Genomic DNA, 111,340 nt, shown 5'->3' with positions numbered 1-111,340 from the left:
AGTGGCCGGCTGGCCGACGTACCGGAGATCAAGTCGCTGGGACGCAGCGTGGTGGCGCCGCTGCCGGCCGGGACGCATGTGACCGGTGGGCTGTTGCTGGTTGCGGCCGAACGCGGCGCCGTCCTCGAGGGGACCGATCTGGTCCGGATGTTCGCGGGGCAGGCGACGCTCGCTCTGGACCGTGCGCAGGCGCAGCGCGACCAGTCGATGATCGCGGTGCTGGAGGACCGCGACCGGATCGCCCGCGATCTGCACGATCTGGTCATCCAGCGACTGTTCGCGACCGGACTGCAACTGCAGGGGATGCATCGGATGGTCAGCCCGGAGGTGCAGGAACGCATCGGCCGAGCCGTCGAGGACATCGACGCCACCATCCGCGACCTGCGCGCCGCCATCTTCGAGCTGCATCACCAGCCCGGCCACCGATCGCTGCGCGCGGACGTCCAGACGCTGGTCGCGGAGTACGCCGACTCGCTCGGTTTCCGGCCGCACCTCACCTGCGAAGGTCCACTGGACACCGCCGTACCGGTGAGGGTGCGGCCGCAGATCCTGGCCGCGATCCGGGAGTCGTTGTCGAACGTCGTCCGCCATGCCCAGGCGTCCGAGGTCACCGTCGACGTCAGCGTTGCCGACGGCGAGGTCGTCACCCGGGTCGCCGACAACGGTGTCGGCTTCGACGCCGGACAGCACCAGAGCGGTCTGCGCAATCTGCGCGAACGCGCCGAGACCCTCGGCGGCACTGTCCTGCTGGAGTCCAACCAACCGCACGGCACGGTGCTTGAGCTGCGCGCCCCACTGGGTTGATTCACCTTCCCGCGGCCCGCCGGGAAGCGGCGTGGTCGGTGGCAACCCCCTGTTGGTGCCACCCGTCATCCGCTCCGGCGGGCCGGGAAGGTCCCCCTCTGCGTCAACAATGCCGCCGGCGCCACCGGCTCCGACAGGGCCGAAAGTCCCGAACTGCCGAGGACGTTCCGCCCCCGTGGCCAGCGGGTGGGTCGCGATCGTAGGCTGAGCCTTGGCCCCCCGGGAGGAGACGTGCGTACCGATCACCCCGAATCGCGCATCGTGCCCGAGCAACCCACCGCCGTACTGCGAGCGACCCTGCACCGCGACGAGGTGCGGGGCTGGTTCCGTACGGCGTTCGACGTGGTCGCCGAGTACCTGCGCCGGCACGGCATCCCGCCGGGTGGATTCCCGTTCGCCCGGTATCACGTCCGGGCCGACGGTCTCTTCGAGGTCGAGGCCGGGTTCCCGGTGGCCGTGCGGATCAGCGGCGATCGCCAGATCCTGCCGTCCTGCCTGCCCGGCGGGCATGTCGTCGTCGCGTGGCATGTGGGGACCTATGAGCAGTTGGGTGACGCGTACCGCGCGCTGGACGACTGGCTCGCGACCGAGCACGGGGCGCGCGCGGGCGATGCGTGGGAGGTCTACCACGACCCGCCGAACCGCGCCCAGCGCTGGCGCACCGAGGTCATCCAGCCGTTCCGGCTCAACTGACCGGGAGACTGAGCGGCGCCCGGGGACTGAGCCGGGGCGCGAGGCTGCTGAGGTCGGAGGGAGGCCGGAGCGTCACTCGGTGACGGCGACGGGGAGTGGCTGCTCTTGTGTCGACCCGGCACCTTCACCGCCGACCCCCCTCACACCTCCATTGCACCGCCGGTCCGCACCTCCCCGTCAGGGCCGAAGGTCCCGACTTCCCCGGTCTGTCGTGGCACTCTGAAGCATGCGGATAGTGATCGCGCTCGGGGGGAACGCATTGCTTCGGCGTGGTGAGCGCCCGGATGCCGACGTACAGGTCGCCCGCCTGGCCGCGGCCGCTCCGGCGCTGGCCAAGGTCGCCGAGGACAACGAGGTCGTCATCGTGCACGGCAACGGCCCGCAGGTCGGGCTGCTGGCGCTTGAGAGCTTCGCCGACACGAGTCTGTCGAAGCCGTACCCGCTCAGCGACCTGGTCGCCGAGACGCAGGGGGTGATCGGGTACTGGGTCCAGCAGGCGCTGACCAACGCCGGCCTCAGCCGCCGCGCGGTCACGCTGGTGACTCAGACCGTGGTCGACGCCTACGATCCCGCCTTCAACGAGCCGACGAAGTACGTCGGGAGCGGCTACTCGGAGGAGCGCGCCCGCGAGCTCGCGCTCACCTCGGGCTGGTCGGTGCATCAGGACGGCACCGAGTGGCGACGTGTTGTCCCATCCCCCGCACCGCAGCGGGTGCTGGAACTCGACGCCGCCGAGCTCCTGCTCCAGAACGGCGTCACGGTCATCCTGGCCGGCGGAGGCGGCATACCGGTCGTCGAAGGCCCGACCGGGCTGACCGGCGTCGAGGCCGTCGTGGACAAGGACGCGACGGCCGCACTCATCGCCATCGAGCTCGGTGCGGACCTGCTGATCATGCTCACCGACGTACCGGCGGTGTACGTCGACTACGGCACTCCGGGCCAGCGTGCGCTCGGTCGGATCGACACCCGGACGCTTGCCTCGCACCACTTTCCCGCCGGTTCGATGGGACCGAAGATCACCGCCGCCCGGCACTTCGTGGAGGTGACCCGGGCGCACGCCGCCATCGGGTCCCTGGACGACACCACGGCCGTCATCTCGGGTACCGCCGGTACCCAGATCCGGTTTGGGCGGTAAGCGCCCGGGTACCGCGAGGATTGCTCGCAGTTCGAACGGGGTTGAACGTGAGGAGTTCCTCGTGGGTATCGGTGTGTCCGTGTTTCTGCTTGCCGTGGGCGGGATTCTGGCCTTCGCGGTGTCGGACCGACTGAGCGGTGTCGATCTGACCGCTGTCGGTTACATCCTGATGGGTGCCGGTGCACTGGGCCTCGTCATCGCCATGTTCTTCGTCAGCCAGCGGTCGAACACCACGCACCGGCAGGTCCGCGAACACCGTCACTTCGAGGAGTGAACCGGCTGTCGGCGCCGCCGCTTACGATGCGCGCATGGCTCTCATTCATCAGGCAACGCTGCGCCCGTCCAAGCTCGAACTTCTGAGTGACTGGCTGCCTACACGCGGCTGGTACGACGGGCCGAAGGGTGAGGTCCAGCGGGTCGCGGCGTACCGGTTCGACGACCCGGCCGGTGCGGTCGGGCTCGAGACGCTGCTGGTCCGTGTCGGCGACGGGCCTGTGCACCAGGTGCCGCTCACCTACCGAGGCGCCCCTCTCGCCGGTGCGGACGACCTGCTGCTGGGCACCGCCGACCATTCGGTCCTCGGCAAGCGCTGGATCTACGACGGCACCGGCGACCCGTTGTACGTCGCGGAGCTGGCGAAGGCGATCGTCGCGAACACCGGCCAAGCCGAGCAGGTCACCCAGGTCGGCGACCGCCTCGAGCCGCGCGAACTCACCATGAGCATCTCGAGCAACGCGCCTGCGGATGCGGTCGCGCCCGCGGTCGGCGCGATTGTGAAGATCGTCGACACCGAGCCGACGGTGATCACCACCGACACCGTCGAGCTGACGATCGTCCGCCGCCTCGACACCACCCCTGAACTGACCGGCACGGTCCTGGCCGGCACCTGGCCCGGCCAGGACACGCCGACCACCCTGGCGTCAGCCCGGTAGCACCTACTTCGTTCCGACGCCGATGTTCAGCGGCGCGGTCAGCACGAGGGGCTCATCGCCGCCGGAGCGTTCGCGGATCATGCCGTCGAGCACCCGGACGATGTCATCGCGCTGCCCGTCGCTGAGATCGGCGATCAGCTCGCCCGGAATCGGATTGCCGCCGAGCGTCCAGTTCCACACCTGGCGTCCGCTCGACACCGTGATGCGCTCCTGCTGCGCGGTGTCGACGACGACACTCGTCAGGCCCGCGTCGATCAGCCGCTGCCGCAGTACGTCGGGATCGGCGACCTGGAACTCGAGCATCGGCTCGTCGTCGGCCGGTCCCTCGAACTCGGGGACGACGACCTGGACGGCACTGATGAAGAAGTGCAATGCCTCGAACTGACTCGGGTCGCCGTACGCGATCAGCAGCACCCGTCCGCCCGGCTTCGTCACGCGGACCATCTCGTGTAGCGCCTGCGGCTGATCGGGTACGAGCATGACGCCGAACTGGGACCCGGTGACGTCGTAGGTGTCGCCGGGGAGATCGAGGGCGTGGCAGTCCATCACCCGACCCTCGGCGTCGAGTCCTTCGGCGGCCGCGCGTGCCGTGAAGCGGTCGATCATCCGCGGTGACCAGTCGGTCGCCAGGACCTTCGCACCAAGTCGTGCCGCGGGCAGGCTCAAACCTCCGGGGCCGGCCGCGACGTCGAGGAACGAGTCTCCCGCACGCAGTCCGGCCAGTCGGAGTCCGGCCGTTGCCAGGTCGGACTCGCCGGGCGCGACATGCTCGTCGTACAGGCCCGCGATCGCGTCCCACGCCTCCACGGGTGCGGTGTGCTGCTCCAGATCTGTCATGGCCAAGACGCTAGGCCGGGTACGGACGGGACGGCTTCGGTCAAACGACGCAGGACCGCGCCGGGGACGTGGGTAGTTCTGTCTAGATCAGGCGGTTCTCGTAGGCATAGGCCGTGGCCGCCGCGCGGGATGGGACGCCGGTCTTGGTGAGGATGTTGCTGACATGACGAGCGACCGTCTTCTCGGACAGACCGAGGTCCCGCGCGATCTCCCGGTTGGTCTTTCCGGCCGCGAGCAGGCGCAGCACCTCCGCCTCGCGAGCGGTCAGGCCGCCGTCGCGCGGGCGCTCGATCCTCTCGACGTCAGGTCTGGCGCCAAGTTGCTCGAAGATCTTCCGCGCGCCGTCGATCTCCAGCGCCGACATCTCGGGATCGCCGAGCGCGTCGCACGCCAGCCCGATCAAGACCCGGACCCGAGCCGTCTCGTACGGCGCGTTCAGCGTCCGCCACGTCGCCGCAGCTACCCGCAGCGTCCGCAGCGCCGAGCCGGCGTCGCCTTCCGCCAGCAGCACCGCTCCCTTCGCCGTCGCAGCCACCGCCCGCAGGTACGGCGCCTTGATGGCCTCGGCGATCTGGTCGAGTTCGTCAACGCCCAGCCGGGCCGACGCCACATCACCCGAGGCGATCATCGTCTCGACGTACGCAGGCAGGATGCGCGACCGCGCGGACGACTCCTCGACCTCGCTCAGCGCGCGAGTCAGGACGCCGGTGGCGATGTCGATACGTCCTTGGGCCAGCCGGAGCAGCGCCAGGCCCGGCTCCGGCGAGCGGCCGGACTCACTGGCCTTGCGGTAGCTCTCCTCAGCCTGACTGAACTCGCCACGCAACCGCTGCAGCTCGCCCAGCTGGTAGTAGGCCGACCCGAGCGTGTCCCACCTGACCGGGCCGGACAGGTGCTCGCAGGCCTGACGCGCAGCCTCCGCGGCCTCCGCCCAGGCGCCGTCCAACTGCATGAGTTCGCAGCGATGGACCAGGCAGTTGCCCCGGAACGGCACCAGATCGGGCTGGGCATCGCACCAGCGGCTGAGTGCGGCGGTCCACTCCCTGGCTCGTCGCAGGTCGAAGACCTCCGAACACCCGGCGATCACGGTGCAGTACGCGATACCGGCGTACAGCGGGGACACCTCGCCTGAGGTAACCCCGACCATTACCTCGTCGAGTAACGCCATACCGCGTGGGCTCTCCCCCTGCAGGACCAGGCACATGCCCTCGCCGAGGCGGGCCATGGTGAGCAGATCGGTGTCGTCGAAGCGCAGACCGGCCCTGCCGCTCTCGGCGAAGGCCGGCTGCGCTTGCTCGACGTCACCGCTCCACATCCGGACGAAGGCGTTCCAGGTCAGCAGCCAAGCGTGTTCCGCACAGTCGCCGCAGCCTTCGAGGACCCGCTCGGCCCGGGCGAACCATCCCATCGCCGGTGCCGTCTCGCCGCGGAACAGCAAGCCGGCCCCGATCGCAGCCGCGTACCGCACGGCCCGGAGTGGATCGTCGCGGCGGACGGCCTCGTGGTGAGCGCGCGTCCAGACCCGCGTCGACTCCTCGTCCCGGCCGGACAGGTACGCGGCGAGCGCGAGGCTCTCCAGGTCGTCCAGCTCAAGTGGCGTCGCCGTATCCGCCGTGGCGAACTGCCGGTACGCGTCCTGCCAGGAACGCTCCGCGAACGACGCCCGCGCTTGCTCCAGTACGCCGTACGTCGTGCTACCCATGTTCGCAGTCTCAGGCATCGAGCACCCGACGAACAGGGCAAGCGTCAGGCGGCGCGGCCGATCTTGAGGGCGGTGGCGGTGTCGACCACTCGACGGGCCTGGTAGCGGGCTGCTTCCAGGGCGACCTCGCTGGGCGGGCCCTCGCCGGACACGTGGGAGGCGCCGTACGGGTTGCCGGACTGGTACTGGATGGGGTCGGTGTACCCGGGCGGCACGATGATCCCGCCCCAGTGGTAGAAGACGTTGCTCAACGCAAGGATCGTCGACTCCTGACCGCCGTGCGCCGTACTGCTGGCAGTGAGCGCCGAGTAGACCTTGCTGACCAACTGACCCTGTTGCCATAGTGGGCCGGTCGTGTCGATGAACGCCTTCAACTGGCTGGACGGCGTACCGAAGCGAGTCGGCGTACCGAACAGCACCGCATCGGCCCAGGCCAGGTCGTCGAGGGAGGCTTGGACCATGTCTGCGGTGTCGCGGAGGTGCTGACTCCAGGCCGGGTTGGACTCGATCGCGGCCTCCGGAGCCAGTTCCGGCACCTTGCGGAGTCGCACGTTGGCGCCGGCCTTCTCCGCGCCTTCGGCCGCGGCACGTGCCAGCGCATGCACGGTGCCGGTGGCGCTGTAGTAGATGACCGCAACATTCACTGGTTCCATCGCGGCGTTCACGGCTCCAGATCCAGCTTCGACCGGCCGGTCGCGAAGTCGGTCGGCACCGAGACCTGGTCGTGCGTGATCAGCCAGGTGCCGTCGATCTTCCGGAACACGGCCGTCCACCGCAGCCAGTAGTCGTTCTTGTCCCCGGTCTGCAGCGTGCCGCTGATGTGATTGAGGCTGTACGCGACGGCCAGGTCACCGCTCACCTGGACGGTGAGGTCCCGGATCTCGTAGTCGAGCGCCGTGTACACCGTGAAGACCTTGATCCAGTTGTTCCATTTCGCCTCCGCGCCCAGGTGGCGCAGCGGCGGCTCGATGTCGAACGAGACGAGGTTCGGAGCGAACATCGTCTTGATGCCGTCGAGGTCCCGCGTCCGCACCGACTCGACCAAGGTGTCGATCCGTTCCCGGATGTCTACTTCGTCTATCGCGTGTTGTGTGGTCATGATCGGTACGACGACACAGCCGGCCGGATTGTGAGGACCTCACACTTCGGTACGCCGTTTCGTCGTACCAGGTGGACGGCGGATCCGACGAAGGGAATCGTGGACACCATGACCGGATCACGAGGCGACCGGCTCGATCCGGGCCTGAGCGCGATCATGAGCGAGCGGCGCCAGCTGATCAACCTGGCGTACCGGCTGCTCGGCTCGCTGGCCGACGCCGAGGACGTCGTCCAGGAGACCTACACCCGGTGGTACGCGATGTCGCGGCCGGAGCAGGAGGCCATCGAGTCACCCGGCGGCTGGCTCACCAAGGTCGCCAGCCGGATCTGCCTGGACCTGCTCGGCTCCGCCCGGGCCCGGCGCGAGCGGTACGTCGGTGAATGGATCCCGGAGCCGCTGCCCGACGGCACCGAGTGGCGATCGGCCGGCACCGCGGTCGACCCGGCCGAACGCGTCACGCTGGACGAGTCGGTGAACATGGCCTTCCTCGTCGTCCTCGAGTCGATGACCCCGGCCGAACGCGTCGCCTTCATCCTGCACGACGTCTTCCGGTACCCGTTCCCCGAAGTCGCCGAGATCGTCGGCCGCTCCCCCGCGGCCTGCCGTCAGCTCGCCACCTCGGCCCGGCGCCGCCTCGACGCGTCCCAGCCGTCGCCGACGCCCACGGCCGAGACCGCCGGCCTCGTCCGCAACTTCAAGGAGGCTTGGCAGGCCAAGGACATCCAGGCCCTGATCGGCCTGCTCGACCCCGATGCGGTCGCCATCGGCGACGGCGGCGGCCTGGTCAGCGCCGAGCTCCACCCGGTCTCCGGTGGTGAGCAGGTGGCGCGCTACTTCGCCTCCCTGGCCGACCGCCGGCCCGGCTTCACGCTGCTCGAGCGCACGGTCAACGGCCAGCCCGGCCTGGTCGCCCAGGCGGACGGCGTGACCGTCACAGTCATCGCCTTCGACATCGCCGAGAGCCGGATCAGGCACATCTGGGCCGTCCGCAACCCGGAGAAACTGCGCCCCTGGCTGACCGACTGACACAGCGCGGCTGTAACGATCGACGGTCCGTCACCGATGTGATGGTTAGACATCGGTGTTCCGAGCGGCAGCGCCGAGGGTTGGTTTGTGCCTGTCGGAGGGCCCGATGATGTGCGAGACGACGCAGCGACTACTGGCGCTGCTCCGGATTCTGGAGCATGCCCCGGCGCCTTTCGGCGCGCTCGGGGACGACGCCGTACTCGACGCGTGGTTCGGGCCCCGGTCGCCGTTCACCGCGCAGGCCGCACAACACCAGGAAGCTCCCGAACCACTGCCACTGTGACCAACTGATCGCCGGCGTCGCTACGACTCCGCGGGCGGTTGGTCGTCGTCCGAATGCCGCGTGGTGGGGTCGACGGCGGCGGCCAGGTCGAGGGCGATGAGGGCGCGGCGGAGGGTTTCGATGCTGGGTTGCGCGGCGGTCGGTGAGCCGAACAGGCAGACCACAGCGCGGCCGTCGATGGTGCGGCCGGCTCGCTCGACCTTGCCCTCGTCGTCGTACAGCAGTTGCCAGTCGTCTTCCTCCAGATGGCTCAGCGCGCGCCGCCAGTCGGCCGTGTGCAGCGACAGGCCGCCGACGAACGGCTCATCCGGTGACGGGATGTCCAGCTCCGGATCGGGGGTGACGAGATAGCCGGTCCCGGTCCTCGGATCCAGGTACGCCGTATGCGTCGCGAACTGGACGACCGTCACATCGACGTAGTCCGACCAGCTCGACTCGTGCTCGGACTGGTTCACAGCCGGTTCCCCCCAGGATCGGTCACGCCGCCTCGACCTCGAAGACCCGGTCGAGTCCGGTCCGGCGGAGTACGTCGGTCATCTTCCGGCTGGCGTGCCGGATGACGACTCCCCCACCACGGCGACGGCACACCCGGTGCGTGTCCAGCAGGGCAGCCAGCAGCGTAGACGAGATCTGATCGATCTCCGAGACGTCGACGACCACCAGGCAGGCGCCGTCCATCACGAGTCCGTGCAATCGCCAGCGCAGCGGGGACAGCGCGCCGTCCTGGTCGGCGTCGGACAGCGTCACGATCGCCTTCTGCGGAAGCGGACTGTGCGCGGTGTCGCTCATCGACGGTCCCTCCCTGGACGGTGCGGGTCTGATCCCACTCTCCGGCCCGGACGTTGAGATCTGCCGTACCCCCACTTGACGATCCGATGACTTCGCCGCGGACCGCCGCCCGCTTCTTTACGATCACGTGACATGCGGTGCCGGGCCGTCACAACGCGCGACCGACCCGCCAGGATGTGATGATGCCGATGCAGGTCCTGGTCGTGGAGGACGACGATCGAATCAGGGAGGTACTTCGCCTCGCCCTCGAGGACGAGGGGTACCGGGTCGCCGAGGCAGCCGACACGCCGGCGGCACTCGAACAGATCCGCACCGCGATGCCGGACCTGATGATGGTCGACCTGATGCTCGGCGAGGTCGACGGATACACCTGCATCCGGGAGGTACGCCGGCTGAGCGACATCCCGATCGTTGTCGTCAGCGCCCGTTCCGACACCCATGACATCGTCGCCGGACTCGAGGCGGGTGCGGACGACTACGTCACCAAACCCTTTCAGATCAAGGAGATCACCGCCCGGCTGCGCGCGCTGCGCCGGCGTCTGCGCACCAGCGCCGAGGCTGCCGAACCCGATATCGTCCTCGACTCCGACCCCGGCCGCAGTCTGGTGCTGTCCACCTCGCGCGGCACGGTCATGCTCGACGGGCAGGACGTCAACCTGACCGTGACCGAGTACCGTCTGCTGGCCGAGCTGGCCAAGCCGCCGGGCCGGGTGCTCAGCCGATCCGCGCTGCTGGCATCCGTCTGGGAGCACGGGTACTACGGTGACGAGCGCATCGTCGACGTGCACATCAGGCGGTTGCGCACCAAGATCGAGCGTGATCCGGGCCGGCCGCAACTTGTGATGACGGTGCGAGGGATGGGCTATCGGCTGGATCCGCGATGACGTTCGGCGTTCGTACCCTGAGCCTGCGGCGCCGGCTCGTGCTCGCGTTCAGTGCGGTCGCGCTGCTGGTGTCGGCGGTCTTTGCCGTCAGCACGTATCTGCTGGCCCGCGGGTACCTACTGGCCCAGCGCGAGCGCGTGATTCAGGACGAGACGTTCGCGGACGCCGCGTTCGTCCAGCGCCGGTTGCAGAGCTCCGGGGCCGACGTCGCCGCCGTCCTGACCGCCGCCGGTACGCCGTCCGGTCACACGATCATCCTGAAGTGGCGCGGTCAGTGGTACGCGTCGGCGCTCGACGGACATCGCAACGCCGTACCTGCCGGTGTCCTGGCTGAGGTCGCCGGCGGGCGGGCCGCCGGCCAGCGGTTCCGCTCGAACGACGGGCCGGTGATGGTGGTCGGGGTGCCGGTGCCGGCCGTGCAGGCGGAGTTCTACGAGATCGCGCCGCTGCGGGAGCTGGACGGGAATCTCCGCCTGCTCAGCGCGATCCTGATGGGCGGCGCGTTGCTGGCCACCGCCGCCGGCGCGGCCCTCGGCGCCTGGGCGAGCAGGTCGGTCGTGACTCCGCTCAACCGCGTCGCCGTCACCGCCGCGTCGATCGCGGGCGGCGATCTCGACAATCGGCTGCCGGCGACCCTCGACCCTGAGCTCGCGACGATCGTCGGTTCCTTCAACAGCATGGTCGACACCCTGCAGCAGCGGATCAACCGCGATGCCCGGCTGGCCGCCGACGTCAGCCACGAACTCCGCTCCCCCTTGACCACACTCGTCGGCAGCGTCGACCTGCTCAACTCCCGCCGCGACGACCTGCCGGAGCGGTCCCAGCGGGCGCTGGACCTGGTGACCGCCGACCTGCAACGCTTCCGGCGCCTGCTCGACGACCTGCTCGAACTGGCGCGATCCGATGGCGGCCTCGCGATCAGGCCGAGTGCGTCGCTCGAACTCGGTCCATTGCTTCGGCAGGTACTCGGTGAGGTCGGGCGCGATCCGTCGATCCTGACCGGCGCGGAGGATGTCGTCGTACTGGCGGACAAGCCACGACTCGGCCGGTTGTTCCGAAACCTCTTCGAGAACGCCGAGACCCATGGTGGTGGACTGACCGGCGTCGAGATCAGCCGGGCCGGGTCGGATGTGCTTGTCCTGGTCAACGATTCGGGGCCGGGCATCCCGCCGCGCGACCGGGAGCGGGTGTTCGAGCGGTTCGCCACGGGAGCGACCAAGCGTGGCTCGTCGTCCGGGACCGGACTCGGCCTTGCGCTGGTGGCGGAGACTGCGGTCGTCCACGGCGGGGCGGTGTGGTGTACCGCGTCGCCGAGTGGTGGCGCGCAGTTCGTCGTACGGCTTCCGGAGGCGAGGTTGTGAGAGTAGTTGCCGGACTGATCGCGGCCGCGCTGGTGCTGGTGGGGTGCGGCGTACCGCTGCAGAGCGAGCCGGCGCCGATCGAGCCTCAGGCGATCCCGTCGCGGTTGCAGTCCCCCGGCGTACGAACCGCCGTACCGACGGCGGCGAGGACGACCGTGCAGGTGAACTTCGTCCGCAAGGACCGGCTGGTCAGCGTTGCGCGTGAGGTGGCCGGCAACGACCAACTGGATGGTTTGATCCACGCACTGACGGCCGGCCCGACCGCGGCCGAGCAGGCGGACGGCATCACGTCAGCCCTGCCGCCCGGAATCGCGCTGACCGTCGTGGTCGTCCAAGGGACCACGGTCGGGCTCGAGCTTTCCGGCGAGACCGACGGCCGCTCGGCCACCGAGAGCGTGCTCGCGGTCGGGCAGATCGTGCTGTCCGTGGCCGCGCTGCAGAGCGTGGATCAGGTGACGTTCTGGCGCGACGGCGCACCGGTTGAGGCCCTGCTCGCCGACGGTGCGCTCACCACCGCGCCGCTCACGGCGGCCGACTACGAGGCCTTGCGGTCGCCCTAGTTGACGAGGACGCTGAGGAATCTTTGAGATCGTGTGTCGTTCTCCGGTGCGGGCGGGTACCGAGCCATTGGGAGGTTACACAGTTCTGTACGTCGCCCCTTCGAAGGAGGACCGTGGCTGAGCGGCCGCCCGCGCACAGATCATCCCGGCAGCCATGAACGTCTACTGGGTCATCCTGCTCGTCGTCGTCGCGGGCGCCATCGCCATGCCCTGGGTGCTCAGCCTGCGGCGCCGCCGCGCCGAACCCCAGACGCCCGTCATCCAGGTCATCGGGATCGACCTGAGCAGCTGGACGGACTCCCAGCTGTACGCCGTCTGGGTCGCCACCGCCGACGAACTCCGCCGCGCCGCCCAGTCCGACGACGCCGCCACCGCCGCCCGGGCCCGCGAGCTCCTCCTCACCGAAATAGAACGCCGCCACCCCCGCCAAACCGCCACCTGGCTCACCTCCCCCGAAGCCCTCACCGGCCACCCACCCCACTTCCTCGACCCCAAGGACAACCCGTAGGTCAGCGCGAGCCTCCGCCGAGCGGCTCTGCTGCTCGACAGAATGAGCGTCCGGGACGAGCCCGGCTTTGCGGGGTATGGGAGGGGCGGCTTCGTGGCACGACGTGGAAAGCCTGGCTTGTGGGTGATGGAAGGCAACTGGTCAGCCTCCGTGCGCGATGTGCGCTCGGTGGAGCCTGTCCTGACGGCTTTGCAAGCCACTCGCGGGGCCCAATTCGCCAAGCGTCACATCAACGACCCGGAAGACCTCGAGCTCGGTCTCAAGCGGTGGGGTCAGAGGCAGCACCAGCCGTACAACATCGGATACATCGCCTTGCACGGCAGCCCGGCCACCGTCCACATCGGAAGGAGATCGGTCGATCTCTTCCAGCTCGGCGAGCGGCTTCCGGCAGCGACCTTGAGGCAGAAGGCTCTCCACTTCGGATCTTGTTCGGTTCTCGACCTCCACCGCAGGGAGCGGGAGGACCTCCGGAAGGTGCTAGGTGTCAAGGTCGTCACGGGGTTCACAGAGGATGTCGAATGGATCGAGAGCCTCGCGTTCGAACTGCTGCTCTTCGATGCGTTGACCTGGTACAAGCGTCCCAGTGACGCGGAGAACTACCTCAAGAAGACCCACGCGGCCTTCATCAAGCGCATCGGGTTCGTCATGGTCCGGGGGTAGGTCGTCGATGGCTGTTGCGGTGGGTCGTCCACAGTGGACACCGGCTCCACGTCGCAGCGAGTGCACATCGCAGTCGATCGAGCGGGCGACGTAGGAGCACGCGCAAGGAAGGGCGGGTGGGAGCCGGTGGCGAGCACGCGACGCAGGAGCGCGCGTAGCGGCGGCGTGGGTTACTACAGGAGTTGTGGGGTGAGGGTTGGGGTGGGCATGTCGGGGTCGAAGGGGAACATGGGGCGGTCGATGTGGTGGTGGCCCAGGCGGAGGAGGTCTTGGTTGACGCCGCCGGGGGTGAGGGCGAGGAGCCAGTCGGCGGCCATGGCGTAGAGCTCTGGTTCCAGGTAGCCGATCTTGACGATGACCAGGTCGGCGTCGCGGGGTGACAGGCCGAGCTGGGTGAAGTCGGACTCCAGGTGGTACGGCTTGCGGCGGGTGGTGACGATGACGCGGAGTCCGCCGGTGCCGAGGACGACGACTCCCCCGGCCGGGTCGACGGCGACCACCTCGGCGGTCAGGGCTACCGGCCCACACGGACCGGAGTCGATCTTGCCGCCGACCTCCACGCTCACCGTGGCGCCGACGCCGGCCTCGATCGCCGTCGCGGTCACCGAGGGGTCGACGATCGCCGCGTAGATCGTGGTCAGGTCGGACTCGGTGATCGCGGGCGTGCGCAGCAGCGTGTCCAGGGTCCAGGACGTGTCGCCGGCGCCGCCCGCCGTCGGGTTGTCGCCGGAGTCACTGATGAAGAACGGCCGCGCAGTACTCGCGACCGCGCGCTCGACGCACTCCTCCAGCGTCCCGGTCGGTGCGACGAACTCGAACTCGTCGTGAGCATCCCAATAGGCGTCGGCAAGCCGCTTCGCCTGTGCGGTGATGACGTCCTCGTCGTCGCCGCTCACCACGACCGCAGCCTGGCAGCGAGCCTCGTCCGCCCACGCGTACCCGACCCAGATCGCCGCATCCAGGACGCCGTCCATCGCCTCGACCTCGTCGACCATCGCATAGATCCGCTTGGCCGGGTCGATCCGCGTGCTCGTCTTCTCCCCCGGTAAGAGCACCGGCACCTGCACCCACGCCTTGCGCGGCCGACCGCCGGACCGCAGGCGTGCCACCAGGTTCCGCGCCGCGCGCTCCCTGGTGTCCCACGCGTCAGTGTGCGGCGCCTTGCGATAGCACGTGATCAGGTCGAGCGTGCTGGCGAGCTCATGCGACACGTTGCCGTGCAGATCCATCGACGCCGACAGCAACACCGAAGGCCCAACGATGTCGCGGATCCCCGCGACGAACTCGGCCTCGACGTCGGTCCGGCCGAGCACGCTCATCGCCCCGTGGAAGTCGATGAACACTCCGTCCAACGATCCCGCCGAACGGAGCAGTTCGTAGATCTCCCCCGCAAGCTGCTCGTACGTCTCCTTGGTCACCGGCCCACCAGGCACCGCCACCGCGTGCTGCAGCGGCACCCACTCCACCCCATCGGTCAGCTCCGACCCCGGCCCCAGGAACGCGTACCGCGCCAGCAGGTCCGCACCACGGGTCACGCGGAAGTCGTCCAGCGTGCTCCGATGCGGCGAGAACGTACTCGACTCGATCGCGATGCCGGCGATGCCGATCCGCAGCGGTTCCGAGGCGGTGTTTCCAGACGATGAGGTCATCGAGTTGCCCTTCTCGTGTCGGACGTCGGAAACGACCCTATCCGGCCGGCCGGGTGCCGCGCACGAAGGTCAGGAAAGGCCGGCGGCTTCCGGTCTCGACGATGTAGAACCCCGCGTCGACGGCCAGGTCGGCGAGTCGCACGTGCTCCGCGGCGTGGCCGGTGAACGCGCCGATCGCGAGCCGCGACAGTCGGCCGGTCGGCGGGCGAAAATCGGCGACCAACAGCCGGCCGCCGGGCTTGAGCACCCGGAACATCTCGGCGCACGCCCGGCCACGCTCTGCCACCGCGATGTGATGTACGGCGAGACACGACACCACGAGGTCGAAAGACGCGTCGTCGTACGGGAGCTGCTCCGCGCCGGCCACCCGGAACGTCGCGTTCGGCGGAGCATGCTCGTTGGCATAGGCAACGACCGGCTCGGACGGATCAACACCCTCGACGCTGCCCGACGGACGGACCGCGAGCCCAACCCGACGACTCAGATAGCCGGTCCCGGACCCGACATCGAGCACCCGGTCCCCCGGTCGTACGCCGCTCAGCTTGACCAGACCGTCGTACACGCGCCGGCGTTGACCGGCGAAGCCGATGGCCGAGGTGATCTCGTACCGGCGCGCGTTCTCGACGTGCAGGTGGTCGTTCATGTCCGGACCGCCTCAGCCGATTTGGCCCAGTTCTCGTGCAGGCGGTCGAGGTACGACTGCGCCTGCGGGCCGGGCTTCCTGCCCTTGGCGAACGCCCGCATGTTGCCCCCACCGGCGTTGTAGCCCAAGGCAAGCAACTCGTCCTTGCTCAACTGGGTGGCTGGGGTCGACGGCAGTCGCTTGGCCAGGTCGTGCAGGTGCCAGGCCGCGGCTTGGATGGCCAGGCTCGGGTCGTCCGGCAGCTCTTCCCACTTCCGGCCTGCGAACGCTCGGTCGCGCTTGGTGTCGTCGAACGCGGGCCGGTGCATGTTCGCGATCCCGAACGCGGGATCGGAGTCGATCTTCGCCCACGATCGCTCCAGCTCCGGGTCGTGCGGCTTGTACGACTCGTTGTACAAGATTGCCATCAGCAACTGCGGCCGGATCCCGGCCTGGCCGGCGTACTTCCGCACCTGGACGGCGAAGCGGGCCGGGTCGTAGTCCTCGTACCAGGGCTTCGGGGTAGCAGGAGGTGTGGACACAGCGGACGGCGTCGGCGTCGGGTTCGGGGCACTCGCCGTACCCTCGGTATCGCCACAGCGCGCAGCAGTCGCGCCCACGGCAACGGCTCCGACCGCGACCCACACCCACTGCTTCGCCACACTCCCAACCTAAAGCATCACCGGTAAGCACGGGCCTGCAACTCGAACAGCTCCGCGTAACGACCGCCCGCCGCGAGGAGTTCCTCGTGGCTGCCGACCTCCTCGACCCGCCCGTTGTGCATCACCACGATCAGGTCGGCCATCCGCACCGTCGAGAAGCGATGCGACACCAGGACGGTGATGCCGCCGGTCTCGGCCGCCGCCACACTAGCGGCCGCGGCGTACTGCTCGTACAACCGGTGCTCGGCCTCCGGGTCCAGCGCGGCGGTCGGCTCGTCGAGGAGCAACAGCAGCGGCCGTTCGCGCATGAACGCCCGGGCCAGCGCGAGTCGCTGCCACTGCCCGCCCGACAGCTCGACACCGTCGGTGAACTTCTTGCCCAGCTGGGTGTCCAGCCCGCGCGGCAGCCCGGCAACCACGGACTCGGCATCACCGCGCGAGACCGCCGCACGCACGGCCGCCTCGTCGGACTCCCGTCGTACGTCGCCGACGCCCACAACCTCGCGTGCGGTCCACTCGAACTTGACGAAGTCCTGGAACCCGGCCGACAGCTGCGTCCGCCACGAGTCCGGTGAGATCGTCGCCAGGTCCACGCCGTCGACCAGGACGCGCCCACTCGTCGGGTCGTACATCCGCGCGAGCAGCTTGACCAGCGTCGTCTTGCCGGCGCCGTTCTCCCCGACCAACGCGACCGCCGAGCCCGCGGGCAAGGACAGGCTGACATCGGTCAGTACGGCGGAATCCGTGCCAGGGTAGGCGAATCCGACGTTGCGCAACTCGATACCCGACCTCAGCCGCGGCGGCGCCGCATCGACGCTCGTCTGCCACGAGTTGTCCTTCGCGTACTCCCGCAACCAGTCGTACCGGCTGAAGCTCCGCACGACCTCGCCGACCCAGTAGACGTTGCGCGCGATCCCACCGGTCATCTGATCGACCTGCGGCGCCAGCAACAGCACGAGCACCACCTCGCCCGCCGTCTGCTGCCCGTTCCGCGCCCGGGCGATCACCCAGACGATCGCCGCGGCGTACGCGAGACCGAACGCCAGCCGCACCGACCCGTCGACCTTCCCGCCCCACCGGGCCGCCTCGACCCGGCGCCGGAACCGCTCGGTCTGCAACGCGAAGATCCTGTCCAGCAGCACCTTCCCGAGACCGAAGACGCGCACCTCGAGCCCGGTCCGCGCGTCCTTCGACACCTCGATCAGCTTGTCGATCAGCCGCTCCTGCGGCAGCGAGTCCTCGTACGCCTTGTGCGACCGCACGCTGCTCACGTACGCCGACCAGATTCGCGTCGCACCGAGCAACGGCAGCAGCAACAGCAGCGGATGCACGGATCCGAGCAACCCGAGCACGGTCACCGTGTTGGCCACCGTCGCGAACGCCCACAGCAGCACTTCGGCGCCGACGCCCATCCGCCACGCACGTTCACGGACCAGCTCCAGCCGGTCCGCGATGTCCGGCCGCTCGTGATGCGTCAGTCCCGGGATGCCCGTCGTCACGTCCAGCAGGTCGGCGTGGACCCGGCCGGCCATGCGCTCCTGGGCGGTGTCCTGCAGCGGCCAGCCGATGACGTCGGCGACGAACGAGACGGCCAGACCACCCACGATGATGCCGATGCCGAGCGCGATCGTGTTCGAGTTGTCGTCCGCGATGCCTTCGACGAGCTGGCTCACGCCGTACGTCTGCGCCGGTGCCGTGATCGCCCGCGCCGCGACGAGCACCGTGGAGATCGCCATCAGCAGCGGCGCGGCCCGGAACGACGTGGCGAACCACAGCCAGGCGATCCGCAGGCTACGCATCGAGCGCCTCGCTCTCCGGAGCCTCCGGGGTTTCCGGGGTCGTCACGTACCGCTCGGCCTGCAGGCGGAACATCCCGGCGTACATCCCGGCCTGGTCCAGCAACTCCTCGTGCGTGCCGTCCTCGACGATGCGCCCATCGGCGAGCACACAGATGCGGTCGGCGTTCCGGACCACCGAGAACCGGTGGGAGATGATCAGCGACGCCACTCCCGACGTCAGCTCGAGGTAGCGCTCGACCAACTCGGCCTCGGCGCGCACATCCAGGGCCGCCGCCGGCTCGTCCAGCACCAGCACGCCGGCGCCGGCATGTACGGCGAACAGCGCCCGAGCCAGCGCGATCCGTTGCCATTCGCCACCGGACAGGTCGACGCCGCCGTCGAAGGTCTTGTCGAGCACGGTGTCCCAGCCATCCGGCAGGCCACGGACGACAGCGTCGATGCCGGACTCCCGCGCGACCTTGGCGAGGGAGATCTCGTCGTCGGCGCGCTCGACCGCGCCGAACACGACGTTGTCGGTGACCGACAACGGAAAGCGCAGGAAGTCCTGCACGATCGCGGCGATCCGCCGTTGCCAGGCGCGCAGGTCGAGCTCCGAGAGATCCACACCGTCGACCGTGATCCGGCCCTCGGTCGGCCGGTAGGCGCCACCGAGCAGCTTCACCAGCGTGGACTTGCCGGCCCCGTTCACGCCGACGAGCGCGAGCGCCTCGTGCGCGCGGATGGTGAGGTCGAGGTTGCGGAGCACATAGACGTCCGAGCCGGGATACCGGAAGCTGACGTTCTCGAACCGGACCTCGCGCGCCGGCATCGACTCGATCCGGTGTCCGCTGATCACGACTGGCTCGGGGTGGCGCTCGGCAATCGTCCCCGGCAGCTCTTCCATCGCCCGGTACGCCGACAGCCCACGCTTCACCTGGACGACGCCGTACGAGTTCATCGCCACCCCGATGGACAGGATCGCCGGCACGGTGGTCGCGACCTCGGTCAGCGGCAGGTCGCCGTTCAGCGCGGCGCGGCCGACGAGCAGGATCGCGAGCCCGTTCGCAGCCAGATGCAGACCGCCGGTCAGGATCGACCACTTCACGTTCTTGCGGCGCCGCTCCCAGACCGGGCGGAAGCCCGCGGTCCACTCCCGGACGTACCGGTCGACCAGCCAGCCGTGCAGTCCGAAGACGCGAAGCTCCTTCGGTGCGTCCCGCATGCCGAGGTCGAACAGGTAGTTGGCCCGCCGTTGCTCCTCGGTGTTGCCCCACCACACGTCGATCTCGCGTGCGATCAGGCGGCCGCCGTACCACTCCAGCAGCAAGGTCACCGCGACCAGCATCGCGGCGACCGGCCAGGAGAACATCACCCCGACGATGACCGCCGAGCCGACCAGCGTGACCCGGCTGGCCATCAGCCAGGGCAGGTTCCCCAAGCCCTCGGCGAGATGGAATCCGCCTTTGCCCTTCGCCCGCTCCTGCATGTCGAGCACCTCGGTGTCCTCGAGATGCGCGACCCGGGGCGGCCGGAGCAACGGCTCGGTGATGCCGGTGCCGATGTCCCGGACGAGCGCCGCGTTCAGGATCTGCGACGCGACCTGATGGATCGCCGGCGTGAGGCTCTGCGCAATGAACACGGTCAGCAGTGCCGCGAGCAACCAGCTGAATCTGCCGAGCGACATCGCTCCCGGGGCATCGTCGATCACACCTGGCACAGCCCCGACGACCTGGCCGGTCAGCAACGTGACCGCCATCCCCAGCACCGAACCGAGTACGGCAAGGCCCATCGTCAAAGCAGTGCTACCAGGTGAGACCCGCAACGCGTACCGCAGCAGAATCAACACTCAATCGACCGTAACCACCCCCACCGACAAAAGCATCCGAGTTTAGGTTCGGAGCTGTCGCCGGACGTCGCGACCGAAGGAGAACACCAGCGCCAGCAGTCCGAGACCGGGAAGGAGTGCGAGCCAGCCTCCGGACGCGAGGCCCGGCAGGACCGCGGCCAGCAACATGCTCACGACCAGCAGAACTGCCTGGCTCATCCCGATCACCCGGCGCGACTGGCTGAACGGCAGCGGGGCACGCAGTGCCGACACGGGGATTCCGGCCAGCAAGTATGCGTACCGGAGGGCACCGATCGCGACGACCCACCAACCCGCGACATCGAAGACAGCGAGACTGATCGCCAGTAGCAGGGTGGTCGCCGCGTCGGTCTCGATGTCGAAGCGCCCGCCGAAGCTACTGGTCTCACCACGACGTCTGGCGACGCGCCCGTCGACCCCGTCGAGGATCAGGCAGACCGCGCCGACCACCGCGATGCAGATCGCGATCAACGGTGTCGGCTCGGCCCAGACCGCCTGCAACAGCAACGCCAGGATCCACACGGTCCCGACCAGCCGGGCCAGCGTCACCGTGTTCGCCAGGCCGAAACGACGGCGGCTGCGCCCCCATCCGGTCAGGATCAGGAGCGCTGCCGCCAGGTAGCCGACGAACGCGGCGCCCGCCGGCAGCGGCGCGGCCGCCATCAGACAACCGAAGGCAGTCGCGGCCGCGCCGGCCGAGATGGGTCGTAGAACGATCACGATCTTCCAGTTCAGTGCTTGTCCGGCGTCCGGGTCAACGCGGTGGGCAGGGGGTCGGCGTGGATGATCTGGAGGCGGCTGACCGCTCGGGTCAGTACGACGTACAGGCGGTGGAGGCCGCGTGGTTCGGCGGAGACGATGCGGGCCGGTTCAGCCACCACCACCGCGTCGAACTCCAGGCCCTTGGCGAGCGTGGCCGGTACGCAGACCAGGCGCGTGGTGTCCATCTCCTCCTCGGTCTCGCCGAGGAGGGCAGGCTCGAGGCCGGCGGCGGCGAGCGCGTCCCGCAGGTCTGCGATCTGCTCGTCCGCCGCAATCACCGCGACCGAGCCTTCGCCGGCGAGGGCGGTCCGGCAGAAGGCGACGATTGTGTCCGGCAACGACGGCTCGTCGGTCTGGACGATGCTCAGCGCATCGGCGACCGTACGGACACCGCGCGGCACGCCGAGCGTGGGGGCGATCTCCGGCAGCAACTTCGCCGCGAAGTCGATGATCTGGTCCGGTACGCGGAAACCCCGGTCGAGCTCGGCCACGACGCCGTCGGTCTTGTCGAGGTGATCGAGCACCCGGTCCCAGGAACCCGCGGCCCACGGAGTCGTCGCCTGGGCCAGATCGCCGAGGACCGTTGCCGATCCGGTGCGGCACCGCCGGCCCAGCGCGCGCAACTGCATGGCAGACAGGTCCTGCGCCTCGTCCAGGACGAGATGGCCGAGTGATCCGGTACGGCGTTCGATCAGGTCCTCGAGCTCGTCCAGCAACACCGCGTCCGCGCCTGACCACTTCGCCGACTTCCACGAGCGCGGCGGCTTCGGCCACAGCAGCGCAGCGCGTTCCTCCTTGGTGAGGTCGCCGGCCGCCTGCGCCAGGAACTCGGCATCGGAGAGGAGCCGGTGCAACACCTGTTCGGGGGTGACCCGGGGCCACACCGCGTCGACCAACTGCTTCACCGGCTTCGAGCGGGCCACCGCATTCTGCACCCGGTCGTCCGGCGACTCGCCGCGCCGCTCCATCAGCACCAGTACGGCGTGCGCGATCCGCTGCGCGAGTGCATTGCGACCCGGGTCGTACCGGGTCGACCCGCGCAGGGCCGACACGATGTCGACGAGCTCGTAGTCGTGCACGCGGTACCGCTGAGAACCCTTGCTGTAAAGGATTCCCTCGGTCGGCGTACCGACGTACGACCACAACGCCCGTTGCAGCGCACCGGCCATCCGGGCATCGCCCTTGACCCGCGCGGCCTCCGGCTCGTCCGACGCCGCGGCGGGCAGGCTGATCAGCTCGTCGATGGTGATCTGCCGTACGTCGACCTCGCCGAGCGCCGGCAGGACCTTGCGGATGTACGAAAGGAAGGAGCGGTTCGGTCCGACGATCACGACACCGCCGCGGCTGAGCCGCTCCCGCTCGGTGTAGAGCAGGTAGGCCACGCGGTGCAGGCCGACGGCCGTCTTTCCGGTGCCGGGCGCGCCCTGCACGCAGACGGTCGGATGCAGCGGCGCCCGGACCAGGTCGTCCTGCTCCGGCTGGATCGTAGCCACGATGTCGCGCATCGGCCCGGTGCGCGGCCGCTCGATCTCGGCGCGCAGGAACCGGTCGGCCTGATCGGCCTCTCCGGCTCCGAGCAGCGGCTCGTCCTCGAACCCGGTCAGCTCAGCGGTGTCCGAGAAGCCGTAGCGGCGCCGCAGCAGCACCCGCTGCCGGTCGTTGCGGGTCGCTCGATAGAACGGCACCGACACCGGCGCCCGCCAGTCGATGACCAGCGGCGCACCGTTGCCGTCGTGCACGTGCCGACGGCCGATGTAGATCTGGTCGAGTTCCTCGATGGTGCCGGACTCGTAGTCGAGCCGCCCGAAGAACAGCGGGACGTCGGGCAGGTCGATCAGAGCCAGCGTGCGCTGCTGATGAGCGCGGGTGTTGGCCTCGTTGGTGAAGCGCTCGTCGTTGTCCTCGCCACCGATCATCGGGACCTCGCGGCCCTCGACCTCGCGGTGCATCCGGGCCAGCGCCTCGCGGGCCTCGGTCAGGAAGGCCCGTTCGGCCTCGAGTTCGGCAGGGATGAGTGTGGATTCGGCCATCGAAAGGAGCCTCAACTCGGTGTCAGGTGTACGAACGACGGACTGGCGGCAATCGACAGGGTCCCGCCCCGGAGACCATCCGGTTCGTTGCGATCCTTCACGCAGTGCAAGAAGCCACCCGAAAAGACAGGCCGAGGACGTTACCAGCGCCCCCGGCGGCGCGCCACCGAATTGACTACGCTGTGCGGATGGCGATTCCGGTGCTGCTCGACTGCGATCCCGGGCACGACGACGCGATGGCGTTGCTGCTGGCCGTCGCCGATCCGGCGATCGACCTGCTGGGGGTCACGACGGTGGCCGGGAACCAGACGGTCGAGAAATGCACGCTCAACGCCCGTCGGGTGCTGTCGCTCGCCGGTGTGCCGGACCTCTCGGTCGCCCGCGGCGCCGACCGGCCGCTGGTCCGCCCGTTGCGCATCGCCGACGACGTGCACGGCGAGACCGGACTGGACGGTCCGCTGTTCGAGGGCGATCCACAGGTGCCGGAGGCAACCATCTCGGCGGATGACCTGCTGGTCGACGTACTGACGAAACACGACGCGCCGGTCACGGTCGTGGCGACCGGCGCGCTCACGAACGTCGCGACGCTGCTTGCCGCTCGACCGGAGCTGTCCGGCCGGATCGATCAGATCGTCTGGATGGGCGGATCCACCGAGCGCGGCAACGTGACGCCGTACGCGGAGGCGAACTGCTTCGTCGACCCCGAAGCGGCCGATCAGGTCCTGCGATCGGGCGTCCCGTTCACCATGTGCGGGCTCAATGTCACCCACCAGGCCTTGGTGACCGACGGCGTGCTGACCGCGTTCGCCGGGATCGGTACACCGCTGGCACGCATCTGCGTCGAATGGATGACCTTCTTCGCCTCGACGTACCGACAGCTGTGGGGAATGTCCGCACCGCCACTGCACGATCCGGTCGCGGTCGCCAGAGTCATCGACCCGGCGATCGTCCGCTGCGTCGACGCCAACGTGGTGATCGAGACCGAAGGCGTCTGGACCGCCGGCGCCACGGTCGTCGACCTGCACCACTACACCGGCCGCCCGTCCAACGCCCAGGTCGCCGTGGAGCTCGACCGAACCGCTTTCTGGAGCAGCATCCTCGATGCCGTGACGCTGATCGGCTGACTAGCCGTCACTCGTCACCTGTGCGGTCACCGCGTCGACGGTGGACAGCGGACCCGCCTGGTCCGGTTCGAGGTTGTGGCGCTTGGACAGCCAAGCGGGCTTGAGGTAGGTCATCCAGACGGTGCCGTCGTCGTCCGACCACACCAGGATCTTCGTCGGCAGATCCAAGGCAGCGAGTGGCGCAGCGGCCATGGTCGCCACATCGTCGGCAGGATTGCCGAAACCCAGCACTTTGGTGTCGCGCAACTCGCCCCCGGCCCGCTGTGCCTCACCGCTGTGGTCGACCACGAAGTACACCATCCCGCCGGCGCCGCGAATGGCCGCCGAGAGCCGCAGAACGGTCTCCGCGACGGTCACCGGGCTCCGCCTGTGGACGACACCGCTCGTCGCGCGCACCCCAGCCGGCGCGGCCTTCTGGTCGGTCGTCATCTCGTCCCTCCACCGTGAGCAGCTGACTGCTTCTCCAGCCAGAGTCGATCACCGGGCGCTCGACGTACAGGGAAGGGCGCTTCTGGTGACGCTCTGTCACGCTCGCGAGTTGCGACTTCGAGTCAGTTCTCCGGGATGCGGCGGCCGAGGTGGATCATGGGCTCAAGGAGGCGCACGTGTCGACAGGTCCTTCGCCAGGTCGCGCGACCGCCGAGATCTTCGGTCGGCTCGCGGTGGAGTTGCACGCGGTCGGCGGCGTCGAGGAAACCGTCGAGGCGGTCGTGCAGTTCGCGTTGCAGGCGGTGCGGTGCAAGTACGCGTCCGTCGTACTGATCGCCCGTGGGCGGCGTCCGCAGATCATGGCGACGACCGACCCCAACATCGCCGGACTCTTCCACGAGCAGATCGAGGCCCGTGCCGGGCCGCTGCTGACCACCATCGCGCAGCAACAGGTGGTGCTGATCCCGGACGTGGCGACCGAGACCAGGTGGTCGCCACAGTGGGCCGAACAGATCACGGCGGTGGGGGTCCGCTCCGCGCTGCATCTGCCGTTGATCGTCCACCGGCGCACCGGGGCGGTCCTGAGTCTGTTCTCCGATCAGCCCGGCGCGTTCGACGCCGACGACATCGCGGTGGCGCACATCCTGGCCCGGCACGCGGCGGTTGCGATCGCCGCCGCGCGGGACGAGTTCTCGATGACGCAGGCGGTCGACGCCCGCAAACTCGTCGACCAGGCAATGGGCATCCTGATGGAGCGCTACGACCTGGACGCCGACCGCGCGTTCGAGGTCCTGAAGCGCTACTCCCAGCACCACAACCGCAAACTCCACGACGTCGCCCAGGAACTCATCGACACCCGCCACCTCCCCCGCTGAGCGGATCCGTTTCACTCCAGCGAGGGATCCGCGTCCGGCCTGCCAGGGCCGACACTCGTGGTCGTGGGGTTCCTTCGGAGGTGGCCAGAGTGGATGGGCCGGGCCGTTCGGGTCTGGTCCCTTCTGTACGGCGTCCTCGCGGCGTACTGGCTGGCCGGAGGCCGGGCCGGTTTCCCGGTCGCCGACGTCAACGGCCACCCGCCAGGAGGGGCGCCGGTCGCGATCACCATCGCCCTGGTCCTTCTCCTCGGCGCAGTAGCCGCCGCTGCCTCAGTTGGCCCGACCTCGAGCTGGGCCCAGGTCGGGCTCAGGTTCGCCACCGCGACAGCACTGCTCGGCACGTTCGGCCTGGCACTCACCGCCGTCGGCATCGTCGCCTCCGGAACCGTGGAGCGACCGCTCGCTCTCGTGAGTCAACTGCTCGCCCTCGTCGGTGCCGGCGCGTTGTTCGCGGCGGCGCTGGCACAGGCACGCCGAAGCCGCTCGCGCTGCCCACGCTGCGGCGGACCACATCCGTTGCCACCGAAACCCGAGCAGCCACTGGTACGGCGTACGCCCCGAGCGGCATCCAGACGAAGCCGGCGGACGGTCTACCTGGTCCTGCTGGGAGTGGTGCCGTGGGCAACAGTGAAGTTCGTCTGGGGCCTCGGCGGATCGGCGCTCGGTGTGTCCGCCGCCGAGTGGCACGCCACCTTCGACCAAACCACCACCTCCGGTCTGAGCCGCATCCTCGAACGGGCCGGACTCGACATCACCGTGCTCGCGTCGCTCGTCGGCGCCGTACTGGCGATCACTCTGCTGAGCCGCCGGAGACTGCCGCGCTGGCTCTTGCTCACGCCCGCCGTGACCGGAGCCACGAGCCTCGCCCTGTACGGCGTCCCGCTCACGATCTGGGGCACCGCCGTACTGGCCGGTCTGGCCCAGCCGGCCGGCGATCCAGCACCGTTCAGCCCGACCGGACAGGCCTGGATGATCACCTTCGGCGGACTCGCTTTCACCGACCTCGGGACGGCGCTGGCCATCGGCGTGCACTCGTATCACCGCCGCAGCAAACCGAGCTGCGCACTCCCCCGTTGACGCGTTTCGACGGGTGCCGTGGTGACCCTCCGATCGACTGTGGCTAAGATTATGTGAGCACCGTACGTCGGCAACGCCTCTCGCGACGCCGATCGCGCCGCGACGGCTGCGCCTCGAGCAGGAACTCACGGCCCTCCACCAGTGGGCGTCGGTCCCACCCCGGTGGCGGGTCCCGCCGGAATTCCGCACGTCGATCGCTCGCAGGTGACCGCCCGGGAGACCCGGCCGGGGCATCTCGTCGACGGTGTGCTGCGGTGCGGTGGTGCGTGCCGCCGCGGCAAGGATGTCGCGGCAGTTCTGAGGAGGGGATCTTGGCCCAGCGAGGCCGGCGTCAGTCCGACGCTACCCGTAGTGCCACAACGCGACGTCGGCGTCGTGTTCGCGATGTCGAGGTCGAAGGCCTGATGCCGGTGCTCGCCCGTGCCGTGCGGGAGGTCGAGGGAGCCGTCGAGCGCTCGGCCGTGCGGCCGTCGATCCGGACGAAGTTCCAGGTCATCGCCCTGCTGGTGCGCGAGGAGCGGGCCCGGGTGAACTCGGACCCGGCCGCGAGCGACACCTACCGCGCCGAGCAACTCCGTCGTCTCGACGGGATCGCGACGATCCTCGCCAAGACCGCGGCCCTCGAGCCATCCCTGCTGGCGCTGCTCGCCGAGGACGCGGTCGTGTCCCCGGCGGCCACCTCGCTCAAGCGCGAGATGCTGGTGTCGGCCGGGGTCGAACCGCCCGACGACGAGCCGACCGTCAAAGCGCCGACGGCCGCCCCGCCGACGAACGCACGCCAGGTCGTGCCGCAGTCGGTCGTCTCCCGGCAACTCGCCAATCCCTTCCTCGCTCCCGACTTCAGCTCCGCGGCGCCCCGCGAGCCACAGGCGCGGCGGCTGGCCGGCTGGGAGCTGATCGGCCCGCTGCTCAAGTCGTTCGAGTACGCCACCGCCTCGTCGACCAAGACCCTGCCCAACCCCATGTCCCTGCGGACCGCCTCCGGCACCGACCTGATGCCACACCAGGCGCGCCTGGTCGCGGCTGCCGCGGGTGGCCATCGGACCTTCCTGCTGGCCGACGAGCCCGGCCTGGGCAAGACCGCTCAGGCCCTGCTCGCCGCGCAGGCCGCCAACGCCTATCCGCTGCTGGCCGTCGTACCGAACGTCGTGAAGACCAACTGGGCTCGCGAGGCCGGCCTCTGGACTCCGCGCCGGACCGCCACCGTGATCCACGGCGACGGCGACACGATCGACGGCTTCGCCGACATCGTCGTGGTGAACTACGAGGTGCTCGACCGGCACGTCGGCTGGCTCGGCGAGCTCGGCTTCCGCGGCATGGTGGTCGACGAGGCGCACTTCATCAAGAACAAGAAGTCCCAGCGGTCGCAGAACGTACTGCGGCTGTCCGAGCGGATCCGGAGCCGGACCGGGCGTCCGCTGCTGATGGCGCTCACCGGTACGCCGCTGATCAACGACATCGAGGACTTCACCGCGATCTGGCAGTTCCTCGGCTGGATCGACGGGAACAAGCCGGGCGCGGAACTGATGGAAGCGCTCGAGGACAGCGGTCTGACACCGGCGGATCCCGGGTTCTACGCGGCCGCCCGCGCCAGTGTGATCGACCTCGGCATCGTCCGCCGGCGCAAGGTCGACGTGGCCGCCGACATCCCGGCCCGCCGCATCGCCGACCTGCCCGTCGAGCTCGACGACGCCGCCGGCCGGTCCATCCGCGACGCCGAACGCGAGCTCACCAACCGCCTCGTCTCGCGCTACCGGAGCGCACTCGCGACCCGCGAGTCCGGCGAGGTCGTGGACGGGATCGACCATGACCTGGTCCGGCGGGTGGCCGGCTGGGAGCGGGCCGATCCGGACTCGAAGACCGGCGAGAACGTGTTCAGCCTGGTCCGGCGGATCGGCCGGGCGAAGGCCGGGCTGGCCGCCGACTACGCCGCGCAGCTCGCGCACAACGTCGGCAAGGTCGTCTTCTTCGCCCGGCACATCGAGGTGATGGACGCCGCCGAGAACCTCTTCGCCGAGCGCGGCATCGCCTACTCCTCGATCCGGGGTGACCAGACCGCGAAGAGCCGGCAGAAGAACATCGACGCGTTCGTCAACGATCCAGAGGTCTCGATCGCGGTCTGCTCGCTGCTGACCGCCGGCGTGGGTATCAACCTCCAGGTCGCGTCGAACGTCGTACTCGCCGAGCTCTCCTGGACCAACGCGGAGCAGACCCAGGCCATCGACCGCGTCCACCGGATCGGCCAGGAGGAGCCGGTCACCGCGTGGCGCATCATCGCGGCCCAGACCATCGACACCCGGATCGCCGATCTGATCGACTCCAAGGCCGGCCTGGCCGCCAAAGCCCTCGACGGTTCCGACGAGGAGCTCTCGTCCTCGGCCGACCTGCAGCTCGAGGCCCTCGTCACGCTCCTGACCAACGCCTTGTCAGCCGCTGGGTAAACGCTATCCTCGACAGGTGATCTATGAGCTGAACCATGTCGGTGGCCGGGTCAGGGACGTGGATGCGAGCCTGGCGTTCTACGCCGGGATCGGGGCCGAGGTGGTCGATCGGTTGTTCATGACCACCAGCCGGGTCAACCGCGTCCACGTCCAGATCGCCACCGGGCTGGTGGAGCTCCTGCACCACGAGGATCCGGATCCGGAGGCCGGTTACGGGCTGAACCATGTCGGGTTCATGACCGACGATCTGGACGCGGACTACGCGCGGCTGATCGGCTTGGGGTACGCCGAGCTCTCGGCGCCCAGGACGGCCGGGAGCGGGCAGGGCCGACTCGGGTTCCTTTCCGACCCGAACGGCGTACGGATCGAACTCCTGCAGCGTTCGGAGGAGTTCCGGATTCCACCGATCGCCTCGGGTCCGGTACGACGCCTGTCGTTCGTCGCACTGGCCGCACCTGATCTCGACGCGGCGATCGAGTTCTACGGCACGCACCTCGGCATGGAGCGGGTGCCGTCGGACGAACCAACGTTCCGGATCGGCGACGACGCGGTCAGACTCTGCGAGTCCTTCCCGCCGGCACCGACCCCGATCAATCACCTCGGTCTGATCGCGACCGACCCCCGTCCAGACGCCCACGACCCGGACGGCAACCGAATGACCTTCCTGCCGTCCTGAGGTTGTCCTCGGCAAGCAAATGTCCGGTCTAGCCTGCCGGGTCGGCGAGGCGGAAGTTGAGTTCGACCTCCCATTTCGTCTTCCGCGGTTCGGTGCGGGGATCGGTGCGGAAAGCCTCGTACCTGCAGGCGAAATGGTCGCCCTCGGCAACATCCCACCGATCGAAGGCGAGGTCGTGCGCGGCGGCCCACTCGATCAGGGCCCGGTTCGCGCGGAGGGAATGGTTGCGGTAGGTCAGCGTCGCGTAGCGACCGGCCGGCAGTCTGGCCGGCTGGACGCGAGCGTCGCCGGCGAGCGGGCCCGGGGTGACCACGCCCACCGACAGGTCCATCGGACCGCTCATGTCGATCACATGCAGACGAAGGAGGAACGGGCCGACGTCGTCGATCCCCTGACTGCGGAGCCAGCCGTCGAGCTCGTCGATCAGCTCGTTCCGGGTGCTCAACATGCCGCGGAAGGGTGTGACCACGCGGATGCCGAGATAGTCCCGCTCCGGCCGCTCGACAACCCGAGGCGGTTCGAGTAGATCCATCCGTTCCTCTCAGTCTGCAAGGCCTCCCAGGATCGCGCCTTCCCCTGGGGCAAGGTCAAGTGTCAGCTCCCAAACGTTCAGCCCCAGATCGTCTTCCGTGCCGCCGGCAACGAAGCCGTCCTCGCCATCACCGAGTCACCTCATGGTGACGACGACCTTGCCCTGTGCGCGGCCGGTTTCGACATACGCCAGTGCTTCTTTGGTCGACGCGAAGGGGAAGGTCCTGTCCAGGACCGGGCGGATGGCGCCTTCGTCGATGATCGGGGTGATCTTGCGCAGTTGGTCTCCACTTGCCCGCATAAACAGGAACGAATAGCGCACCCCACGTCGTCGCGCCAGCCTCCTGATTCGGTAGCTCAGCAGCGTCATGGCGAGCCTCAAGAACCACGATGCTCCGATCTCGCGCGCGAAGTCCGCATCCGGCGGACCGGAGATCCCGATGACCGTCCCGCCGGGCCGGAGAACTCGGAGGGATTTCTCGAGCGTCTCTCCACCGAGGGGGTCGAGTACGACGTCGTAGTCGTGCAGGACCGCTTCGAAATCTTGCTGCTTGTAGTCGACGACCACGTCGGCGCCGAGGCTCTTCACCAGGTCGACATTGGCGGTGCTCGTCGTCGTGGCCACCGTTGCACCGAGATGTTTGGCCAGCTGGATCGCGGCTGTTCCCACGCCGCCCGAACCCGCGTGAATCAGCACCTTCTGTCCTGGCCTCACGTTCGCTCGCTCGACCAGCGCCTGCCACGCCGTCAGCACGACCATCGGAAGGGCAGCGGCTTGTTCCATCGAGAGCGACTCAGGCTTTGCCGCCAGGTCGCCTTCATCGACCGCGACGTACTCCGCAAAGGCGCCGATCCGGTCTTTGTCCGGTCGCGCGTAGACCTCGTCGCCCGGCTTGAATCGCTGCACACCGGACCCGACCCGGACGACGACGCCGGCCAGGTCGTTGCCCAGGATCAACGGCAGGCGGTAGGGCAGGACGAGCTTGAACTCGCCGTCCCTGATCTTGGCGTCGATCGGGTTCACACCGGCGGCATGGATCTCGACCAGAACGTCGTTGTCCCTCAGCTCGGGAGCCGGCATCTCGGCGGCCCGGATGCCGTCCTTGCTCTTGTAGCGATCGATGATGAACGCTTTCATGACTTCTTCGGCTCCGATCGGCGCTCCTGGGTGGTCGCGAGCAAGGCGAGGGCGTTCTGGATGCCTTGCTCGAGGACCTGGTCGGAGAGCTGCTGGTCGGCCAGGGCGCGGGACAGTTGCATCGTGCCGACCAGCAATGCGTAGACGCTGAGCGTCTGAGCCCGCGCCGACTGTGGATCGTGCGGCGCCAGCACGGCGGCGATGTCGTCGATGAACGTCAGAACGCCATCGGTGTAGGCCTGCTTGGTCGTGTCCGGGCAGCGCCCGATCTCGTCGAGGAGCGCAGCGGCCGGGCAGCCTTCTTCGGGGTTGTCGCGGTGAGCGGGTGACAGGTACTCACGCACGATCTGCTCAACTCCGGCGCGGTCGGTTGCCGTACCCCTGATCCACTCGCGCTGCCCGCGGAGCTGATCGCCGACGATCGTCGCGACCAGCTCGTCTTTGGACTCGAAGTGGGCGTAGAAGGCGCCATTGGTCAGCCCGGCGTCCGCCATCAGCGTTGCGATCCCTGAGCCGTCGATGCCGTCGCGCTTGAACCGACGGCCGGCCGTCTCGGTGATCCGCAGCCGCGTCGCCTGCTTGTGTTCCTTGCCGTACCGCGCCATCTGTGCCTCCACTCGCCGGGAAGGGACACTCCCCCGCCGATTGTATTACGTCCGTAAGCCCTTGCGAGACCAATAATATTATGATCATACTTTAAAACACAAGCACGACTGCACCAGCAGCTGTGCACCGACCGAAGGAACCGAGATGAACGAGTCACCAGCCGTGCACAACCACGTGACGACAGCGTGGCAGGACGCCCCTACCCGCACGATCTCCGCGGCAGGAGTGCAGTTCGCCTACCGAGAGCTCGGCCCGGACACCGAGGTACCTGTTGTCTTCCTCACCCACCTGGCCGCCGTACTCGACAACTGGGACCCGCGGGTCGTCGACGGCATCGCCGCGCAGCATCGGGTCATCACGTTCGACAACCGCGGCGTCGGCGCCACCAGCGGGTCGACGCCGACGACCATCGAGGAGATGGCCAGGGACGCCGTCACCTTCATCCGTGCCCTGGGCCTCGAGCAGGTCGACCTGTTCGGCTTCTCCATGGGCGGCATGATCGCCCAGGCGATCGCGCACGAGGAGCCGCAGCTCGTGCGCAAGATGATCATCGCCGGAACCGGCCCTGCCGGCGGCGTGGGCATCGACAAGGTGACCCGGATCTCCTACCTCGACACCGCGCGCGGACTGCTCACCCGCCAGGACCCCAAGCAGTTCCTCTTCTTCACCAGGACGCCCAACGGAATCAGCGCCGGCAAGGAATTCCTGGCCCGGCTCGAGGAACGCACGAACGACCGCGACAAGGCCATCACCGTGCGCGCGTTCCGCGCCCAGCTCAAGGCCATCCACCGCTGGGGACTGCAGAAGCCGGCGAACCTCGCCACCATCCACCAGCCGGTGCTCGTCGCCAACGGTGAGAGCGACAAGATGGTCCCCACCACGAACAGCTTCGACCTCGACCGGCGCCTGCCCAACAGCGAGCTCGTCATCTATCCCGACGCCGGACACGGCGGGGTTTTCCAGTTCCACCAGGACTTCGTCAAGCGCGCCCTGGAGTTCCTCTGACAGGTCGGCGGGCTGGACTTTCGGGGGGTTCGGCAGTTTTCTTGAGGGGTGGATTCTGTCGACCGGTGGCTGCACCGCCGACACGAAGAGTTCCTCGAAGGTGGGGGCCGGCAGGTGCGGGGACTTGTCGCGGCCTCGTGGGGGCGGTCAATCGCGGCCGGGCTCCAGTCCGACGCCGCGGCCCCGTTCGCCTTCGGAGCCGACGAGTTGGCGGCGTACCGGGCCGAGCACCCGCTGTCAGCGGTCTTCCCGATGCTGTACGACGTACTGGGTCGAGCCGCTGAGGACAGTGACTGCGTGATGGCGGTCGGCGACAGTGACGGCCGGCTGTTGTGGGTGTGTGGACGTCCCGACGTGCTTCGCGCCGCGGACAGCATCCACTTCACCGAGGGCGCGTGGTGGGCCGAGCGACAGGTTGGCACCAACGCCCTCGGCACATCGCTGGAGGTCTCCGGCCCGGTGCAGATCCGGTCCGCTGAGCACTTCACTCTGCTGGTGCAGCCGTGGTCATGCGCGGCCGCCCCGATCTACGACCCGGAGACCCAGCGGGTGCTCGGCGTCGTCGACATCACCGGCACGGCCGATGCCAGTTCACCGCAGTCGCTGGCGATGGTGCGGGCCGCGGCCCGGATGGCCGAGGCCGAGCTGGGCCGCTTGATGACCCTTCGCAGAGTCCTGGGCGACTCGGCCCGCCGAATGCGGATCTCGGCGCTCGGACGGCCGGACGCCGAGGTACACCTCGACGGCCGCGACCTCCGGCTCAGCCGACGGCACAGCGACATCGTCGTCCTGCTGGCCGAACACCCGGAGGGCCTGAGCGCCGACGAGCTGTCGGACGCGCTGTACGGCGAGGACGACCACCGGTCATCGCTCCGGGGCGAGGTCACCCGCCTGCGCGCCCTCCTCGGTGCCGACATCGTCGAGTCACGTCCGTACCGCCTGCACCCGGACATCGCCGCGGACTGGCTCGAAACAGCTGACGACCTCGACTCCCACCTGTTGTCGTCGGCTCTGCGTCGCTACGTGGGACCGCTGCTGCCGCAGTCCGACGCACCTGGCGTGGTGGCCTCCCGGAACCGGCTGGAGAACCGGATCCGGGCCGCCGTCCTGCAGACGTACGACGTGGACGTGGTCGCGGCGTGGACCCGCTCGTACACTGGAGTGAACGACCTGGCCGCCTGGGAACGCCAGCTGATGCTGATGTCGCCCACCTCCCCGCTCTGGCCCGCGGCCCAGTCCGAGGTACGCCGTCTTCGCGCCGAGTACGGACTGGACCAGGCCCGGACCGAAGGCTGAGCAATCACCCAGGACTCAGAACACCCGGATCGCGATCTCCGCCGGAGCCGAGAGCAGACCGTCGATCTCGTCGTCGAGTTTCACCAGCGTGACGGAGGCACCGGCCATGTCGAGGGATGTGCAGTACTCCCCGACGTAGTTGCGCCGTACGTTGATCCCCTGGTCGGTGAGCACCTGGTGGGCCCGGCCGTAGAGCAGGTACAACTCGCTGATCGGCGTTCCGCCCAGGCCGTTGATCATCACCGCGACGTCGTCACCGGACTCGTACGGCAGGTCGGAGCGGACCGCCTCGAGCATCTGGTCGATGATCTCGTTCGCCGACGCGAGCTTCTCGCGACTGCGGCCCGGCTCACCGTGGATGCCGACCCCCATCTCCATCTCGTCGGCGCCGAGCTCGAACAGCGGTGAGCCCTTGGCCGGCGGCGTACAGGCCGTCAGCGCCATCCCCATCGTCCGGGTGACCGAGTTGACCTTCTCCCCGATCCGGACCAGCTCGTCGAGATCCGCACCCTGCTCGGAGGCCGCCCCGACCGCCTTCATCACGAAGAAGTTGCCGGCCACCCCGCGCCGGCCGACGGTGTAGGTCGAGTCCTTGACCGCGACGTCGTCGTCGATGATCAGCGTGCGCACGTTCAGCCCGTCGGCCTGGCTCAGCTCCTGCGACATGTCGAACGCCATCCGGTCACCGGTGTAGTTGTTGACCAGCAGGAGCACGCCCTTCTCGGACGCGAGCAGCTTGGTGGTCTCGTACACGTAATCCATCGGTGGTGCCGCGAAAACGTCACCGGGGCAGGCAGCGTCCAGCATGCCCTTGCCGACGGTCATCACGTGCGCGGGTTCGTGCCCGGACCCCGAGCCCTGGACGATCGAGACCTTGTCGTCGCGGGGCGCGTCCGTCCGCATGATGAGGTTGTACTCCGGGACGTACTTCAGCGTGTCCGGATTGGCCAACGCGATCCCCCGCAGCATCTCCGGCACATAGTCCTGCGGATTGTTGACGAACTTCTTCATCGGGACTCCCTTGTCTTCCAGACCTCTGCGATCTGCTCGATGATCACGGCGACGGCGGTGGCCCCGGCGTCGACCGATCCACGGCTCCGCTCACCCGTGTAGGCGGCTCGGCCGCGTTTCGCGACCAGCTCCGCCGTCGCGTCGGCGGCTGCTCGGGCCTCCACCGCGGCCCGGTCGACGACCTCGTCACTGCTCGCGCCGGCGGCGAGGGCTTCTTCCATCGCGTCCGTCATCGGGACCAGCGCGTCGAGCAGGGTCTTCTCCCCCAGCTCGGCGCCGCCGCGGGTCTTGATGCCCTCCACGGCCGCGCGCAGCATCGCCACGACAGCGGCGCCGTCCAGGGAGGTGGTCGCGCCGGCGGCCATCCCCGCACGCAGGAACGCGGTCCCCCAGATCGGTCCCGACGTACCACCGATCCGGGACGTCACCAGCATCCCGACCCTCTTCAGGAACGTCCCGATGTCGGTCCGGTCGAGTTCGTCGTACTGCGCCTGCAGCTTCTCGAAACCGCGGGCCAGTGAGTATCCGAAGTCCCCGTCGCCGACCACCGAGTCCAGGTCGCCGAAGTACTTCTCGTTGGCCAGGCAGGTGTCGATGATCGTGGTGATGACGAGGTCGACCTCGCCCCAGCTGTCCGTCATGTCGAGCCTCCTTCCGTGTCCTGGCGCGCCGTCGGCCGGCTGCCGGCCAACCGGGCGAGATCGGCGAGGCCGAGTGTGTCGACCGGCCGTACCCCCCAGGGATCCGCGAGTACCTCGAGCCGCTCTCCGTCGGGATCGCCCAGGCTGGTGACGACAAGCGCCGCTTCGGTGAAGTCCTCGTCCCGCGTGTAGCCGCTGACGGTCACGACCGTCGCCAGCCCGGCCCCGACGGCGGCAAGCAGTCCGTTGCGCGAATCCTCGACCACGAGACTGTCGGTGGGATCCAGCGCGAGCTTCTCGAGCGCCAACTGGTAGACCGCAGGATCAGGCTTCTTCCGCGGTACGACGTCACCCGCGAACACCGGGATCGTGGCCGCGACCTCATCGCCGACCGCACCGGCGAGAACGGCACGGACCGACGGTTCCGCCGACGTCGACGCCACCGCCACCGTCCACCCCTCCCGCAGTGCGTCGGTGATGACCCGTCGTACCCCGGGACGCGGCGGGATCACCCCGGCGGCGACCAGGTCGGTGAAAGTCTTCGTCTTGGCTCGATGCCAGGTCGCCACGACCTCGGCGCGCTCGTCGGCCGTCGCCGGGGATCCTGCCGCCCGCCAGACGGCCGGGTCATCCAGCACAGTGACCAGGCGTTCCTTGCCACCACCGATGCGGAGCAGGCGGCCGTAGTCCTCGACAGACCACCGGACCGGGAGCCCGAACTGTTCGAAGGTCGCGTTGAACGCCGGCAGGTGCCCGTCGCGTTCGGTGTCCCCGAGTACGCCGTCGCAGTCGAAGATGAGCGCGGTCATGCCTTACCGCCGCTGCCGAACATCTCGATGTGCTCGGCTGCCATCGTCTTGACGGCCACGTGGATGTGGCGGAACAGCGACGGCGGATCCCACTTGTTCGTGGCTCGCGCCTGCTCGAGGTGCTCGAGTGACGACGTCATGTAGGCGACCTTCAGGGCGGTGGAGATGTTGACCTTCGCGCAACCCCGGCCGATCAGGTCCTGGAACTGCTCACGAGTCAGCCCCGAACCGCCGTGCAACGCCATCGGGATGCCGGTCGCCGCCACCAGGTCGGTGATCCGCTGGTTGTCCAGGTCGGGAGTGGAGTGGTAGATGCCGTGGGCATTGCCGATCGCCGGTGCGAAGACATCGACGCCGGTCGTCCGGACGAACCGGGTCGCGACCTCGAGGGACTGTCGCTGAGACTCCGCGTCGGAACCCACTCCGTCCTCGACACCGGTGATGCCCTCGATCTCGCCCTCGACGTGAGCGCCGTACCCTCTGGCCTCGGCGACGACCTCGACGGTCTGGCGCTGGTTCTCCTCGACCGGGAGCGCCGAGGCGTCGAACAGGACGGAGTTCCAGCCCGCCGCGAGGCACGAGCTGATGACGGCCCGGTCGGGACAGTGGTCGAGGTGGAGGGTGACCGGTACCGGGACCGGCGCGACGATCGCGTCGAACATCGCCTTCAGGACGTCGCGGCCGACCGCCTTCACGGTCTTGACGGAGGTCTGCACGATGAGCGGGGAGCGCAGCTCGACGGCCGCGTCGACAACCGCCTGCAGGCTGAGCTCGTCGACCACGTTGATCGCCGGTACGGCGTATCCCTTGGCCAGCGCCTCGTCGACCAGTTCCTTCAGCTGTGCGACAGGCATGATCGCTCCTCTCCGCGGCCCGTTTCACCGCTCGGAGTCAGCCTGCCTCCCCGGACGCTGCAAAAGTGCTGCACCCGGTCAGGCGGCTGCGGGTTCGTGACGAATCAGGCTGTGGCCGGGTCGGCTGGGTCGGCGGGGGCCGGCCAGGCGTGTTCGCGACGCTGCAGGAAGCCCATCACGACGAAGACCACACCCCAGCACAGCGCGATGAGGCCGAGCCAGACGGCGATGCCCACGACGCCGCGGCCCGGGTTGGCGACGAAGAACACGCCCAGCAGGATCGAGAACGCGGCGCCCACGAGGAGTAACCAGCGTGGTGTGAGCCGGTAATTGCTGAAGGCCGTGAAGATCTCGAACAGCCCGCGGATGATGAGCCAGATGCCGACGATCCAGGTCAGAGCCTCCGCCGTCACGCCCGGGCTGAAGATCGCGAAGAACGCCACGATCACCGCGATCACCCCCAGGACCGCGCGCCCCAGGCGGCTCCCCTGCGTCTTGGACTGAAACGCCTCGACCAGCAGGCTGATGCCTTCCAGCAGCACCCAGAATCCCCAGAGCAGCACCAGTGCGGTCGCCGTCTCGAGCGGCCAGACGATCGCCAGGATCCCGAACACGATGCCGATCGCCCCGCGGACCACCAGCATCTTCCAACTCGACGTGAACTGCTCCCGATCCATGTCCCGACCTCCCCGGCCTCCGCACGGCGAAAGGCGTGCGATCAGCCTCATGATGGTCCGGATCGGGGCCCAGAAGATCATCCATGAGAGGTGAGGACGCTCCGGTCGCGAGCCGCCACGGTTGACCCGAGGCGCTTTCGCGCCCGCAGAAAGGACGCTGCCATGAGTTTCTGGGACATTGTGTGGTTCATCGTCATCGCCTTCGCGTTCACCGCCTACCTGATGATGCTGTTCTCGATCGTGATGGACCTGTTCCGCGACCGCGAAGCCTCCGGGCTGGTCAAGGCCGTCTGGCTCGTCGCCCTGCTCTTCCTCCCGCTGCTCACCGCATTGGTCTACGTGATCGTGCGCGGCCGCGGTATGGCGGACCGGATGGTCAGCAGCCAGGCTGCCGCCCAGAAGGAGCAGGACGCCTACATCCGGCAGGTCGCGAGCGCCTCCGCCAGCCCGACCGACCAGATCGCCCAGGCCAGCGCGCTACTCGACAAGGGCACCATCTCGCAGTCGGAGTTCGACAGCCTCAAGGCGAAGGCGCTGGCCGTCTGAGCCGACCCGGCCACCGGCCTGCCTGTGGTACCAGGCGGGCCGGTCGGCTGGTTGATGCCCGGGGCTACAACCCGGTCTCGGCCTCGAGACGTCCGCTCTCGATGGCGTCGACGAAGGCCCGGTAGTCGCGTTCGTTCAGGTCCGCGTACTCCTCGGCGTACTCGACCATCGCCTCGGGGAACGCGTCGTCGCTGTTGAGGTAGGTGGCCAAGGCGATCCTGTCTCCGGTCCGGGCATGTGCCCTGGCGAGCGTCCAGCCGCAGAGTTGGCCGTACATCGTCATGCCGCCCGGATCCATCCGCTCCACGGCGGCCGACCCCTTCATGTCGCGCAACTGCCGCACGTAGAAGTCCCGGACCTGCCCATCGATGCCTTCGACCCGCTGCCAGCCCAGGAAGATGTCACTGGCCGCCTGCATCAGTCGTTGCCCCAACACCACGCGCTCCCCCTCGTTCCTGGGAGCGGACCGCTGCCTGAGCGCTGGGGGCACCTTCGTCTTGAGCACCGAGGGCCCGGCCTCCTTGATCTGCAGGAAGAGCGGATCACCGTTGTCCCTGCCGCGCAGCAGCACGATCCAGCACCGCGTGCCGACGCTGCCCACCCCGACCACCTTGCGAGCCATGTCGACGAACTCGAACTCGTCGAACAGTGCCCGTCGCTCGTTCGACAGCGTCCGCCGGTAGAGGTTCAGCAGCTCCTTGATCCCCGTCTCGAGCTCTTCCCGGCCGGCGTCGGGCAGCAGGTCGCCGATCGGCACGAGCAACGGCGGATCGGCCTTGATCCGGACCCCGTCATCGGTCATCTCGGTCAGCTTGGCGAAAGCCTTGAGGCTTCCGCTGCCGCGTGCCTTCAGCAAGGCTTGGTCGACATTCTTGCGTCGGCTCGAACTCATCTTGTTGCGCAGCGCCTCCTCGAGCTCATCGATGTCGGCGCGGGCGTACCAGACGTCGAGAGTTCGCATCGTCCCGAACTCGGCACTGGCATCGCGATAGCGTCGTGCCGTCTCCAGGACGCACTTGCGACGCTCCTTCCGCGAGAACCCGTTCCCACGGCCCGCGACCGACAGGCTCGCGGCGAGACGTTTGACGTCCCACTCCCACGGACCGGCGATCGTCTCGTCGAAATCGTTGATGTCGAAGAGCAATCGCCGTTCGGGAGATCCGAACACTCCGAAGTTCGACAGGTGGGCGTCACCGCACAGCTGCACCCGGAGACCGGACACCGGTCCCGCGCCGAGGTCGGCTGCCATCCCGAGGGCATTGCCCCGGAAGAAGGCGAAGGGCGACATCATCATCCTGCCGTGCCGCACCGGCACGAGTTCGGGCACGCGGGACCGAGCCTGCTCCTCGATCAGCGAGACCGGATCCGGACGGTTCGGGGCCAGCACCAGTTCCCCCTGCTCACGCGGCGGCAGCGTTGCCCGGGCGGCGAGTCCCAGGCGGGCCCGATCGGACGGTGCGAGGTGGCGGATAGCGGACACCGATCCACCGATGGCGCGGACCGGTGTCGTTGCGGTCGTCGCCGTCCGCGTCTTCGCGCTCGTGCGTGCAGCCATGCGGCCTGCCCCCTCCGGTCGTGGACGAATCGGGTCGTCAGCTCAGACCCGTGAGAATCCCAGCCAACACCGCGGGTCGCGCGGGCAGCATCACCCCCGATGGATGAACCGACCGCGCACTGTTCGGGCTTCACTGAACCTGTGAGAGAGACCAAGGCCAGCTATCACCAGCTCCCCGCACGGACTCGCCGTCGACTCGCCACAATGTCGCTGCTGCGTTCCTTGCTGGTGTCCGTGGTCATCGTCGCCGGCTATTTCGTCCTGCCCATGAGCCGCCTGGACCGATCGTTGGCCGTCGCCCTGGGCGGCGGGCTTGCCGTCGTAACGCTCCTGCTGTGGTGGCAGGTCCGCGAGATCGCGCGCTCGCCGTACCCCCGGATCAGGGCGATCGGCGCGCTGGCGACCTCGGTGCCCTTGTTCCTTGCGGTCTTCGCCACGACGTACTACCTGATGGGAGTCGCCAACCCGGCGCACTTCTCCGAGCCGTTGACCCGGCTCGACTCGGCGTACTTCACCGTGACCGTCTTCGCGACCGTCGGCTTCGGTGACATCGTGGCCGTGTCGGCGGCAGCCCGCACCGTCGCCACGGTGCAGATGCTCGGTGATCTCATCATCGTCGGCCTGGTCGCCAAGACACTCTTCGGTGCCGTCCAGGTCAGTCTCAGTCATCGGCAGGGATGACGCCTGACGACGTCCGGTCCTCCTGGCGCCTCATCCGGAAGGTGTTCGCCAGCCCGGCAAGTCCGGCGAGAATCGGGATGCCCAGCGCCACCTGCAGGGCGATCGGACGCGAGTTCGTGTTGATGCGGATGATCTCCTCCCGGATCTGCTCCGGTTGCTTGGCGAGCAGCTCCTCGAGCTCGGTGTTGGTCATCACTTCCGCATCGCGTTCCAACGCCTGGGCGACCTGCTCCTGCTGGGCCGGTGGAAGGACAGTGCTCGACTGGGCCTGGTTGGTGAAGGTGAAGGACAGCGTTGCCAGCATGATCGCACCGGCGAACGCCAACCCGAAGGACAGGCCGAACGAGCCCGCCGCCGAGTTGACGCCGGCCGCCTCGCTGACCCGCTCGGGCGAGATCGGCCCCAGCGTGTAGTTGTTGAGCTGGGAAACCAGCAGACCCAGACCCAGCCCCGCGGTCACCAGAGGCACGAAGAGGGCCCAGCCGGAGTCGGCCCGGGGCACGATCGGGACCAGCACCGCCAGGCCCAGGGTCAAGAGCGCGAATCCCCACCTGATCAGGCTGCTCGGGCGTCGTGTTCCCAGCTTCTTCTCCGCGAGGATCGCCATCCCGAACATGCTGAGCGAGAGCGGTGCGAGGGACAGGCCCGCGTGCATCGCGTCGTACTCGAGCACCATCTGCAGATAGATCGGCAGGGCGATCATGGTGCCGCCGAGCGCGATCTGCTGGAGCATTTGATCGGAGATCCCGAACCTGAAGACATGGGAGCTGAAAAGGTCCGGGTCGAGGAGCGTCGGCTCGCCCCGGCGCTTGCGTCGCACCAGCCAGTAGGCGAACGCCGCCAGACCGACCACGCCGATGCCGATGATCAGCCCGACGAACTCGCCGCCTTCCTGCCACACCAGGATGCCGGACACGATGCCGCCCATGCCCACCACCGACAGGATGGCCCCGACCACATCCACCTGCCGGGGCCCCGTGTACGGCGCGTCATGGATGAGGCCCTGGCCGGCCAGAACGATCGCGATCACCACCACCTCGAGCAGGAAGGCGACGCGCCAGGACAGGTAGGTGGTGATGAAGCCTCCGAGCAGCGGTCCGACCGCGGCCGCCAGCGCGGCGGCGGCGCCGACCAGGGCGTAGGCCTTCACCTGGGCCTTGCCCTCGAAGTTGCCGTGGATCAGCGACTGCATGGCGGGCAGTAGCAGCGACGCCCCGAGGCCACCCACCAGGGCCCAGAAGACGATGATCGCGGTCAGGCTCTGCGCCAGTGCCATCGCCAGGGCTCCGGCCGCATAGCCGAGCAGACCCAGGATGTACGCGCGCTTGCGCCCGATCAGATCACCGGTCTTGCTGCCGATCAGGATGAATGCCGCGGAGACCAGCGCCTCGAGCGCGATCGCGGACTGGACGCCGCTCACCGTCGCGTCGAGATCCCGGACCACGGCCGAGATCGAGACGTTCATCAGCGAGGTGTCGACGACCAGTACGAACATGGCCATCGCCAGCAGGATCGCCAGCCGTGGACTGGCCCGCGTCCCCGCCGGAACGCTACTCGCTCCCTCGGTCATGCCTCCGTCTCCTGTTCTTCGGGCAACTGGTCAGGACACGGATGCGTTTCCGGAGCGCCAGGGTGCGCCGGCGATTCAGCCGGCGAGGATCTTGGCCTTCTGCGCCTCGAACTCCGCCTCGGTGAGAACACCCGACTGCTTCAGTTCGCCCAGCGTCTTGAGCTGGCTCAGGCGGTCGGAGGTCGCGTCGGGCGGCGGTGCGGCGGCCGGCGGCGGTGCGGCCTGCGGCGGCGGTGCGGTCTGTTCTGCGTACGCCTCATCACGCGCGACGTCCGTCTGCGCGTCCCTGCCGGCGAACTTGGCGTCCTGGCGACGCCGCACCCGCCCGCTGACGGCCGTCGCCGTCCCCGCGACCGCCGCGGTCCTCGCCAGACCACGCAAAAGTCCGGGCATGTCAGCCTCCTCAGGTCGTCGCTTCCAGGGTTTCCAGGGCGTCGAGCACTTCCATCACGTCCTGCGCCGGGATGCGGCCGCCGGCGATCAGCGTGCCGCCGGACTCGAGGGCCGCGGCGACGAACGGGATCGCCCAGGTGTTCTCGTAGACGATCAGCGCCGCCAGCGTGCCCGGCTGCATCGCCTCGGCCACTTCGCGCAGGTCGTCGTCGGCCAGGATCCCCGACCGGGCACCGGCGAGGTCGGTGAAGCCGCCGGCCTGACCTGAGGATTCGGCCAGGTCCACCGCGTAGACGGCGCCGTCGGCATCCTTGCCGACGATCATGATGTCGTAGACATGGATGATGCCGCGGTCAACGAGCTGCACGAGTTCCTCGGCCGCTCGACCGGTCAGCCGATTGCCGGTGAACTCGAGGAGTACGAAGTCGATGGGCCCGTGAACGTCTGCGTCTGACATGGCTCTCCATCCCCACCGCGCACTGGATCCTCGCGGCGCTGCGTTGTGTCTGCCGCCACCTTGCCGTGGCCGGCAGGCCGGGTCATCACCCGCACCGGATGAGCTCCGGAGCGCCTGGTCGCCGACGTCACCGATCGCCCGGACCGCTACTCGCGACGAAGGGTTCTCTGCGGCGGAAAGGCCTGGCAAGAGGCCACGTCTCCCGCTGCGCCACCCGCCGGATGCTCAGGATCATCAGGTTCGCTGCCTGCACCGTCGCCGCGACGTCGGCGATGCCCTGATCGTCATCGACCCGCAGTTGGAAGACCTGACAGGTCAGATCCTGGGCCGGCTGCCGCACGCAGAACGCGAGGACCGCGGGTTGCAGCTCTCCCGCGACGACGACCTGGTACGACGAGTCGTGGCACTCAGTTGCTCTCATCGTCTCCCTCTCCGGGCCGGAACGGAATCGGTTCGGTCGATCCGCCCGGCTCGGGGATCCGGCGGACCTCCACGACTTCGATGCCCAAGGCCCGAAGTCGTGCCAGCAGCCCATAGAGCGCCGACTGGTCCGGGATGCCGTACAGGACGGTGTTCACCTGATCGACCGACAGTGTCACCGCGCCCATATCGCGAAGATCTTGTTCCGGTACGGCGCCCGCCACGCGAATCTCGTACGTCGCCTCGACCATCGATCCACTCCGTTCGGAACGCAGTGCATCGACGGTTGCAAAGGCGGGGTGACAGGGCTTCATCCCTGTGGGGTGAACTGTCCGGCACCGAAAGATTTGTCCGGGCCGACCGCGCGAACGGTGTGAATGAACCGAGAGCCCGCCGTGTCGAAATATTCCGGCAATCGGACGCAAAACGCTGGTTTTATAGGCAATTCCGTGGTGTTGTCGAAGAGCGCGCACGTCACCGCGCACCGCCCCAACACGTTCGGCAGGGCAGTCGATTGCCTGGAGGGGAGATGTCGGGGGACCAGCACGCATGGGGAGAACGGGGACGGCGTTCGAAGCCGGCGAGACTCGAGGGCAAGGGGGGATCCAGCATGTCCGCTGTCCCCAAGGGGACGGTGCTGCGGCGCCGTCTACTGGACCTCGTGAGCTCAGGAGTGCAGGGACCGCTGACGCTCGTCAGTGCGCCCGCGGGCTTCGGCAAGACGATGCTCCTGACGTCATGGGAAGCTCAGTTCACCGGGCCCGGCACGGTACAGCACATCGCGATGGACCTCGCCGGCGAACAGCCCGCGGCGGTACTGCGATCCGTCCTCGACGACGCAGTCGAGCCGGAAGCGCTGGTACTCGTGGTGGACTGCGGTGACCTCACGGTCACCGCAGAGTTCGCGCACAGTCTCGACGACATCATCCGCGGTGGCGCCGGAAGCGTGCGGATCGTCCTGCTGACGCGCTCGGACCCACTTCTCCCGCTGCACCGCTACCGGTTGGACGGCACGGTGACGGAGATTCGTGCCGCCGATCTGGCCTTCACCACCGATGAGGTCGCCGCACTGATGCGGCTCCAGAAGCTCACGCTGGCGCCCGCGGAGATGGCCGAGCTCCAGGCGCGCACCGACGGCTGGCCGGCCGGCCTCATGTTCGCGGCGATGAACCTGGCCGGCAAGACCGACACGGCGCAGGCGATCCGCGACTTCCGTGGCGATGCCGGGAACGTCGCGGCGTACCTCATGAGCGAGGTGCTGGATGCGCAGCCGCCCGCGCTGCGGGAGTTCCTGCTCCGGACCAGCATCGTGGACGAGCTCCGGCCCGCCCTCGCCGAGGCGCTGACGGGTCGCGCCTGTGACCTTCGGTCGCTGGAGTTCATGTCGCACGGGAACTCGTTCATCCAGCCCGTTCCCGGCACCTCTGACGCCTACTGCTACCAGTCATTGTTCCGCGAGTTCCTCCGGGCCCAACTGCAGTTCGAGCGGGCGACCCTGGTCCCCCAACTGCATCGCACCGCGGCCGGCTGGTTCGCGCACAACGGCCGGCTGCTGGCGGCGATCCGGCACGCCATCGCCGCTCGGCGGTGGGCCGACGCCGCGAGATACCTGGTGGACGACCTCGACTTCGCCCGGATCCTCGTCGGGGACGAACGTCGGCTCCTGGAGACGTTGTTCGTCGACCTGCCCGATGACCTGGACGGTGTGGAGGCCGCGGTAGTCCGTGCCGCGCGGGCGCTCGCCGAGTTCGATCTGACCCTGTGTACGTCGGAACTGGGCAAGGCGCGAGCCTGCCTGGACCGTGACGTCACTACCCGGACCCATGCGTACGAGCTGGCCATCACCGTCCTTCAGGCAGTGACCGCGAGTCTCGGGCCGAACGTCGATGCAGGGCTGGACGCCGCGCTTGCGGCGGAGGCCGCGCTCCGGGCGGCAGCGCCGGGTTCGGTCACCGCGCATCCTGAGCTCAAGTTGCTCGTGTCCGGCTGCAAAGGCCGCGTCCTGCTGCAGCGAGGCGACTTCCAGGCGGCCTCGGCAGCCTTGTCCGAAGGGATCGCGGTGGCCGAGGGTGCCCGTCTCGACGAGGCGCTGGCTGACTTCCTGGGAATGGCTGCGCTGGTGGAAGCGGTCTGGGGACACCTCCGGCAGGCTGCCGAGATCGCCGCGCAGGCAACAGCGCTGGCGCATTCGGACGCGCACCTGGGTGAGCCGCTGGCCGCGATCGTGGCCCAGGCCTGGGTGCGCACCGACCAGGGCGATCTGACCGCGGCCCAGGATCTCGTGCATCGGGCCGGGGAGGCCGAGCCGACGTACGACGCACGAGTGCTGGAGACGTCGATGGCGCTGGTCCGGGCGAGACTGCTGAGGGCAGAAGGCGATGCCGATCTTGCCGGTGCGGAACTGCGGGCGGCCCGCAACAGCTACGGGGCCGACGGTGACGACTGGCTCGGTCAGACCCTGATCGTGGACGAGGCGAAGATTCTCGTGGCCGAGCATCAGCCGCACCTGGCCGTCAGCGAGATCGAGCGGTCCGGCGGACGTCACCAGGTCGAGTCGATCCTGGTGCTGCAGCGAGCGGCGACCGAGACCGGACACCGCGGTCCCGCGCTACCGACCCTGACTTCGAACCGCGCTGTTCCACTCGATACTCAGGTGGACGGCTGGCTGGTCCAGGCCGCCGAGTCCATCAGGACCGGGGACACCGGTCGCACCCGTGTCTGTCTGGAGCGCGCGCTCAGGTTGGCTGCGCCCGAACAGCTTCGCCGCCCGTTCGCAGAGGCACCGCCGTCAGTGCAGAAACTGCTCGGGCCTACTGGTGAGCTGATCAGGCGGCACCCATGGCTTCGCGCTGACACAAGCTCCGTTGACCAGTCCGGGCCAGGGCCGACCGGCCTGATCCGGACCGCCGCCGCGTTGACCAGCAAGGAGCACGAGGTGCTCGAGTACCTCGCCGAGTTGCTCACCACCGAGGAGATCGCCAGCACCATGTACGTGTCGGTCAACACGGTCCGGAGTCACGTGCGCAGCGTCCTGCGGAAGCTGAGCGCCTCGCGACGGAACGAGGCCGTACGGCGGGCCTGGGAGCTCGGACTTCTCCCCACCCGCCCGGAGTCCGGCCCCGGCCCGACCGCGGGACCACACACTCAGTACGGAAAGGCTCCGGACTCGTCCTGGGTCCGCACCTCACGACCGTGAAAGGTCAGCGCCCAGATCACCAGGATGTCGAAGGCGATCATCAGCGTGGACCAGATCGGATAGGCGGCGAGGAACGCGGCGTTCACCAGCACACTCACGACGGCGAGGATCACGCCGACGATCCGGGCCCACAGTTGCCCGAGGAGGACACAGAACCCGGCCGCGCAGACGACTGCGCCGATGAACAGATGCACCCAGCCCCAGACGGTGTAGTCGATGTGGACGGTCAGCCCGTTCTTGTCGACCAGGTAGTACCCCTCGTTGAACAGGGAGATGAACCCCTGGAAGGCGTGGAAGAAGCCGAGAATGATCATCACCACGGCGGCGAAGATGATCGGTCCGGCCCAGCCTCTGCGTTCCACCCCGGGCAGGCGTACTCCGGTCTCCGTCGGCGGCCGTGGTGCCTGGTGCTTCGGCGTCGCGGCGCCCCGATCGGTGTCCGACATGGTCAACTCCTCATCGTGGTTGTCCGGGTAGCCAGTCGTAGATCACCGACGTACGCAGGACGAGATCCTGCAGGGAACTGTGCCGACGGCCGCCGGCACACAGCAGCAGCCCGATCGGGAACACGGCGCAGAAGACAGCCCTCAGCAACGCGACGAGCGGCCCCACCCGCCGCCCGCTGCGGCTGACGACCCGCAGGCCCATGACGCGACAACCGCAAGTCCGTCCGGTCGTCGACCACGCGCCCGTCAGGTAGACGATGAGCAGGAGCAACCAGCTCGCCCCGCTCAGCAGCGGCGCTGCTTCGCGGAATTGAAAGCCCCGTGGATCAACCAGGAACAGGAATCCGTTGACACCCAGATAGCCGGCCAGCAGCGCCACCGCCACCACGATCGCGTCGATGACTCCGGCGGTCAGCCGCGTCACCAAGCCGGCGTGGCGTCCTTGGTACTGCCGGGCCTCGCGCGGGACGATCGAGATGTGCTCGTCCGCGCTCATCGTTGCTTGGACGTCAATTCGGGTTCAGGGGCGACGGGGGGTACGTCCGGACCTGGCGACCGGGAGTCGTCGGTCTGTGCCTCGGGGGAATCGGCCGGCGGCGGTTCCGGCGTCGGTTCCGGCGGCGGTTCCGGCGTCGCCTTCCGGCCGAACCGCACCCGCAGCCGGCCCACCGCGCGTCCGACGGCTTCATCGCCGGAGATGCCCTGCATGCGGACACCGCGGACGGTGTCGGAGGTGACGGAACCGGTGGACTGGCGGATGATCTCGGCGAGGTCGACCTCGGCGATGACCCCCTCGGCCAGCCCGGCCACATCGATTCGCTGCAGCACGGCATCCACCACCGCAGGAACCATCCGGTCCAGGGCTACCGACACCTGGCGCTCCAGTTCGTCACGTCCTTGGCCGCCACGCCGCGCCAGGCCGTCCAGCCAGGTGCCCGCGTGGTACCGCTCCGTCAGCATCGGCGGCCGCAGTACGACGACCGCGACAGGTCTGAAGGCTCGCCTGACCCGGCGGCCGACCGTCAACGCGGTGGCCGCGGCCAGCAGGGAGGCCCCGACTGCCGCGTCGAGCACGATGATCGCTTCCCGGCTCGGCGGCGGCACGTCAGGCGGGTTCTCGAACTCCTCTGAAGTACCCACGCCCTCATGCTCCGCGCAGCGGCTGGGGCGGGGCATCATCCTTGGTGGACGAAACACCGAGCCACGAGCGCACCCGCCGGGCGAACCAGCCCTGGCTGCGATCGAACTCCGCGCCGACCACGGTCGCACTGACGAGGATGAGGGAAACGCACAGCAGCCAGCCGACCAGGGCCAGCGTGACACCGAAGAGGCCGTACCGCTCGCTGTAGGTCTCCATCATCCGAGGCATGTAAATGGTCGAGGCGATGGTGTAGGCAGCGCCGCACACACTCGCCAGCAGCCCGGTGGGCACCAGTCGTCGCCAGTGGACCCGGCCGTCGAGCAGCAGCCATGGAATGGCGGTCCACAGCACCAGACCGGTCAGGATCGACACCGGAATGCCGAGGAGATGGTCCATCGGCAGCGACCGCAGCAGTGAGCGTGCCAGGTAGAGGAGCGCGATCTGCAGGAGCAGCGCGCCCAGGGCCAGGAAAGAGTTCAGCGAGTCACGGACGCCCGGCACGGCCTCGAGCCGCCAAGCGTCCCGGTACATCCGCTGGATCCGCCGGGCGAGCGACACTCCGGAGAAGAGCAGGATCACCACGCTGAGAAGACCGATGCTCGACGTACCCACGGGCCGGGCGAACACCTCCCGGACGGCATCGGCCGCGTTGCCGCTCAGCTCGAACCTCCGAATGAGAGCGCGCGAGACGAGGTCACGGCGGTCCGCCGGCGCGAGGCTCGAGACCAGCAGAAGCAGGGGTATGAGCGCCGTCAGGGCCTGGGAGGCGATGACCATCGCGCGGTCGATGCCACGCAGAGCCAGGAAGGAACCGGCGCAGCGACCCAGGAACGTCCGCTCCAGCCGCTGTGTGACCGCCTTGAGGTCCCGAACCGTCAGTTTTCCACCCCTGTCTGGCCGGAGGCAGCGGCGTCGCGTTTCGCCGCAGCCGCGCGATACTCACTGACCGGGTGGTACCGGTCGTAGAGCATCGTCAGAATGCTGAGCAGGAAGACGAAGAACAACGTGTCGGTCAGCGCGAGATCGTTGTCGCGCCGCCCGAGCAGCAGATCCGCGACGAAGACCAGTACGACGTTCGTCGCGAACACGACCGCGAACGACAGCGCCGCGGAGTCCCACGCATAGCCACGCCGGGCCGACCAGAGCCCGATCGCGGAGTTGATCGCCACGAAGACGGCGATCCCGAGGAACAGTTCGAGGTCGGTCGCCTCGACCCCCGGCAGCACCCGTCCGTAGATCACGCTGATCAGCCCGATCAGGAAGATCTTCTCCACCGACGCGGAGTCGAAGACCTTGCGATGGGCGGCCTGGTACGCGGCCCGCTCGTGCGCTTCGTCGATCTCGGCCGGCAGCGGATCGGCGCGGAACCGCAACGGCCAGTCGGCCGGCCGCAGCCGCGGACGGACGACGAACCACACGACCGCAGCGAGGATGAGCAACAGCACCACCACGACCGGGAGGAACCACGGCACGTCCCGGATCGTGTCGGTCAGGTCCAGCTGGGCGATGTGGATCCAGTACTCCTGCGGCAGCTTGACGAAGATCCAGATCGCGCCGGCCACCAGCACCCAGAACCTGAGCGCGTAGCGCAGCGGATCCCGGCGGCTGCGGATCGTCTCGTAGGCGATGAAGTAGTACTCGAAGGTGTTCGGGAACAACAGCAACAGGAACCGCGCGCCGGTGAGTTCGAAGGCCACCACACCGACCTGCCGGTAGAAGAACAGGAAGCGACTGACCCGAACCGCCGCCAGGTTGGTCCAGTTGCGCAGGCTGGCCAGATACGCGATCGACAGGTAGAACACGTCCATCGCCTTGTCGTAGCTCTGGTAGTTCGGCGGGTCGAACCCGAACGTCTGGAAGATCGTCTGGTCGACACCGTCGAGCAGCAGACAGCCGATGATCGCCGGCAACGGGAACAGCGGGATCAGCAACGGCAGCGCGAAGCGCGCCAGCACCACGAGCCAGAACACCACCTCGACGCTCATGTCAGAACTCCCCCCGGCGACGCATCCCGCGAGGCCTGCCATCCGGGTCGTAGACCACCCGGTAGAGCGGTTCCGCCCAGAGCGCCTGCAGTCGGCTCACCGCCTGCGGCTCGTGCGGGCGGATCTGGCCGGGTGGCCGATTGCCCTTCCGGCCGCCGGCGTTCCAGGCTTCCAGGTCCGCGGCGGTGCGCCGCCACAAGTCGAAGCCCGCCACCGGGTCGAGCGGCGCCAGCTCGCGGCCGGGTCGGCCAAGGTGCTCGGACCACACGTCGAGCCGCAGGTCGCGAGCCAGCCGGCGAGCGCCGTCGGCAGCACGCTGCCGGTCGTCGAGGGTCGAATCCAGGACGGCACAGGTGAGCTCGCTGTCACTGGTCCAGGATCGGCGGTTGAAGTTGTCCGAGCCGCAGGTGAACCACACGTCGTCGACGATGCAGATCTTCGCGTGCACATAGATGGGTGAGCCCTCGGAGTTCTCCAGGTTGTAGATCCCGACCCGCCGGGGCGCGGCCCGCCGCAGCATCCGCACGGCGCGCAACTGACCGAAGCGGGCCGGCGGCCCGCTCACCGCACCGTCGGCATCCGGGTACCGCGGAACGACGATGATCACGTGGAGCCCGGGCGATCGCCGCAGGGCGTCGTGGATCCCTTGCGCGATCAGCTCGGACCACAGGTATTGGTCCTCGAGATAGATCAAGGTCCGGGCGTTGCCGAACGCTTTGTGATAGGCGCGAGCGATGCTCCGCTCCCCCGCGGGCGCGAACGGATAGCCGGGATGCTTGTAGGCGTAGGTTCGCAGCACCTGGACGGCGTGCGGCCCGGCCGGCGGCGGATCGGGGAACGACTCGGTCAGCGGTTTCGGGTGACGGGGCATCCTGGCGCGTCGTTGCACGATCATCCGGTACGGCGTCCGCCGGTCCAGCGGGTGGCGGTCGTCCCAGCGCTCGCAGAAGGTGCGGAGCAGGTCGCCGACGACCGGCCCACGCAACTCCAGCGCGGCGTCATGCCACGGCGTCCGGTCGCCGTACCGGGGATCCATCGGCGCCTGCTGTGGATCGCCGCGGTGCTCGCGGTCGTCGCGGCGCTGGTGCGACAGGTCGATCCCTCCGACGTAGGCGACGTCCCGCTCCGGGTCGCCGTGATGCCGGATGACGAACAGTTTCTGGTGGTGTGAGGACATCCGTCGTACCCGCTGGTCGAGCAGCACCTCGGCGCCGGCCTCGTTCAGCTCCGTCCCGAGCCGCTGGTTCTCCCGTGAGTTGAACTGCAGGTGGTCCGAGTGCGATCGCCACAGCAATGCCCGGACCTCGATCCCCGATCGGGCCAGGTCGCACAGCACGGCTCCGATGGCCGGGCCCTCGGGCAACAGCAACTGATCGGCGTCGCCACGCCAGTCGGTGAAGTAGACGTGGTCGCCGGCCCGCAGCGCGCACAGTTCCTCGTACAGGCGGCGGAAGTAGGTCGCCCCGTGAACCAGCGGCCGGACCAGGTTGCCCTCGACCCAGGACCCGTCCACGTCACCCATCCGGTCGATGTCCGTGCCGGGGTTGCCGCGTTCGTCCGGACGAAGGAACCACTGCGGAGCACTGTGGTCGATCATCGTCACGTCCTCCCGTCGGGTTCGGCCATCGCGACCTCACGCGTCCGCGGTGTCGCGCGAGAGCCCGCTGCGCTGACCGAGCTGTTCGAGATAGGCGACGAGCACGTGGTGGAGCCGATCCGCCCCGCGGATCGGCTTGTCCGGGAGCCGCAGGTCGGGCGGGGCGAGCAGCATGCCCCGTCCCTGCCACCCGCCGAGTCCGCCGTGACACCCCACCAGACCTTCGAAAGCGGCGACCTCGCCGCTGTCCGGGTCGACGGCGCTGTTGACGTACAGGTCAGGTGCCTCAGGCATCGACACCGCTCTGAGCAGGTCCGCCGATGCCAGCGCCTCGAACGGCGCCAGCGGGTCATCGCCCGTCACCCTCGCGTCGGACAGCCGGTGGATCCCCGACGGCCCGACCACGAGCGCCCCGTGCTCGGTGCTCATCATCGCAACGAAGCTGATCCCGTCGTGGTTCACCAGCCCGGGGATGAGAGCCGGCCAGCGATCGTTGATCTCCTCCATCGTCAGCCGCCGTTCCTCCGCGGCGTACACCAGGCCGAGGTTGCCCGACCCGAGGACGACCAGGTCCGAGCCGGCTGTGACCGTGGGAGGTTCGGAACGACGCTGCACCCGCAGCGCGGCGCCGTGCGCGGCCCGCCCCCTGCTGGAGTCGACCCCGGACAGGTCGGCCAGCAGGCCGTTCAACCGTCCCCAGCCCTCGACCGCCTGCTCGACGGCTTGGACCTCAGCGGCGGTCAGCTGCGAACACAGGCCCGCGAGGTCGACGCCGTACCGATCGGCGAAGATCGCCCCCTGGGACTGACCGTGGTCGGACAGGACGACCAGCCGATACGGCCTCGGTGCTGCCGCGGCCACCTCCTCCAGGCAGGCCAGCACATGATCGAGGCGATCCAGCGCGGCCAGCGACTCCGGCCGCGAGCCGCCGGCGTGATGGGCCACCTCGTCGTAGTCGACGTAATCGACGTACACGACCCGGGTTCCGCGAATCATCTCCTCGGCCACCAGTGCAGTGTTCAGGTCCCGCAGCAGGACGTTCGTGACCGCACGCATGCCGGCGAACAGCCAGCCACGGTCTCCCCTCGGGCGAATGTCGCGGCGACGTTGCTGCCGGGCCTCGAATCGCTCCCGGCCGATCTCCGCGACCGCCCCGAACAAGCTGCCCGCGAACCCGTCCGGCCTGGCCAGGTACCAGGCCACGCGGCGACGGGTGTCGGCAGAACCGCGTTTGAGCTCCAGCTTGCTCATCGTCAGCAGCGACCGCTCGGCGTCACCGCTGAAGAGATTCGAGATGCTCACGCCGCCGTCCGCCAGCAGGCCGCGACCGTCGGTGGCGCGGCGCTCGATCTCGGCGGCGTCGCCGGCCCGGTTGGCCACCAGCACCCGCCCGAGAGCCCGGTCGTACCACCGGAACGCAGGTACTCCGTCGATGCGACCGTGCAGGATCCCCAACTGGCTTGCCGGCGTGGTCGGCGGCAGCACCGGGGTCCACTCCACCAGTCGATACCCGTCGTCGCGGATCCAGCGACCCACGGTGGGCAACGTGGCGGCCAGGAGCTGCCATTGCATGACCGGGAAGGGCACGCCGTCCAGCTGGACGAAGATGACCCCGGGAACCTCGGGATCGTCGACCGGTTGACGCTGTTTTCGCGTCCGGCGGACGAGGGCCGCGGTGAAGGCCTCCGGCGTACCGGAGGTGCACAGCCACGCCACGATGGTCGAGGCGGCCGCCGCGATCCAGGCGGCCGCGAGCACGATCCAGAACGAGTCCGCCTCGACCCCTGGGATCAGCAGGAGTGCGAGGGTGAGGATCACTGCCTGTCCGAGCACCGCCAGCAGCAGGACCGCGATCCATCCCACCGCCGCACTCGCGGCAACCATCAGTGGGCGCACCAGCGCTCCCACCAGCAACGTCGCCGCGGCCGCGGCGAGCAACTGCGCGAACGACGAGAACCGGAGGCCGGGCAACACGGCCGCCGCCAAGGCCAGGGCCAGCGCCGAGGTGATGCAGGTGGCGACGATCCGGCCGAGGTCGCCGGTGCGAACCCTTGGCGTGGACACGGCTGACCGGCCGTCAGCTGCGGAGCGCGCGCGGACGCGTCAGCGCCCAGATGACCCACACGTCGAGCGCGATCAGCAGCAAGGCCCAGAACGGCGCGTAGGGGATGAAGAAGAAGTTGTCGATCGCGCTCAGCACCACCAGGAACAGGGCGATCACGCCCGCCCAGACCGCCCGGCTGAACAGGCCGATCCCGGTCACGATCAGGGCCAGGCCCAGGATCAGATGGATCCAGCCCCAGGCGGTGACGTCCAGGTCGAACGCGTAACCCCGGACGAGCACGAAGTACTCGTCGTCCAGGATCGCGGCCAGGCCGGCGATCGCATGGAAGGCGCCGATCATCAGCATCATCGTCGCGGCGAAGGCGACTCCACTCATTGCCCAGCCCGAGTCGGCCTGCGACTCGACAGCGTGGTTGCCGGTCATCTGTGTCCCACCCCTCCTGCTCGCGCCTCGACGGACGTCGGGTGCGCGTCGACAGTAGGACCGCACCGACCGTCGGCGCGTCACCCTTGGCGGACGACGTCCGGGACCGCGATGCGGCGGTGACTAGTGCGTCAGGGCGGCCTTCAACGCGACGAGCACCAGGCCCAGGACGAGGTTGACGACACCCACAGCGACCATGCGGTGCCTGGTGGCGTCTGCCTTGGCGGCGACGTACAGCGCCCAGCCGAGTTGGGCTCCCACCGCCACCCCGAGCGCCAGCCAGGCAACGCCGGAGTCCGACATCCCGAGCAGAGCGCCGATGCCGGCCGCGGCCGCGGGAGGTACGGCGGCCTGCACGATCGGCCAGTCCCGCCGGGCAGCGGCTCGGAAATGCCTCGCGGACAGGTGCGTCCCTGTCCCGCGCTCCCCGACCAGATGGGCGTACACATGGGACAGCCAGAACACCACCCCGGTGGCGAGCAGCAACACCATCAACTCGACGGGGTGCGGAGGATCCTTACCCGGGCCGGTACCGGCAACGACCGACGCCGCCAGCAGAGACCCGTAGATCGCCCCCGCGTAGTCGGACGGCTGCCGCTCCTGGCCCGCTCTGGCCGCGTCGACCATCGGCCCGTCACTCATCCGACCTCCTTCGCAGGGCCGCTCGGCCTCGTCACCGACGAGGTGCTGACACGGAATCAACGGCAGCCTCTCGCAGCGACGGACCCCGCCGCCTCACCCGGACCGGATGACACGATCGCCGGCCACCCGCGGCCGCGAAGGATCATCCTGGGCGGGTGATGCTGCCCCGGATGATCTGAGCGATCTTCGAACCCCTGGGTGAGTCGGGGAGAGGGAGGTTGCGACCATGTCCGCAGGCTCCACGGAGTCCCCCGACGGCCGGAAGCCGGACGCCGGCTCGGGGGCTGACGCCGGCTCGGCGCCTGACGTCGGCTCAGCGCCGGACATCGGCTCGGCGCCTGACTCCTGGGCACTTCCGCGCGGAGTCGTCGTCCTGCTCGGGACCGCCGCCGCTGTTCTCACCGCCGCCGGAGTGCGCGGCGTCGCGCACATCGTCGGGCCGGTCTTTCTGGCGCTGGTGCTGACCATCGCGGTCAGTCCGCTGCGCCGGATGCTGATCCGGCGCGGCGTCCGCAGATGGCTGGCCGGTCTGATTGCGCTCGTGGTGGTGATCAGCCTGCTGATCGGACTCGCGGCGGCCCTGGCCCTGTCCGTCGCCCAACTCGCCAACCTGCTGCCGGAGTACGAGGACAAGTTCGCCGCACTCGTCGACGACGCGCGGGGCTGGCTGGCCGATCGCGGCATCGGCGAACAGCAGATCCAGGCCGCCGTTCAGACCTTCGACCTCGGCAAGCTGGTCGACCTCCTGCAAGCCACGCTGAGCGGGCTGCTCGGGATCTTCTCCAACCTCGCCTTCATCGTGGTGCTCCTGTTCTTCATGGGCATCGACGCCACCCAGTTCACCGACCGGCTGATCGAAGCGGCCCGGATGCGTCCGGGGATTTCCGGCGCCCTGACCGACTTCGCCCGCGGCACCACCCGCTACCTGATCGTCTCGACCATCTTCGGACTGATCGTCGCCCTCATCGACGTCGGCGTGCTCTACCTGCTCGACATCCCACTCCCCTGGCTGTGGGGCCTGCTCGCCTTCATCACCAACTACATCCCGAACGTCGGATTCGTCATCGGGGTCATCCCGCCCGCACTGCTGGGCCTGCTCGACAGCGGCTGGTCGACACTGATCTCGGTAGTCGTCGCCTACTGCATCATCAACTTCATCATCCAGTCGATCATCCAGCCGAAGGTCGTCGGCGATGCGGTCGGCCTGACCAGCACCCTCAGCTTCCTCTCCCTCGTCTTCTGGGCCTGGGTCCTCGGCCCACTCGGCGCCGTACTCGCCATCCCACTGTCACTACTGGCCAAGGCCCTGTTGCTGGACGCCGATCCGTCGACCCGTTGGATGGGCGGACTCATCTCCGGCGATCCGGTCCTGGAAAAGGCCGCCGACCCCGCTCCGGACGGGGCTCCGCCGGCCGAGGTCCCCGCCGAGCGGGTCGGATGAGAGGGAGCTGCCATGTGGCGCTCAGTGTTGCTGCACGAGTTCCGGGATCAGAACATCCGGAATCTTCAGGGCCTGCCCGGCCGCCTGTCACCAGGCTCGCTCGCGCTGAATCCGTCCGAGGGCGCGGTGCTGATCACAGCGGGCCGCAGTCTCCACTACGTCCTCGACACGCCGCTTGTCGACGTGATCGGGGTCAGTTGCCGGGTGCGGTTCAGGCACCCCGGTCCGGACTTCAATTCGTCCCTGCGGATCATTCGCCTCGGGGATGCCTTCGACCTGAGGCTCGAACGGCTGACCACCTTCCAGGCCCTCGTCCAGGTCCGGGTGCATGGGACCAGGCACTACCTGGGCCAACTGCCGAATCCCAGTGCGCGCTTCACCGAACTGGGATTCGACTGGCACACCAAAGGCCAGGCCTACCTTCGCGTGGACGGGCGGCTCGTCGGCTACCACGATGCTTTGAGTCGAGGTTCCCGGCTCACCATCGAGGACGTCGCCTTCGGATTCCCCGAGTCGGTCCCCGACGGCCCCGACCCGCGCTATCAGCTGGGCCGGGTCTACGTCCGCGCGCTCAGCCGCCGCTCCCCGTGGTCGCGGCGGCACCCGCGGCGGCACCCGGCGGCTGCTCGCAGACCCTGACGTGAAGAGCGTCCTGTCCGGGGTCAGGTCTTGCTGGCCCGGACCCGCGTCACCGCCCAGATGACCCACACGCTGAGCGCGATCACGAGCAGCGACCAGAACGGCGCGTAGGGAATGAAGAAGAAGAAGTCGATCGCCACCAGCACGGCGAGGACCATCGCGACGATTCCGGCCCAGGTCGAACCCATGAAGAGGCCGACCCCCGTTGCCGCGACCGCCACGCCCAGCACGATGTGGATCCACCCCCACGCGGTGACGTCGAGATCGAACGCATAGCCCCGGACGACGACGAAGTAGTCGTCGTCGATCAGCGCGGCGAGTCCGGCGATCGTCGAGAACGTACCGACGATCAGCATCAAGCTGCCGGCGAACGCGAGTGCGCCCACCGCCCAGCTCGAGACGTCCTCACGCTGGTCGATGTCTGAGTAAGTCATGGCCACCCTCCTGGTCATTAGGCCCGACCCTGACGACGATGCCCGCCGATCTCCCGCCCCGCATCGTCCCTCCAGGGTGAGATGCGGCCGGTACTTCGCCTCTAGGCTCGCAAGCAATCCCGGTGAGGAGAGGCTCGATCATGGGAATCCTGCGCGGACGGAAAACCAAGGACGACCACGTACGCCGCCGCTACCGAATGCGGACCAAGCTCGCGTCGATCGGCGACGACTTCTGGATCGAGGACGCGCAGGGCACCCGGACCTACAAGGTGAACGGCAAGGCGCTGCGCATCCGGGAGACGTTCGTACTGGAGGACCTGTCGGGACACGAGGTCGCCAAGATCCAGGAGCGCAAGCTCAGCGTCCGGGACAAGATCGCCGTCGAGCGCGACGGCCACACCGTCGCGACGGTCCACAAGGCGCTGGTCGGCATCCGGCACCGCTTCGCCATCGACGTCACCGACGGCCCCGACCTCAAGGCCCACGGAAACATCGTCGATCACGAGTACGAGATCGAACGCGACGGCGACCCGGTGGCCCACGTCTCGAAGCGCTGGTTCCGCGTCCGCGACACCTACGGCATCGAGATCGAGGAGGGCGAGGACGACGCGCTGGTGCTGGCGATCGTCGTCGCGTTGGAGGCATTGACCGACTGAGACCGGCATCCGCGGTCGGTACGCACACCGTGGACGCCGGCCATGCGGTGGCGGAAGGAGACGGGCGTGAGCGGTGGGCACCGCGTGAGCGCACGCCCCGCACTGCGGTGGGTGCGATCGATCCGTCCAGAGCGACGCCACCTGCGTGCCGACGTGGTCGCCGGTCTGCCCGGCGCGATCAGCAGCGTTCCCAACGGGATGGCGTCCGCGGCACTGATCGGTGTGAACCCGATCCATGGCCTCTACGCGAGCTTCGCCGGCCCGGTCGCGGGCGGGCTGGCGACGAGCAGCCAGCTGATGATGATCACCACGACCACGGCCGCGGCCCTGGCCGCAGGATCGGCCCTGGACGGCGTGGACGCCGCCGATCGGCCGCAAGCCCTGCTGCTGTTGACGATCATCGCCGGCGCGGTGATGATCCTGGCCGGCATCGCGCGGCTCGGACGGTACACCCGCTTCGTGTCGCACTCGGTCATGAGCGGCTTCCTGGCCGGGGTCTCGGTCAACATCGTCCTCGGCCAGCTGCCCGGCCTGGCCGGCGTGACCGCCGACGGGGACTTCGCGCTCGCCCGGGCGGTGGACGTCGTCTTCCACCCGGCCCAGATCGACGTCGCATCGCTGCTCGCGGGGCTCGCGGCGCTCGGCATCCTCGTCGGTCTGTCCCGGACCCGGCTGGCGTCGGTGAGCGCCTTGGTGGCGCTGGCCGTCCCGACTGCCGGGGTCGCCATCGCCGGCGCCGGCCAGGTTGCCCTCGTGGAGGACGCCGGGCAGATCCCCAGCGGCCTGCCGCTGCCCCAACTGCCGGATCTCAGTCTGCTGTCGTTGCCGCTGGTCACCGGGGCGCTGGCTGTCGTGGCCATCGTTCTCGTCCAGGGCAGCGGTGTCGCCGAGGCCGCACCGAACCGGGACGGAACCGTCTCGAACCCCAACCAGGACTTCGTTGCCCAGGGCATCGGAAACGTCGCGGCCGGCGTCTTCCGCGGTCTGCCGGTGGGCGGCTCGGTGGGCCAGACGGCCCTGAACCAGACGGTCGGCGGCCGGACCAGGTGGGCGGCGATCTGCTCAGGTCTGTGGATGATCGTGATCCTCGTGGCCTTCTCCGGCGTGATCGGATTCGTCGCCATGCCCACGCTGGCCGCCGTACTCATCTATGCGGCCGCAGGCTCGCTGAAACCACATGAGTTGATGACGATCCTGCGCACTGGGCCGACCTCTCAGATCGCGATCGTGACGACCTTCTGCGCAACCCTGTTCCTGTCGGTCTCCACCGCGGTCGGCATCGGGGTGGCGCTCTCGCTGATACTGCAGCTCAACCAGGAGGCGATGGACCTCAAGGTCGTCCAGCTGACACCTGCCGGCGGCGGCCGGTGGACGGAACACCCGCCCCCCAAGACGCTGCCAAGCCACCACGCGACCGTCCTCGACGTCTACGGGAGCCTGCTCTATGCCGGCTCCCGCACCCTGGGGGTCAAGCTGCCCGACCCGGCCGGCGCCGACGCACCCACCGTCGTACTGCGGCTGCGCGGCCGGACAGCCGTCGGCGCGACGTTCGTCAAGGTCGTGGCCAACTACGCGGCTTCACTGGATGCGGTCGGCGGCCGGCTGTACCTCAGCGGGGTCGATCCCGAACTCGCCGAGCTGCTGCGTCGTACCGACCTGATGGACGTGTCCGGACCGGTCGGTGTCTTCGAGGCCACCGAGTTGGTCGGGCAATCGACCGAGGAGGCCCTGCAGGAGGCTGAGACCTGGGCAGTCCAGCATCGACGGACGAGCCCGGACCAGTGACTGTCCCGCGGGTCACCGAGCGGCACGAGCGTCCCGCATCGCCGCCCGCGCCGCGCCGGTGAGCAGGCCGCCGATGGCGATCCCGACGACGAGATTGATCAACCCGGTCGCGAACTTCGATGCCGTCGAGCCGCCCGCGACGAACGGCGCGGCCGCCGCCGCGAGCGTGGCCAGCGTGATGATCCAGCTGAAGAACTGCAACGGCCGGGGGGTGGAGATCAGCAACAGATGCAGAAGCCCGGTGGCCACCAGCGCCGCGAGGCCGCAGAACAACGCATACATTGCCGTGTCCGCGTCTCCCCAGACGCCCTCGCCCTTGGGTGCGAGGACGGCGATGTCGAAGACGCCGCGGGCGACCAGGATGCCGACGACCGCGATCAGCGCGGCGACGACGGCCGTGGCCGCGCCACCGGCCCACAGCCGGCCGGCGGCGACCGCGTTCGCACCGCCTTGCGTGGGTTGAACTGTCATGACGTGTGCTCCTTATCGTGCCTCTGGCTTGACCGGGTCGCGGCCGGCCACCGGCGGAGCGCCAGCCGCCCGGCCACTCGCCCGAACAGCGCTCCTACGGTCGCCCCGACCAGAACGTCGCTCGGGTAGTGCACGCCCGTGTACACCCGGGAGAACGCGACGACCGACGCTGCCACCCGCAGTACCGGCCCGAACCCCGGAATCACCTCTCCGACGGCGACCGCGAAGGCCGCGGCGGACGCGGAGTGTCCGGACGGAAAGGATCCCGATGCGGGCATCCGCACCCAGCGCTGCGCGGGCACGCCGAGGCGATGCCGGTCGGGCCGGCGGCGTTCCCCCATCGACTTCTTCATCGGCTGGTTCACGACCAGGGACGTCACTCCGATCGCGGTGAGCCCGGTCAGTGCCGCGCGACGGCCCCGGGGACCGCCGAACACCGCGAGGGCGCCGGCTGTGAGGAACCAGGGTTTGGAGAAGTTGGCGAAGTCCGACACCCGCCGCAGTGGCTCATCCAGGCGGGGCGTGGACAGCTCTGCGACCGATCGGTACACGACGCGGTCGTACCCGCCGAGGCGGCGCAGCAGCGAGGAGGCCCGTTGGCGCGCCGCACCGGCCCCGGGCTGATCGACGAGCCGGTCCGCCAGCCGTTCTTCGACGGGCCCCGGTGGAGGTGAGCCGGTCACGCCACGCTTTCCGTCACCATGTGAGCTCGATCTCGAGCTCACTCTCGTCCTCGCCGAGCTCGAACTCGAGCTTGAGGTGCACCTCGTCAGGAACATGCACCTTGACCCGCATGCCGCCGCGCTCGAACTCGACGTCGTTCTCCTTGGCGAGCATGTCGGCGAGAGCATGCAGGCGGGCAGCCGCGGCCTCCCGGCTCAGCAGCTCCTTCTCCTTGATCTCGATCAGGTCCATTACGGCCTCTCTGGTGTTGGCTGTGCTGATTTCCGCTCCACGCCGAAGGCGATGCGCACCAGTTCGACCACACTGGCGCGGAGGCCCTCGGGAGCCATCGCCGACGGCGACGAACCTGGGTGCTGGTGTGCGATCCGCACCCGGAGAACTCCGGGCCGGATCCGGAACTGCAGCGGCGCATCGAGGACCAACGCCTCCCCGTCGACGCCCGCGGGCAGCGGCCGATCGGATTCGACCTCGAAGGACGGTGCGGACCACTCGCGCAACGGACGCTGACCGCGGCGACCTTCAGCGCCATCGGTGGGCGCGCCCATGACGGTGATACCGAGCAGGCCGTCGTCGATCCGCGGCCGGGTGCCGGAACCGACCGCGCGACCGAGCCGATAGCGGTTGTTGGAGACCAGAACCGCGGCACCGCCGCGGTGTCCGTGCCCGCCTGGTCCGGTCCAGCGCATATCGAGCTGGCTGCCACCGGCCCCGAGTGCGTCGGGCACGGTGTCGAGCAGGGTCCGCATCTTGGCGCCGCGGTACTCGTCGCGCTGGACCGCCTCGGCGTACACCCCGAGGGACACGTTGTTGACGAACACGCGGCCGTTGACCTCGGCGAGGTCCACCCGCCGCTCGCCGCCGTCGACGAAGGCGTCGAGTGCGCCGACGACATCGTCACGGTCGACCCCGAGGTCGAGCGCGAAGTGGTTGCGCGTGCCCGCGGGGATGCAGGCGTAGGGCAAGGACTTCTCGGCGGCGATCGCGGCGACGATGGCCTGTGAGCCGTCCCCGCCGGCCATCGCGAGTCCGTCGGCACCCCGCTCGACCGCGCCGCGAACGAGGATCTCGAGGTCGTCCCCACGCTTCAGCTCGATCGGCTCGATCCCGCGGGCGCGCGCTTCCTTGGCGAGTGCGAAGCGTTCCGCCTTGCCCCCGCCGGAGAGCGGGTTGTAGAACAGCACCGGATGCTTCGGCGCCGCCACCCTGGGCAGATCCACGTGGACGGCGAAGCTGGCCCGTACCGCGGCCAGCGTGATCAGGAGCCCCACCACGACGAGAAGATCGACGCCGAACCTCCCGCCCGCAGCGAGGAGGATCAGCGCCCCTGCCAGCGCCGCGCCGGCCACGACCAGCCCCACGACGCGTGCGATTCCTCTCCGCAATATGCCGTACCAGGCCGCGGCGGCTGCGATCACCACACAGGCCAGCAGACCAAGGCCACGCGGAAACTGGTTCACTGACTCCACGACGCCGAGCACCACCGTCGCCGTACCCACCAGCAGCGCGACGATCGCCGCAAGCCGCCGCCTCACGAGTTCCGCCCTGTCGGCATGGCCTGTCCTCAGAATGTCCGCTTAGGCGTCGGGACCCGACACCCAGAGTCATCCTGTCCGGCCGCCACCGGCACGGCATCCCACAGCCCGGATGAATCCCACCGCGAACGACCGCTTGAACAGCTGCGCGGGGAGGTGCCTGTCCGTCCAGAGCGGACGGCAAAAGCAAAGGGCAAGGAGTCGAACACTCCTTGCCACACTCAACATATAGCTCACGGGGGGACTTGCCGCAAGCCCCACATCGTGGCGGAGAATCTCGGGCCTGAGCCGGTATTCGCGGAAGATCAGGGATTCGCGGAACCGGGCAGCCGGCCGAAAGACAACCTGGCGGAATCGGGGATTTCATGATTGACGTGATCATTGCCGGCGGCGGACCGACAGGTGTGATGCTGGCCGCGGAGTTGCGGCTGCACGGCGTCCACGTGGTCGTGCTGGACAAGGAGGCGGAGCCGACCACGGTGGTCCGCTCGCTCGGACTGCACGCTCGCAGTATCGAGGTGATGGACCAGCGCGGTCTGCTGGAGCGGTTCCTTGCGGTCGGTCAGCAGTACCCGATGGGTGGATCGTTCGCCGGCATCATCAAGCCGGCGCCGGACCGGCTGGACACCGCACACCCGTACGTGCTCGGCATCCCGCAGACCACGACGGACCGCCTGCTGACCGAGCACGCCACCGAACTCGGTGCCGAGATCCGGCGCGGCAGCGAACTGGCCGGGCTGAGTCAGGACGACGACGGGGTGACCGTCGAGCTGGCGGACGGCACGCAGTTGCGTTCGCGCTACCTCATCGGCTGCGACGGCGGCCGCAGTTCGGTGCGCAAGCTGCTCGGCATCGGCTTCCCCGGCGAACCCAGCACGCGCGAAACACTGCTGGGCGAGATGCAGGTGGGCGTACCGGTGGAGACGCTGAACTCCGTCATCGAGGAAGTCCGCAAGACCCACAAGGGATTCGGCGCCATGCCCCTCGGCGACGGCGTGTACCGCGTCGTCGTACCCGCGGACGGAGTAGCCGAGGACCGCACAGTCCCGCCGACCCTCGACGAGGTGAAGCAGCAGCTCCAGGTGTACGCCGGCACCGACTTCGGTGTGCACTCACCGCGCTGGCTCTCCCGCTTCGGCGACGCCACCCGGCTGGCCGACAGCTACCGGACCGGCCGGGTCCTGCTGGCCGGCGACGCGGCGCACGTCCACCCGCCGCTCGGCGGGCAGGGGCTCAACCTCGGCGTCCAGGACGCGTTCAACCTCGGCTGGAAACTGGCCTCCGAGATCAACGGCTGGGCACCGGCGGGGCTGCTGGACAGCTACGAGACGGAACGTCGTCCAGTGGCCGCCGACGTCTTGGACCTCACCCGTGCGCAGGCGGAACTGCTGTCCGTCGAGCCGGGTCCCCGGGCGCTCCGCCGGATCATGACCGAGCTGATGGACTTCGACGACGTGAACCGGTACCTGGCCGAGAAGATCGCGGCGATCGGGATCCGCTACGACTTCGGCGAGGGGCCCGAACTGCTCGGCCGGCGGCTGCGGGATGTGGAGCTGAAGCGTGGCCGCCTCTACGAACAGATGCACGCCGGCCGTGGCCTGCTCCTCGACCAGACCGGACGCCTCTCGGTAGCGGGTTGGGCAGACCGGGTCGACCACGTCATCGATGTCAGCGAGGACCTTGACGTCCCCGCGGCGCTCCTCCGACCCGACGGCCACATCGCCTGGGTCGGCGAGAACCAGGAGGACCTCGGCACCCACCTCCGCCGGTGGTTCGGCGCACTCACTGCTTGACTGTCGTTTTCGGCCGCCCGCCGATCGTCTCCTCTGTGAACCAACCGCGAGGAACACCAGGAGGTAGTGCAGTGAAATATGTGCTCATGTTCGTCGACACCGAGGAGTTCGCCAAGGAACTCGAGGCGATGACCCCGGCCGAGCTGGAGCGGTCCTATCAGCGGGTGAACCAGTGGCTCACCGACCACGCGGCGAAAATCACCAACCGCGGGGCCAAACTGCAGGGCGCGGAGACGGCCACGACGGTCCGTCTCGACGGCGGCGAACCGGTGACCACCGACGGCCCGTACATCGAAGGCAAGGAGGTCGTGTCCGGCTTCCTCGAGATCGAGGTCGCCGATCTCGACGAGGCACTGCGGATGGTGAAGACCTGGCCGGCCTGCCCGGTCGTCGAGATCCGCCCCGTGGAGTCATGAGGGTGCTGATGGCTGGGCCTCCGGCGCCATGACCGGCGATCCCGGCGAGGAGCTGGCCCGCGTCGTTCGCGAACACGCGGGCCGGCTCGCCGCGTCGCTGATGTCGCTGCTCGGCGACTTCGCCGCCGCCGAAGACCTGGTGCAGGACGCCGTCGAGACCGCGCTGCGGCGCTGGCCCGAGGAAGGCATCCCGGACCGTCCGGACGCCTGGTTGTTCACGGTGGCCAAGCGGCGCGGCCTCGATGTCCTGCGGCGGCAGGAGAACTACCGCGCCAAACTCACCCAGCTGCAGTGGCCGGTCCGGCCGGCACCCGACGACCGGCTCCGGCTCGTCTTCACCTGCTGCCACCCGGCGCTGTCGCGGGAAGCGCAGATCGCGTTGACCCTCCGCGTGGTCTGCGGCCTCACGACCGCGCAGATCGCCGCGGCCTTCCTCGTCCCGGAGACAACGGTGGCTCAACGCATCACGCGCGCCAAGCGCAAGATCGCCGGCGCCGGGATCCCGTACCGCCTCCCTCGCGACGACGAGCTGCCCGAGCGACTGAACGAAGTACTGACCGTCATCTACCTGCTCTTCAACGAGGGCTACCTGTCCAGCACCGGTGATCATGCGCACTCCCGCGACCTCGTCGATGACGCCGAGTGGCTCACCGCGCTTCTGGCCGGCCTGCTCCCCAACGAGCCGGAAGTCACCGGACTGCTGGCGCTGATCCGGCTGCACCGCGCTCGGGTCGCCGCACGATTCACCAGTGACGGACAGCTCGTCCTCCTCGAAGACCAGAACCGTGCCGACTGGGACCACGCGGCCATCGCGGACGCGACCGCGCTGCTCATCCGTACGGCGCGCCGCCACCACTCCCCCGGCCCGTACCAACTCCAGGCCGCCATCGCCGCCTGCCACTGCGAAGCACCCACCTGGGCCGACACCGACTGGCCCCAGATCCTCGTCCTCTACGACATGCTGCTCCGCTTCCAGCCGTCGCCCGTCACCCGGCTCCACCGTGCGGTCGCCGTACGGTACGTCGACAGCCCACGAGCTGCCCTTGCGGAACTCGACGAGCTCGAAACCGCGCTCCACAACTACCCGCTGTTCCACGCGATCCGCGCCGAACTACTTCGAACCGAGGGCAGGACCATAGAGGCTCACAAATCCGACCGTCGAGCTCTCGACCTCACCAACAACCCGGCGCAGCAATCCCTCCTCCACTCCCGGCTCGCCAGCACCTGACCCGACTAGCAGGTCAGGCCCTTGCGTCACGTGGGATGCCGGCGGCTGCGTACGCGTCGGCCTCGTCGAGGGTCTCGTGCTCGAGGAGTTGTTCGGCGATGCCGTCGAGCCGCTCGCGGTTCTCCCGGAGTAGCCGTCGGGCCTCCTGGTAGCACTCGTCGATGAGTCGGCGTACCTCCTCGTCGACTGTGTTGAGCAGCGAGTCGGACGCGATGCCTCGGGGGTCGCCGTCGGCCGGGATCACGGAGATGGGACCGACCGCCGCGGACATGCCCCACCGGCCGACCATCGACCGGGCGATCCGGGTCGCGGTCTCGAGATCGCTCTCGGCGCCGGTGGTGACCACACCGAGCACCTCCTGCTCGGCTGCCATCCCGCCGAGTGCACCGATGATGCGGCCGCGCAGGTAGTCGGCGTCGTACCCGTACCGGTCCATCTCCGGCGTCGACAACGTGACGCCCAGCGCGCGTCCGCGCGGAATGATCGAGACTTTGCGCACCGGGTCGGCACCGACCTGGATCATGCCCAGCAACGCATGACCGCCCTCGTGATACGCCGTACGACGACGCTCCTCCGCCGGCATCACCACGTTGCGGGCGGTGCCGAGCTGGATCTTCTCCAGCGCGTCGGTCAGATCGCGCTGGCGGATCTCCGAGCGGCCGGTCCGGGCAGCGGCCAGCGCCGCCTCGTTCAACAGGTTCGCCAGGTCGGCACCGGTCATCCCCGGCGTGGAGCGGGCCATCGCCGCCAGGTCGACGTCCGCGGCCAACGGCTTGTCTCGCGCGTGCACCTTCAGGATCGCCTCGCGGCCGTGCTGGTCCGGCGCGTGCACGGTGATCGTGCGGTCGAACCGGCCCGGCCGCAACAGCGCCGGATCCAGGACATCCGCGCGGTTGGTGGCCGCCAGGACGACCACACCCTCGGTGCCGGAGAAGCCGTCCATCTCGGTGAGGATCTGGTTCAGCGTCTGCTCGCCCTCGTTGTGACCGCCGAGCGACCGGCCACCGCCGCGGGCCCGGCCGATGGTGTCGATCTCGTCGATGAAGATGATCGCCGGCGCGACCTTCCGGGCCTCCGCGAACAGTTGGCGCACCCGGCTCGCGCCGACACCGACGATCGCCTCGATGAACTCCGAGGCGCTGGCCGAGAAGAACGGCACGCCGGCCTCGCCCGCGGTGGCTCGCGCCAGCAGCGTCTTCCCGGTCCCCGGCGCACCCGCGAGCAGGACGCCCTTGGGTGCCCGGGCGCCGAGCCGGCGGTACTTGTCCGGGTCCATCAGGTAATCGACGATCTCGGTGATCTCGGCCTCGACCTCGTCGATGCCGGCCACGTCGGCGAATGTCGTCCGGACGCTCTCCGGATCGACGGGCTTCTTCTGACCACCGCCGAGCAGACCGCTCAGACCTCCGGCGGCCGCCCGTTGCTGGCGCCGGAACAGCCACAGGTAGAACCCGACCAGCAGCAGGATCGGCGCGAACGCGATCAGCAGATTCCACAGTGCACCGCGTTGCTGGACCACCGGAGTGGCCTTGACAGTGGTGCCGCTCTTCTCCAAGGCGGCGTACAGATCGTCGTTGGCGAACGTCGGCCGCTCGGTGGTGAACTTCGTGTACGACGTATCGGTCTTGCCCGGCACCGACGCCGCTTCCTTGAGCCGCCCCTCGATCGTGTCGCCCCGGGCGAAGACCTCGGCCACGTTGCCCTTCTCCACCTGCGTGGTGAACTCGGTGTAGGCGATCGTCTCCGCCCCACCGGACATCTGGTCCTGCATCGTGGTCAGCAGGAACAACAGCAGGTAGCCACCCGCGATCCACCCCAGCAGCTTCACCCAGCCCGGCCGGCGCCGCCGCTCACCCTTCCCGGTCGGGAGACCTTCGGTGCGCCACGGCTGATCGGCACGCCGCTGCGGGCCGCCGGTTCGCTCCTCGCGATCCGGTGCCGGCTGCTCCCCCTTCCGCTGGTCCTGGTCACTCATGGTCGGATCCCGGACAGGCTCCCATCGAGTACCTCTACTGCCGCGCCAGGTGGGCTCGTAGCTCGGACTCCGGGTCCTCGATCAGCTCGCCGCTGACGTCCACGGTCACTTTGTGCAGGGTGCCGGTGAACTTGAACGGGCTCGTGTACTCCCCCGTGACCGCAGAGCCCGGGTTGGAGCCGCAGGTGAGATTGCCGGGGTTGAAGGCGAACGGCGTGGTCACAGGGGCGTCCGCGGCGGCGACGAGCGCGCCGTCGACGTACAGCTGCAGGTGCCCGGGCGCGCCCTTTCCGTTCGGCATGTCGGGCTTGCCGGTCGGTTCGAACTCGAAGCGGAGCTCGTGCTCGCCGACGGGCACCGGCTCGGGCGACGAGACCCGGAACAGGTCCCTGCCGACGTAGTTGTGCACGTAGTGCAGCAGCCCGTCCTTGATGAACAGCGCATAACCGCCGGCCGCGCTGCCTTGGCTCAGCAGAACTCCCTCGGCACCGCCGTCAGGGATCTCGACGAAGGCGGTGATGCTGTGCGGCCGGTTGAGGACGCGGGGGCCGGCGAAGAACGGGACCTGCTGGGTGTTCGGCCTCATCGTGTACTGGTCGCGCGGGGGCGCGATCGACGGCTTCTCGCCGATCATGCGCGCCAGGGCGCTCCCGTCGATCGGCAGGACGCCGTACTTGCCGGCCTCGGCGTACCAGGTCCCGATCATCGCGATCAGCCGATCCCGGTTGTCCGCGGCGACGTTGCTGGTCTCCGCGGGGTCCTCCGCCACGTGGTAGAGCTCCCAACCGGTGGCGTCGAGTTGGGACAGTTTCGTCGAGCTGATCGGATCGCCGAAGGCCGCGCCGGACTCGGCGAACGAGGTGCCGGGCCACGGGCACACCGCGCGCCAGCCGTCGTGGTCGATGGCCCGGTGGCCGAACATCTCGAAGTACTGCGTGTGATGCTTGCTGCCGGCTTCGGCGTCGTCGAGGGCGTGGGCGAAGCTGACGCCGTGCAGCGGTGCCTGCGTCACACCCCGGATCGTGGCGGGTGGCTCGATGTCGAGCAGGTCCAGGACGGTGGGGACCATGTCGACGATGTGGGCGTACTGGTTGCGGACCTCGCCCTTCGCGTTCACGCCGGCCGGCCACGACACGATGAACGGATCGCAGGATCCACCCCGGTACGTCTCCCGCTTCCAGCGCCGGAACGGCGTGTTGCCCGCCCAGGTCCAGCCCCAGGGGTAGTGGTTGAAGTGTTTGGGGCCGCCGATCTCGTCGATCGCCCTGAGGCTGTCCTCGAGCGGCTCCTGGGCGTTGTTGAAGAACTGGGCCTCGTTCGTCGTCCCGGTCGGACCGCCCTCGGCGCTCGCCCCGTTGTCGGAGATCATCATCACGATCGTGTTGTCCAGCTCGCCCTGCTCGGTCAGGAAGTCGAGCAGCCGGCCGAGGTGGTGGTCGGTGTGGCTGAGGAAGCCTGCGAACACCTCCATCATGCGGCTGAACAGCTTGCGCGCCTCGGGCGTCTGCGCCTGCCAGTCCGGTACATCAGGGTCGTGGCGGGACAACTGGGCGTCGGCGGGCATGATGCCCAGCTCCTTCTGCCGCGCGAAGACCTTCTCCCGGTAGTCGTCCCAGCCGTCGTCGAAAGCACCCGCGTACTTGTCGGCCCACTCCTTCGGCACGTGGTGGGGCGCGTGCGTCGCGCCGAAGCACAGGTGCAGGTAGAACGGCTTGGCCGGGTCGATCTGCTTGCTGTCGGCAATGAACTCGATGGACTTGTCGACCAGGTCCTCGCTCAGGTGATAACCCTCCTCCGGTGTGCGCGGCGGCTCGACCTGGTGGTTGTCGTACACCAGGTCCGGATACCACTGACTCGTGTCTCCCCCGAGGAAGCCGTAGTACCGCTCGAAACCGCGGCCCAGCGGCCAGCGGGTGTACGGGCCGGTCGCCGTCTCCTCGTTGCTCGGTGAGAGATGCCACTTGCCGACCATGAAGGTGCTGAAGCCCTTGTCCACCAGCATCTCCGAGAGCATCCCGTTCTCGAACGGGATGACTCCGTTGTAGCCCGGATAGCCCGTCGAGAGTTCGGTGATCGACGCCATACCGTTGCTGTGGTGGTTCCTGCCCGTGACGATGCACGACCGGCTGGGCGAACACAGCGCGGTGGTGTGCATGTTGGTGAACCGCAGCCCGTTGGCAGCCAGCCGGTCGAAGTTCGGGGTCTCGATCAAGCCTCCGAAGCAGCCCAGCTGACCGAATCCCGTGTCGTCCAGCACCACGAACAACACGTTCGGGCTGCCCGCCGCGGCCCGTACCGGCGCCGGCCAGGCCGGGCTCGACTCATCGGTCGTTCGTCCCACCACGCCGGTGAACGGGCGTCCCGACTGGTACTCCTCGATCGCCATAAAGGCCTCCCCCATCGATGCGAACGGCGCGGCGTCGAGCGGCCGGACCGCCCTCGGCCCGGCCTCGTCACGCGTGCTGCGACGTACCTTCGTCGGACTGGCGCGGCAAATCATCACCCGCGGTGGATGAGCGGTGGGAAGGCACCGATCGAAACCGTCTCGGGTGGATGAGGTACCTGGCGGCGGACGCTGTCACAGTGAGTCCGCGTCGGACGCGTGATGCACGACGGAGGCGGGCCATGACAGAAGTCACGTTCGCGGTGGTCGCGCTCCTCGTCCTTGCGTGGGCCGTCACCTCAGAGCTCCTGGCCAAGGCGAACATCACCGGTCCGCTGGTCTTCACCGTCGCCGGGTTCGTGTTGGCGAACCGGGACTGGGGACCACTCGCGGTTGATGTCGAGGCCCCATCAGTCCACCTGCTCGCGGAGCTGACCCTTGCCTTGTTGCTGTTCTCGGATGCGGCCCGGGTCAACCTGTCCAGGCTGAGACAAGACATCTATCTCCCTGGGCGTCTGCTCGGCATCGGCCTACCGCTCTCGGTGGTCCTCGGTTCGCTCCTGGCGGCCTGGCTGTTCGACGATTTCACCTGGGCCCTCGCAGGCTTCGTGGGCGCGGCACTGGCCCCCACCGATGCTGCTCTCAGCGCACAGGTCATCAACGACCAACGGATACCCATGCGCCTGCGTCGCGCGTTGAACGTGGAGAGTGGACTCAACGACGGCATCGTCACACCGATCGTCATGTTCACGCTCGCCGTTGCCGCGGGGCAGCTCGGGACAGCGCACGAGGGCGACGCCTCCACTGACGGAGGTGGCGCGCTGCTGGAGCTGGCAATCGGCATCACCGTTGGCCTGGTGGTCGGGCTGGGAAGCGCCCGGCTCCTGACGCTCGGCGCCCGACGGCACTGGATCAGTGCAGGCGCCTGGCGGCTCGGCACGCTTGCTGCCGCGCTGAGCAGCTTCGCCCTCGCGGTCAGCTTCAGCGGCAACGGATTCATCTCGGCGTTCGTGGCCGGCGTCGCCTTCCGGGCCGGACTGGACGAGGACGTTCTCGACGCGGACAACGCCGTCGAGCTGCCGGAACTCCTCGGGGAGGTCTTGTCCCTCGTCGTCTGGTTCCTGTTCGGCGCCGCACTGGTGACGATCGCCGTCCACAACTTCGACGTACCGCTCCTCGCGTACGCCGTACTGAGCTTGACTGTGGTCCGCATCGTTCCGGTCGCCCTGTCCCTGATCGGGAAGGGGCTGGACCGACGGACCGTCATCTTCGTGGGATGGTTCGGCCCTCGCGGTCTCGCATCGATCGTGTTCGCGTTACTGGCGATCGAGGAGCTCGGCGAGACCGAGTTGGTGGAACGGGCCGTCGCCGCCGTGTCGCTGACCGTTCTGCTGAGTGTCGCGCTGCACGGCATATCGGCCGGTCCGCTCGGGCGTCGCTACGTCAGCAGCGAGCAGGCAGATGACGCCTCGACCCCCGCCCCACGAGCACGACGTCCCGCCCATCACCACCCCGGCACCACGGTCCCCCGCAGCACCGACCAACCCTGACCGTGGTCAGCCTCCTGGGCAGCCCTGGGTCAACGTGGTGGTAAACGTCGAGGCCGCCGTACCGACTTGCTGGAGGGCCGTGTTGATCGCCGGCGCCTTCTGCCGGAGGTTGTCCGCGCTCAGGCCACTCGCCGCAGCTTCCAACTCTGTGAATGCCGTCTTCACATTCGCCACGGCGGGCTGCAGAGCAGCCGATGCTGCGGCCGCCGCCGTCTCCAGACTGCTCTTGACCCCGGCCATGGCGGTGTTGAAGGCGGTGAGACCGTCCTGCAGGGGCTCCACATTCCTGAGAGTTTCGAGCGATGACTTGAGTTCAGCCGACGCAGCGCAGTCCGTTGCGGACGCACCCGTTGCCGGCGGGGCTGCCGTCGCGGACGGACTCGGCTGACTCTCTGTCGAGCTGTCACTGCAGGCCATCGGTACGACGAGCAGGGTAACGGTCACCAGGGCAGCAATCACTGATCGACGTACGTCGTTGCGCGGCATGGTTGCTCTCCTCGGGACTACTTGGTGGCGTTCTTGACCTCCGTCACGCTGTCCGCGTCGACCTCGTGCTTGGTGACCTTGTCCGCATGCGCCAGCGCCTTGTCCACATCCGTGGCCCACCGCTCCTCGAACAGCGCCACGATCGCCGAACTGTCGGGCGGCATGGTGTCTTCGACGTCAGCTTTGATCGCCGCCTTCTCCCGGTGGGACTTCAGGCCACCAATTCCCAGACCCGCGCCCGCACCGACCGCCGCGCCGGCCAGCAGGCTGGGCGGGAAGATGAGGCCGACGACCGCACCACCGACCGCGCCCCAGGCGGCACCCCTGGCCGCGGTGTGGAAATCGTCGTCGACATTGATCTTGCCGTCGGAGCCGCGGCTGACGAGGACAAGCCCGTCGACCGTGATCACATCGTCCGAAGCAGCTTGCTTGAGAGCGTCCCAATCACCGCGCGCCGCCTCGGCGTCCGGGTAGGCGGCGATGTACAGATCGACTGGAGCGTTGCTGTCAGATCCCACGAGCTTCTCCTCTTGATCCGGCGACCGGCGTACCCCTCGTCTCACCATCGCGCCGGGCACGGCGAGAAGCCTCACCCCGGGCGGACGATGTACCCGGCCGCTCAGGCGACGCCCGGCTCCCGCTACTTCCGGGCGCCGGCCTCGGCGTCGCGGATCAGCTCGAGGGCGAGGTCGCGGAGTTTTCGGTTGGACTGCCGACTGAAGCGAACCAACGTGTCGAAGGCTCGATCAGAGGTGATCGAGTAGCGCTCCATCAGGAGACCGACCGCCTGGCCGATCAGGTCCCGGGTCTCGATCGCAGCGAGCAGGTGCTCCTCCCGCTGCGCACCCGAGTACGCAACGGCCGCGTGGGTGGCAAGCAACCTGCCGACGTGCTCGGACTCGTCCGTGAACGCGTGAGCCTCGTCGGCATATAGGTTGAGCGCACAGAAGTTGTCGTCCTTCACGAACAGCGGGAACGCCAGCATGCTCAACGCTCCCAGCTCGGCCGCACGCGGGGCGAACCGCGGCCAGCGAGTCTCCCGGCGCATGTCCTCGACCCGGACGATCCGGCGCTGGAACAACGCGTCCAGACACGGGCCCTCGTCGTACTCGGACATGATCGCGTCGACGCGGGCCGGCAGTGTGCCTGACTCCGCCTTGTGTTCGACGCGCGTCCCACCGACGAGAGCCGTGATGGAACCGGCCTGTGCACCGGGGACGAGATCCATCGCGGCCTGCACCGCTTCCCGCAGTACGTCGTCCGGCGCGTCGGCCTGGTAGAGCCCACGGGCCATCTCACTCAGCTCGTCCGCAAGCCGGACCGGTCTGGGCTCACTGCCATGCAGTGCCGGCCCGACACCCGACAACTTCGGTTGATCGGTCACGAGCAGTCCTATCTACTCCTGGGTACCACCTACCGACACCGCCGTCCAGAGCGGCAGGATTCCTACCGGGGGCTTGATCCACGCTGATCCAGCGGTCATAGTGGTCCAGCCTCAGACAGTCGGGCGCCGGATCTTCCGATCTGCGAGGCTCCCATGCGCGACCACGACACCAGCCCCACCGTGCGCCAGCTCATCTGCGCCCTGCACACCGTCGAGGACGAGTTGCGAGCGGCCCGCTGTGCCGCCGACATCGATCGACTGACGGTCCTGATCCGGCAGAAGCAGTCAGTACTCCGCCAACTCCGCCGTCGCCGCCTGCGCCGGGTGGCCTGACCTGCCAACCACAGTCTGATTGCGGGCCCGCCCCTCTCCGGAGGGGACAGGGGAGCGGGCCCGCAATCACCTCCCCCGACCCACCAGTTTGTGGTGCCGGTTGCCGGGTACCTGCGGAGTGGCTGGGGGCCTGGTATGTAGCCGTGCAGTAAATGATCAGGGAGGCAGCGACATGGCCGGAACAGGCGCTGCGGGCAAGCTGGTGAAGGCCTGGGGAACCGGGGTCAAGGACTTACCGCGGAACACCACTTGGCTGCTGTCAAAGGCATTGACGCCGTTGGAAGCGACGAAGGACGCCGCCGGGAGCGCGACGCAGTCCGCGGGAAGCGGGCTGGTGGACATCGCTCGCCACGCGGGGGCTTCGGTCCTGGATGCGTTACCCGTGGGCGACTCGATCGAGCTGAAGCTCCAGCGAGCCAGAGCCGCGGCCGACGAGGCCCAGCAGGCGGAGGAACAGGCAGTCCGCGAGGCCGAGGAGGCAAAGGCGCGCAGCGACGAGGCGCGTCAGGTCGCCGAGCGATGCCGGGCGTATGTGCGCGAGGTCGAGCAGGAGCAGTCCCAGGAAGTCAACGAAAAGGTCGCCGAGGCCCGCCGCGAGGCCGATGCGCGGGTCGAGCGGGCTCGTGCCTCCGCGCAGTCGGACGCCGATCGGGTGGTGCAAAGAGCGAAGGCGGAGGCCGACGACCGGGTCACGAAGGCCCGTGAGGAGGCAGAGGCGGCGCAGGCGAAGGCCAAGCAGACGATGGCCGACGCGACGGCCAGCCTGGCGGAGGCCAGGCGACTGGCCGACGAAGCCACGCAAGCGACGAAGGCGGCCGCCGAAGAAGCACACCGGCAGGCGGCGCAGCTCGCCGCGACCGCCGACCGCGAGGCAAAGAGCGCCGACGAACGGGTCCGCGAGGCCGAACAGGTCCGGTCCCGCGCCAGAGTCAGCGCACAGCGCAAGCGCAACGGACGGGCTCAGACCACCGCCGACCTCAACGAGATGACCAAGACGGATCTGCTGAACCTTGCCACGGCCGAGGACGTCAAGGGCAGGTCGGCGATGAACAAGACCGAGCTGGTGACCGCCATCAAACGCTCGACCCGATCCAAGCGATAGCCAGAGTGGAGACAATCATGAGACTGCTACACAGGAAGAGCCGGTGGGAGCGGCTGGCCAAGCCGATCGCGGCCGGTACGACGAACGCTATGCGCCGGGCTCCGGTGCGCAACGGCCTCGCCGCCGCGGCCGCGGCGATCGGCATGAGCGCCGCGAGCGCGGTGGTGTCCTCGCGGCGGCAGAAGGACAAGAAATGAAGCTGCGCAGTCTCGCGGTGTTCGGCGTGGGGTACGTGCTCGGAGCCAAGGCGGGACGTGAACGCTATGTACAGATTGTCGAAGCGCTCCAGTCGGCGTCGCAGCGGCTCGACGATGCACGCCGTCAGCGTGCCAAGCCTGCCCGGCAAGGCAGTAACGGACTCGACAGCTATCTGGATGAGACCAGCCGGAACTAGCACGCTGGCCGGCGGCGCCGTCGTACGTACCTCACTCGTCGCGCGGCTGCTCGGGGTGCGGCTGCTGACGGTGGAGGGCACGGTTCTGCTGTCGCCGATCTCGTTCAGCAGCCCGCCCCCGCCGGTGGACGTCGCCGGTACGACGACCCGCCTGAACACCGAGACCGCGCCCAAGGCGATCGGCGCGAGACTCGGTCCGTCGGCGCGCCTGATCGACGAAAGCATCAAGGATCTGCGCGCGCTCGACCACTGAACGACGGCTGCCACCCGCCGTCGGAGCCGGTCTCACCGACCGATCAGCGAGCCTTCGCGTTCCTCACCGCGACAGCGGAGTACCGCAGGAAGCGTGCATCGGCGGCCAGATCGGTGGAGATGATGTGCATCAGGTCCACGGCAGCCTGGTAGCAAGGGCCTTCCCGCAACTCGTACTGGGCAGCGTCAATGCCAAGCAGTAGCTGGTCTGTCGGGGCGACGGTCTCGAGCCGTCCATCGGCGTGCAGGATCGTGATGCTGGCGTAGCGGACGTCAGGCAACAGTTCGACGGCCGCCCGGCTCGGTCAGTCGGCAGTGCCGTACGGCGGGCGATTCGCGGGGGCCAACGAGATGCTCTCGGCCTGGGCCTTGGCGCGGACCGCGCCCTCGCTGCGGCGAAGCTTCATGCTGATCAGTCCGGTCGGCGTGTTGCCCGCTGCCAGGTCGCGCAGTTCCTTGACGTCGTCATCGGTCCAGTCGCGGCCGCTGCCGGCTGTTGTCTCGGCCATGGGTGTCTCCATTCATCGAGAAATACGGTGCCGCTGTCGCTCTGGTTGTCAGGGCTGAGAGATGTCCTGTACGACGTCACCGGTAGCGGACTTGTCCATGGTGCGCGCGACATCGGCCAACGCCAACATGCCGACGAGGTCATGGCCGTCGATCACGGGCAACCGGCGTACCTGGTGTTTGCTCATCGTCTTGAGCGCGTCTGCGGCGCTGTCGTCCGCACCGATCGTGACCAGCTTGCCCTGCCCGAACTCTCCGGCCGTCGCCGAGGCCGGGTCGCCGCCGTCGGCGATGCACTTCACCACGATGTCGCGGTCGGTGAGCATCCCCTGGAGCCGGTTGTTGTCGCCGCGGATCGGCAACGCTCCAACGTCCAGGTCCCGCATCTTCCGGGCGGCATCGACCAGCGTCTCGTGCTCACCGACGCACTCGGCGCCGGCTGTCATCAACTCACGTGCGGTCGTCATGTTCGGACTCCTCACCCTCCTGGACCCATCTGGGTTGGCTGTCCGGTGCCCCACCACGCACGCCGCATTCGCGCGGCCTCAAGCGATCGTGACGAGGGCGGTGATGACGATGGCGGCGGCCAGGGCGCAGATGACCAGGAGGCCGAGGGCGAGGCCGGCCCGGCGGTGCGGCGACCCGCCGTGCCGGAAGTCCTGGCCGGCGCCGAACTCAGGTCCCCAGCCCAGGGCGGGCGTCGGCGGATCGCCACCGGGCATGCCGGGCAGCGGGTGGTTGGCATAGACCGGCATCGAACCGTCGGGCAATGCCCCGGCGGGCGGCTGGTCTTCGGGCAGGGTCATGTCGTGGCGCGTCCTGCGGCCTTCTTCGTGTGGCTGATTTCACCGTGGGTAGCGCCGTGCTGCTCTTGCGGCGCGGTCCTCGGAGCCGGGCACACCGGACCGCGACGAATCGGTCCGCCGCCGAGTTTCCGGCTCTTCCACTGCTTCTCGTCGTAGTCGTAGTACGTGTCGACGCCACCGACGGTCATTGCCCCTCCAGTCAGCCCGAATCCCAGTTCGGCTGCTGACTGTTCAACAAACCGGCCAGTCGCATTCTGACATCGGGCGCCGTACCGCACTAGCCCTGTCGGGCCATCAACCGGATTGCGGACTCCGATCAGCAAGCCGGGGTGGACGTCGTCAGCCGCAGCAGCTGGACTGCGTGGTCGGCTTCGCCTCAACGACGGTCAGCAGGCCACCGCTGATGCCGGTGGCCAGGCCGCAGTCGGCCGGTGCCTCGACTGTGACTGCCTGCGGAGCCGGACCGCAGCAGCCGCCCGCAGCCTCGTCGGCCGAGTCGCCGTACGCGAGGTTCGACGAGCACACGCCGGTCTCGGGCAGGTTCAGCTGCACATCACGCGCGGACTCCCAGTCGCCGGCCAGCGCGGCAACCACGGAGCGCGCCTGCTTGTAGCCGGTAGCAAGCAAGAACGTCGGCGCGCGGCCGTACGACTTCGCACCGACCGCGTAGCCTCGCTCGATGTAACCAATGGCGCCAACCGCTCGATGCGGGCGTCGAGCTCGTCGTAGCGGCCTCGAACGCCGCGTCCGTGTCCGCCGGCGCCGGGTCGGGGGCCGACCAGTGCACTCGCGGCCGCGCGTCGGCCGGCAGGTGTTCGTAGGCGATGTCGCAGACCGCGATCACAGGTCGTCCGACTTCACCAGGTCACTCACCTGAGCCGTGCGCCAGTTGTCCGGATCGAGTCCGTGCCGCCGCCCGACCTTGGTCGCCCGCGGATGCACCCGCTCCGCGGGCCGCGTCCCCGCCGACGCTGTCGGCACCTGACTACGCCGCGACCAGATGCCCGCCGCCAACTGCGATCTCGCCGAGTTGTGCGTGCACAGGAACACCACCCGCGGCACATCACTCAACGACGGACTGCCCAGGATCGCCAACGTCTCCGGCCCCAACCGCACATACGTACGCCGGTGATCCCCTTCCGACCGCCCGCGTACCACCACCCCGGCGTCCTGCAACACCTTCAAGTGATGCGCCACCAAGTTGGTCGGCATCTCGAGAAGCGCGCCCAACTCCCCCACCGCCAATGCATCCACGATCGCCAGCCGACCAGGATCCCCAGCGCCGCGTGCACCCGGGCCCGCGCTACCAGAACCTTTCCCTCAACGGTCATTGCCTCAATGATCACTGAGATACTTGCACCCGTCAATGACGGTGGCTTGTCCAAAGTCGACCGCACTTCGTCGCGATCTCTGACCAGACCGAATATCGTTCTGCCAGGCCCGCCTCGCGCTGAGGCGCCTCCGACCCTGCCGAGGAGGCCGATGAGCCCCACCCCGCTGCCGAACTTGGTCGGCCGGCGCCGCGAGTGCGCGGTGCTGGACGACCTACTGGCCGGACTGCGCGCGGGCGACTCCGCCGTGTGCGCGATCCGGGGTGAAGCCGGCATCGGGAAGTCGGTGCTGCTGGAGTACGTCGCCGCCCAGGCCGCGGGGATCACAGTGGCCCGGGCGCAAGGCATCGAGGCCGACATGGAGCTGGCCTACGCGAGCCTGCACCAGCTGTGTACGCCGTTCTTCGCCGTGATCGACGGACTTCCGGGCCCGCAGCGCGACGCCCTGCAGGTCGCCTTCGGGATAGCGGCGGGCGACCCGCCCGACCGCTTCCTGGTCGGACTCGCGGTGTTGACCCTGCTCACCCGCGCCTCCGAGGCCGGACCGGTGCTTGTCGTCGTGGACGACGCCCAATGGCTGGATCAGGTGTCCCTTCAGACCCTCGAGTTCGTGGCCCGCCGACTGCTGGCCGAGGCTGTCGCGATGGTGTTCGCGGTGCGCGACCCTGAGGGACAGTCCGCACTGCTCGGGCTCCCGGAGTTGCTGGTCGCCGGACTGGACCGACTACCGGCCGGCGAGTTGCTGGAGGCGGCGGTCGACGGACGTCTTGAGGACAGGGTCCGGGACCGACTGGTCGCCGAGACACGCGGGAACCCGTTGGCCCTGCTGGAGCTCTGTCGCGGTCGCAGCGCGGCCGAGCTCGCGTACGGCTTGGAGTCAGTCGACCCAGGCTCGGTGTCCAGCCGGGTGGAGCAGGACTTCGCCCGCCGGCTGGGCTCGCTCCCGACGCAGACCCGGACGCTGCTGCTGATCGCGGCCGCTGAGCCGGTTGGCGACGCGCGGCTGCTCCGAAAGGCGGCCAACCTGCTGGGTGTCACGCCCGATGCCGCACCGGCCAAGGCAGCCGGCCTGATCGAGTTCGGTGAGTCCGTGCGGTTCCGGCACCCGCTGGCTCGATCCGCGGTCTATCGAGAGGCGGACCCGGAGCAGCGTCGCGCCGTACACCGCGCCCTGGCGTCCGCCACGGATCCGGTCCTGGAGCCGGACCGTCGCGCCTGGCACGCTGCGCAGGCGTCCGACGGACCTGACGAGGAGGTGGCCGCATGGCTGGAGCAGGCTGCCGACCGGGCCAGGCAGCGCGGCGGCGTGGCCGCTGAGGCCGTTCTGCTGGAGCGGTCGGCGGTCCTGACGCCGGACCCTTGGCAGCGCGGGCGCCGGGCCCTGGCCGCGGCCGAGGCTCACTTCTCGGCCGCAGCACCGGATCGTGCCAGGGAGCTGGCCTTTCTTGCCGACGTCTGTCCGCTCAGCCCACTGGACCGGGCGCGCCTGGTTCGCCTGCGCGGCCGGATGCTGTTCGCCCGCAGCAGGAGCGACGAGGCGGCACCGTTGCTGTTGGACGCCGCCGCACAGTTCGCTGCCGAGGGCTCCCCGCTGGAGCGGGAGACGTACCTCGAGGCGATCAGCGCCACGGTCTTCGCAGGTCGGGTGCACGGTCCGGCCGGTGCCCGTGCTGCCGCGATCGCAGCCCGCGCCTCCGGATCGGCGGCGCCGAGATCCGAGCCGTCCGACCTGCTGCTGGACGGAGTGGCAACGCTTCTCGCGGATGACTACGAGCGAGGCGTCCCCGCGCTGCGCAAGGCCTTCCAGCCGTTCGCCCAGGAGGAGCTCGTCGGCCGGGAGGCGACGATGCGCTGGCTCCTGCTCGTACCGGTCGCCCTGGAATCGTTCATCCACTACGGCTGGGACCTGCCCGCCTGGAACACGCTCGCCACCCGTGCGGTGCGCCTGGCTCGCGACATCGGCGCACTCGGCGTCCTACCGCCCGCGCTCATCTACGCCGGCGGCGTACACATCCATCACGGCGACTTCGCGGCGGCCACCAGGATGATCGAGGAAGCCGACACGATCGCCACCGCGACCGGCCAGGCTCCCCACACCTACGCGACGCTCGTCCTGGCCGCATGGCGCGGCGAGGAGGAGGCTGCCGCCGGCATCATCGAACAGGCCCGGGTGAGTGCCACGCAGCACGGCGAGGTCTCGCTGCTCGGAGTCACCGGCTACGTCCAGGGCGTCCTCTACAACGGGCTGGCTCGCTACGACCAGGCCCTCGTCGCCGCGCGTTCGGGGATCGACCACGATGGATTCAACTTCACCGGCCTGTCGTTGGTGGAGCATGTCGAGGCCGCTACCCGTTGTGGGGAACTCGCCCAGGCCGAAGACTCCCTCGCCCGACTGGTCGAGCTCACGCGCGCGGCCGACACCGGGTGGGCCCGTGGCATCGCGGCGCGCAGCCAGGCGCTCCTCAGTGACGGGGAGGAGGCCGACCGTCTGTACCAGACCGCTGTGGAGCAGCTCAGTCTGGATCGCGTGACCGTCGAAGTCGCGCGCACCCACCTGCTCTTCGGTGAGTGGCTGCGTCGGACCCGGCGCCGGGCGGAGGCGCGCGATCAGCTCCGGATCGCCCACCAGATGTTCGACGGGATGCGGGCCACCGCCTTCGCGGAGCGGGCACGGCGTGAGCTGCTCGCGACCGGTGAGCGCGTGCCGACCCGGAACGCCGAACCGGCGAGCAGCCTCACTCCTCAAGAGGCGCAGATCGCCGCGCTCGCCGCCAGCGGCATGACCAATCCCCAGATCGGCGCGGAGCTGTTCCTCAGTCCGCACACCGTCGAGTGGCACCTCCGCAAGGTGTACACGAAGCTCGACATCACCTCACGCCGCCAACTCCCCGCCGCCCTCGCAACCCCTGGCATCACCTCGGCATCCGCCTGACGGCACTACGGCCTCTGGATTCTTGACGTGGTGAATTAATCCGCCGTACGGTACCGGGGATGCGCGCCGCCCCGCTCCGAAAGGTGTCCGCCATGTCCACCGCTCGTCTTCTTCGCCGCGCACTGGCGATTGCGACCGCGATGCCCGTCGTGCTCGCCGCGACCTTGGTGTCCACCAGCGCGCCCGCTCAGGCCAAGAGTGACTTCAGCGTCAAGCCGTTCATGGGCTGGAGCAGTTGGAGCGTCCAGTCCTCCACTCACCCCGACTACGGGACGAAGTGGCTCACGGAGGAACACATCAAAGCCACCGCCGACGCCATGGCGGCGAAGCTGAAGCGGTCCGGATACACCAACATCAACCTCGACGCGGGCTGGAATGCCAACTGGAACTGGGAGTTCCGCACCGACGCCAACGGCATTCCCGAGGCCGACCCGGAGCGCTTCCCGAACGGTATCGCCGGCCTGGCCGACTACGTCCACGGCAAGGGCCTCAAGTTCGGTCTGTACGGCGGCGCCGGTCTGCAGAAGGCGATCTACGACAAGAACGCCTCGATCGTCGGCACCGACTGCACGACCCAGGACATCACGGTGATGCCGCTGACCCCGACGAACATGTGGGGCGGCGACTGGAAGATCGACTTCACCAAACCGTGCGCACAGGCCTACATCGACTCGATCGCGGACCGCTTCGCATCCTGGGGCGTCGACTTCGTCAAGATCGACGGCGTCACCACCGACAACATCCCGGATATCGAAGCCTGGTCGAAGGCGATCGACCAGAGCGGCCGCACCATGTGGCTGACCGCGAGCGCCTGGCCGATCCCGCGGGAAGCCGGCGAAGGTCTGCAACCTTGGGCGAACAGCGTCCGCGTCGACACCGACGTCGAGTGCTACTGCAACACCGTGTCGACCTGGACGAGCTCGGTCGACAACCGGTGGGAAGACCTGCCGAAGTGGCTCGACGTGGTCGAGCCGAACTACTGGCCGGACCTCGACTCGATGCCGATCTCCAACAACACCGGTCTCGGCATCCAGGACGGCATCGACGACATCGAACGGCAGAGCGTGATGACGTTCTGGTCGATGGCCTCGTCACCGCTGTACGTCGGCGGCGACATCGCGAAGCTGGACGACAAGGCCGTGTCGATCCTCACCAACCGCGAGGTGATCGCGGTCGACCAGGCCGGTGTGATCCCGACCCAGGTCACCGGCGGAAACCTGCCGGTATGGAAGAAGCGACTGCCCGACGGCCGGATCGCGGTCGCGGTCTACAACCTCGGAGACCAGGCCACCGACATCACCGTCACGTGGGACCAACTAGGTGTCAGAGGCAACCGGAAGGTCCGCGACCTGGTGAACCGGCACGACCTCGGCAAGTTCAACAAGTCCTGGACCGCCAAGGGCGTTCCCGCTCACGGCTCCCGCCTGATCACCCTGTCCTGACCGGGGAATCAGTCAGTGAAATATCCCGCGCCAGGCTGAAACGCAGCTGGTAGGGTCACAGCGGTCGTGGCTCCCATCATCGAGGTCTCCGACCTCACCAAGGAATTCACGCGGCCCGATGTGCGGCCGGGACGTTTCGCGGGAACGAGATCGCTGTTCACCCGGGCCCGCAAGGTCACCACAGCGGTCGACGGGATCAGTTTCCAGATCGACGCGGGTGAGCTGATCGGATTCCTGGGTCCGAACGGCGCCGGGAAATCCACCACCATCAAGATGCTCACCGGCATCCTGGTCCCCACCTCGGGCACCGTCACCGTCGCCGGCCAGGTCCCCTGGCGCGATCGGCGCCATAACGCACGCACCATCGGCGCGGTCTTCGGGCAGCGGACCCAGCTCTGGTACGACCTCCCGTTGCGCGACTCGTTCGAGATCATCAGAGATCTCTACGGCATGGCGGCGGCGACCTACCGGACCCGGCTCGGGGAGTTCACCGAGCTCCTCGACCTGGACGAGTTCATCGACACTCCGGTGCGATCGCTGTCGCTCGGTCAGCGGATGCGCGGCGACCTGGTCGCCGCCATGCTGTACGCCCCGTCGATCCTGTATCTCGACGAACCGACGGTCGGGCTCGATGTCGTTGCCAAGGGCAAGATCCGGGAATTCGTCGCGGAGGTCAACGCCGGCCGCGGTACGACGGTCATCCTGACCACCCACGACATGGACGACGTCGAGCGACTCTGCCGGCGGGTGGTGATCATCGATCACGGCAAGATCCTGTACGAGGGCGATGTCGAGATGCTCAAGGCGCAGTACGTGACCAGCCGGGACATCGTGGTGCACTGCACCGACTTCGACGCCACCACCATCTCGTCCCCGTTCGCGCAGGTGATCTCGGCGGACCCGTTCAAGGCGACGCTACGGTTCGCCCCGGGGACGACGGCCGCACCGAAGGTCGTCCACGACCTCACCTCGCGCTACCCGATCACCGACCTGTCCGTGCTCGAGCCCGACCTCGAGGACGTGATCCGGAAGCTGTACACCGAACGGGTACCGGCAGCTGCCCGCAGTACGGGCAGCTGATGCCGGTCGACACGCTGAGCACGCGTCTGACCGGGCTTCGCGGGCTCTACCGCTCCGGGTACCGGTCGGTCCTCGCCTACCGCGCGGACCTCCTGTTCGGGATCGCCGGGCTGGTCATCCAGGCCACCCTGACCGTGGTCGTCTGGCGCGTTCTGTACGACGGTCACGACGAGGTGGCCGGAATCGGGAGCTCCACCGCGGTGGCGTACGCCGTACTGGCCGCCTGTATTCAGTCCATCGTGATGCCCTGGCAGTTCTCGTCACTGCCCCTGCGAGTCATGCGCGGCCAGATCGGCGTGGACATGATGCGGCCGCGATCGCTGATCAGCCAGAACCTGGCCCAGGCAGTGGGCACGATGGTGGGCAGGCTTCCGATCGGGGCCGCGGGTCTGATCACCGGCCTCGCACTCGGCGGGGTGAAGGCGCCGCACAGCCTGCTCGACCTGCTGGCCTGGGTCGTGTCGATGGTGCTCGGCATCGGGAACGTCCTGGCCATCAATCTGCTGGTGTCCATGACCGCCTTCTGGACCCTCGAGATCGGCGGCATCCTGATCCTCTACAGGTTCGCGTCGGCGTTCCTGTCCGGCGCCCTGATTCCGTTGTGGTTCATGCCGGGGTGGCTGCAACCGATCATCAGCTGGCTTCCGTTCCAGGCGCAGATCTACGCGCCGCTGTCCATCTGGTTCGGGACCAGGCACGGGGCCGACCTTCTCGGCACGCTGGCAATTCAGCTCGGCTGGGTGCTGGTGCTCTTCCTGCTCTTGCAGCTGGTCTGGCGTCGAGCGGTCCACAAGGTGGTGGTGCTCGGTGGCTGAGCTGGTCAGGGCATGGTCGGCTGCCCGGGAGGATCTGCGCGCGAGCCGGATCCTACTGCGAGCCGGTTGGCGTGCGGCGATGACCTATCGCGTCAGCTTCCTCTCGACGATCGTCGGCGGCGTCGCACTGCAGGGTACGCAGTTGTTGTTCATCGGGGTGCTGCTGTCGAAGTTCAACGTCATCCACGGCTGGCGGTTGAACGACATCGCGTTCCTGTTCGCGATGCGGCTGGCCGCACATGCGTTCTACGTCGTGCCGTTCGGTGCGCTGTTCTCGATCGACCAGGCAATCCAGCAGGGCGACGTCGACCGGTACCTGCTGCGGCCGGCCGGGATCTATCTGCAGGTAGTGACCCGCTACGCACCACTCATGGCCCTCGGCGACACGCTGCTCGGATTCGGATCGCTGGCGATCTTCGCCCCGCAGTCCTCGGTGTCCTGGACGCCAGGAAAGTGGTGTTCCTGATCGCCGCGGTGATCGGTGGCGGACTGGTCGAAGCCGGTTTGCAAACCTTCCTGGCCGCGCTGTCCTTCCGGATGACGTCGACCACGTCGCTCCGGATCCTTGCCGACGACACCGTCTCGCGGTTCAGCAGCTATCCCCTGACCATGTTCGATCGCTGGGGATTCCTCTCCCTCACCTTCGTCTTCCCGATGGCGTTCATCGCCTACCTGCCGGCCACCGTGCTGCTCGGACGCACCGATCAGTTGCCGATACCTGCCTGGCTGGCGTACATCTCACCGTGCGGCGGACTGGTCGTCTTCACCGTCGGTCTCACCTTCTTCAACCGGATGACCCGGAAATACAACAGTCCTGGCAGCTGAAGGCCGGACATCACCGGGCGATGGCCCAGTCCGCGGTCTCGCTGTGGATCCGTCCAGTGGTCGACGACAGCCGCTGTCCGCCGGCGCCACTACGGGTCGCGATGATCTCGGCCGCGATGGAGATCGCGGTCTCCTCAGGGGTCCGGGCGCCGAGATCCAGACCGATCGGTGACGACAGCCGGGCGAGCTCGGCCTCGGTCACGCCCACCGCTCGCAGCCGGGCCAGCCGGTCCTCGTGGGTACGACGCGAGCCCATCGCGCCGATGTAGCCGGCATCGGTGCGCAACGCCACTTCCAGCAACGGCACGTCGAACTTCGGGTCGTGGGTCAGCACGCACAGCGCGGTACGGCGGTCCACCAGGTCCTCGGCGAGCGCCTCTGCGAGGAAGCGGTGGGGCCAGTCGACCACCACCTCGTCCGCGTCGGGAAACCGCAGCCGGGTGGCGAACACTCCCCGCGCGTCGCACACCGTCACGTGGTAGCCGAGGAACTTGCCGACCCGGGCCACGGCCGCGGCGAAGTCGATCGCGCCGAACACAAACATCCGCGGCGGTGGCGTGAGCGCCTGAACGAAGACCGCGACCTCCGTACGCCGGCACTCCCCCTGCGCGCCGTAGTACCGAGTCGCTGCCGCGCCCTGGTCGAGCATGGCCACGGCGTCCTCGACCACGGCGGCGTCCAGACCCGGGTCGCCGAGGCTGCCCGAGACTCTGTCCGGCCACACGACGAGCCGCTGGCCTAGGAGACCTCCGGTCGTGACCACGGTCGCGATCGCAACCGGCCGGCCCGAGTCGACGGCATCGGCCACCGCTTCGAACTCGGCGTACGATGCCAAGTCGACCGGCTGCACCAGGAGCTCGATGACGCCCCCACAGGTCAGTCCGACAGCGAAGACGTCGTCGTCGGAGACGCCGTACCGCCGTACGGACGGCAAGCCGGTCCGGATGACCTCGCGGGCCACTTCGTACACGTCGGCCTCGACGCAGCCACCGGACACACTGCCAACCACGACACCCCGCTCGGAGACCGCCATGGCCGCGCCCGGTTGGCGAGGAGCAGAGCGGAAGGTGTCGATCACAGTCGCCACCGCGAACCGGTCGCCGTCGGCGTACCACTGCCGGATGTGTGGGAGGAGGTCACGCATGTCGACGCCTACCGGCCTTGCGGTGCTGGGTAGAGCTGCTCGCGCAGAGTCTTCTTGGAGAACTTCCCGGTGCTGGTCTTGGGGACCTCGTCGATGAACCGGATCTCGTCGGGCAGCCACCACCGGGCGACGCGCGGACGCAGGTGCTCCAGGACGTCCTCGGCGGTCAGCACCGCGCCAGGCTTGACCACCACGCAGGCAACCGGGCGCTCCGACCACTTGACGTCCGGTTTGGCGATCACCGCCGCCTCGGACACCTCCGGGTGCGCCATGATGTGGTTTTCCAGCTCCACGGAAGAAATCCACTCGCCGCCAGACTTGACCAGATCCTTGGCCCGGTCTATCAGCCGCAGGTAGCCGTCGCCCTCGATCACCGCCACGTCCCCGGTGCGCAGCCAGCCGTCGTCGGTGAAGTTCGGATCACCGACGCTGCCGAAGTAGCCGCTGGCGATCCACGGACCGGCGGCATGCAACTCCCCCGCTGACACCCCGTCCCAGGGCTGCTCGGCTCCGCTCTCCGGGTCCACGATGCGCAGATCCACCAGCGGCACCGGCTGCCCCTGGCTGGCCCGCACCTGCTGCAACTCCGCCTCGGCGAGATCCGCATGGTGCGAGCGCAAGGTTGCCACGGTGCCGATCGGACTGGTTTCCGTCATACCCCAGGCCTGGGTGATCGGCAGCCCGATCGCCTCTCGCCAGGCCTCGGACAGCGTTGGCGGCACCGCCGACCCGCCGGCGGCGACCAACCGCAGGCTGCTCAGGTCGTGCGCCTTCAGCAACGGCACCGCGCCCATCCAGATCGTGGGCACGCCGGCGGTGAACGTCACCCGGTGCCGTTCGATCAACCGCAGCAGCGCGGTCGGCGTCATCGACGGTCCAGGAAACACCAGATCAGCACCAGCGAGTACGGCGGCATAGGGCAGGCCCCACGCGTTGACATGGAACATCGGGACGACCGGCAGCAAGACGTCCCGCTCGCTGAGCGCGAACACATCCGCGGTCAGCGGCATCAGTGAATGCAGCACGGTGGACCGATGGGAGTAGAGGACTCCCTTGGGGTTCCCGGTGGTGCCGGACGTGTAGCACAGGGCGGCTGCGGTGTTCTCGTCCTCGATCTCGAAGCGGCCCTGCTTCGGCTCGGCCTGGGCCAGCAGGCCTTCGTAGTCCCGCACCCGCGGATCGGCCGGGATCGGTGTGTCGGCGCCGTCGTCCATCACCACGAAGAACCGCACCGACGGAAGCTGATCGACGAGTGGCCATAGAACCGGCAACAGCGAACGGTCGACGAAGATCACCTCGTCGTCGGCGTGCTCGACGATGTAGGTGAGCTGATCGGCGAACAGCCGGATGTTCAGCGTGTGCAAAATCCGCCCGGTGCACGGCACCGCGAAGTACAGCTCCAGGTGGCGCCGGGTGTTCCAACCGAAGGTGCCGACTCGCGCCTGCGGGCCGAGGTCCAGCTGGTCGAGGACGGTGGCGAGCCGCCGGACGCGCTGCGCCCATTCGGCATAGCTCACGGAGTCGTCGCCGGTGGCTGTCGCGGTCACGATGTTCTTGTGACCGAACAGCTGCTCGGCACGGTGGAACACATGCGGCAGTGCCAGCGGTCGATCCTGCATCAGGCCAAGCATCGAAGCCGAATCCTCACATGTCCTTCGCGCCGGCCTTGATGGCCTCGCGAATCCGGGAGTAGGTGCCGCACCGGCAGATGTTGCGCAGCTCGTCGAGGTCCGCGTCGGCGATCTCGTGGCCCTCCGCGCGGGCCTGCTTGACCTTGGCCACGGCGGCCATGATCTGGCCGGGCTGGCAGTACCCGCACTGCGAAACGTCGTACTCCAGCCAGGCCTCCTGCATCGGGTGCAGGTCCTTGCCGACCGTTGCCGGCAGCCCTTCGATGGTGGTGATCTCATCGGCCGGCTCGATGTCCTTGACCTGCACCGAGCACGGGTTGAACGCCTTGCCGTTGATGTGAGACGTGCACGACTTGCAGACCTCCAGCGCACACCCGTACTTCGGGCCGGTGACGCCGAGCAGGTCGCGCAGAACCCACAGCAGCCGGACGTTGTCCTCGGCCTCGACGCTGATCTGCTTGCCGTTGAGCTTGAAACTGTGCGTGGGCATGTCTTCCTCAGAACGTGTGGTCGAGACCGTCGGTCGGCGACTGCGGGGTGGACGGCTCCAGCGGCAGCGGTTCGAAACCGAGCTTGCCGTGGTTGATCGGGAAGTACGTCGGCATGGTCCCGGTGGCGCGGGCATAGGCACACGCGACCGCGGCGAAGGCCGGGGCCACCGCGAGTTCACCGGCACCGCTCGGACTGTCACTGGTGTTGGGCATGATGACCACCTGGACGTCGATCGGCGTATTCCACTGCCGGGTGTAGAAGTAGTTGTCCCAGCTACCTTCCAGCGGCATGCCGTTCTTGATGTGCAGGCTCGACGTCAGCGCCAGCGCGATGGCGTCCTGCAGGCCACCGATCATCTGCGCCTCGAGCCCGCGCGGGTTGATACAGAAGCCGGGATCGACCACGATCAGCGCCTTGGTCACCCGCGGGCCGGCCACTCCGTCCGGGATCGGCCGGTTCACCGTTTCCGGCCGGCAATCGATCTCGACCAGCGTCGCGACCGCGCCGCGGTACTCCGCGTGCAGCCCGACGCCCTGCGCCGTACCTTTCGGCATCGTCTTACCCCAGTTGCCGACCTCGGCCGCCTTGTTCAGCGCAGCCAGCAATCGCTTGTCCCGAAGGAAGTTGCGGCGGAACCGCACCGGGTCCTGACCCATCTTCGCGGCGAGCCGATCGACGACGAGCTCCTCGGCGCACACCACGTTCGGCGAGTAGATGTTGCGCATGCTGCCGGTGTTGAACTTCAGCGGGATCTCGTTCAGCAGCTGCGTGGTGACGCCGAAGTTGTACGGCGAGGACTGGCTCAGCGTGAAGATCGTCTCGGCGAACGAGAGGTTGCCGCCGACCGGCAGGTCCGCGGCCGTCGCGGTGATCATCTCGCCGAGCCCGTGACCGAAGTCGGTCTGGACGCTGGTGTGCCGCTGCTCGTAGCTGAGCACGTTGCCGGCCAGGTAGTTCACTCGCACGCGCGACGTACACATGGGGTGGGTGCGGCCCTGGCGGAAGTTGTCGGTGCGCGACCAGGACAGCTTGACCGGCTTGCCCATCTTCTGGGAGATCTCCGCGGCCTCGGCTGCCACGTCGTGGAACAGGTGCCGGCCGAACGAGCCGCCGGCCTGATTGACGTGCACCTTCACCGCGTCGATCGGCAGGCCGAGCCGTTTGGCGATGTCCTCCTGGGCGGCGATCGGCACCTTGAGGCTGGCCCAGATCTCCGCGCTGTCCGGACGGACGTCGGCGATGGCGCAGTCCGGTTCGAGCGGGCTGTTACTGGCGAAGGCGAAGACGAACTCGGCGTCGATCGTGTTCGACAACAGTGGCGGCACGGCCATCGGCAACTGAGCCTTTCGCAGCTTCGCCAGTACGGTGGCATCGGACTCGTTGTCCACCGTGCCCGGACCCCAGGTCGCGTCGACCACCTGGATCGCGTCGATGCACTGCCCGAAGGTCTCGCCCCGGATCGCCACACCGTGGGTGATGGCGACGACGTCGGTGATGCCGGGCATCGCGCGGATGGCGGCGAGATTGTTGACCGACACCACCGTGCCGTTGATCGTCGGCGGCCGAGCCACCATGGTCGGCTTGGCGTTCGGGATCTGCAGGTCCATCCCGAACTGCTTGCGGCCGGTGACGATGTCGAGAGCGTCGATGCGGTTCCGTGGTCGTCCGAGGACGGTGAACTCGGACGGGGACTTCAGCTCGGCCGACACCGCGACGGTCTTGATGCTGGCGGCCGCCGTGGCCAAGGCCCCATAGGTTGCGGTCCGGCCACCCGGGCCGCTGATCACACCGTTGCGAGTTGTCACCTGGGCGGCCGTCGTACCCCACTCGGCGGCGGCAGTGTCCACCAGGCGCTGCCGGGCGATCGCGGCGGCTGTCCGCACCGGGACGTACATGCTGCGCATCGAGTTCGACCCGCCGGTCAGCTGATTCATCAGCAACTCGGGCCGTGCGTCCGCCAAGCCGATCCTGACCTTGTTCATCGGCAGGTCCAGCTCTTCGGCGACCATCATCGCGATCGCGGTGGTCATGCCCTGGCCGACCTCGGTGCGGGGCACCGCGAAGAACGCGGTCCCGTCGGTGTTCAGCTGGACCGAGATCAGGCCGGATGTCGGCGCGGCGGCGAGGTTCTGCAGATCGCCGAGGTCGAAGATCTGCTCCGGCTGGGGCAGCGTGGGAACCGCCGCATCCGCCTGCCGCGGGTCGGTCGAGTCGACGAGCCAGCTCACCCCGACCGCCAGCGTGGGCGCGGCAATCAGATAGCCGAGGACGCGACGGCGCCCCAGCCGACCGGGTTCGTCGGCCGCCTTCGCTGCTGAGTGGTCCGGCGAACGACGGTGTTCGGCCATGAAGATTCCTCCGTGTCGACCAATGCTGGGAACGCAGTCTCGCAGCGCGGACGACGTGGCGGCATAGCCAGAACGCCTACGATTGGCTCGGTCAGACTGTGCATGACGCACAGCCGGACGAATCAAAGGCTTTGCGGCGGGAACAGCCGGATGGCGCGCAACGCGAGGCCGAGCTCCACGTGGAAGGCGGCGTCGGTCAGGTTGCGGCCGGTGATCTGGTGGATCCGGTGCAGCCGGTTGATCACCGTGTTGCGATGGCAGTGCGCCAACTCGGCAGTACGCCGGATGGAACCGCCCGCGACTACCCAGCGGTCCAGGGTGTCGAGCAGTAGTTGGCGTTCGGCGGCGGGCACCTTCATCAGAGGCACCAGCCACGACTGGACGAGCTGCTCGGCCAACTCCGGTGCACTGAGCAACAACGCCTCGGGCAGGCGCTCCGTCAGCGACGCCACGTCGACCTGACCAGCCGGCAGGGTCCGCCGAGCCAACGTTGCCTGGCGGTAGGCCACGTCCACCGCGGACAGCCCGGGTACGACGCTCGACAGACCCGCCGGCGCATGGACGGCGTCACGCAGCAGGCGAAGTACGTCGTCCAGAGATTCCGCGCCCAGGGCAAGCAATCCGACGACCGTCTGCGTACGCACCTGCCACGCCGAGCCGACCCGTACGCCGGCCAACCGCCGTTTGAGCGAGGCCGCCGTGCACTCGTCGTCGACCAGATTGTCGATCGCCAGCACCGCGTAGGGGCCGTTCACGGGGACGTCGAGGACTGTCGCTGCCTCCTGGACGAACGCCCGGTCCTTCGCGCGGCCGTGCAGCAGTCCTTCCCAGAGCGTCGATCTGCGCCGCTCGTCGGCGCGGACGAGCTGGCGCTCCGCTTGGTGATACGCGGCCGCGACCTGCGAGGACGTGCTGTCGACGACCTCCCAGACCTTGCTCGCCACATCCAGGAGGGCATCGGAGTCGTCCACGCCCTGCGCACGGGCCTCGTCGATCAGCGCCTCCCACACCAACCGTCCACCGAGGCGGAACGAGCGGAGCACGTCATCCAACGGCATCCGCTGCTCGGCCCGGCGCCGTCCGGTCTCACGCGCCGCGTCGAAATAGTCCTCGGTTGCGGACTGGTCCGCACCGGCGATCATCTCCATGACCCGGGCAACGTTGTCATGACAGGACCGCCACAAGTCATCCGGCGGAACCGAGTCCATCTCGCGATAGGCGGCATTCTGCTCGTAGATGGTCGCCACCAGCGCGTCAGTCACCGCAGTCAACTGCAGCAGCACACTCCGAGCCAACGACTCCGCAGTCTGCGGCGCCACGGCCCGCACCGCGTCCCGACGTACCACCTCGCCCATAATCGGCACAGCATCGCACACCGTACGCACCCCGTCACACCCTTCACGCCGAGGAAGCACTCGCCGTGCCGAGGTCGTTGTTGTTCAAGACGATGAGGGCTTTGACGAAGCCTTCGGGCTTGGTGCGGAGGTCGGTGTAGGCCTGGTCGAGGGCGCTCAGTGGGTAGCGGTGGGTGAACAGGGACGCGTAGTCGATGCGGCCGACGGCGGCGATATCGAGGCCGCGCCGGATGCTGTCGGCGAGTTGTCGCTGGTCCCGGACGTGCCCGTTGACGACGTCGAGGGCCTTCCAGTTCCAGGCTTGCATGTCGATCGTGCGGGCACCCTGGTGGTAGCCGACGATGTTCAGCGTGCCGCCTGATCGCGTCAGCGCGGTGGCCAGGTCGAGGCCGCTCTGGGTGCCGGTCACCTCGAAGACCGCGTCGAACGCCTCGGTCAGGTGGGCCACGTCCTCGGGGGGAGCTACGGCGGAGGCGCCGTACGCCAGCGCGGCCTGCTTGGCGTCCTCGCGCACATCGATCGCGACGAGCTCGCCCACCGCACTGGTCGCGAGCAGCTGCAGCAGGCACAGACCCATGAAGCCGACTCCGATCACGGCGACCCGGTCGCCGGCGTCGAGCCGGGCCCGGCGCAACGCTTCGACGATGCAGCCCAGTGGCTCACCGATGCCGGCCTCGTAGCTGAGCCCGGGTGGTACGACGACGGCGTACTCGGCCGGTACGACGATCAGCTCGGTGAACGACTCGGTCCACCGACCGGTGACGATGTCGCCGATCGCGATCGTGCCGACACCGCCGCCGACCTCGACGACACGGCCGACCGGTTCGTGCCCGAGGGTTCTCGGTGCGCCCTCGGCCGGACCGTTCACCCACGCGGGCAACTCGCTGGCGCACAGGCCGTTCGCGATCACCTCGACCAGCAGTTCACCTCGCCCGGGCGCACGGACTTCGGTCTCCTTCAGCTGAGAGGTCGTCGGCGCCACGAGAACGCTGCGCCGGGCTGTCTGAGCGTCGTTCACTTCACGGCTCCTTGCATCAGCGCCTTGACGAAGTTGCGCTGGAAGATGAGGAAGATCAGTAGCGAGGGCAGGATGATCAGCAGCGATCCAGCGCACAGCAGCACGATGTCGGTGCCGTACTGGCCCTGGAAGGCGCCCAGCCCGCCGGCCACGGTTCGCTTCGTCGGGTCGTCGACGAGGACGAGGGGCAGCAGGTACTGGTTCCAGCTGGCGAGGAAGAAGAGCACGGCCAGCGCGGACCACGCGGAGGTGGCGAGTGGCAGGTGGATACGGCGGAACGTCTGCCAGGTGTTGGCACCGTCGACCTTCGCGGCTTCGGTGAGCGCCGGCTCGGCGCCGAGGAAGTGGGCGCGCATCCAGAAGACGCCGAACGGCATGAGCAGTCCGATCAGCGGCAGGACGATCGCCAGCCGCGTCCCGAGCAGTCCCATGCTCTTGAGGTCGTAGTACAGCGGAGTGATCAGCGCTTCGAACGGCAGTGTCAGCCCGACGAGCAGAAGACCGTAGATCGCCTTGCCGAAGGGCACGTTGAGCTGGGCGAGGGCGTAGCCCGCCGCGGTGGCCATGGCGACCGTGGCCGGAACGACACCCAGCACGATGAGCGTGCTCGAGCGGAACAACGCGAGGAAGTTCGCCGCGCTCCACGCGTCCACGAAGTTGTGCCAGTGCGGGTCGCTCGGCCAACTGAGTCCTTGGGGCGTGCTGCCCGGCGCGGCCAGCGCCGTGGTGAACATACTCAGCAGCGGCACGATCGCGAACAGCATCAGCGCGAGCAGGATGCCGGTGCGCGTGACCCGCTGGGCGATCCCGGACGTCGTCATTTCTCCCTCCCGAGACGTTGAATCGGCCAGATGACCAGCAGCACCAGGACTGCCAGCAGGACCGCGAGCGCCGAGGCCTGGCCGACGTGCTGCTGCAGGAATGTCAGCCGGTAGATCTGCACGCCGGGCACCATCGTCTGGTAGCCGGGGCCGCCCTGCGTCGCGATCTGGACGACGTCGAAGCTCGCCAGCGCCGCGATCATCGTGAACGTTGTACACACGACGAGTTCGCGTCGCAGCCCAGGCAGCGTCACGACGAAGAACTCGCTGATCCGGCCGGCGCCGTCCAGCCGGGCCGCCTCGTACAGGGCCGGATCGATCTTGCCGATGCCCGCGAGCAACAGCACCGTGCAGAAGCCGAGCATCACCCAGACTCCGATGACGCCGACCGCGGGCAAGGCGAAGGTGAAGTCACCGAGCCAGGCCCGGGTGTGCTGATCGAGGCCGACAGCACGCATGACCTGGTTGACCAGACCGTCCGAGGAGTACATCCAGGTCCAGGCAATGCCGGCCGCGACCAGTGGCAGCACCTGCGGGATGAACAGCACCACTCGGGCGGTCGTGCTGAACGTGCCGGGGCGGAGCTCACGGATGAGTGAGGCCGCGATCAGCCCGAGCCCGACCGGCAGGACCGTGTAGAAGATGACGAGGACGAACGCGTGCACCACGGAGTTCAGCAGCTCCGGCCGGGTGAAGATCGCCTTCCAGTTGTCCAGCCCGGCCGGCGTCGCCGGTCCGATGCCGTCCCAGTCGTAGAACGAGTACTGAACGGACTGGGCCATCGGGAACAACACGAACACGGCGTACATGGCGAACGCCGGCGCGACCCAGAGCAGCGCGCTCCAGCGCCGGGTCCGCCGCGAGGTGCGGCGCCGTACGACGGATTGCGTCGCGGCCGGCCCGCTCGACGGGTCTGCCATCGGCGCTGGCTGCCGCACCACTGGCGGGTCCGAGATGCTCGCCACCGCATGACCTCCGGGTCGGTTCGCCGGGATCATTGCCCGAGGTCGCGCTCGTAGTCGGATTGCACCTTGGCCGCGAACGCCTCGGGCGTCGTCTTGCCGGCGACCAGCAGCTGCGTTTGCGGGATGAGGCTGTTGACGTGGATCGATGCCGTCGCGTCAGCCAGGAATCCGACCAGCCCGTTGCTCTTCAGCAGTTCATGGAACGCGGTCACGGTGGCGGCGACCGCCGACCCCGAGGGCGCGGTCGGAGCAGGGGCGTCCGACGGGCCCGCGGGCACGAGGCCGCCGAGGGTCACCGTGTCTTGCCGCGCCTGCGCGTTGGTCTGCACGAAGTCCAGGAACGCGGCGGCGACGTCGGCGTTGGGCGACTTCGCCGGGATCCCCAGATTGGCCGCAGCGGTCATCGCGTACGACGGTCCGCCGGCCTCACCGGGCGGGAAGAGGAAGAAGCCGAACTTCCCGGACCCGGCCTTGTCCAGTCCGGGTGCCTGCCAGTTGCCGCTCGGGAAGAACACGCCGTTGCCCTTGACGAACTCCCCCGGTGCCCGGGTCTGGTCGATGTCGTTCACGTCGGCCGGCAGGTATCCCGCCTGCCCCCAGCGCTGAAGCGTCGTGGCGCCTTTCACCGTCGCCGCGTTGTCGATACTCGCCCCGGGCTTGGCGTAGTTCCAGTCCTGCACGGCTTGCGCATCACCCGCGGCAGACATCACCAGGTTCTGCAGTGGGTAGACGCTGCCGCCGTCCTTGCCGTTGATCATGATCGGCTGCAGCCCGGCGCCCTTGGCCTTGGCGAGCAGCTGCTCGAACTCGGTGACGGTCGCCGGTGGCTGGGTCATACCGATCCGCTGCGCGAGCGCCTTGTTGTAGTACACCCCGGTCAGGCCGAACCCGGCGCCGGCGGCGTACAGCGAGCCTGTCCCGCGCTGCTTGCCGTCCGGCCCGACGCGGGTGGAGGCGAACTGCGACTGCGGCCACTTGTCCCACCCGTACGCCTTCGCATACGGGTCGAGGTTGGTCAGCAGGTGGTCCTGGATCAGGTTGCCGAGCTGCGAGACGCGGACCAGGTCGGGAACGTTGCTGCCAGCAAGGATGTGGGCGATGTTCGTGGTCAGGGTGGCGTAGTCCTGGTTCTCCACCTTGACGGTGACGTTGGCGTGCTCGGCCTGGAACAGCTTGCCGAGGGCGGTGTAGAACGGCACGTCGACGCCGCTGTTGACGAGCAGCTTCAGCGTGACGGGCTCGCTACCGACACCGGTGGACACCGGCCTGGACGGCGCCGGGCCGGCTTCGGAGTTCCCGCCCGGTGCACAGGCGGCGAGGGGCAGCACAGACGCCAGGGCGACCGCGGCCACCTGGACGATTCTGCGGTACTGGGTCAGCGATCGCACGACAGCTCCTTCGAAGGCTCGTTGTGGTGGCTGGACTGGAAGGCACGGCGGACGGCGTCGCCGGCCACGCCGACGGCGTGATGCGAGTCGGTCATGACGGCGAACATCTCGAAGAAGCCGTGGATCTGGCCCGGGTACTCGTACAGCTCGACCGGTACGCCGGCCGCACTCAGGCGCTGGGCGTAGTCCTCGGCCTCACCGCGGAGAAAGTCGTGTTCGGCGGTGATGATCGTCGCCGGCGCGACGCCGTACACAGACTCGGTATGCAGCGGGGACACGTACGACGCCTTGCGGGCCGCTGGGTCGGGGACGTAGGTCTCCCAGATGTGCTGGAGCCGCCGGCAGCTGTTGGAGCCGAAGCCCGGCCGGCCCGCGAAGGTCGCGTACCGCTGCCGGAACGCGACCTTGTAGTCAGTGTCCTCGACACTGTCGAGCGCCGGGTAGACGAGCAACTGGGCCGCCAGTTCGACGCCTTCGTCGCGAGCCTTCAGCGCCACAGCCGCGGCGAGATTCCCGCCCGAGCTGTCACCGCCGACGGCCACACTGCCGAAGTTGCGCCGGGCCCACGTGACCGCGGTCCAGGCGTCGTCGAAGCCGGCTGGGAAGGGCTGTTCGGGCGCGAGCCGGTAGTCGATCGACAAGACGGCGCAGGCGGCCCGGTTCACCAACGCGCGGGCGACGCCGTCGGCGGTGTCGAGGTCTCCGTGGATCCAGCCGCCGCCGTGCGTCCAGACCAGCACGTCCCGCTCCGCGCCGGCGGACCGGTAGAGCCGACCTGGTACGCCGTCCGCGTCGATCGACTCGACGGAGGCTACCGCCGAGGGCTCGCCGGTCACGGCCAGGACCTTCTCGCGGGCGTCCGCCCGCACGGTCGCGATATCGGCGCTCCACGGGTCGGGCGACGAGCCGGAGCTGTCCAGGAAGGCCTGGACCTGCTCGTGCGGCCGTGGCGGAGTGTCCTCGTCGCGGACGGCCGGGGATCCCCGCCGGAACGCTGAACTCATCGGAACCGTCCTCTCGGTGCCAGCATTCCAGACTGAGTACTCAGTCTGTTTTGCAAAAGCTACCGAGTACTCAGTCGGTTGTCTATGCTTGGCGGCGACCGTCCCGACCATCGCGAGGAGATCGACCGTGCCCGCTGCCCAGAAGCCCAAGACCTCGGCCAAGGGTCTCGAGACACGGGAGCGCATCGTCGACGTCGCCGTCCGATTCATCGCCCGCAACGGGGCGCGCGGCACGAGCCTGGCCGACATCGCCGCCGAAGCAGGCGTGTCACAGACCGGTTTGCTGTACCACTTCGGCAGCAAGGAGGCACTGCTCAGCGCCGTCCTGGACCGCCACCTGGCCTTCACCGAGGAGTGGCTGTGGGGCGACGGACCCGACCCCGGCGTCAAGATCGTGGACATCATCGCCAGGCACATGGGCAGCTGGCCGAGCCAGCACGACGACAAGGTCTACAGCCTGCTCGGTATGAACACCGTCGTCCTCGGGGAGAACGTCAGCCCCGACACCGACCTCCACCCACGCCTGGTCGAGGGCTACCGGACGACGATCGACCGCGTGACGGCGACCCTGCGCTCCGCACAGCAGCGCGGCGAGATGCGCGACGACATCGACCCACGGCTCAAGGCCATGGAGATCATCGCCTTCTGCTACGGCCTGGAGGCAGCGTGGCTGGTCGACCCGACGATCCCCGTCGCCGCCGCAGCCGCCCGATGGGCAGCACAGCAGACCACGCAAATGACGACCTCCTGATGACCCGCCTCCCGGCAGGTCATCAGCGCTGGTCGGGGTTGAGGGTGTCGGGTGCTTTGCGGGGACGGAATCTCGAGCGGAACCTCGAGTCGTACTCCAGGCGGACATATCCCGAGGAGTGCACTCCCACCGCGACGATCCCCACGGCCAGGAACACGATCCCCGCGACGATGGAGATGTGCCAGAAGGCTGCCGTGAGGCCGACGAACGCCGAGCCTTGGGCGACCGCCTTGGCCACCTCGACGTACGGCGACTTGGTGGCCCGGCGCCGGAACTCCTCCTGCCGATTCAGCACTAGGAGCGCGGCCAGCAACGGTATGGCGACGGCGAACGCGATCACGCACACCATCCCGGACAGGTCGAGCGAGGGTTCCGTCAGGAACGGCTGGACCACGACGAGGCCGGCGCCCGCCAGTCCCCCGTAGATCAGGTTGGACTGACGGATCCATTCCACCTGGGCCGCCGGGTCGGCGGCGGCGTCTACGGCTTCCTGCCGGATGCGCTCGGCGTCGGCTTCCACCAGCCGCGCCTGCTCAGCCAGGAAGTCCTCTTTCTCGTCCATGTGCACATCCTCCCCAAGCCCCGTCGGCCGCGGGCCTCAGCCTAGGTATTCGCTCGGGCATCGGCGAAATGTAGCGCTTGTTCGGCCGATGCGGCGGGATTCTCACACACCTCTAACACCGATTTCGAGATGGCCCGGAGGTCGTGCATCCTGACCCGCGTGAGCACTCCAGACGACTACGTCGTACCGGCCACCGTCAAAGGGCCAGGCGAGCAATCTACCGTCGGCGGCGGGCTGGTGGGCTGGCTTCTGCGCCACCAGGTTCAGCCGGTCGGACCGGAGGCCGGCGAAGGTCATGCCACGCCACACGCGTGGTGGAAAGTGATGTGCCTGACCGGCGTCGACTACTTCTCGACGCTGTCGTACCTGCCCGGGATCGCCGCCCTTGCAGCAGGCGCCCTGTCACCTCTCGCGACCCTCCTGATTGTCGCGTTGACGCTGCTGGGCATGTTGCCGATGTACCGGCGAGTGGCCAAGGAGAGTCCGCACGGACAGGGCTCGATCGCGATGCTGGAGAACCTCCTGCCGTTCTGGCGGGGCAAGCTGTTCGTCCTTGTTCTGCTCGGCTTCGTGGCAACGTCCTGGATCATCACCATCACGCTGTCCTCAGCCGACGCGACCGTGCACCTGATCGAGAATCCCTACGCCCCGGACTTCCTGCACGGACGGGAGGTCGCGGTCACGGTGGTGCTGCTGCTGATCCTCGGCGGAGTATTCCTGAAGGGCTTCAGCGAGGCGGTCGGCGTCGCGATCCCGCTGGTGGGGATCTTCCTTGCCCTCAACGCAGTGATCGTGGTCGTCGGCCTGTACGACGTCGCCACCGTTCCCGGCGCGTTCTCGAGTTGGCTCGACGCACTCACTGCCGGCCGGGAAGGTTTCGGCGGAGTCGTCGGACCGGCGATCGTCGCGTTCCCGCTCCTCGTGCTCGGCCTGTCCGGATTCGAGACCGGCGTCAGCATGATGCCACTGGTCGCTGCCGATGGTGAGGATGCCAAGGAGCGGCTCGCCAACCGCATCCGCAACACGAAGAAGCTGCTCACGGCGGCAGCGCTGATCATGAGTGTCTACCTGCTGGCTACCAGCTTCATCACGACGGTGCTCATCCCGGCCAACGAGTTCGAGCCCGGCGGCGCCGCGAGTGGCCGGGCGTTGGCTTACCTCGCCCACGAGAAGCTCGGCGAAGGCTTCGGCACCGTCTACGACCTCAGCAGTGTCCTCATCCTCTGGTTCGCGGGCGCCTCGGCGATGGCCGGCCTGATCAACATCGTTCCGCGCTATCTACCGTCGTACGGAATGGCGCCCGAATGGGGCCGCGCCGTACGCCCGGTGGTGCTGGTCTACACCGCGATCAGCATCGCGATCACCATCGCCTTCGGTGCGGACGTCGACGCCCAGGCGGGTGCCTACGCCACCGGGATCCTCGTGATGATGGTGTCCGGCGCCGTGGCGGTCACCATCTCGGCCGGGCGGCGGGGCCAGCGGCGGGCGGCCTCGGCGTTCACCGTTCTCACCCTGGTGCTGCTGTACGCCCTGGTCGAGAACATCATCGAGAAGCCCGACGGTATTGCCATCTCCGGCCTGTTCATCGCCGGCATCATCACCGTCTCCTTGATCTCGCGGGTTTCCCGTACGACGGAGTTGCGTGCCGATCGGATCGAGTTCGACGACGCAGCCCGCCGGTTCATCACCGACTCGATCCGTCGCGACGGCTTCCTCAACATCATCGCCAACCAACGGCAGGCCGGCGATGCCGCCGAGTACGCCGCGAAGGAGGCCGCCGTCCGCACCGCGGATCCGGTCCCCCATCGCACCGACATCCTGTTTCTCGAGATCGACGTGGTCGACCCGTCAACGTTCAGCGACGTACTGCGGGTGGAGGGCGTCGAGGTCGACGGCCACCGCGTTCTGAGGGCCGACAGCCCTGCCGTGCCCAACGCCATCGCCGCGATCCTGCTGGCGCTGCGCGACACCACGGCGGTGATGCCGCACTGTCATTTCGAGTGGTCCGAAGGCAACCCTCTCAGTCACCTGCTGCGCTACCTCATTCTGGGCCGTGGCGACACGGCGCCCGTCGTCCGAGAGATCATCCGCCAGCACGAGTCCGACCCAGCCCGGAGACCGGGCATCCACGTCGGCTGATCTCTCCCGCCGCGTGCGAGACCGCACGTCTACCGGTTGCTGTCGTCAGTAGGGCTGTCGAGCAATCGGTCGAGTACGTCGGCAGCCTCCGCGTAGCCGGCGTCGGCGATTCGTTGCAGCTCCCGCAGGTCGCGGTTGGCCGCGGCCCGACGGGTGAGCAGCTCGCCCGCGTGCTCGCAGCCTTCGTCGAGCAACTCGCTCAGCTCCTCGAGATCCCCGCGCTCGTCGGCCAGGTCGGCCAGCCGGTCCTGGGCCTTCTCGTTGCCCTCGTCCGCCAACGCCCGGAGCGTCTCGCGGTCGATCTCGGAACTCGTCATACCGCCATGGTGAGAGGTTGCCCCTGGGGGAAGGTCAAGTGCGAGACGCTGGTGGCGTGATCACCATCGGCCAGCTCGCCCGGTACGTCGGCGTCTCGACCAAGACCATCCGCGTCTACCACGCCAAGGGCCTGCTCCCCGAGCCCGACCGGGACGCTTCCGGCTACCGCCGGTACTCCGCCCAGGACGCCATCGAGCTGATCAAGATCCGTACCCTCGCCCAGGCCGGCGTCCCGCTGGCCGACATCCCGAAACTCAGAGCGGCGCCCCGCGAGGAGTTCCAGGCGGCCATTGCCCGGATCGACGCCGACCTCACCGCCCGGATCGACGCGATGCGCTCGACCCGGGACAGTCTCCGAGACCTCGCCTCCGGCCACAACCGGCTTCTCCCCGACGAGGTCGAGGACCATCTTCAGCAGCTCGCCGTACTCGGCTTCACCCCACGCTGGGTCGCGATGGAGCGAGATCTGTGGATCCTCACCTTCGCCACCCATCCCGAGGAGGCGTACGAGCTCTTCACCGACCAGGCCCAGGCACAAGCCGATCCCGCCCTGCGTCGGCTCTACCTCGAGTACGACCGCGCCCACGACTTCGACCCGCAAGACCCCGCCCTCGCCGACCTGGCCGGGCGCATCGTCCAGGCGTCGATCGAGCGCTACGGCACCGGCGAGCTCCCAGGACAGACGGTCGACCCGGACCTGCCCCAGTTGATTCAAGGCTCGGTCAACGCGTCCTCCCCCGCCTGGAAACGCCTCGACACCCTGATCCGCGCCCAACTCGAACAAGCCATCCACCGAGGCTAGGCAAGCCACGCCGGCCCGGTGGACAGCGCAACAGCTCAGGCGTCGTCAGTCGGCGGTAGGTGGACTGCACGGAGTTGGTCTGCGCCGCTCTCCAGAAACGGACGTCCGTGCCCGAGGATTCGCGGGCTAGCCGCTTGGCGGGCCGGGGGTTCCGGCCCGCCAAGTCGTTCTGCTAGGGGTCAGCGCGGAAAGACGCGGACCTTGATGGACGTGCCGTTGCGCTCCAGGACCCTGATGTTGATGCCGTTGTTCGGCACCTTCACGCCAGCGGTGGGCTGCTCGGCGTACCAGTAGGTCCTACTGTCGTTGAAGGTCGGTACGCCCGCCTGGCCACGGATGTAGCTGGGTTGGCCGTTGATGTGGAGGGTGAACGAGTCCGCCTTCTCCAGACCGAACGGAGCGTCGTACCCGCCGACCCTCGGCCGCCAGAGCTGACCGTCGATCCGGTTGATCGGCACCGGGTGGGAGTCGACCGGCAGCACCAGCCCTTGTCCGAAGTGCTCGCTGGTGTTGTTGTCGCCCTGCGAGGTGTCCCAGTACCAGATCAGCAGCCCGTCCTGGTACGGGAAGTGCTCGACCCAGTCCGGCTTGGTGTTCAGGAAGCCGAAGTTGTACGGGCCCGTGCGCAGGTACCTGTCGAACGACACGTAGTTGATGTGCGAGGCCAGGTAGAAGTTGTCGTGCACGGTGGTCACCGACGCACCGATCGAGGTGAAACCCGCCAGCGTCCAGCCCTCCGGCGGCGCCTCGGCGCCCGACTCGAACACCGTTGCTCCACCCGCGGTCAGCTGGATGGAGTCCGCGAAGAACCCCTTGCCCTTGACCGCCCCATCGGTGAAGTACCGGAACCGCAGGCCGACCGTCTGGCCGGCGTACGCCGACAGATCGAAGGTGGCCGGGACGTAGGCCCCGTTGGTGGTTCCGTCGATACCGTTGCCCTCGGCAGCCTTGGTGATGTTCCCGGCCACGGGCTTGTAGCCGGTGCCGTTGTCCACCTCGACGTACGCGTAGTCGCACGGATCCGGGCCACAGTCCTCGATGTCCCACTTCGCCTGGAAGGTCAACGACACCGGTGCGGCTCCAAGGGTGACCTGTCGCGACATCGTGTTGTTGAGGTCGTCACCACTACCGCTCCACCACTGTCTGCTGCCGGCTGCCGGAGCGCCGTACTCGACTGTCACCGACTTCTTCGGAAGTACGACGACCAGGCCCTGCGGTCTGGCCGAGTTGTACTCGTGCGGGCCGAGCACGTGCGTTCGGGTCTGCCCGGCCACGACGATCTCGTAGTCCAGCCACCCCAACTGCAGTTTCGACCACGCGTCCAGGTCGGCCGATCGGGTGCCGATGCCCTGGTCGTTGCGGGCGCTGACCCGGCTCTGCGCCATCAGCGACCACCAGTTGACGCCGTTCTCGCCGCCACCGGAGGTGTCGTAGAGGTCCGGCAGGCCGAGGTCGTGCCCGTACTCGTGGGTGAAGACGCTGACGCCGCCGTTCTCCGGCTGGATCGTGTAGTCGCCGACCCAGATACCGGTGTCGCCGGCCTGGGTTCCGCCCAGCGGGTTGCCGACTGGTCCCCCACCGCCGACCGGAGTGGTCTGCACGTACCAGCGATGCGACCAGATCGCGTCCTCGCCCTGGTGCGGATCACCGTCGGCCTGGTCGCCGCCGGCGTGCACGATCTGGAAGTGATCGAGGTAGCCGTCCGGCTCGTCGAAGTTCCCGTTGCCGTTGAAGTCGTAGCGGTCCCACTGGTCGAACGTCCTCAACTCGGCCGCGATCTGCGCCGTCGTCCGGCCCGCCGCCTTCTGGTCGGCGACCCACTGGTTCACCGCGTCCTGGATCAGGAACCAGGTGTTGCTGCACACGTTCGAAGCACACGGGAAGCCGTCACTGCGGCCGTACCGGGCCTCGTTGTACCGCACCTTCACCCAGTCGGTCACCTTGCCGTTGATGCTGTACCGGCCCGACGACTGCTTCTCGTAGTACTGCCGAACCGACTCCACCCCGGCGATGCGACCGTTGCCGAAGTACAGGTCCTGGTAGTACGCCCGGTTGTAGTTCGCGCGCCACACCGTTGAGTTGTCGACCGCCCGATTCGGTTCCGGGATCGCGTTGTGCAGCGGTCCTTCGAAAGTGGCCGGGCCGGGGGTGTCCGGATCCGTGTCCTGGTCCGGGTAGTCAGGGTGCCGCTCGTTGCCGAACTCGGCGAGTACGACGAAGATGCGATCGGTCTTCTCCCGGCCCAGCTCGACGTACTGGTCGACCCTGGCGATCGTGCGCCGGCCGTTCGCATCGGTCCGCCGGACGGACTTCTGGCCCAGCTTCATCACCGTGCTGGCGCCGCGCTTCTCGGCCTTTCCCTTGCCGTTCAGGAGCAGGCTCCAGGCCTCCTCACGCAACGCCTGACGCTTCTCCTCCTGTGGGTTCGGAAGGGCATCAGAGGTAGTTGCCTTGGCCCCCTGTCTGGCGGGAGTCGTGTCCACCGGTGGTGCCGCGACGCCGACGGAGCCGAAACTCGTCCCGAACGTCGTCACAAGGGCCAGACCTAGTAGTCCGGCAGCGGATCTGCGCACGATTCCTCCTTGAATCGTCACGCCCCAGTGCAGGTGCCTGGGCGGTAGCCCCCGAGCTGTGTTCGTTCGCGACACTACGACCAGTTCGGCGATCCCAGAAGATCTCGCACCCGCTGAGAACTACCACCGGAGCACGCGGCGGCGGTGTGCGGGCCGCCTGGCGGCGGACTCCAACCGTGGCAGCGTCAAGAGGCAGTCCCGCCCCTGGTCTTCGTCGACGCGGCTCCGCAGACAGGGCCGGCCTTCGTGATCGTCCACCACGACCTCAGGTCCGCGGCTGCCATCCGGTCGCCGGACATACGCCCGGACATCGTTGCGGCCGAGCCAGCGGAGCAAGTCACCGACCGAGGACTCCTCCGAACCGGTGTAGCCGCCGTCGAACTGCACGGCGGTGATGTTCTCCACGCTGTCCGCTCCCGCCGTGCGGACAGCCGTGATGTACAGCGTCGTGTAGCTAGCCAAGCTGACCATCGCGAGACGCCCTCCTGGCTGCATCCTGCTCCCTGCACGCCGACCAGGGAAGATCTGGAGCCGCCGGTCGCCATGGGTGACCCACCGGCTACGAAGAGCCCCCGGTCTGTGGGGCCGGCCGGCGCGCACTTCCGCGTGGAACGGGCCCTAGGCAACCAACAGAGCCGCTGCCCGGTTTCAGGATGAGTCAGGGGCGCTGGAGCGCCGGCAGGGCCGCGAGGACGGTCCCCCGCAGGGACATGGGAGGGCGGCCGAGAAGGCGTTCCAGGTCGTCGGTCTGGACCTCGAAGCCCCCGGCGCGGATGACCTCGGCCAGCGCGCCCAGGAAGCCCTCCTCGGACTCGACCTCCCGGTAGGCGACAGGGCGTCCGCTCACCTCGCCGAGCACCTCTGCCAGCTCCGGGTACGTCCACACCGAGCCGGTGAAGTTGTAGGTGGCGGAAACCTCCGTCGCTGTCACAGCGGCGGCAGCCGCCTCGGCAAGGTCCGCACGAGTTGCCGTGTTCAGTCCGCGGCCGCCGGTGCTGCTGGTCAGTTCGCCGGCTTCGATCGCGGTCTGCAGACCCGGGTTGATGTACAGCTCCGAGTAGATGGGGTGACGCAGGATCACAGCGGGCAGCCCGCTCTCCGCGATCCACTCCTCGGTCTGATGATGTTCACCCAGCACGCCCTCGTCGACGAAGTCCGCACCGAGCCCACTGGTGTACGCGATCCTGCCGACCTCCGCGGCCGCGGCCGCCCGGACCACGTTCCGGTGTTGTTCCAGGCGTCCTGACACCGTCACCGGCGCCGAGATGAACAGCACGGTCCCGGCTCCGGCGAAGGCCGCGCGGAGACCGTCCGGGTCGTCGTAGTCGCCCCGGCGTACGTCGACTCCTCGAGCAGCCACCTCAGCCGCCTGGTCAGGATCGCGGACGATGACGGCGACGTCGGTCGCCGGAAGCCGATCGAGCAGACGATCGACAACAAGCCGTCCCAGAATTCCAGTCGCGCCGGTCACGAGAATCATCTGCAGCCGCCTCCCCCGTCACGCGATCGTTCACAGAACGCGCGCCCAGCTCTTCCCCACCTTGTAAGCCAACGTACGCCGCGCCCGGCAAGCCAACAAGACGATGTCCAATCAACACAGAGTGGTGTCGGCGCAGTGCTCCACCTGTCCGCCGACGATGGTTGCGAGGACCTGGATGGCGGGCAACGCGTCCACCGCGACGGTCGTCGGGTTGTCCGAGAGGATCGCGAGGTCGGCGTACTTGCCGGGAGCCAGGCTGCCCTTCACGTTCTCCTCGAAGGTGCCGTCGGCGGCGTCGATCGTGAACAATCGCAACGCCTGATCGACGGTCAGGCGCTGCGCCAGTTGCCAGTCCTCCGGTGGGCGGCCGAGGTGGCTCTGCCGGGTCACCGCCTGGTGGATCGCCTCGAGGGGTGATCCGTGCGGCATCTGGTTGCCCACCGCAAGTACCAGCCACGGCGTGTCGGTGCTGCCGATGGTTCGTACGTCGCTGTCCACCAGATCTCGCCAGCGGGCGATCCAACCGGTCTCGCCGCGAGCCACCAGTTCCGGGAAGCCCGCCTCCGCCGCCAGGTCCCCCGGGATCCCGGGCTGGATGGATGCGATCATCCCCAACTCCCCCATCCTGGTGAGCTGGTCGTCGCGGAGCTGGATGACGTGCTCCGCTCGGTGGCGCGCGTCCGGGTTGGGGTGCGCGGCCTGGGCCCGCGCCACCGCCGTCAAATACTGGTCGTGCGCCTCGGCACTGATCGTGTGCGCCGTCACCTGCCAGCCGAGGCGGTGCGCTGACAGCACATACTCGTCCAGCTCTGCCTGCTCCCAGTGGAAGTCGGTGCCCCAGTCGTGGTCGAGGAACAGCTTGATGCCGCCCAGCCGAAGGTGCGGGCTGTACGCGTGGCGCGGCTCGAAGCCGCGGAACCAGTGGCCGAACTTCTCGTCCTCGAAGTTCATCGGCAGGTAGGCATTGACGCGCAGCCGGAGCCCGCCGGCCGCGTCGAGCGCGCGTAGTTCGTCCAATCGCTCGCCGTTGACGAACTGCTCGCTGATACTCGTCCAACCCCGGCTCAGGGCCGCCTCGATCGCCAGATCGGCGTTGTAGCCGACCATGCTCCCGTCGCCGATCCAGTGCGCGTGCGAGTCGATGAAGCCCGGCAACAACGTCCGCCCACCAAGATCCACGACACGCGTCGCGCTTCTCCGCAACGCCAGTACGTCGTCGTCGGAGCCGACCGCCACGATCCGTCCGTTGCGGACCGCCACCGCCTCGGCTCGCGGCAGCCCGTCCTCCAGGGTGAGCACAACCCCGTTGTGGTAGATCACCTCAGGCGGACCGGGACTCGTCGCGGGAAGCAGCAGCAGAATCCCCACACAGCCGACCAGCACCACACCAAGCCGCCAGGACAACCGCACGCCTCATCGTCCCACCCTGCCCCTGGCGGGTGCTGGACCAGCTCGCGCACACATCAAAGATGTGAATGTGTTCGGCAAAGAATTGGCATTAGACGGCATACTCCGCCTGGTCCAGGCTGATGCGTGACAGGAAGCAGGCTCACCGCGAAGGCGACGGAGGTCGCCACGAGGAGTAGAGCAATGAGCACACACAAGGGCAAGGTGATCAGCGGCATCACGATCTCGGCCGACGGGTACTCGGCCGGGCTCAACCAGACCGAGGAACGCCCGTTCGGCGACGACGGCGGCGACGGCTGGGGCGACAAGCTGCACGCCTGGTACTCCGACACTCCCGACGAGAACAAGGCCGAGATCGCCGAGAACATGGATGCCAAGGCATTCATCATGGGGCGCAACATGTTCGGCCCGGTGCGTGGCGAGTGGGACCGGGACTGGAACGGCTGGTGGGGCGAGGATCCGCCGTACCACTCCCCGGTCTTCGTCCTCACGAACCACCCGCGCGATCCGCAGCCGATGGCCGGCGGTACGACGTACCACTTCGTCACCGACGGGATCGAGTCGGCACTGGCCCGGGCACGCGAGGCGGCCGGCGACGGTAATGTCGCGATCATCGGCGGCGCGACCACCATCAACCAGTTCCTCGCCGCCGGCCTGATCGACGAACTGCGGCTGCACGTCGTGCCGATGACGCTCGGCGCCGGGACGCGGCTGTTCGAGGGCGTCCCGCCGCTGAAACTCGAGCAGGTGAAGTCGCGGGCAGCGAGCCTGGTCACGCACCTGACCTACCGCGTGCTGCGCTGAGGGCGTTGCTGGACGGTCTCCCGGATGGCTTGGATCAGTGCGGTGGTGGCGGGCGGGTCCGGCGGCTCGCCGTACGTGGCGGCGTAGATCTGACGGCGGAAGTTGGTCAGTTCGGTGGTGTGGACATCGGGCAGGCGGTGGGCTTCGAGCGCTAGGCCCGGCAGGGTCGTGACGCCTACGCCGGCCGCGACGAGAGCTTGTACGACGACCATGTCGTCGCTGAGTGAGGCGAACCGTGGGGTGAAACCATCCTCCCGGCACACGGTGACCACCTCTTCCTGGCACCGCGCGCAACCGCCGATCCAGGCCGAGTCGCGATGGTTCGCGATGCTGTCGTCGGGTCGCTGGCTGACGAGGTAGATCGAGTCTTCGCCGAGGTGGACCAGGCGGAACCCGTCCTCCTCGACCGGGCCGTGGGCGTACCGGAAGATGAGGGCGACGTCGATCTCGCCGTGCCGCAGCATCTCCAGCGCTTCGACCGGGTGACGCTCGATCAGGCTCAGCTCGAGTCCCGGGTACGCCTGGGTCAGCGTGGGGACAGCCCTCGGCACGATCGTGCTCAGCACCGACGAATTGGCAGCCAGGCGAACCCGCCCGGTCTGTAACCCGACCTGGGCCGCCAGCTCGTTGGTCGCCGCGTCGACACGGCCGATGATCTCGGCGGCCCGGTTGGCCAGCAGTTGCCCCTCCGGCGTCAACCGGATCCCACGACCGACGCGCTGAACGAGCTTCACGCCGGTGACCGATTCCAGGCGCGACAGGTGATGACTGATCGACGGTTGCGAATAGTGCAGCTCTCGTGCCGCTTCAGTCACTGACCCGTGGCGCGCCACCGCGGCCAGAACATTCAGATGGACGAGGTTGAGCATAGATCAAAGATATCAATGTGATTTTCAAGAATTGGCATTAGACGTCATCTATTTGCCGATCCATGCTGATTTTCAGGATCCCGCGGCCGCCCAGTGAGGAGAGACAGATGAGCAAGCTCAGCTCCGACGGTCAGGCGACACTGGACAAGGGCCTCCTCTTCGGTGCCGCCGCCTACGGGATCTGGGGACTGTTTCCCCTCTACTGGCGGCTGCTCGACAATGTCGGCGCGGTCGAGGCGCTCGCCCATCGCTTCGTGTGGGCGCTCGTGATCTGCGTAGTGCTACTGCGGATCCGTCCCCGCGCCGGCTGGTGGCGCGAGCTCAGGCAGCGGCCCGAAGCACTACGGTTCCTCGCCGTGGCCGCGGTGGTCATCGCCTTCAACTGGTACCTCTATATCTGGGGCGTCCACCACGCACGGGTGGTGGAGACGTCGCTCGGATACTTCATCAGCCCGCTCGTCACGGTCATGCTCGGGGTATTGCTGTTTCGCGAGCGGCTGCGGCGGCCGCAGTGGCTGGCGATCTGCCTCGCCGTGGCGGCGGTGGCGTGGCTGACGTTCGACTACGGCCGCGTGCCGTGGGTGGCGATCGGGTTGGCGCTCACCTTCGCGACGTACGGCGTACTGAAGAAGAAGGCGGCGACCGGGGCGGTCGAGAGCCTCGCTGTCGAGGCGACGATCATCATGCCGTTCACGCTGGGCTATCTGGTCTGGCTCGATCTGGTCGGCCGGGCCGCGTTCGTGCACGCCGGTTGGTCGACCACCCTGCTTCTGATCGCCGCCGGCCCGGCGACAGCGATCCCTCTCCTCTTCTTCGCCGGGGCGGCCACGCGAATCCCCCTGACCTACCTCGGCTTGCTGCAGTACCTCACCCCGTCGATCCAGTTCCTCCTCGGCATCTTCGTCTTCCACGAGCCGATGCCCCCCGCACGCCTCGCCGGCTTCGTCCTCATCTGGACCGCCTTGGCCATCTTCTCCGGCGAAACCCTCCACCACCTGCGCAAGCTCCGCCGCCAGGCCCGTCGGCTCACTGCAGAGCCCCCGCCGCCCGCAGAACCTCCCCGCGCCGAGCAACGACGAAGCACAGCCCCGCCAGCACGAGCGTGACAGGGCCGAGCATGCCTGGGGCTGGCCGGGTCTGAATGGCTGAAGGGCCTGTGGATTCGGGACCTAGAGCCCTGACGTCGCAGGCTCCCGGAAGCGAGAGTCGACACATGCGCACCGACCACCCCGAATCACGGACCGTTCCCGAGCAGCCGACCGCCGTACTCCGCGCGACCCTGCGTCGAGATCAGGTGGCTGGATGGTTCCGCCCCGCCATCGACGCGGTCGCGGAGTACCTACGCCTGCATGGCATCGCACCCTGCGGCTTCCCGTTCGCCCGCTACCACCTCCGGCCGGACGGAGTCTTCGAGGTTGAAGCGGGTCTGCCGATCGCTGTCCGGATCGCCGGCGACACCCACATCCGACCGTCGAGCCTGCCCGGTGGGCATGTGGTCGTGGCCTGGCACGTCGGCCCGTACGAGCAGCTGGCAGCTGCGTACGCCGCGATCGACACCTGGCTCAAGGCTGAGCACGGCGCCCGCACCGGCGACGCATGGGAGGTCTACCACGACCTGCCGAACCGCGACCCGCGGCACTGGCGGACCGAGGTGATGCAGCCGTTCAGCCTCGAGAACGCCGAACGCGACCTGACGCTGACCATGTCCGGCCGGCAGGCCTGAGAATGCGCGTCGGCCACGTTCCATCAGGGCCGCCACGACACGAGGCGCCGTTATCCGTCGGCCTGTGGGCATTGACCATGCGCCAGGAGCATTCTGAGAAGACCCGGACGGAGGATCGAGGAG

Annotated in this window: 118 protein-coding genes (1 of these 118 only partly in view); 47 read left to right on the top strand and 71 right to left on the bottom strand. The window is 68.5% G+C overall.

Annotated features, from left to right (window positions below; genetic code table 11):
* The 5 genes from ACGFIF_RS08030 to ACGFIF_RS08010 form a co-directional block, all read left to right on the top strand.
* Positions 1-804, top strand: partial view of a GAF domain-containing protein gene (locus ACGFIF_RS08030; RefSeq protein ID WP_393152685.1) — the end only. It extends 816 nt beyond the left edge of the window; the window shows 804 of its 1,620 coding nt (coding positions 817-1,620); its start codon lies off the left edge, out of view; its stop codon occupies positions 802-804.
* Positions 805-1,035: 231 nt separating this feature from the next.
* Complete coding sequence (locus ACGFIF_RS08025; protein ID WP_393152683.1) at positions 1,036-1,497, top strand: GyrI-like domain-containing protein; 462 nt, start codon at positions 1,036-1,038, stop codon at positions 1,495-1,497.
* Between the two features lie 226 nt (positions 1,498-1,723).
* Positions 1,724-2,632, top strand: coding sequence for a carbamate kinase (locus ACGFIF_RS08020; RefSeq protein ID WP_393152681.1), 909 nt, complete (start codon positions 1,724-1,726; stop codon positions 2,630-2,632).
* 61 nt (positions 2,633-2,693) lie between these two features.
* Positions 2,694-2,906: a DUF6458 family protein gene (locus tag ACGFIF_RS08015; protein WP_393152679.1), complete on the top strand. Its 213-nt coding sequence runs from the start codon at positions 2,694-2,696 to the stop codon at positions 2,904-2,906.
* 34 nt (positions 2,907-2,940) lie between these two features.
* Positions 2,941-3,564: a hypothetical protein gene (locus ACGFIF_RS08010; RefSeq protein ID WP_393152677.1), complete on the top strand. Its 624-nt coding sequence runs from the start codon at positions 2,941-2,943 to the stop codon at positions 3,562-3,564.
* 3 nt (positions 3,565-3,567) lie between these two features.
* Here the strand turns inward: ACGFIF_RS08010 and ACGFIF_RS08005 are convergent, their stop codons facing one another.
* From ACGFIF_RS08005 to ACGFIF_RS07990, 4 genes are all read right to left on the bottom strand, one after another.
* Positions 3,568-4,401 carry a class I SAM-dependent methyltransferase gene (locus tag ACGFIF_RS08005; RefSeq protein ID WP_393152675.1) on the bottom strand — a complete coding sequence of 278 codons (834 nt, stop codon included), beginning with the start codon at positions 4,399-4,401 and terminating at the stop codon, positions 3,568-3,570.
* An 82-nt stretch (positions 4,402-4,483) separates the two neighbouring features.
* On the bottom strand, positions 4,484-6,103 hold the full coding sequence (locus tag ACGFIF_RS08000; RefSeq protein WP_393152673.1) for a LuxR C-terminal-related transcriptional regulator: 1,620 nt from the start codon (positions 6,101-6,103) through the stop codon (positions 4,484-4,486).
* Positions 6,104-6,147: 44 nt separating this feature from the next.
* Complete coding sequence (gene wrbA / locus ACGFIF_RS07995) at positions 6,148-6,756, bottom strand: NAD(P)H:quinone oxidoreductase (RefSeq protein ID WP_393152671.1); 609 nt, start codon at positions 6,754-6,756, stop codon at positions 6,148-6,150.
* Between the two features lie 8 nt (positions 6,757-6,764).
* Positions 6,765-7,202: a YybH family protein gene (locus ACGFIF_RS07990; RefSeq protein ID WP_393152669.1), complete on the bottom strand. Its 438-nt coding sequence runs from the start codon at positions 7,200-7,202 to the stop codon at positions 6,765-6,767.
* 108 nt (positions 7,203-7,310) lie between these two features.
* Here ACGFIF_RS07990 and sigJ point away from each other — a divergent pair, with 108 nt between their 5' ends.
* Both sigJ and ACGFIF_RS07980 read left to right on the top strand, forming a co-directional pair.
* Positions 7,311-8,228 carry an RNA polymerase sigma factor SigJ gene (sigJ, locus tag ACGFIF_RS07985; protein ID WP_393152667.1) on the top strand — a complete coding sequence of 306 codons (918 nt, stop codon included), beginning with the start codon at positions 7,311-7,313 and terminating at the stop codon, positions 8,226-8,228.
* 106 nt (positions 8,229-8,334) lie between these two features.
* Complete coding sequence (locus tag ACGFIF_RS07980) at positions 8,335-8,511, top strand: hypothetical protein (RefSeq protein WP_393152665.1); 177 nt, start codon at positions 8,335-8,337, stop codon at positions 8,509-8,511.
* A gap of 20 nt (positions 8,512-8,531) precedes the next feature.
* Here ACGFIF_RS07980 and ACGFIF_RS07975 read toward each other — a convergent pair whose 3' ends face one another.
* Positions 8,532-8,966 carry a hypothetical protein gene (locus ACGFIF_RS07975; RefSeq protein ID WP_393152663.1) on the bottom strand — a complete coding sequence of 145 codons (435 nt, stop codon included), beginning with the start codon at positions 8,964-8,966 and terminating at the stop codon, positions 8,532-8,534.
* Between the two features lie 22 nt (positions 8,967-8,988).
* Positions 8,989-9,300: an STAS domain-containing protein gene (locus tag ACGFIF_RS07970; protein ID WP_393152661.1), complete on the bottom strand. Its 312-nt coding sequence runs from the start codon at positions 9,298-9,300 to the stop codon at positions 8,989-8,991.
* Positions 9,301-9,482: 182 nt separating this feature from the next.
* Between ACGFIF_RS07970 and ACGFIF_RS07965 the strand changes: the two genes are divergently transcribed.
* The 5 genes from ACGFIF_RS07965 (at position 9,483) to ACGFIF_RS07945 (ending at position 13,273) form a co-directional block, all read left to right on the top strand.
* Positions 9,483-10,184, top strand: coding sequence for a response regulator (locus ACGFIF_RS07965; RefSeq protein WP_393152659.1), 702 nt, complete (start codon positions 9,483-9,485; stop codon positions 10,182-10,184).
* Complete coding sequence (locus ACGFIF_RS07960) at positions 10,181-11,545, top strand: ATP-binding protein (protein ID WP_393152657.1); 1,365 nt, start codon at positions 10,181-10,183, stop codon at positions 11,543-11,545. The genes ACGFIF_RS07965 and ACGFIF_RS07960 overlap by 4 nt, the downstream gene beginning before the upstream one ends.
* Entirely contained in the window at positions 11,542-12,105 is a 564-nt protein-coding gene (locus tag ACGFIF_RS07955; RefSeq protein ID WP_393152655.1) for a GerMN domain-containing protein, read from the top strand. The genes ACGFIF_RS07960 and ACGFIF_RS07955 overlap by 4 nt, the downstream gene beginning before the upstream one ends.
* 154 nt (positions 12,106-12,259) lie before the next feature.
* Positions 12,260-12,613 carry a hypothetical protein gene (locus ACGFIF_RS07950; protein WP_393152653.1) on the top strand — a complete coding sequence of 118 codons (354 nt, stop codon included), beginning with the start codon at positions 12,260-12,262 and terminating at the stop codon, positions 12,611-12,613.
* Between the two features lie 42 nt (positions 12,614-12,655).
* Complete coding sequence (locus tag ACGFIF_RS07945; RefSeq protein WP_393152651.1) at positions 12,656-13,273, top strand: DUF6642 family protein; 618 nt, start codon at positions 12,656-12,658, stop codon at positions 13,271-13,273.
* A 173-nt stretch (positions 13,274-13,446) separates the two neighbouring features.
* Here ACGFIF_RS07945 and ACGFIF_RS07940 read toward each other — a convergent pair whose 3' ends face one another.
* From ACGFIF_RS07940 to ACGFIF_RS07910, 7 genes are read right to left on the bottom strand one after another with little or no spacing between them, the layout of a single operon-like run.
* The gene (locus ACGFIF_RS07940; protein ID WP_393152649.1) at positions 13,447-14,922 is read right to left on the bottom strand and encodes a M81 family metallopeptidase; all 1,476 of its coding nucleotides are present in this window, start codon (positions 14,920-14,922) and stop codon (positions 13,447-13,449) included.
* Between the two features lie 37 nt (positions 14,923-14,959).
* Positions 14,960-15,565 carry a class I SAM-dependent methyltransferase gene (locus ACGFIF_RS07935; protein ID WP_393152647.1) on the bottom strand — a complete coding sequence of 202 codons (606 nt, stop codon included), beginning with the start codon at positions 15,563-15,565 and terminating at the stop codon, positions 14,960-14,962.
* A complete protein-coding gene (locus tag ACGFIF_RS07930; protein WP_393152645.1) occupies positions 15,562-16,206 on the bottom strand; it encodes a transglycosylase SLT domain-containing protein in 645 nt (214 codons plus the stop codon). Before ACGFIF_RS07930 ends, ACGFIF_RS07935 begins: the two co-directional genes overlap by 4 nt.
* A 17-nt stretch (positions 16,207-16,223) precedes the next feature.
* Positions 16,224-18,005: an ABC transporter ATP-binding protein gene (locus ACGFIF_RS07925; protein WP_393152643.1), complete on the bottom strand. Its 1,782-nt coding sequence runs from the start codon at positions 18,003-18,005 to the stop codon at positions 16,224-16,226.
* On the bottom strand, positions 17,998-19,830 hold the full coding sequence (locus ACGFIF_RS07920; RefSeq protein ID WP_393152641.1) for an ABC transporter ATP-binding protein: 1,833 nt from the start codon (positions 19,828-19,830) through the stop codon (positions 17,998-18,000). The genes ACGFIF_RS07925 and ACGFIF_RS07920 overlap by 8 nt, the downstream gene beginning before the upstream one ends.
* A gap of 42 nt (positions 19,831-19,872) precedes the next feature.
* Positions 19,873-20,568, bottom strand: a complete 696-nt coding sequence (locus tag ACGFIF_RS07915) for a CDP-alcohol phosphatidyltransferase family protein (protein WP_393152639.1) — start codon at positions 20,566-20,568, stop codon at positions 19,873-19,875.
* 11 nt (positions 20,569-20,579) lie between these two features.
* On the bottom strand, positions 20,580-22,640 hold the full coding sequence (locus ACGFIF_RS07910; RefSeq protein ID WP_393152637.1) for a HelD family protein: 2,061 nt from the start codon (positions 22,638-22,640) through the stop codon (positions 20,580-20,582).
* A gap of 188 nt (positions 22,641-22,828) precedes the next feature.
* On the opposite strand from ACGFIF_RS07910, the gene ACGFIF_RS07905 reads away from it, so the two are divergent.
* On the top strand, positions 22,829-23,764 hold the full coding sequence (locus ACGFIF_RS07905) for a nucleoside hydrolase (protein ID WP_393152635.1): 936 nt from the start codon (positions 22,829-22,831) through the stop codon (positions 23,762-23,764).
* Here ACGFIF_RS07905 and ACGFIF_RS07900 read toward each other — a convergent pair whose 3' ends face one another.
* Positions 23,765-24,193 carry a DUF302 domain-containing protein gene (locus ACGFIF_RS07900; RefSeq protein WP_393152633.1) on the bottom strand — a complete coding sequence of 143 codons (429 nt, stop codon included), beginning with the start codon at positions 24,191-24,193 and terminating at the stop codon, positions 23,765-23,767.
* 176 nt (positions 24,194-24,369) lie between these two features.
* On the opposite strand from ACGFIF_RS07900, the gene ACGFIF_RS07895 reads away from it, so the two are divergent.
* From ACGFIF_RS07895 to ACGFIF_RS07880, 4 genes are all read left to right on the top strand, one after another.
* Positions 24,370-25,068, top strand: a complete 699-nt coding sequence (locus tag ACGFIF_RS07895; protein ID WP_393152631.1) for a GAF and ANTAR domain-containing protein — start codon at positions 24,370-24,372, stop codon at positions 25,066-25,068.
* 93 nt (positions 25,069-25,161) lie between these two features.
* Complete coding sequence (locus tag ACGFIF_RS07890; protein WP_393152629.1) at positions 25,162-26,145, top strand: hypothetical protein; 984 nt, start codon at positions 25,162-25,164, stop codon at positions 26,143-26,145.
* Positions 26,146-26,549: 404 nt separating this feature from the next.
* Positions 26,550-28,586, top strand: a complete 2,037-nt coding sequence (locus ACGFIF_RS07885) for a DEAD/DEAH box helicase (RefSeq protein ID WP_393152627.1) — start codon at positions 26,550-26,552, stop codon at positions 28,584-28,586.
* Between the two features lie 16 nt (positions 28,587-28,602).
* The gene (locus tag ACGFIF_RS07880; RefSeq protein ID WP_393152625.1) at positions 28,603-29,262 is read left to right on the top strand and encodes a VOC family protein; all 660 of its coding nucleotides are present in this window, start codon (positions 28,603-28,605) and stop codon (positions 29,260-29,262) included.
* Between the two features lie 28 nt (positions 29,263-29,290).
* Here ACGFIF_RS07880 and ACGFIF_RS07875 read toward each other — a convergent pair whose 3' ends face one another.
* From ACGFIF_RS07875 to ACGFIF_RS07865, 3 genes are all read right to left on the bottom strand, one after another.
* On the bottom strand, positions 29,291-29,794 hold the full coding sequence (locus tag ACGFIF_RS07875) for a GyrI-like domain-containing protein (protein WP_393152623.1): 504 nt from the start codon (positions 29,792-29,794) through the stop codon (positions 29,291-29,293).
* Between the two features lie 135 nt (positions 29,795-29,929).
* The gene (locus ACGFIF_RS07870) at positions 29,930-30,931 is read right to left on the bottom strand and encodes an NADP-dependent oxidoreductase (protein WP_393152621.1); all 1,002 of its coding nucleotides are present in this window, start codon (positions 30,929-30,931) and stop codon (positions 29,930-29,932) included.
* Positions 30,928-31,536: a TetR/AcrR family transcriptional regulator gene (locus ACGFIF_RS07865; protein ID WP_393152619.1), complete on the bottom strand. Its 609-nt coding sequence runs from the start codon at positions 31,534-31,536 to the stop codon at positions 30,928-30,930. The genes ACGFIF_RS07870 and ACGFIF_RS07865 overlap by 4 nt, the downstream gene beginning before the upstream one ends.
* 145 nt (positions 31,537-31,681) lie before the next feature.
* Here ACGFIF_RS07865 and ACGFIF_RS07860 point away from each other — a divergent pair, with 145 nt between their 5' ends.
* Positions 31,682-32,542, top strand: a complete 861-nt coding sequence (locus tag ACGFIF_RS07860; protein WP_393152617.1) for an alpha/beta fold hydrolase — start codon at positions 31,682-31,684, stop codon at positions 32,540-32,542.
* Between the two features lie 114 nt (positions 32,543-32,656).
* The gene (locus tag ACGFIF_RS07855; protein WP_393152615.1) at positions 32,657-33,838 is read left to right on the top strand and encodes a GAF domain-containing protein; all 1,182 of its coding nucleotides are present in this window, start codon (positions 32,657-32,659) and stop codon (positions 33,836-33,838) included.
* 15 nt (positions 33,839-33,853) lie between these two features.
* Here the strand turns inward: ACGFIF_RS07855 and dhaK are convergent, their stop codons facing one another.
* The 5 genes from dhaK to ACGFIF_RS07830 form a co-directional block, all read right to left on the bottom strand.
* A complete protein-coding gene (dhaK, locus tag ACGFIF_RS07850) occupies positions 33,854-34,849 on the bottom strand; it encodes a dihydroxyacetone kinase subunit DhaK (RefSeq protein ID WP_393152613.1) in 996 nt (331 codons plus the stop codon).
* Positions 34,846-35,490: a dihydroxyacetone kinase subunit DhaL gene (dhaL, locus tag ACGFIF_RS07845; RefSeq protein WP_393152611.1), complete on the bottom strand. Its 645-nt coding sequence runs from the start codon at positions 35,488-35,490 to the stop codon at positions 34,846-34,848. Before dhaL ends, dhaK begins: the two co-directional genes overlap by 4 nt.
* Positions 35,487-36,299, bottom strand: coding sequence for an HAD-IA family hydrolase (locus tag ACGFIF_RS07840; RefSeq protein ID WP_393152609.1), 813 nt, complete (start codon positions 36,297-36,299; stop codon positions 35,487-35,489). The genes dhaL and ACGFIF_RS07840 overlap by 4 nt, the downstream gene beginning before the upstream one ends.
* Positions 36,296-37,153, bottom strand: coding sequence for a ketose-bisphosphate aldolase (locus tag ACGFIF_RS07835; RefSeq protein WP_393152607.1), 858 nt, complete (start codon positions 37,151-37,153; stop codon positions 36,296-36,298). The genes ACGFIF_RS07840 and ACGFIF_RS07835 overlap by 4 nt, the downstream gene beginning before the upstream one ends.
* A gap of 104 nt (positions 37,154-37,257) precedes the next feature.
* On the bottom strand, positions 37,258-37,830 hold the full coding sequence (locus ACGFIF_RS07830; protein WP_393152605.1) for an HdeD family acid-resistance protein: 573 nt from the start codon (positions 37,828-37,830) through the stop codon (positions 37,258-37,260).
* Between the two features lie 162 nt (positions 37,831-37,992).
* On the opposite strand from ACGFIF_RS07830, the gene ACGFIF_RS07825 reads away from it, so the two are divergent.
* The gene (locus tag ACGFIF_RS07825) at positions 37,993-38,376 is read left to right on the top strand and encodes an SHOCT domain-containing protein (RefSeq protein ID WP_393152603.1); all 384 of its coding nucleotides are present in this window, start codon (positions 37,993-37,995) and stop codon (positions 38,374-38,376) included.
* Positions 38,377-38,440: 64 nt separating this feature from the next.
* Here ACGFIF_RS07825 and ACGFIF_RS07820 read toward each other — a convergent pair whose 3' ends face one another.
* A complete protein-coding gene (locus tag ACGFIF_RS07820; protein ID WP_393152601.1) occupies positions 38,441-39,931 on the bottom strand; it encodes a DUF2252 domain-containing protein in 1,491 nt (496 codons plus the stop codon).
* Between the two features lie 204 nt (positions 39,932-40,135).
* Between ACGFIF_RS07820 and ACGFIF_RS07815 the strand changes: the two genes are divergently transcribed.
* The gene (locus ACGFIF_RS07815; protein ID WP_393152599.1) at positions 40,136-40,612 is read left to right on the top strand and encodes a potassium channel family protein; all 477 of its coding nucleotides are present in this window, start codon (positions 40,136-40,138) and stop codon (positions 40,610-40,612) included.
* On the opposite strand, the gene ACGFIF_RS07810 is transcribed toward ACGFIF_RS07815, so the two are convergent.
* From ACGFIF_RS07810 to ACGFIF_RS07790, 5 genes are all read right to left on the bottom strand, one after another.
* Positions 40,593-42,182 carry an MFS transporter gene (locus tag ACGFIF_RS07810; protein WP_393152597.1) on the bottom strand — a complete coding sequence of 530 codons (1,590 nt, stop codon included), beginning with the start codon at positions 42,180-42,182 and terminating at the stop codon, positions 40,593-40,595. The genes ACGFIF_RS07815 and ACGFIF_RS07810 overlap by 20 nt on opposite strands.
* A 75-nt stretch (positions 42,183-42,257) precedes the next feature.
* Entirely contained in the window at positions 42,258-42,575 is a 318-nt protein-coding gene (locus ACGFIF_RS07805) for an SHOCT domain-containing protein (RefSeq protein ID WP_393152595.1), read from the bottom strand.
* Between the two features lie 10 nt (positions 42,576-42,585).
* Positions 42,586-43,032 (bottom strand): DUF6325 family protein, encoded by a 447-nt coding sequence (locus ACGFIF_RS07800; RefSeq protein ID WP_393152593.1) that lies wholly within the window; start codon positions 43,030-43,032, stop codon positions 42,586-42,588.
* 127 nt (positions 43,033-43,159) lie between these two features.
* The gene (locus tag ACGFIF_RS07795) at positions 43,160-43,453 is read right to left on the bottom strand and encodes a hypothetical protein (protein ID WP_393152591.1); all 294 of its coding nucleotides are present in this window, start codon (positions 43,451-43,453) and stop codon (positions 43,160-43,162) included.
* Positions 43,440-43,703: a hypothetical protein gene (locus ACGFIF_RS07790; protein WP_393152589.1), complete on the bottom strand. Its 264-nt coding sequence runs from the start codon at positions 43,701-43,703 to the stop codon at positions 43,440-43,442. Before ACGFIF_RS07790 ends, ACGFIF_RS07795 begins: the two co-directional genes overlap by 14 nt.
* 359 nt (positions 43,704-44,062) lie before the next feature.
* On the opposite strand from ACGFIF_RS07790, the gene ACGFIF_RS07785 reads away from it, so the two are divergent.
* Positions 44,063-46,648: a LuxR C-terminal-related transcriptional regulator gene (locus tag ACGFIF_RS07785; protein WP_393152587.1), complete on the top strand. Its 2,586-nt coding sequence runs from the start codon at positions 44,063-44,065 to the stop codon at positions 46,646-46,648.
* Here the strand turns inward: ACGFIF_RS07785 and ACGFIF_RS07780 are convergent.
* The 9 genes from ACGFIF_RS07780 to ACGFIF_RS07740 all read right to left on the bottom strand — a co-directional run bounded on the left by ACGFIF_RS07780 (position 46,597) and on the right by ACGFIF_RS07740 (position 54,947).
* Positions 46,597-47,094, bottom strand: coding sequence for a hypothetical protein (locus ACGFIF_RS07780; RefSeq protein WP_393152585.1), 498 nt, complete (start codon positions 47,092-47,094; stop codon positions 46,597-46,599). The two genes, ACGFIF_RS07785 and ACGFIF_RS07780, sit on opposite strands and share 52 nt — an antisense overlap.
* Positions 47,095-47,104: 10 nt before the next feature.
* Positions 47,105-47,590: an RDD family protein gene (locus ACGFIF_RS07775; protein WP_393152583.1), complete on the bottom strand. Its 486-nt coding sequence runs from the start codon at positions 47,588-47,590 to the stop codon at positions 47,105-47,107.
* The gene (locus ACGFIF_RS07770) at positions 47,587-48,234 is read right to left on the bottom strand and encodes a hypothetical protein (protein WP_393152581.1); all 648 of its coding nucleotides are present in this window, start codon (positions 48,232-48,234) and stop codon (positions 47,587-47,589) included. Before ACGFIF_RS07770 ends, ACGFIF_RS07775 begins: the two co-directional genes overlap by 4 nt.
* 4 nt (positions 48,235-48,238) lie before the next feature.
* Complete coding sequence (locus tag ACGFIF_RS07765) at positions 48,239-49,012, bottom strand: YhjD/YihY/BrkB family envelope integrity protein (protein WP_393152579.1); 774 nt, start codon at positions 49,010-49,012, stop codon at positions 48,239-48,241.
* 98 nt (positions 49,013-49,110) lie between these two features.
* Positions 49,111-50,220, bottom strand: coding sequence for a hypothetical protein (locus ACGFIF_RS07760; protein WP_393152577.1), 1,110 nt, complete (start codon positions 50,218-50,220; stop codon positions 49,111-49,113).
* Between the two features lies 1 nt (position 50,221).
* Positions 50,222-51,817, bottom strand: coding sequence for a phospholipase D family protein (locus tag ACGFIF_RS07755; protein WP_393152575.1), 1,596 nt, complete (start codon positions 51,815-51,817; stop codon positions 50,222-50,224).
* Positions 51,818-51,853: 36 nt separating this feature from the next.
* Complete coding sequence (locus ACGFIF_RS07750) at positions 51,854-53,881, bottom strand: alkaline phosphatase family protein (protein WP_393152573.1); 2,028 nt, start codon at positions 53,879-53,881, stop codon at positions 51,854-51,856.
* A 13-nt stretch (positions 53,882-53,894) separates the two neighbouring features.
* Positions 53,895-54,305, bottom strand: a complete 411-nt coding sequence (locus ACGFIF_RS07745) for a hypothetical protein (RefSeq protein WP_393152571.1) — start codon at positions 54,303-54,305, stop codon at positions 53,895-53,897.
* A 123-nt stretch (positions 54,306-54,428) separates the two neighbouring features.
* Entirely contained in the window at positions 54,429-54,947 is a 519-nt protein-coding gene (locus ACGFIF_RS07740) for a hypothetical protein (RefSeq protein WP_393152569.1), read from the bottom strand.
* Between the two features lie 226 nt (positions 54,948-55,173).
* Here ACGFIF_RS07740 and ACGFIF_RS07735 point away from each other — a divergent pair, with 226 nt between their 5' ends.
* Positions 55,174-56,388 carry an AI-2E family transporter gene (locus tag ACGFIF_RS07735; protein ID WP_393152567.1) on the top strand — a complete coding sequence of 405 codons (1,215 nt, stop codon included), beginning with the start codon at positions 55,174-55,176 and terminating at the stop codon, positions 56,386-56,388.
* A gap of 12 nt (positions 56,389-56,400) precedes the next feature.
* Positions 56,401-57,027 (top strand): hypothetical protein, encoded by a 627-nt coding sequence (locus ACGFIF_RS07730; protein WP_393152565.1) that lies wholly within the window; start codon positions 56,401-56,403, stop codon positions 57,025-57,027.
* 23 nt (positions 57,028-57,050) lie between these two features.
* Here ACGFIF_RS07730 and ACGFIF_RS07725 read toward each other — a convergent pair whose 3' ends face one another.
* The gene (locus tag ACGFIF_RS07725; protein WP_393152563.1) at positions 57,051-57,461 is read right to left on the bottom strand and encodes a hypothetical protein; all 411 of its coding nucleotides are present in this window, start codon (positions 57,459-57,461) and stop codon (positions 57,051-57,053) included.
* A gap of 140 nt (positions 57,462-57,601) precedes the next feature.
* On the opposite strand from ACGFIF_RS07725, the gene ACGFIF_RS07720 reads away from it, so the two are divergent.
* Both ACGFIF_RS07720 and ACGFIF_RS07715 read left to right on the top strand, forming a co-directional pair.
* Positions 57,602-58,117, top strand: a complete 516-nt coding sequence (locus ACGFIF_RS07720; protein WP_393152561.1) for an LURP-one-related/scramblase family protein — start codon at positions 57,602-57,604, stop codon at positions 58,115-58,117.
* 66 nt (positions 58,118-58,183) lie between these two features.
* Positions 58,184-59,902 carry a SulP family inorganic anion transporter gene (locus ACGFIF_RS07715; RefSeq protein WP_393152559.1) on the top strand — a complete coding sequence of 573 codons (1,719 nt, stop codon included), beginning with the start codon at positions 58,184-58,186 and terminating at the stop codon, positions 59,900-59,902.
* A gap of 12 nt (positions 59,903-59,914) precedes the next feature.
* Here the strand turns inward: ACGFIF_RS07715 and ACGFIF_RS07710 are convergent, their stop codons facing one another.
* From ACGFIF_RS07710 to ACGFIF_RS07695, 4 genes are read right to left on the bottom strand one after another with little or no spacing between them, the layout of a single operon-like run.
* Positions 59,915-60,373, bottom strand: coding sequence for a DUF6069 family protein (locus ACGFIF_RS07710; protein ID WP_393152557.1), 459 nt, complete (start codon positions 60,371-60,373; stop codon positions 59,915-59,917).
* On the bottom strand, positions 60,370-61,056 hold the full coding sequence (locus ACGFIF_RS07705; protein ID WP_393152555.1) for a phosphatase PAP2 family protein: 687 nt from the start codon (positions 61,054-61,056) through the stop codon (positions 60,370-60,372). The genes ACGFIF_RS07710 and ACGFIF_RS07705 overlap by 4 nt, the downstream gene beginning before the upstream one ends.
* A 13-nt stretch (positions 61,057-61,069) precedes the next feature.
* Positions 61,070-61,288, bottom strand: a complete 219-nt coding sequence (locus tag ACGFIF_RS07700) for an amphi-Trp domain-containing protein (protein ID WP_393152553.1) — start codon at positions 61,286-61,288, stop codon at positions 61,070-61,072.
* Positions 61,288-62,589, bottom strand: a complete 1,302-nt coding sequence (locus ACGFIF_RS07695; RefSeq protein WP_393152551.1) for a diacylglycerol/lipid kinase family protein — start codon at positions 62,587-62,589, stop codon at positions 61,288-61,290. Before ACGFIF_RS07695 ends, ACGFIF_RS07700 begins: the two co-directional genes overlap by 1 nt.
* Positions 62,590-62,954: 365 nt before the next feature.
* Here ACGFIF_RS07695 and rox point away from each other — a divergent pair, with 365 nt between their 5' ends.
* The 3 genes from rox to ACGFIF_RS07680 all read left to right on the top strand — a co-directional run bounded on the left by rox (position 62,955) and on the right by ACGFIF_RS07680 (position 66,026).
* Positions 62,955-64,382: a rifampin monooxygenase gene (gene rox, locus ACGFIF_RS07690; RefSeq protein ID WP_393152549.1), complete on the top strand. Its 1,428-nt coding sequence runs from the start codon at positions 62,955-62,957 to the stop codon at positions 64,380-64,382.
* 71 nt (positions 64,383-64,453) lie between these two features.
* A complete protein-coding gene (locus tag ACGFIF_RS07685) occupies positions 64,454-64,798 on the top strand; it encodes a YciI family protein (RefSeq protein WP_393152547.1) in 345 nt (114 codons plus the stop codon).
* 28 nt (positions 64,799-64,826) lie between these two features.
* Entirely contained in the window at positions 64,827-66,026 is a 1,200-nt protein-coding gene (locus ACGFIF_RS07680; RefSeq protein ID WP_393152545.1) for an RNA polymerase sigma factor, read from the top strand.
* Between the two features lie 13 nt (positions 66,027-66,039).
* Here ACGFIF_RS07680 and ftsH read toward each other — a convergent pair whose 3' ends face one another.
* Entirely contained in the window at positions 66,040-68,001 is a 1,962-nt protein-coding gene (gene ftsH, locus ACGFIF_RS07675; protein ID WP_393152543.1) for an ATP-dependent zinc metalloprotease FtsH, read from the bottom strand.
* Between the two features lie 34 nt (positions 68,002-68,035).
* Entirely contained in the window at positions 68,036-70,387 is a 2,352-nt protein-coding gene (locus ACGFIF_RS07670; protein WP_393152541.1) for an arylsulfatase, read from the bottom strand.
* A gap of 239 nt (positions 70,388-70,626) precedes the next feature.
* On the opposite strand from ACGFIF_RS07670, the gene ACGFIF_RS07665 reads away from it, so the two are divergent.
* Positions 70,627-71,934, top strand: a complete 1,308-nt coding sequence (locus tag ACGFIF_RS07665) for a cation:proton antiporter (protein ID WP_393152539.1) — start codon at positions 70,627-70,629, stop codon at positions 71,932-71,934.
* Between the two features lie 6 nt (positions 71,935-71,940).
* On the opposite strand, the gene ACGFIF_RS07660 is transcribed toward ACGFIF_RS07665, so the two are convergent.
* From ACGFIF_RS07660 to ACGFIF_RS07650, 3 genes are all read right to left on the bottom strand, one after another.
* On the bottom strand, positions 71,941-72,216 hold the full coding sequence (locus ACGFIF_RS07660) for a hypothetical protein (protein WP_393152537.1): 276 nt from the start codon (positions 72,214-72,216) through the stop codon (positions 71,941-71,943).
* Positions 72,217-72,437: 221 nt separating this feature from the next.
* On the bottom strand, positions 72,438-72,938 hold the full coding sequence (locus ACGFIF_RS07655; protein WP_393152535.1) for a DUF1269 domain-containing protein: 501 nt from the start codon (positions 72,936-72,938) through the stop codon (positions 72,438-72,440).
* A 122-nt stretch (positions 72,939-73,060) separates the two neighbouring features.
* A complete protein-coding gene (locus ACGFIF_RS07650; RefSeq protein WP_393152533.1) occupies positions 73,061-73,804 on the bottom strand; it encodes a GAF and ANTAR domain-containing protein in 744 nt (247 codons plus the stop codon).
* Positions 73,805-73,957: 153 nt separating this feature from the next.
* On the opposite strand from ACGFIF_RS07650, the gene ACGFIF_RS07645 reads away from it, so the two are divergent.
* The 5 genes from ACGFIF_RS07645 (at position 73,958) to ACGFIF_RS07625 (ending at position 75,886) form a co-directional block, all read left to right on the top strand.
* A complete protein-coding gene (locus tag ACGFIF_RS07645) occupies positions 73,958-74,137 on the top strand; it encodes a hypothetical protein (protein WP_393152531.1) in 180 nt (59 codons plus the stop codon).
* 172 nt (positions 74,138-74,309) lie between these two features.
* Positions 74,310-75,239: a hypothetical protein gene (locus ACGFIF_RS07640; RefSeq protein ID WP_393152529.1), complete on the top strand. Its 930-nt coding sequence runs from the start codon at positions 74,310-74,312 to the stop codon at positions 75,237-75,239.
* A gap of 17 nt (positions 75,240-75,256) precedes the next feature.
* Complete coding sequence (locus ACGFIF_RS07635; RefSeq protein WP_393152527.1) at positions 75,257-75,436, top strand: hypothetical protein; 180 nt, start codon at positions 75,257-75,259, stop codon at positions 75,434-75,436.
* Positions 75,433-75,633 (top strand): hypothetical protein, encoded by a 201-nt coding sequence (locus ACGFIF_RS07630; RefSeq protein ID WP_393152526.1) that lies wholly within the window; start codon positions 75,433-75,435, stop codon positions 75,631-75,633. The genes ACGFIF_RS07635 and ACGFIF_RS07630 overlap by 4 nt, the downstream gene beginning before the upstream one ends.
* On the top strand, positions 75,614-75,886 hold the full coding sequence (locus ACGFIF_RS07625; RefSeq protein WP_393152524.1) for a hypothetical protein: 273 nt from the start codon (positions 75,614-75,616) through the stop codon (positions 75,884-75,886). The genes ACGFIF_RS07630 and ACGFIF_RS07625 overlap by 20 nt, the downstream gene beginning before the upstream one ends.
* A 43-nt stretch (positions 75,887-75,929) precedes the next feature.
* Here ACGFIF_RS07625 and ACGFIF_RS07620 read toward each other — a convergent pair whose 3' ends face one another.
* The 7 genes from ACGFIF_RS07620 to ACGFIF_RS07590 all read right to left on the bottom strand — a co-directional run bounded on the left by ACGFIF_RS07620 (position 75,930) and on the right by ACGFIF_RS07590 (position 78,452).
* Entirely contained in the window at positions 75,930-76,166 is a 237-nt protein-coding gene (locus ACGFIF_RS07620) for a hypothetical protein (RefSeq protein ID WP_393152522.1), read from the bottom strand.
* A 24-nt stretch (positions 76,167-76,190) separates the two neighbouring features.
* Entirely contained in the window at positions 76,191-76,394 is a 204-nt protein-coding gene (locus ACGFIF_RS07615; RefSeq protein ID WP_393152520.1) for a hypothetical protein, read from the bottom strand.
* Between the two features lie 48 nt (positions 76,395-76,442).
* Positions 76,443-76,859 carry a CBS domain-containing protein gene (locus ACGFIF_RS07610; protein ID WP_393152518.1) on the bottom strand — a complete coding sequence of 139 codons (417 nt, stop codon included), beginning with the start codon at positions 76,857-76,859 and terminating at the stop codon, positions 76,443-76,445.
* Positions 76,860-76,937: 78 nt separating this feature from the next.
* A complete protein-coding gene (locus ACGFIF_RS07605) occupies positions 76,938-77,198 on the bottom strand; it encodes a hypothetical protein (protein ID WP_393152516.1) in 261 nt (86 codons plus the stop codon).
* Positions 77,195-77,386 carry a hypothetical protein gene (locus ACGFIF_RS07600; protein ID WP_393152514.1) on the bottom strand — a complete coding sequence of 64 codons (192 nt, stop codon included), beginning with the start codon at positions 77,384-77,386 and terminating at the stop codon, positions 77,195-77,197. The genes ACGFIF_RS07605 and ACGFIF_RS07600 overlap by 4 nt, the downstream gene beginning before the upstream one ends.
* A gap of 151 nt (positions 77,387-77,537) precedes the next feature.
* Positions 77,538-77,792, bottom strand: coding sequence for a hypothetical protein (locus ACGFIF_RS07595; protein WP_393152512.1), 255 nt, complete (start codon positions 77,790-77,792; stop codon positions 77,538-77,540).
* Positions 77,793-78,038: 246 nt separating this feature from the next.
* Entirely contained in the window at positions 78,039-78,452 is a 414-nt protein-coding gene (locus tag ACGFIF_RS07590; RefSeq protein ID WP_393152510.1) for a hypothetical protein, read from the bottom strand.
* A 228-nt stretch (positions 78,453-78,680) separates the two neighbouring features.
* Here ACGFIF_RS07590 and ACGFIF_RS07585 point away from each other — a divergent pair, with 228 nt between their 5' ends.
* The 6 genes from ACGFIF_RS07585 to ACGFIF_RS07560 all read left to right on the top strand — a co-directional run bounded on the left by ACGFIF_RS07585 (position 78,681) and on the right by ACGFIF_RS07560 (position 85,623).
* Complete coding sequence (locus ACGFIF_RS07585; RefSeq protein WP_393152508.1) at positions 78,681-81,461, top strand: AAA family ATPase; 2,781 nt, start codon at positions 78,681-78,683, stop codon at positions 81,459-81,461.
* 92 nt (positions 81,462-81,553) lie between these two features.
* A complete protein-coding gene (locus ACGFIF_RS07580; RefSeq protein WP_393152506.1) occupies positions 81,554-82,903 on the top strand; it encodes a glycoside hydrolase family 27 protein in 1,350 nt (449 codons plus the stop codon).
* Positions 82,904-82,969: 66 nt separating this feature from the next.
* On the top strand, positions 82,970-83,983 hold the full coding sequence (locus tag ACGFIF_RS07575; protein WP_393152504.1) for an ATP-binding cassette domain-containing protein: 1,014 nt from the start codon (positions 82,970-82,972) through the stop codon (positions 83,981-83,983).
* A complete protein-coding gene (locus ACGFIF_RS07570; RefSeq protein ID WP_393152502.1) occupies positions 83,983-84,798 on the top strand; it encodes an ABC transporter permease in 816 nt (271 codons plus the stop codon). The genes ACGFIF_RS07575 and ACGFIF_RS07570 overlap by 1 nt, the downstream gene beginning before the upstream one ends.
* A complete protein-coding gene (locus tag ACGFIF_RS07565; protein WP_393152499.1) occupies positions 84,791-85,264 on the top strand; it encodes an ABC-2 family transporter protein in 474 nt (157 codons plus the stop codon). Before ACGFIF_RS07570 ends, ACGFIF_RS07565 begins: the two co-directional genes overlap by 8 nt.
* Positions 85,252-85,623, top strand: a complete 372-nt coding sequence (locus tag ACGFIF_RS07560; protein WP_393152497.1) for an ABC-2 family transporter protein — start codon at positions 85,252-85,254, stop codon at positions 85,621-85,623. Before ACGFIF_RS07565 ends, ACGFIF_RS07560 begins: the two co-directional genes overlap by 13 nt.
* A 10-nt stretch (positions 85,624-85,633) precedes the next feature.
* Here the strand turns inward: ACGFIF_RS07560 and ACGFIF_RS07555 are convergent, their stop codons facing one another.
* The 10 genes from ACGFIF_RS07555 to ACGFIF_RS07510 all read right to left on the bottom strand — a co-directional run bounded on the left by ACGFIF_RS07555 (position 85,634) and on the right by ACGFIF_RS07510 (position 97,789).
* A complete protein-coding gene (locus tag ACGFIF_RS07555; protein WP_393152495.1) occupies positions 85,634-86,767 on the bottom strand; it encodes an XdhC family protein in 1,134 nt (377 codons plus the stop codon).
* 8 nt (positions 86,768-86,775) lie between these two features.
* Positions 86,776-88,386, bottom strand: coding sequence for a long-chain fatty acid--CoA ligase (locus ACGFIF_RS07550; protein WP_393152493.1), 1,611 nt, complete (start codon positions 88,384-88,386; stop codon positions 86,776-86,778).
* A 25-nt stretch (positions 88,387-88,411) separates the two neighbouring features.
* Entirely contained in the window at positions 88,412-88,888 is a 477-nt protein-coding gene (locus ACGFIF_RS07545) for a (2Fe-2S)-binding protein (RefSeq protein WP_393152491.1), read from the bottom strand.
* Between the two features lie 7 nt (positions 88,889-88,895).
* On the bottom strand, positions 88,896-91,238 hold the full coding sequence (locus ACGFIF_RS07540; RefSeq protein WP_393152489.1) for a molybdopterin cofactor-binding domain-containing protein: 2,343 nt from the start codon (positions 91,236-91,238) through the stop codon (positions 88,896-88,898).
* A gap of 122 nt (positions 91,239-91,360) precedes the next feature.
* Entirely contained in the window at positions 91,361-92,593 is a 1,233-nt protein-coding gene (locus ACGFIF_RS07535) for a PucR family transcriptional regulator (protein ID WP_393152487.1), read from the bottom strand.
* 43 nt (positions 92,594-92,636) lie between these two features.
* The gene (locus tag ACGFIF_RS07530; RefSeq protein WP_393152485.1) at positions 92,637-93,611 is read right to left on the bottom strand and encodes an alcohol dehydrogenase catalytic domain-containing protein; all 975 of its coding nucleotides are present in this window, start codon (positions 93,609-93,611) and stop codon (positions 92,637-92,639) included.
* Complete coding sequence (locus ACGFIF_RS07525) at positions 93,608-94,432, bottom strand: carbohydrate ABC transporter permease (protein ID WP_393152483.1); 825 nt, start codon at positions 94,430-94,432, stop codon at positions 93,608-93,610. The genes ACGFIF_RS07530 and ACGFIF_RS07525 overlap by 4 nt, the downstream gene beginning before the upstream one ends.
* Positions 94,429-95,352 (bottom strand): carbohydrate ABC transporter permease, encoded by a 924-nt coding sequence (locus ACGFIF_RS07520; RefSeq protein ID WP_393152481.1) that lies wholly within the window; start codon positions 95,350-95,352, stop codon positions 94,429-94,431. Before ACGFIF_RS07520 ends, ACGFIF_RS07525 begins: the two co-directional genes overlap by 4 nt.
* Before the next feature lie 74 nt (positions 95,353-95,426).
* Complete coding sequence (locus ACGFIF_RS07515; RefSeq protein ID WP_393152479.1) at positions 95,427-96,785, bottom strand: ABC transporter substrate-binding protein; 1,359 nt, start codon at positions 96,783-96,785, stop codon at positions 95,427-95,429.
* Complete coding sequence (locus ACGFIF_RS07510) at positions 96,773-97,789, bottom strand: alpha/beta hydrolase (RefSeq protein WP_393152477.1); 1,017 nt, start codon at positions 97,787-97,789, stop codon at positions 96,773-96,775. Before ACGFIF_RS07510 ends, ACGFIF_RS07515 begins: the two co-directional genes overlap by 13 nt.
* Before the next feature lie 127 nt (positions 97,790-97,916).
* Here ACGFIF_RS07510 and ACGFIF_RS07505 point away from each other — a divergent pair, with 127 nt between their 5' ends.
* Complete coding sequence (locus ACGFIF_RS07505) at positions 97,917-98,540, top strand: TetR/AcrR family transcriptional regulator (RefSeq protein WP_393152475.1); 624 nt, start codon at positions 97,917-97,919, stop codon at positions 98,538-98,540.
* Between the two features lie 22 nt (positions 98,541-98,562).
* Here the strand turns inward: ACGFIF_RS07505 and ACGFIF_RS07500 are convergent, their stop codons facing one another.
* Complete coding sequence (locus ACGFIF_RS07500; protein ID WP_393152473.1) at positions 98,563-99,102, bottom strand: hypothetical protein; 540 nt, start codon at positions 99,100-99,102, stop codon at positions 98,563-98,565.
* 159 nt (positions 99,103-99,261) lie between these two features.
* Here ACGFIF_RS07500 and ACGFIF_RS07495 point away from each other — a divergent pair, with 159 nt between their 5' ends.
* A complete protein-coding gene (locus tag ACGFIF_RS07495; RefSeq protein WP_393152471.1) occupies positions 99,262-101,241 on the top strand; it encodes an amino acid transporter in 1,980 nt (659 codons plus the stop codon).
* A gap of 29 nt (positions 101,242-101,270) precedes the next feature.
* Here the strand turns inward: ACGFIF_RS07495 and ACGFIF_RS07490 are convergent, their stop codons facing one another.
* Positions 101,271-101,558 (bottom strand): hypothetical protein, encoded by a 288-nt coding sequence (locus tag ACGFIF_RS07490; RefSeq protein ID WP_393152469.1) that lies wholly within the window; start codon positions 101,556-101,558, stop codon positions 101,271-101,273.
* A gap of 38 nt (positions 101,559-101,596) precedes the next feature.
* Here ACGFIF_RS07490 and ACGFIF_RS07485 point away from each other — a divergent pair, with 38 nt between their 5' ends.
* Positions 101,597-102,361 carry a MerR family transcriptional regulator gene (locus tag ACGFIF_RS07485; RefSeq protein ID WP_393152467.1) on the top strand — a complete coding sequence of 255 codons (765 nt, stop codon included), beginning with the start codon at positions 101,597-101,599 and terminating at the stop codon, positions 102,359-102,361.
* A 179-nt stretch (positions 102,362-102,540) separates the two neighbouring features.
* Here the strand turns inward: ACGFIF_RS07485 and ACGFIF_RS07480 are convergent, their stop codons facing one another.
* From ACGFIF_RS07480 to ACGFIF_RS07465, 4 genes are all read right to left on the bottom strand, one after another.
* A complete protein-coding gene (locus ACGFIF_RS07480; RefSeq protein ID WP_393152465.1) occupies positions 102,541-104,934 on the bottom strand; it encodes an immune inhibitor A domain-containing protein in 2,394 nt (797 codons plus the stop codon).
* Between the two features lie 120 nt (positions 104,935-105,054).
* Positions 105,055-105,405, bottom strand: coding sequence for a hypothetical protein (locus ACGFIF_RS07475; RefSeq protein WP_393152463.1), 351 nt, complete (start codon positions 105,403-105,405; stop codon positions 105,055-105,057).
* 187 nt (positions 105,406-105,592) lie between these two features.
* A complete protein-coding gene (locus tag ACGFIF_RS07470) occupies positions 105,593-106,414 on the bottom strand; it encodes an NAD(P)H-binding protein (RefSeq protein ID WP_393152460.1) in 822 nt (273 codons plus the stop codon).
* Positions 106,415-106,525: 111 nt separating this feature from the next.
* The gene (locus ACGFIF_RS07465) at positions 106,526-107,824 is read right to left on the bottom strand and encodes an amidohydrolase (protein ID WP_393152458.1); all 1,299 of its coding nucleotides are present in this window, start codon (positions 107,822-107,824) and stop codon (positions 106,526-106,528) included.
* A gap of 180 nt (positions 107,825-108,004) precedes the next feature.
* On the opposite strand from ACGFIF_RS07465, the gene ACGFIF_RS07460 reads away from it, so the two are divergent.
* Positions 108,005-108,625 carry a dihydrofolate reductase family protein gene (locus tag ACGFIF_RS07460; RefSeq protein ID WP_393152456.1) on the top strand — a complete coding sequence of 207 codons (621 nt, stop codon included), beginning with the start codon at positions 108,005-108,007 and terminating at the stop codon, positions 108,623-108,625.
* On the opposite strand, the gene ACGFIF_RS07455 is transcribed toward ACGFIF_RS07460, so the two are convergent.
* A complete protein-coding gene (locus ACGFIF_RS07455) occupies positions 108,607-109,494 on the bottom strand; it encodes a LysR family transcriptional regulator (protein WP_393152454.1) in 888 nt (295 codons plus the stop codon). The genes ACGFIF_RS07460 and ACGFIF_RS07455 overlap by 19 nt on opposite strands.
* Before the next feature lie 107 nt (positions 109,495-109,601).
* Here ACGFIF_RS07455 and rarD point away from each other — a divergent pair, with 107 nt between their 5' ends.
* Positions 109,602-110,600 carry an EamA family transporter RarD gene (gene rarD, locus ACGFIF_RS07450; protein ID WP_393152452.1) on the top strand — a complete coding sequence of 333 codons (999 nt, stop codon included), beginning with the start codon at positions 109,602-109,604 and terminating at the stop codon, positions 110,598-110,600.
* Positions 110,601-110,707: 107 nt separating this feature from the next.
* Complete coding sequence (locus tag ACGFIF_RS07445; protein ID WP_393152450.1) at positions 110,708-111,217, top strand: GyrI-like domain-containing protein; 510 nt, start codon at positions 110,708-110,710, stop codon at positions 111,215-111,217.
* Positions 111,218-111,340: the final 123 nt, after the last annotated feature.

The organism is Kribbella sp. NPDC049174 (assembly GCF_043197365.1).
GTDB lineage: Bacteria > Actinomycetota > Actinomycetes > Propionibacteriales > Kribbellaceae > Kribbella.
Note: the sequence above shows the minus strand (reverse complement) of the source record. Positions and strands in the feature narration are given on the sequence as shown.

Excerpts from the sequence above, each read along its gene's own strand:
- ACGFIF_RS08020 (WP_393152681.1), top strand. The coding sequence starts at position 1,724 with ATGCGGATAGTGATCGCGCTCGGGGGGAACGCATTGCTTCGGCGTGGT.
- ACGFIF_RS08010 (WP_393152677.1), top strand. The coding sequence starts at position 2,941 with ATGGCTCTCATTCATCAGGCAACGCTGCGCCCGTCCAAGCTCGAACTT.
- ACGFIF_RS08005 (WP_393152675.1), bottom strand. The coding sequence starts at position 4,401 with ATGACAGATCTGGAGCAGCACACCGCACCCGTGGAGGCGTGGGACGCG.
- ACGFIF_RS08000 (WP_393152673.1), bottom strand. The coding sequence starts at position 6,103 with ATGGGTAGCACGACGTACGGCGTACTGGAGCAAGCGCGGGCGTCGTTC.
- wrbA (WP_393152671.1), bottom strand. The coding sequence starts at position 6,756 with ATGGAACCAGTGAATGTTGCGGTCATCTACTACAGCGCCACCGGCACC.
- ACGFIF_RS07990 (WP_393152669.1), bottom strand. The coding sequence starts at position 7,202 with ATGACCACACAACACGCGATAGACGAAGTAGACATCCGGGAACGGATC.
- sigJ (WP_393152667.1), top strand. The coding sequence starts at position 7,311 with ATGACCGGATCACGAGGCGACCGGCTCGATCCGGGCCTGAGCGCGATC.
- ACGFIF_RS07980 (WP_393152665.1), top strand. The coding sequence starts at position 8,335 with ATGATGTGCGAGACGACGCAGCGACTACTGGCGCTGCTCCGGATTCTG.
- ACGFIF_RS07970 (WP_393152661.1), bottom strand. The coding sequence starts at position 9,300 with ATGAGCGACACCGCGCACAGTCCGCTTCCGCAGAAGGCGATCGTGACG.
- ACGFIF_RS07965 (WP_393152659.1), top strand. The coding sequence starts at position 9,483 with ATGCCGATGCAGGTCCTGGTCGTGGAGGACGACGATCGAATCAGGGAG.
- ACGFIF_RS07960 (WP_393152657.1), top strand. The coding sequence starts at position 10,181 with ATGACGTTCGGCGTTCGTACCCTGAGCCTGCGGCGCCGGCTCGTGCTC.
- ACGFIF_RS07950 (WP_393152653.1), top strand. The coding sequence starts at position 12,260 with ATGAACGTCTACTGGGTCATCCTGCTCGTCGTCGTCGCGGGCGCCATC.
- ACGFIF_RS07945 (WP_393152651.1), top strand. The coding sequence starts at position 12,656 with ATGAGCGTCCGGGACGAGCCCGGCTTTGCGGGGTATGGGAGGGGCGGC.
- ACGFIF_RS07940 (WP_393152649.1), bottom strand. The coding sequence starts at position 14,922 with ATGACCTCATCGTCTGGAAACACCGCCTCGGAACCGCTGCGGATCGGC.
- ACGFIF_RS07935 (WP_393152647.1), bottom strand. The coding sequence starts at position 15,565 with ATGAACGACCACCTGCACGTCGAGAACGCGCGCCGGTACGAGATCACC.
- ACGFIF_RS07925 (WP_393152643.1), bottom strand. The coding sequence starts at position 18,005 with ATGCGTAGCCTGCGGATCGCCTGGCTGTGGTTCGCCACGTCGTTCCGG.
- ACGFIF_RS07910 (WP_393152637.1), bottom strand. The coding sequence starts at position 22,640 with ATGGCCGAATCCACACTCATCCCTGCCGAACTCGAGGCCGAACGGGCC.
- ACGFIF_RS07905 (WP_393152635.1), top strand. The coding sequence starts at position 22,829 with ATGGCGATTCCGGTGCTGCTCGACTGCGATCCCGGGCACGACGACGCG.
- ACGFIF_RS07900 (WP_393152633.1), bottom strand. The coding sequence starts at position 24,193 with ATGACGACCGACCAGAAGGCCGCGCCGGCTGGGGTGCGCGCGACGAGC.
- ACGFIF_RS07890 (WP_393152629.1), top strand. The coding sequence starts at position 25,162 with ATGGGCCGGGCCGTTCGGGTCTGGTCCCTTCTGTACGGCGTCCTCGCG.
- ACGFIF_RS07885 (WP_393152627.1), top strand. The coding sequence starts at position 26,550 with ATGCCGGTGCTCGCCCGTGCCGTGCGGGAGGTCGAGGGAGCCGTCGAG.
- ACGFIF_RS07875 (WP_393152623.1), bottom strand. The coding sequence starts at position 29,794 with ATGGATCTACTCGAACCGCCTCGGGTTGTCGAGCGGCCGGAGCGGGAC.
- ACGFIF_RS07870 (WP_393152621.1), bottom strand. The coding sequence starts at position 30,931 with ATGAAAGCGTTCATCATCGATCGCTACAAGAGCAAGGACGGCATCCGG.
- ACGFIF_RS07865 (WP_393152619.1), bottom strand. The coding sequence starts at position 31,536 with ATGGCGCGGTACGGCAAGGAACACAAGCAGGCGACGCGGCTGCGGATC.
- ACGFIF_RS07860 (WP_393152617.1), top strand. The coding sequence starts at position 31,682 with ATGAACGAGTCACCAGCCGTGCACAACCACGTGACGACAGCGTGGCAG.
- dhaK (WP_393152613.1), bottom strand. The coding sequence starts at position 34,849 with ATGAAGAAGTTCGTCAACAATCCGCAGGACTATGTGCCGGAGATGCTG.
- dhaL (WP_393152611.1), bottom strand. The coding sequence starts at position 35,490 with ATGACGGACAGCTGGGGCGAGGTCGACCTCGTCATCACCACGATCATC.
- ACGFIF_RS07840 (WP_393152609.1), bottom strand. The coding sequence starts at position 36,299 with ATGACCGCGCTCATCTTCGACTGCGACGGCGTACTCGGGGACACCGAA.
- ACGFIF_RS07835 (WP_393152607.1), bottom strand. The coding sequence starts at position 37,153 with ATGCCTGTCGCACAGCTGAAGGAACTGGTCGACGAGGCGCTGGCCAAG.
- ACGFIF_RS07830 (WP_393152605.1), bottom strand. The coding sequence starts at position 37,830 with ATGGATCGGGAGCAGTTCACGTCGAGTTGGAAGATGCTGGTGGTCCGC.
- ACGFIF_RS07825 (WP_393152603.1), top strand. The coding sequence starts at position 37,993 with ATGAGTTTCTGGGACATTGTGTGGTTCATCGTCATCGCCTTCGCGTTC.
- ACGFIF_RS07820 (WP_393152601.1), bottom strand. The coding sequence starts at position 39,931 with ATGGCTGCACGCACGAGCGCGAAGACGCGGACGGCGACGACCGCAACG.
- ACGFIF_RS07815 (WP_393152599.1), top strand. The coding sequence starts at position 40,136 with ATGTCGCTGCTGCGTTCCTTGCTGGTGTCCGTGGTCATCGTCGCCGGC.
- ACGFIF_RS07810 (WP_393152597.1), bottom strand. The coding sequence starts at position 42,182 with ATGACCGAGGGAGCGAGTAGCGTTCCGGCGGGGACGCGGGCCAGTCCA.
- ACGFIF_RS07805 (WP_393152595.1), bottom strand. The coding sequence starts at position 42,575 with ATGCCCGGACTTTTGCGTGGTCTGGCGAGGACCGCGGCGGTCGCGGGG.
- ACGFIF_RS07800 (WP_393152593.1), bottom strand. The coding sequence starts at position 43,032 with ATGTCAGACGCAGACGTTCACGGGCCCATCGACTTCGTACTCCTCGAG.
- ACGFIF_RS07795 (WP_393152591.1), bottom strand. The coding sequence starts at position 43,453 with ATGAGAGCAACTGAGTGCCACGACTCGTCGTACCAGGTCGTCGTCGCG.
- ACGFIF_RS07790 (WP_393152589.1), bottom strand. The coding sequence starts at position 43,703 with ATGGTCGAGGCGACGTACGAGATTCGCGTGGCGGGCGCCGTACCGGAA.
- ACGFIF_RS07785 (WP_393152587.1), top strand. The coding sequence starts at position 44,063 with ATGTCCGCTGTCCCCAAGGGGACGGTGCTGCGGCGCCGTCTACTGGAC.
- ACGFIF_RS07780 (WP_393152585.1), bottom strand. The coding sequence starts at position 47,094 with ATGTCGGACACCGATCGGGGCGCCGCGACGCCGAAGCACCAGGCACCA.
- ACGFIF_RS07775 (WP_393152583.1), bottom strand. The coding sequence starts at position 47,590 with ATGAGCGCGGACGAGCACATCTCGATCGTCCCGCGCGAGGCCCGGCAG.
- ACGFIF_RS07765 (WP_393152579.1), bottom strand. The coding sequence starts at position 49,012 with ATGGTCATCGCCTCCCAGGCCCTGACGGCGCTCATACCCCTGCTTCTG.
- ACGFIF_RS07760 (WP_393152577.1), bottom strand. The coding sequence starts at position 50,220 with ATGAGCGTCGAGGTGGTGTTCTGGCTCGTGGTGCTGGCGCGCTTCGCG.
- ACGFIF_RS07755 (WP_393152575.1), bottom strand. The coding sequence starts at position 51,817 with ATGATCGACCACAGTGCTCCGCAGTGGTTCCTTCGTCCGGACGAACGC.
- ACGFIF_RS07745 (WP_393152571.1), bottom strand. The coding sequence starts at position 54,305 with ATGACCGGCAACCACGCTGTCGAGTCGCAGGCCGACTCGGGCTGGGCA.
- ACGFIF_RS07740 (WP_393152569.1), bottom strand. The coding sequence starts at position 54,947 with ATGAGTGACGGGCCGATGGTCGACGCGGCCAGAGCGGGCCAGGAGCGG.
- ACGFIF_RS07735 (WP_393152567.1), top strand. The coding sequence starts at position 55,174 with ATGTCCGCAGGCTCCACGGAGTCCCCCGACGGCCGGAAGCCGGACGCC.
- ACGFIF_RS07730 (WP_393152565.1), top strand. The coding sequence starts at position 56,401 with ATGTGGCGCTCAGTGTTGCTGCACGAGTTCCGGGATCAGAACATCCGG.
- ACGFIF_RS07725 (WP_393152563.1), bottom strand. The coding sequence starts at position 57,461 with ATGACTTACTCAGACATCGACCAGCGTGAGGACGTCTCGAGCTGGGCG.
- ACGFIF_RS07720 (WP_393152561.1), top strand. The coding sequence starts at position 57,602 with ATGGGAATCCTGCGCGGACGGAAAACCAAGGACGACCACGTACGCCGC.
- ACGFIF_RS07710 (WP_393152557.1), bottom strand. The coding sequence starts at position 60,373 with ATGACAGTTCAACCCACGCAAGGCGGTGCGAACGCGGTCGCCGCCGGC.
- ACGFIF_RS07700 (WP_393152553.1), bottom strand. The coding sequence starts at position 61,288 with ATGGACCTGATCGAGATCAAGGAGAAGGAGCTGCTGAGCCGGGAGGCC.
- rox (WP_393152549.1), top strand. The coding sequence starts at position 62,955 with ATGATTGACGTGATCATTGCCGGCGGCGGACCGACAGGTGTGATGCTG.
- ACGFIF_RS07680 (WP_393152545.1), top strand. The coding sequence starts at position 64,827 with ATGACCGGCGATCCCGGCGAGGAGCTGGCCCGCGTCGTTCGCGAACAC.
- ftsH (WP_393152543.1), bottom strand. The coding sequence starts at position 68,001 with ATGAGTGACCAGGACCAGCGGAAGGGGGAGCAGCCGGCACCGGATCGC.
- ACGFIF_RS07670 (WP_393152541.1), bottom strand. The coding sequence starts at position 70,387 with ATGGCGATCGAGGAGTACCAGTCGGGACGCCCGTTCACCGGCGTGGTG.
- ACGFIF_RS07665 (WP_393152539.1), top strand. The coding sequence starts at position 70,627 with ATGACAGAAGTCACGTTCGCGGTGGTCGCGCTCCTCGTCCTTGCGTGG.
- ACGFIF_RS07645 (WP_393152531.1), top strand. The coding sequence starts at position 73,958 with ATGCGCGACCACGACACCAGCCCCACCGTGCGCCAGCTCATCTGCGCC.
- ACGFIF_RS07640 (WP_393152529.1), top strand. The coding sequence starts at position 74,310 with ATGGCCGGAACAGGCGCTGCGGGCAAGCTGGTGAAGGCCTGGGGAACC.
- ACGFIF_RS07635 (WP_393152527.1), top strand. The coding sequence starts at position 75,257 with ATGAGACTGCTACACAGGAAGAGCCGGTGGGAGCGGCTGGCCAAGCCG.
- ACGFIF_RS07630 (WP_393152526.1), top strand. The coding sequence starts at position 75,433 with ATGAAGCTGCGCAGTCTCGCGGTGTTCGGCGTGGGGTACGTGCTCGGA.
- ACGFIF_RS07625 (WP_393152524.1), top strand. The coding sequence starts at position 75,614 with ATGAGACCAGCCGGAACTAGCACGCTGGCCGGCGGCGCCGTCGTACGT.
- ACGFIF_RS07615 (WP_393152520.1), bottom strand. The coding sequence starts at position 76,394 with ATGGCCGAGACAACAGCCGGCAGCGGCCGCGACTGGACCGATGACGAC.
- ACGFIF_RS07610 (WP_393152518.1), bottom strand. The coding sequence starts at position 76,859 with ATGACGACCGCACGTGAGTTGATGACAGCCGGCGCCGAGTGCGTCGGT.
- ACGFIF_RS07605 (WP_393152516.1), bottom strand. The coding sequence starts at position 77,198 with ATGACCCTGCCCGAAGACCAGCCGCCCGCCGGGGCATTGCCCGACGGT.
- ACGFIF_RS07600 (WP_393152514.1), bottom strand. The coding sequence starts at position 77,386 with ATGACCGTCGGTGGCGTCGACACGTACTACGACTACGACGAGAAGCAG.
- ACGFIF_RS07585 (WP_393152508.1), top strand. The coding sequence starts at position 78,681 with ATGAGCCCCACCCCGCTGCCGAACTTGGTCGGCCGGCGCCGCGAGTGC.
- ACGFIF_RS07580 (WP_393152506.1), top strand. The coding sequence starts at position 81,554 with ATGTCCACCGCTCGTCTTCTTCGCCGCGCACTGGCGATTGCGACCGCG.
- ACGFIF_RS07570 (WP_393152502.1), top strand. The coding sequence starts at position 83,983 with ATGCCGGTCGACACGCTGAGCACGCGTCTGACCGGGCTTCGCGGGCTC.
- ACGFIF_RS07555 (WP_393152495.1), bottom strand. The coding sequence starts at position 86,767 with ATGCGTGACCTCCTCCCACACATCCGGCAGTGGTACGCCGACGGCGAC.
- ACGFIF_RS07550 (WP_393152493.1), bottom strand. The coding sequence starts at position 88,386 with ATGCAGGATCGACCGCTGGCACTGCCGCATGTGTTCCACCGTGCCGAG.
- ACGFIF_RS07545 (WP_393152491.1), bottom strand. The coding sequence starts at position 88,888 with ATGCCCACGCACAGTTTCAAGCTCAACGGCAAGCAGATCAGCGTCGAG.
- ACGFIF_RS07540 (WP_393152489.1), bottom strand. The coding sequence starts at position 91,238 with ATGGCCGAACACCGTCGTTCGCCGGACCACTCAGCAGCGAAGGCGGCC.
- ACGFIF_RS07535 (WP_393152487.1), bottom strand. The coding sequence starts at position 92,593 with ATGGGCGAGGTGGTACGTCGGGACGCGGTGCGGGCCGTGGCGCCGCAG.
- ACGFIF_RS07525 (WP_393152483.1), bottom strand. The coding sequence starts at position 94,432 with ATGACGACGTCCGGGATCGCCCAGCGGGTCACGCGCACCGGCATCCTG.
- ACGFIF_RS07520 (WP_393152481.1), bottom strand. The coding sequence starts at position 95,352 with ATGGCAGACCCGTCGAGCGGGCCGGCCGCGACGCAATCCGTCGTACGG.
- ACGFIF_RS07510 (WP_393152477.1), bottom strand. The coding sequence starts at position 97,789 with ATGAGTTCAGCGTTCCGGCGGGGATCCCCGGCCGTCCGCGACGAGGAC.
- ACGFIF_RS07500 (WP_393152473.1), bottom strand. The coding sequence starts at position 99,102 with ATGGACGAGAAAGAGGACTTCCTGGCTGAGCAGGCGCGGCTGGTGGAA.
- ACGFIF_RS07490 (WP_393152469.1), bottom strand. The coding sequence starts at position 101,558 with ATGACGAGTTCCGAGATCGACCGCGAGACGCTCCGGGCGTTGGCGGAC.
- ACGFIF_RS07475 (WP_393152463.1), bottom strand. The coding sequence starts at position 105,405 with ATGGTCAGCTTGGCTAGCTACACGACGCTGTACATCACGGCTGTCCGC.
- ACGFIF_RS07470 (WP_393152460.1), bottom strand. The coding sequence starts at position 106,414 with ATGATTCTCGTGACCGGCGCGACTGGAATTCTGGGACGGCTTGTTGTC.
- ACGFIF_RS07460 (WP_393152456.1), top strand. The coding sequence starts at position 108,005 with ATGAGCACACACAAGGGCAAGGTGATCAGCGGCATCACGATCTCGGCC.
- ACGFIF_RS07455 (WP_393152454.1), bottom strand. The coding sequence starts at position 109,494 with ATGCTCAACCTCGTCCATCTGAATGTTCTGGCCGCGGTGGCGCGCCAC.
- rarD (WP_393152452.1), top strand. The coding sequence starts at position 109,602 with ATGAGCAAGCTCAGCTCCGACGGTCAGGCGACACTGGACAAGGGCCTC.
- ACGFIF_RS07445 (WP_393152450.1), top strand. The coding sequence starts at position 110,708 with ATGCGCACCGACCACCCCGAATCACGGACCGTTCCCGAGCAGCCGACC.